This is a genomic window from Dactylosporangium sp. NPDC049525, from assembly GCF_040676755.1.
Taxonomy (GTDB): domain Bacteria; phylum Actinomycetota; class Actinomycetes; order Mycobacteriales; family Micromonosporaceae; genus Dactylosporangium.
In genome coordinates this window covers 111,575-201,295 of the sequence record NZ_JBFAPO010000018.1, presented here as the reverse complement: position 1 = coordinate 201,295, position 89,721 = coordinate 111,575, and the positions used below count along the sequence as shown (strand labels likewise).

Sequence of the window (89,721 nt, the reverse complement as noted above, 5' to 3'; positions counted from 1 at the left end):
CGGCCGGCGGCGCCGCGGCCCGCGCCTGGCTCGCCCAGCGCCTGGCCGACCTCGGCGCGACGATCACCACCGCCCCGTTCACGGTCCGGTTCGTCCCCGAGATCTACACGACGCCGGACGTCCAGTGGCACGACGGCAACGGCGTCCACCGGCTCACGTTCGGCCGGGACGTCGCGGTACACCTCGCGTCCGCCGACGAGGCGCTGGTCCGGCGTGGTGACCTCGCCGTGGCCGGCGGCGGCGACCCCACCGGCCGGTGGCTGGTGGTCCCGCCCGGGATGACGCTCTTCGACGCCTACGGCCATGCGCACGGCGCGGTGGGGCTGCTGTTCGGGCGCGGGGTGGACGCCGACGGCTGGCAGTACACGATGCTCACCGGACCGAACCCCGGCCCGCTGCCGATCCTCACCCTGGACACCGCCACCCACGCCGCATTGCACGCGGCGGCGGCCGGGACCGGCGCGAGCTGGCTGGCCGGGAACACGCCGATCCGCCGGCTCGACGTCCCGGCCGTCAACCTGCACGGCACCTGGGCGGGCGGCGGCAACGGCGTACCGGTGCTGCTGACCGCGCACTACGACGGCGTCGGCGACCGCCCGGGCCTGCGCTGGCCGGCCGCGGCCGACAACGGCAGCGGCGTCGCGGTCGTGCTGGAGGCCGCCCGTGTCCTCACCCGCCAGCTGCCCGGCGCGCCGCCGCTGTCGGTCGCGTTCCTGGACGCCGAGGAGGCCGGGGCGCTCGGCTCCGCCCATCACGCCGCCCAGCTGCGGCGGGCCCGCGCGACGCCGCTCGTCATCAACGTGGACGGGGCCGGCAACCTGTACCAGGCCGCCGCGGTCGAGGCCGGCGGGGCGGCGCACGGACTGCTCGCCGCGCTCGACCAGGCGGGCAGGTACACCGGGCTGCCGCTGGTCGCGGGTCCGGTCGCGTCGGACAACCGCCGCTACGCCGCGGCGGGGCTCGCGGCCGTCGGCATCGGCGCGGGCATGGCCGGCTACCACAGCCCGGCGGACACCCCCGACCGCGTCGAGAGCGCCACCTTGACCGCCGTCGCCCGGCTGGTCGTCGCCGCCTGCTGGCTCGCGACCGCGGATCCGGCCACACTGCAATCGGGATCGTGAGGGTGGGGGAGACGATGGCCGACGCGCAGCACCTGGCGATCCGCCCGATGACCGCCGGCGACGCCGCCGCGGTCCTGGCGATCTACCAGGCGGGCCTGGACGCCGGCGACGCCAGCTTCGAGGTCACCGCACCGTCGTGGGAGGCGTTCGACGCGGCGAGGCTGCCGGCGCACCGGCTCGTGGCGGTCGACGCCGGCGGCACCGTGCTCGGCTGGGTCGCCGTCTCCCCGGTGTCCACGCGTCAGGTGTACGCCGGGGTGGTCGAGCACTCCGTCTACGTCGACGCGGCGGCCCGAGGGCGTGGCGCGGGCCGGGCCCTGCTCGACGCGCTGATCCACTCCACCGAGGCGGCCGGGATCTGGACGATCCAGTCCGGCGTCTTCCCGGAGAACGCCGCCAGCCGCGCCCTGCACCGCGCCGCGGGCTTCCGGGAGGTCGGTATCCGGGAACGCATCGGCCGGCACGCCGGCCACGGCAACCAGTGGCGCGACGTGATCTTCGTCGAACGCCGCAGCCCGATCGTCCGCTGACCCACGCGCCGGCACCGCGGCGCCGCATGCCGCCGTCCTCGCCCGCGGTCGTGCGGGCAGCGTACGGGCAATGACGTCTGGCGTTGCCGCCCGATCAGCCGGCGAGCAGGGCGGCGCGGAGCCTGGCGAGGGCGCCGGCCAGCAGGCGCGAGACGTGCATCTGGGAGATGCCGAGCTCGGCGGCGATCTGTGACTGGGTCAGGCTGCCGAAGAACCGCATCGTGAGGATGCGCTGCTCCCGGGCCGGGAGGCGGGCGAGCAGCGGCCGCAGCGCCTCGCGGGCCTCGACCTGCTCCAGGTCGGGGTCGGCGGTGCCGAGCAGATCGCCGAGCCCGGTGACGCCGTCGCCGTCGCCGCCGCGGACCGGGGCGTCCAGCGACAGCGACCGGTACGCCTGGCCCGCCTCGAGGCCCTCGATGACGTCCTCCTCGGTGGCGTCGAGGTAGGCGGCGAGGTCGCTGATGGTCGGGGACCGGCCGAGCGAGTGGGTGAGCTCCTCGGTGACCCGGTTGATCTGCATCCGCATCTCCTGGACGCGGCGGGGGACCCGCACGTCCCAGCACTTGTCGCGGAAGTGCCGCTTCAGCTCGCCGGTGATCACCGGGACGGCGTAGCTGGTGAACGCCGCGCCGTGGTCGAGGTCGAACCGGTCGACGGCCTTGACCAGGCCGAGATGGGCGACCTGGATGAGGTCGTCGAGGTGCTCGCCGCGGTTGCGGAACCGCTGCGCCAGATACGTGGCAAGGGGCAGGTAGAGCTCAATGAGCCGGGTCCGGATCCGCTGCCGGTCGGGGCTGGCGGCGGGCAGGTCGGCGAGCAGCGACAGCAGCGACATCGCGGCCGCGTCGGTCGCCTCCCGCGCCGCGGACCGGGGCGCGGTCGTGTGCTGTGGCGTGGCGGCGGCTTCCGCAACAGCGGACGGATCGGAGACAACGGACATAGGGGATCAACCCTTCACAAGGTAAACGCGCAGCAGGACAGCGTCGCGGGCGCGGAGAGATGCGCTGCGCCGTGCGCAGGGATCGGGCTGCACGGCGGAAAGGCGGCCACGTTGCTCTGTTTCGGCACCCGTTGCTTGAGTGCCGCGGAACCGCGCATGGCCGTACCGGACCTGACCTCGACGGTAACCGAAATTTGTCGTGCGGCAAAGACCTGAGCGACGATTGCGTCGTTTCTTGCGTCGATTGGCACGACGGTGCCCCGGCCGGCCGATCCGCGGTTGGATCATGTGTGCCGCTCGCCGCGGCTGGGAACAACTGCCGGCATGCGAACCAGTCGGCCCTTGGCCGTGGCCGCCGCCGCCATGACGGTGATGGCGCTCGTGGCCGGGTGCGCGGACGGCGGGGCACGCCGGGACGCGGTCTCGGACGTCGCGGTTCGGCTGCTGGCCGCCGTGCAGGACCGTGACGGCGCCGCCGCGTGCACGGTCCTCGCCCCGGACACCGTCCAGACGCTCGAACGGTCCGCGGGGGCGTCCTGCGCCGACGCGGTCCTCGACGAGGACCTGCCGGAGCCGGCCGGCGTGCGGCGGGTCGACGTGTTCGGGCAGTGGGCCCGCGTGGTGCTCGCCGACGACACCGTGTTCCTCGCCGCGTTCCCCGGCGGCTGGCGGGTCGTCGCGGCGGGCTGCCGGTCGCGGGGCGAGCGCCCGTACGACTGCGTGCTGCAGGGAGGCTGAGATGCGGACGTTGTTCGTGCTGTGCCTGGCCGTCGTCGGCGCCGGGCTCGCCTACGTCATCACGATCGGGCTGCTGCACCGATGAGCGGCACCGGGCCGGCCCGCAGGTTCGTCCGGGAGCACTCCCTCGGCCTGGTGTTCGGCGTGCTGTTCGTCCTCGCCCTGGCGGGGCAGGCGTTCGCCGGGCACGCCGAGTTCAACCAGCAGCAGATCACCGACGGGCTCCAGCCGATCTCGCTGGGCCGGTACCTGACGTCCGCGGACTTCGCCGTGGACGTGGCGGAGAACTGGCAGTCGGAGTACCTGCAGTTCTTCCTGTTCATCGTGCTCACCGTGTGGCTGTTGCAGAAGGGTTCGCCCGAGTCCAAGTCACTCGACCAGGCGGGCACCGAGTCCGACGAGGATCAGCTCGTCGGCGCCCACGCCCGCGACGACTCGCCGGCCTGGGCGAAGGCGACCGGCTGGCGGCTGCACCTGCTGTCCAACTCCCTCGGCCTCGTCATGGGCGGCATCTTCCTGCTGTCGTGGCTGGCGCAGTCGATCGCCGGGGTCGCCGCGTTCAACGAACGCCAGCTCAGCCAGCTGCAGGCCCCGGTGTCCTGGCTCGACTATCTGACCGAACCGGACTTCTGGAACCGCACGCTGCAGAACTGGCAGTCCGAACTGCTGGCCGTGTTCTCCATGGTGGTGCTCGCCATCTACCTGCGCCAGCGCGGCTCACCGGAGTCCAAGCCGGTCGGCGCCGCGCACACCTCCACCGGCGTGGAAGGCTGAACTACCATCGGGCGATGTCGATCGAGATCGTGTACGAGACCCATGCGCTGAGCGAGGACAACGAACGCGGCATCGCGACCGGCTGGCTGCCCGGCCGGCTCAGCGCCCAGGGCCGCGCCAACGCCGCCGACATGGGCCGGCGGCGGAGGGACGACGGCATCGTCGCGGTGTTCACCTCGGACCTGCGCCGGGCCGCGGAGACGGCGCAGATCGCGTTCGGCGACAGCGGCATCCCCGTCCTGCACGACTGGCGCCTGCGTGAGTGCGACTTCGGCGCCCGCAACGGTTCGCCCGCGGTCGACGTGAAGCTGGATCGCCTGGAGTACTGCGACCGTCCGTACCCCGGCGGTGAGAGCCACAGCCAGGCGCTGGCGCGGGTGGCCGGGTTCCTCGCGGACCTGCCGAGCAGGTGGGCCGGGCAGCGGGTCATGCTGATCGGCCACCTCGCGACCTACCGGGCCCTGGAGCAGGCGACCACCGGGCGCACCGTGCGGGACCTCGTCGCGGACGAGTTCGAGTGGCGGCCCGAGGGCTGGGAGTACCGCCTCGGGTGAACAATGCGTTTGACGACCTGCGAGCGGGGGCACCACGGCGGCAATGTCGAAGGAGCTGACTTGTCGTGCCAGATCAAACTTCCCGAACGCCCGCGGCGGACGCATCGACCGGTGAGCTGGTGAGCCGGGTCGCCGAGCAGATCTCCACGCTGGTCCGTGACGAGCTCGCGCTCGCCAAGACGGAGCTGGTGGCCAAGGGCAAGCACGCCGGCATCGGCGGTGGGCTGTTCGGTGGCGCCGCCGCGCTCGGCCTGTACGGGCTCGGCCTGGCGCTGGCCCTGGCGGTGGTCGCGCTGGACCTGGTCTGGCCGCTGTGGCTGGCGCTGCTGGTCGTGACCGTGGTCGTGTTCGCCGCCGCAGGTGTCGCGGCGCTGCTCGGCCGGCGGCAGTTCGCCTCGGCCACCCCCCTCGCTCCGAGCGACACGCTCGCCAGCGTCAACCAGGACGTGGACGCGGTCAAGGCCGCGGTCCGGGAAGGACGGACGTCATGAGCGCAGACACCCCGACGGACCCGCAGCAGTTGCGTGCCGAGATCGAACGGACCCGTGCTCAGCTCGGCGACACCGTCGAGGCCCTGGCCGCCAAGGCGGACGTCAAGGCGCGGGCGAAGGACGCCGCCGGGCACGCCGCCGGCCAGGTGAAGGCGAAGGTCGGCGCGGCCCGGGACCAGGCGGTGCAGCTCGCCGGCAGCGCGGCCGGCAAGGTCAGCTCGACCGCCGGCACCGCGGCCGGGAAGGTCAGTGAAGCGGCCGGCACCGCCGCCGGGAAGGTCAGCGGGGCGGCCGGCACTGCGGCTGTGAAGGTCAGCGAGGCCGCCGGTACCGCCGCCGGCAAGGTCACCACGGCGGCCGGGACCGCGCGGCGTCGGCCCGTGCCGGTGGCCGCGATCGCTCTGGCGGCCGTGTTCATCGGTGTGGTCATCGTGGTGGTGCGAAGGAGACGGGCATGAGCGGCATCGTGGGGAAGATCGCGTACAAGCCGGTCGGGCTGCTGCTCGGCGTCGGCGCCGGGCTCGCGGCCGGGCTGATCTTCAAGCAGGTGTGGAAGGTGATCGGCGACGACCGCGACGCGCCGAACGCCACCGACGAGGACCGCACCTGGGGTGAGATCCTCACCGCGGCCGCGTTGCAGGGCGCGATCTTCGCCGTCGTCAAGGCCGCCGTGGACCGTGGCGGCGCCGTCGGTGTCCGCAAGGCCACCGGCCGCTGGCCGAGCTGACCCCGCACACCGTCGCCGGTGGGAGAATCCTCCGGTGATGCCACTGCGCGTGTCGACGAGCGACTACCACACCGCCGGGGAGCCGTTCCGGATCGTCACCGATCCGCCGGTCGAGCTCCCCGGCGTCTCGGTCGCCGACCGGCGGGCCCGCGCCCTGGACAGTCCGGCCGCCCAGCACCTGCGGCAGCTGCTGTGCTTCGAGCCGCGCGGGCACGCCGACATGTACGGCGGGTTCCTCGTCCCGCCCGACGACGGCGCCGCGCACCTGGGTGTGCTGTTCTGGCACAAGGACGGCTTCTCTACCGCCTGCGGGCACGGCACGATCGCGCTCGGCGTGTGGGCGGTCGACACCGGCCGCGTGCCGGCGCCCGACGACGGCAGCGTGGACGTCGTCATCGACGTGCCGTCGGGACGGGTCACCGCCCGAGTGCACCGCGCCGGAGGCCGGACGGTGGCCGTCGACTTCGTCAACGTGCCCAGTTACGTGCTGGCCCGCGACGTCCCCCTGGCCACCTCCCGCGGGGACGTCGCCGTCACCGTCGCCTACGGCGGCGCCATCTACGCCAGCGTCGACGCCGCCACCGTCGGCCTGTCCGTGGACCCGGCGCACTACCAGGAGCTCATCGCGCTCGGCCGCGAGGTCAAATGGGCGCTCAACGACACCGTGCACGCCGAACACCCGACCGATCCCCGGCTCAGCGGTGTGTACGGCACGATCCTGCACGAGGACCTCGGCGACGGCGACGGCCGGGTGCGCCAGCGCAACGTCACCGTGTTCGCCGACGGTGAGGTCGACCGCTCGCCCTGCGGATCGGGCACCTGCGCGCGTTTGGCCGTCCTCGCCGATCAGGGCCGGGTGACGCCCGGCGGGCCGGTCCTGCACCACGAGTCGATCGTCGGGTCCAGCTTCACCGGCGCCGTCCTGGCCACGACCACGGCCGGCGGCCGACCGGCGATCGTGCCGCAGGTGACCGGGCTCGCGCACCGGACCGGGGAGCACACGTTCGTCGTCGACCCGGCCGACCCGCTCGTGCCGGGCTTCGTGCTGCGATGAGCGCACCCCTGGCGCTGGACGCCGATGCCGTCTTCGCCGCCTGCGGCCCCACCGCCGCGGTCGAGGCGATCACCGCCGCACTCACCGCCGGCCTCGACCCGGCCGCCGACCCGCCCCGGCACGCCGTGCCGCTGCGCTCGGGCCAGTTCCTGCTGATGCCGTCCGAAGGCGCCAGCGGTAGCGGCTACGTCGGCGTCAAGGTCGCCACCGTCGCGCCGGACAACCCCGCCCGCGGGCTGCCCCGCGTCCAGGCCTCCTACCTGCTCTTCGACGCCGGCACGCTCGGGCTGGTCGCCGTGCTGGACGGCACCGCGCTCACCACGCTGCGCACGCCCGCCGTGTCGGTCGCGGCCGTCGCCCCGCGGCTGCTGGCCGGCACCGGCCCGGTGGCCGTCGCGGTCTACGGCGCCGGGCCGCAGGCGCACGGCCACGTCGCCACCCTGGCCGCCGTGCTGGCCCCGCACCGGCCCGTCGGCTCCGTCAGCCACCTGGTCCGCGATGGCCACCGGGCCCGGGCCCGGACCGTCGACGGCGCCGAGGTCGTGCCCCTGGACGGCCCGCGGGCCCGCGACGTCGTGAGCGCGGCCGACGTCGTGGTGTGCGCCACCTCCGCCAGGACCCCGCTGTTCGACGCCGACCTGATCGCCGCCACCGCCGCCGTCATCGCGGTCGGCTCCCACGAACCCGACGCCCGGGAACTCCCGGCCGCGCTCCTCGCCCGCGCCACCGTCGTCGTCGAGGACGTCGCCACCGCCCTGCGCGAGGCCGGCGACGTGTGCCTGGCCATCGACGAGCAGGCGGTGCGGCCCGCGGACCTCACGCCGATGCGCGACGTCGTCACCGGCCGCACCCGGCCGGACCCGGGACGGCCGCTGGTGTTCAAGAGCGTCGGCATGTCCTGGGAGGACCTGGTCGTCGCCGAGGCGGTGCTGCGGGGATTTCGCACCCTGCGCCGGTGACGCCGGCGTGGCCGCGCTGAGCGGTTCAGCTGACGCTGCGGCGGTGGAGGAGTTCGGTGGCGATGAAGTCGGTCAGGCTGTCGAGGTTGTCCAGGGCGTGCTGGGTGAAGTCGACGGCCACGCCGTACTCCAGGTCGATCGCGTCGACCAGGCGGACGATCGCCAGGGATGACACGCCCATGGCGACGAACGAGCAGCCGGCGGTGGCGACGTCGGACGGGGTGAGCCGGTCGTCGCACGCCTGGGAGACGGCGCCGGTCAGCCAGGTGCGGATTCGGGTGCGGGCCGGGGTCTGATCGGTCCAGACCTGTTCGACGTGGTCGAGGCACTCGTCCCGGCTGCCGGTGTGGCCCTCGGCGACCCAGCCGGGCGGCAGGTCGTCGTCCACGGCCCAGACCGAATACTGTTCGTCGGCGTTCATCACTACGCGGTAGTCCACAGGGTCCTCCTCAGGAGGGACGACGTTCGGCGGCGCGCGCCGCCGCGTCCAGGGCGTGTTGGATGTCGGTGGCGGGTGTGTCCAGCACGGCCAGGCCGACCAGGTCGTCGGCGAGGGCGTCGGGCACGTCGTCGTCGAAGCGGCGCAGCACGAACAGGCCGACCACGGCGACGGCGGCGATGGCTACGGCGAGCACGGCGAACATGAGGCCGAGCCCGCGCTGCGGTCCGGTGCCGAACACCAGGCCGGCGCTGCCGGCGAGGGGGCCGCCGTCGCGCAGCAGGGGACGGAACAGTTCGGCGCCGAACGGTGCGATGATCCCGAACCCGATCGGCATCGTCGACCACGCGATCAGCGTGTTCAGGGAGAACACCCGCCCGTGCAGCCGTTGCGGCACTTTGACCTGGATGATGGTGGTGTACACGCCGTTGAGCAGCGTGAGGGCCAGGGCCATGCCGAGGGCGCCGGCGCCGATCAGGACGAGGTTCTCGCGCAGGCCGGTGACGAGCGCGCAGGCGGCCAGGCCGAGCGTCGCGACGAGGACGCCGAACATCCGCCGGTGCCGCGGCGCGCCCCAGGCGGCCATCACCAAGCCGCCGCCGAAGACCCCGAGCGCGGACACGAACGACACCGTGCCGACCTGGCGGAGGGTGCCGAACGACAGGACCAGCGGCGAGATCATCAGGAAGGCCGCGGACAGCGGTACGTTCAGGGCGGCGAACCACAGCAGCATGCGGCGGAAGTTGCGGTTGCCCCAGACGTACCGGAAACCGCCGGCGATCTCGGCGCGCAGTGTCTCGTGGCGGCGCCACGGCATGGTGGCCGGGAACCGCACGGCCAGCACGACGACGAACGCGACGAGGTAGCTTGCCACGTCGAGCGTGAGGATGCCGCGCAGCCCGATCGTGGCGAGCAGGCCGGCGCCCAGCAGCGGGGCGAGCAGCTGGGCCAGGCCGGCCCCGAGCTGGCCGATGCCGGCCGCGTGGCCGAGCAGGCGCTTCGGCACCAGTTGCGGGATCGACGAGGTGAACGCGATGCGCTGGAACGACAGGGCGATCGACAGCGCGACGGTCGCCGGGTAGAGGGCGGTGACGCTCAGGTGCCCGGCCCAGAGGAGCGCGGCGAGGACCGCCTGGACCCCGCCGGCGGCCAGGTCGGCGGCGAGCACGATGCGGCGCCGGTCGTGCCGGTCGACGAGCGCCCCGGCGATCGGCAGCGTGAGCAGACCCGGGACGAGGCCGAGCACCGCGAACAACGCGAACTGCTGAACCGACCCGGTGGTCAGGTAGATCCAGACCGGGATCGCGAACTCGGTGAGCGCGGACCCGAACATCGACACCAGCTGACCGGTGGAGACGGCCGCGAACCGGCCGAGGCTCGGCTGCGGGCCAACGGCGACGTTGCGGTCGTGCGACACGGCGGGCACAGCGGACACGGCGTGCCGGAACCAGGTGCGCTCCGGCTCGTCGGCCGGCGCTTCCGGTTGGAACATGGGCGTGTCGATGATCTCGGCGATCTCGGCGGCCCGGTACTTCAGGAAGAAGTGGCCGGCCTCCCGCAGGACCACGACGGCGCTGTGGTCGGACAGGAAGTGCCACTCGCGGAAGCGTTCCTCGTAGAACTCGGTGGCCGGGTCGCGGGTGCCGACGATCGTGACGAACGCGGCGCGCAGCCGCTCGGCGCCGGTCGCGTACATCTCGGTGTAGTACTGCTCGGCGTCGATGGAGTCGCGGCGCAGGTTCCGCACGATCTGGCGGGCCTCCGCCGGGTCGAGGCCGCCGAGGTCGGCGCCGATCGAGGTCAGCCAGTTGTGGTAGACCCGGTCGCTTTGCAGCCCCTCCATCCGCGCGACCGTCGACAGCGTCCGAGCCAGGCGGCCGCGGGGCTTTGCGAACGGGAACATCGCGCCGATGTAGACGGCGGGCACGTCGCGGCCGGCCGCCTCGAGCCGCCGGGCGACGGCGACGGCGAGCGCCGACCCGACGGCGCAGTGGCCGTACAGGCTGATCGGACCGGTGATCGTCGCGAGGATCTCCTCGACGCAGCGGTCGATGAGGGCGGCGAAGTCGAGCCGGTCCTCGATGATGCCGACGTCATGGCCGGGGATGGCGACCGAGTACAGCGCGTACCGTTCCGGCAGCGCGTCGGCGAGTGGCTGGTACACCACGGCGCTGCCGCCGCCGAACGGCACGCAGATCAGCGAGATGTCGGCCTTCGGCCGGTTCGGCGTGAGCCGGCGGATCAGCGCCCGCGGGCCGTCGTCCGGCCGGTCGATGAGGGCGGCGAGCTCCCGCACCGTCGGGTGCTGGAAGAGGTCGATGACACCGACGGCCGCGCCGGCCTTGCGGAGCCGGGCGACCGCCTGCGTCGCCAGCAGCGAGTGGCCGCCGAGGTCGAAGAAGTCGTCGTCGGCGCCGACCGACGGCAGGTCGAGCACGGCCGCCCAGACGTCGGCGACGACCCGCTCGGTCGCGGTGGCCGGCATGGCGCCGCCGCTGCTCGCGGTGCGGACCGGCGCCGGCAGCGCCCGCCGGTCGAGCTTGCCGTTCGCCGACAGCGGCAGCACGTCCAGCTCGACGAACGCGGCCGGGATCATGTAGTCGGGCAGCAGCCGCTTCAGCGTGGCGCGTTCCGGCGCGGCGCCGACCACGTATGCGACGAGCCGCTGGTCGCCGGGCCGGTCCTCGCGGACGATGACGGCCGCGTCCCGCACGCCCGCCTGTTCGCGCAGCACCGCCTCGATCTCGCCGAGCTCGATGCGCAGGCCGCGCAGCTTGACCTGGCCGTCGATGCGGCCGAGGAACTCGATCGTGCCGTCCGGCCGCCAGCGGGCCAGGTCGCCGGTGCGGTACAGCCGGGCACCGGGCGCACCGAAGGGGTCGGGCCCGAAACGGTCGGCGGTCAGCCGCGGCCGGTGCAGGTAGCCGAGCGCGACCTGGACGCCGCCGATGTGCAGCTCGCCGGGCACGCCGACGGGCTGCGGCCGGAGCCGGTCGTCAAGGACGTGCAGCGTGGTGTTGGCGACCGGGGCGCCGATCGGCACGCGCGAAGCGGAGCCGAGCGCCGCGGCCGTGACGGCCCAGGCGCTGACGTCGATAGCGGCCTCCGTCGGCCCGTACAGGTTGTGCAGCTCGGCAGCGGGCAGCGAAGCCAGGCAGCGGCGGGCGAGGTCGGCCGGCAGTTCCTCACCGGAGCAGACGACGGCGCGCAGGCCGGCACCGGCGAACGCGGTCTCGTCCGCCAGGAACGCGGCGAGCATCGACGGCACGAAGTGGACGACGGTGACGCCTTCACGGTCGATGAGCGTCCGCAGGTACGACGCGTCCTTGTGCCCGCCGGGCGTGGCCAGTACCAGCCGCGCGCCGATGATCAGCGGCCAGAAGAACTCCCACACCGACACGTCGAAACCCGCCGGGGTCTTCTGCAGGACCACGTCGCCGGCGGTGAGATGGAAGCGTTCCTGCATCCAGGTGAGCCGGTTGACGACGCCGCGGTGGCCGTTGGGCACGCCCTTCGGCCGTCCGGTCGAGCCGGAGGTGTAGATGACATAGGCGGTGTCGTCGGCGGTCGCCGCGCCGGACCGCTGCGGAGGAGCCGCCGCCAGCGCGTCGAGCCGGATCACCGGCAGCGCCTCGGTGAGGCCGGCCGGCGGGTCGAGGACCAGCACGGCACGCAGGTCGGCGTCGGCGGCCATGAACGCCAGCCGCTCCAGTGGGTACTCCGGGTCCAGCGGTACGTACGCGGCGCCGGTGCGCAGCACGCCGAGCAGCGCCCCGGGCAGCTGGAGCGAACGCGGCGCGCACACGCCGATCCGCGTGCCCGGCCCGGCGCCCACCGACCGCAGCGCCGCGGCCACCTGGTCGCAGTAGCGGTCCAGTTCGGCGTAGCTCCACGTGGTGCCCTCGAACGTCACGGCCGGCGCGTCCGGCGTGGCGGCAACCTGCGCGGCGAACAGCCCCGGCAGGGTGGCTTCGGTGTCGAACGGGGCGGCGGTCGCGTTCCAGGCGGCCTGGGCCAGGCGTTCGTCGTCGTCGCGCAGGTCGAGCGCGGCCACCGGCGCCAGCGGGTCGGCGACGGCGCCGCGCAGGAGTGCGGTGAGGTGCCCGACGAGCCGCTGCACGGTTGCCGCGTCGAACAGCGCGGTGTTGAAGATGAACTGGCCCCACAGCCCGCCGTCGGCGGTGTCGCTGACGTAGAGCTCGATGTCGTACCGGGTCGCCCATGCGGTGATCTCGTAGCCGTCGAGACCGTCGCCGCGGGCCGCGGGGCCGCCGTAGTTCTGCACCGCGAGCAGCGCCTGGAACAACGGTGACCGGGACACGTCGCGGGGCAGGTTGAGATCGGCGACGACGCGTTCGAAGGGCGTGTCGGCGTCGCCGTACGCGGTGAGCGCCGTCTCCCGCACCCGCAGCAGCAGTTCGGTGAACGTCGGGTCGCCGCTCAGGTCGGCGCGCATGACGAGGGTGTTGACGAAGCAGCCGATGACGTTTTCGAGTTCCGGGGCGCCGCGGCCGGCGACCGGGGAGCCGATCGTGAGGTCGGTCTGGTGCGCGTGCCGGCCGAGCAGGCAGGCGTACGCGGCGAGCATCGTCATGTACAGCGACGCGCCGTGATTGTCGGCGAGGGCGCGGACGCCGGCGGCGAGGTCGGCGTCGATGGTGAATTCGATGCTGCCGCCGTCGTAGGTCAGTTCGGCCGGGCGCGGCCGGTCGGTCGGCAGCGCGAGGGGCTCGACGCCGTCCAGGCGCTGCGCCCAGCGGGCGACGTCGGGCGCCGGCCGGTCGCGTTGCCAGGCCGCGTAGTCGCCGTACTGGATCGGCACGGGGGGCAGGTCGCCGCCGTCGTACGCGGTCATCAGCTCGGTCAGCAGCAGCGGCACGGACCAGCCGTCGACAGCGATGTGGTGCACGGTCATGGCCAGGATCGCGTTGTCAGCGTCTTCGGAGGCGAGCCGGATCAGCGCGGCCCGCAGCGGCTGTTCGACGGCGAGGTCGAATCCCCGGGCGTGCAAGGCTTCGACCGCGCTCCGGGCGGCGTCCTCGTCTGCGACGTCGACGACGTCGAGGGAGACGGCCGGGTTCTCGTCGATGACCAGCGTCGGGATCCCGTCGTCCCGGGCCGGGAACCGGGTCCGCAGCGCCTCGTGGCGGGCGACGACGCGGCGCAGCGCGTCGGCGAGGCAGTCGGCGTCGATGGCGCGCCGGATGCGCCTGGCCACCGGCACGAGGTAGGCGCGGTTGCCGGGCGCGTACTGCTCCATGAACCAGAGCCGTTCCTGCGCGTACGACAGCGGCGGCACCGTGCCGGCCGGGCGGGTGGGAATGGTCCGGGTCGCCGTGCGCCGGCGCAGCCGTTGGGCCAGCAGCGCCTGGCGGGCGTCATCGACGGTCAACGTTTCTCCGCTTCCAGGAGGCCGGCGATCTCGTCGTCGCTGAGGTCGGCCAGGTCGTCGAGCAGCCGCTGCTCGACGGTGGCGGCCAGGTCGGCCAGCCGGCGATGCGTGAAGAGCAGGCGGATGGGCAGGTCGAGGTCGGTGATGGCGCGCAGCCGGGCGGCCACGCGGACGGCGAGCAGGGAGTGCCCGCCGAGTTCGAAGAAGTCGTCGTCCGCCCCGATGCCGTCGAGGCCGAGGACGTCGGCCCAGACGTCGGCGATCAGCTGCTCGGCGTCGGTGCGCGGCGGCGTGCCCGGGCCGGGCCGGTCGTCACCGGGCGGCGGCAGGGCCCGCCGGTCGAGCTTGCCGCTCGGCGTGCGGGGGATCGCGTCGACCGTGATCCAGCGGTCCGGCACCAGGTGGGCGGGGAGCTGGGCGGCGAGCCGGGTGCGGAGTGCGTCGATCGCTGCCGCACCGGTCACGTAGGCGACCAGGGCGCCGTCGTGGGCGAGCACCGCCGCGCCGGTCACCCCCGGGCAGGCGAGGAGGTGGTGCTCGACCTCGGCGGGTTCGATCCGGAACCCGCGGACCTTCAGCTGGTCGTCGAGCCGGCCGGCGAAGTCGAGCCGGCCGTCCGCCCGGAGCCGCACGCGGTCGCCGGTGCGGTAGCAGCGCCCGCCGCGCCAGGTGACGAACCGGTCGCGGGTGAGGTCGTCCCGGCCGAGGTAGCCGCGGGCCAGGCCGGCGCCGCCGAGCAGCAGTTCGCCGTATGCGCCGGGTGGTACCGGTCGCAGGTCGGCGTCGACGACCGCGGCGCGCACCCCGGGCAGCGGCCTGCCGATCGGCGGTGGGCCGGTCGTGTCGTCGGGGCCGAGGTCGGTCGCGGTCGCGATGACGGTGGCTTCGGTGGGGCCGTACGTGTTGACGAGGCGGACGGTGTCGCCGAACCGGGCGTGCCAGCGGGCGACGGCCGCGGCGTGCACGGCCTCGCCGCCGAGGATGACGAGCCGCAGCCGGGGTGGCCAGGCGACCGCGTCGAGCTGGGCGACGAGGTCGTGCCAGTACGCGGTGGGCAGGTCGAGCACGGTGACGTCGGCCCCGTCCGGGCCCGCGAGGACGTCGGTGAGGCTGAGCGGGCCGTCGGGGAGCAGCCGCACGGTGGCTCCGGCGCCGAGCGCGGGCCAGATCTCCTCCGCGTGGGTGTCGAAGGCCAGGGGCGCGAACTGCACGATGGTGTCGCCGGGGCCGAGCTGATAGTCGCGGCGCATCCAGTCGACCCGGGCGGCGAGCGCCTCGTGGTCGACGACGACGGCCTTCGGGGTACCGGTGGATCCGGACGTGTACAGCACGTACGCGGCGCCGTCCTGGGTTGCTTCCGGAGGCGGGAGCGGCGGCCATGGTGCGTCCCCGACGGCCAGTGCGGCGCCGCTGCCGGCGACGAGCCGGGCGATCCGTTCCGCCGGCTGTCCCGGGTCGATCGGCAGGTACGCGCCGCCGGCGCGCCAGATCGCCAGCAGCGTGACGATGGTGTCGATGTCCCGGTGCGCGGCCACGGCGACGACCCCGGACGCGGGCAGCGTGCCGGCCATGGCGTCGGCTCGCCGGTTGAGTTCGCCGTACGTCAGTGACTCGGTGCCGCAGCGGACCGCGACCGTGTCCGGCGACGCGTTCCGGGGCAGCTCGCGCACCGGCGGCGGGGCGGGCGCGTCGGTGGCCGGGGCCGCCAGGGCGTCGATGATGGTCTCGTCGCCGGCGGTCAGCAGTGGCAGCGCGCCCACGGCGGTGGCCGGGTCGGCGGCGATGCCGGCGCACAGCACCGCGAACCGGCGCGCCCAGCGCTCGACCGTCGCCGCGTCGAGCAGGTCGGTGTCGTAGCCGAAGACGAGGGTCAGGCCGTCGGCGGCCCGCCACGCCTCCAGCATCAGGTCGAACTTGGCCTGGCGGTAGCCGGAGTCGAAGAACGAGGCGTGCAGGTCGGCGAACCCCTCGACCGGGGTGCCCTCGTCCTGGGTGTGCAGGATGCACATGGTCTGGAACAGCGGCCCGGTCTCCGCGACGAGGTGTTCGAACGGCGCCTCGGCGTGGGTCAGCGCGTCCAGCACGCACTCGCGGGCCCGGCCGAGCAGGCCGGTGAACGGCTCGGCCGGGTCGATCTGGTTGCGCAGCACGACGGTCCGGGCGAAGTAGCCGACGGCCCGCTCCAGCTCGACCCGGTCGCGGGCGGCCAGGGTCGAGCCGACCAGGACGTCGGATTGGCCGGTGTGCCGGGCGAGCAGCACCTGGTAGGCCGCGAGCAGCACGGCGAAGAGGCTGGTCCTGGCCCGGCCGGCGAGGTCCTCGAGGCGGCCGGTGACGTCGGCGGGCAGGTGGGTGCCGTGGAACGCGCCGCGGTGGGTGGCCTCTGCCGGGCGGGGCCGGTCGGTGGGCAGGTCGAGGACGGTCGGGTCGGCGAGCCGTTCCCGCCAGTACGCGAGGTCGGCCTCGGGGTTGCCGTTCGCCGCCGGCGCCGGTGGCAGCGGCGCGAGCGGCCGGCCGGCGTAGAGCGCGGCGAGGTCTTCCCGCAGGACGTTGAGCGACCAGCCGTCACCGGCGATGTGGTGCACGACCAGGCAGATGATGTGGTCGTCCGGGCCGAGCCGGACCAGCGTGGCCCGCACCGGCGCGCCGGCCCGAAGGTCGAACGGGGCGTTCGTCCGGCGTGCGACGGCGGCGCGGGCCGCCGCCTCGGACGCCACGGCGAGCTCCTCGAACGGCACGGTGGCGGGCCCGACCTCGACGGTCGGGTCGCCCTCGACCTCCGGGTAGGCGCACCGCAGCGCGAGGTGCCGGGCGGCCAGCGCGTCCAGCGACCGCCGCAGCGCGCCGCCGTCGAGGGAACCGCGCAGGCGGAGGACCAGGAACATGTTGTAAGAGGCGTCGTCCGGATCGAGGCGTTGCAGGAACCAGAGGCGGCGCTGCGCGTCGGACAGCGGCGGCGCGCCGTCCGGCGGTGTGGCGGCACCGGCGTCGCCGGCAGCCGGGATCCGCCGCGCGAGGGCCTCGACCGTCGGATGGTCGAACAGGTCACGGACGGTCAGGCCGGGCAGTCGCGCCGCGACCTTGGCCGCCAGCAGCGAGTGGCCGCCGAGTGCGAAGAAGTCGTCGTGCGCACCCACCTCCGCCGCGCCGAACACCTCGGCGAACACGGCGGCGATGCGCGTCTCGGCCTCGGTGCGCGGCGGCACGTACGCGGCCACAGTGGACGCTCGCGGGTCGGGCAGGGCGGCCCGGTCCACCTTGCCGTTCGGGGTGAGCGGCAGCGCGTCGAGCACCGTGACCGTGCCCGGCACGGCGTAGGCCGGAAGCTTGGCGCGGGCCGCGTCACGGATCACCGTGGGGTCGAGGCCGGCGCCGGGTCGGGTCGTGACGTACGCGGCGAGCGCGTCGTCGCGGACCGCGGCGACCGCGGCGGCGACGCCCGGGCAGCCGGCGAGGACGGTCTCGACCTCGCCCAGCTCGATCCGGTGGCCGCGGACCTTGACCTGGGTGTCGAGCCGGCCGAGGAACTCCAACGTGCCGTCAACCCGCCGGCGGACGCGGTCGCCGGTGCGGTACAGCCGGTCGCCGGGCCCACCGAAGGGGTCGGGCATGAAACGGTCGGCGGTCAGCCGTGGCCGGCGCAGGTAGCCGAGGGCGACGCCGGCGCCGGCGATGACCAGCTCGCCGGGCACGCCGGCGGGGACGGGCCGCATCCGGTCGTCGACGACGTACACCCGGGTGCCGGGGATCGGCCCGCCGATCGTGACGGCCGCCGGTTGCTCGGGCACCGGCCAGAACGTCGACCAGATCGTCGTCTCGGTCGGGCCGTAGACGTTGGTCAGCCGGTCGACCTTGCCACGCAGCTCCGCGGCGAGGGGCGCCTGCAACGCCTCGCCGCCGACCAATGCGGCGGGCACGTCGTGGTCGAAGCCGGCGGCGAGGAGCATCCGCCAGCCGGACGGGGTGGCCTGCACGTCGGTGACGTCGTGCTTGGCGATGAGCGCCCGCAGCGCCGCGCCGTCGCTGGTCTGCGCGTCGTCGGCGACGACGACCCGGCCGCCGCGGCTGAGCGGCAGGAACAGCTCGAGCCCGGAGATGTCGAACGACAGTGAGGTGAGCGCGAGCCAGGCGCGGCCCTTCTGCGGTCCGGTGACGTCGGCCATCGCGGCGACGAACGCGGCGAGCGCGCCGTGCGGCACGACCACGCCCTTGGGCCGTCCGGTGGAGCCCGAGGTGTACAGCACGTAGGCGGGGTCGGCGGGGCCGGTGGCGGTCTCCGGCGCGGTGGCCGGCGCCACGTCGGAGACGGCGTCGATCAGCAGCGACGCCGCGCCGAACCGCGCGGCGAACGCGGACTCGGTGAGCACGGTGCTGACGCCGGCGTCGGCGATGACGAACGCGAGCCGGTCGGGCGGGTACGCCGGGTCGAGTGGCAGGTACGCGGCGCCGGCCCGCCAGACGGCGAGGAGCGCGACCACCATCGCCGGGCTCCGGGACAGCCCGACACCGATCAGCGGTCCCCGGCCGCGCAGCCGGGCGGCCAGCCGGTCGACCTCGGCGTCGAGGTCCCGGTAGGTGAGGTCGACGCCGTCGCCGGTGACCGCGACCGCGTCGGGCGTGGACCGGGCCTGTGCCTGGAACAGCTCAACGACCAGCGGGGTGCGCTGCCCGGCGCCGGTGTCGTTCCAGCGGGTCAGTGCCTCGCGCCGTTCGTCGTCGTCGAACCAGCGCAGGTCACCGATCGCGGCGTCCGGGCGCCGGGCCGCGTCGTCGAGCAGGACGAGCAGCCGGCGGATCAGCAGTTGCGCGGTGCCCGGGTCGAACAGGTCACGGTCGACCGTGAGCACGCCGACGGCGGCCGCGGGGCCTTGGATGACGTCGAGGGACACGTCGGTGCGGGCGGAGTCGAACGGATGGTCCAGCAGCTCGACGTCGAGGTCGCCGAGGCGCGGCCGGTCCCGCTCCTGCCGCAGGTACATGATCATGGCCTGGAACAGTGGGGTGCGGCTGCGGTCGCGGGGTGCGCCGAGCGCCGACACCACGCGTTCGAACGGGGCGGCGTTGGTCAGCGCGCCGAGCACGGCCCGCCGGGCGACCCGCAGCAGCCCGCGGAACGTCGGATCGCCCGACAGGTCCGTCCGCAGGACGAGGGTCTCGGCGTAGCAGCCGACGTGGTCGGCGAGGTCCGGGTCGTCGCGGCCGAGCACCGGCGTGCCGAGGCAGATGTCGTGCTGGCCGCTGATCCGGCCGAGCAGCAGCGAGAACGCCGCGACCAGCGCGGTGTACACGGTGGTGCGCTCGGCCCGGGCCACCGTCTCCAGGCGGCGCAGCAGGTCGACGGGGATGTCGAAGACGACGGAGGTGCCGTGGCCGCGGCGCACCGGCGGCCGGGGGCGGTCGGTCGGCAGGTCCAGCACCGGGGCGCCGGCCAGCCGTTCGGTCCAGTACCCGAGGTCGCCGATGCCGGGGTCGCCGGCCGGGACCGGCGGCAGGTCCGGCAGCGCGGCCGGGGCACCGGTGGTGTAGGCGTGGTACAGCGCGTCGAGGTCGCGGCGCAGCACCTGCAGCGACCAGCCGTCGGCCGCGAGGTGGTGGGCGACCAGCGCGAGCACGTGCTCGTCCGGGCCGACGCCGATCAGCAGGCAGCGGAGCATCGGGCCGGTGGCGAGGTCGAACGGCCGCGTGACGAACGCGGCGACCAGGTCCCTGGCATGCTCGACGCCGGTCGCGGCGGCCGTCTCCAGCGGTACGCCGTCGGGTGCCGCCGCCAGCACGGGCGTGCCGTCGAGCAGCTCGACCCGGGCCCGCAGGCTCTCGTGCCGGCCGGTTAACGCATCCAGCGCGCGTGCCATCGCCGCCCGGTCCAGGCGCCCGCGCACGTGCATGACGAGCGGCAGGTGGTACGACGCGTCGGCCGGGTCCAGTTGGTGCAGGAACCACAGTCGCTCCTGGGCGGCGCGCAGCGCGCTCATCGCGGCTCCTCCTGCGGTGGAAGCTGCAGCGCCTGCGCCAGCGCGGCCAGGAACTGGGCCGCTTCGCGGCCGTTGATGACGCGGTGGTCGTAGGCCAGGCCGACCTGGGTCACGGTCCGGGTCGCCGGCCGGCCGTCGCCGTCGAGGTACAGCTCGAGCCGCGGGGCGGTGACCGCGACCGCGCACGTCTGACCCGGGTACACGATCGGTATGGCCAGGCTCACGTGCGCGTCCAGGTGGAGCGTCAGGGTGATGTTCGCGCCGTCGAGGTCGGACTGGCGGAACGTGCCGCCGGCCGCCGTCACCCGGTGCCGGGTCAGCGTCCGGGCGATCTCGGCGAGGGTCGCGGTGCCGGCGTCGCGGACCACCGGGACGTAGAGGCCCTCGCCGAGATCGACGGTGACGCCGACGTGCGCGGCGCCGGCCGGGTGCAGGGTGCTGCCGTCGTCGTCGAGCCGGGCGAAGCACATCGGTTGGCCGGCGTGCACCGACCCGATCGCGGCGACGAACAGCTCGGCGAGGCCGACGGGCCGCCGGACCGCCCGGGCCAGGTGCGGCGCCTGGTCGAGCGCGGCGCCGACGTCGACCGTCATCGCGGTGTAGGCGGCCGGGATGGTGGCGGCCGAGCGGGCCACGGTGCGCGCGACCGCACGCTGGTTGCGGGACAGGCCGGCGGACCGTTCGTCCACCGTGGACGGAACGGCGGCGAGGGCGTCGATGTCGGCCCGGCGGACGATCGGGCGGCCGAGCGCGGACACGCGCTCCTCGGTGACGCCGAGTTCGGCCATGCGGGCGCGGGCCGGCGCGGTGATCGTCGGGCCGTCGCCGCCGGCCGGTTGCGGGACCGGCGCCCCGGCCGGGCCGGCGGGATCGTCGACGAGCGCGATGACCTGTCCCGGGGCGATCTCGGTGCCGGTCGCGGCGCGGTGCCGCAGGACGCCGCTCGTCGCGGCGGTCAGCTCTTCGACCGCCTTCGAGGTCTCCACCTCGGCGACCGGGGCGCCGGCCGCCACCGCCTGGCCGTCCGGGGCGAGCCAGGCGAGCAGCAGATAGCTGTCGTCGTTGGTGTTGAGCTTGGGCACCGCGATCTCAGCCACGTACCGTCCTCACCATGGCGTCGTAGATGGTCTCGGCGCTCACGAGCACCTGCCGCTCCAGATGCGGCGCGGCGGGGATGACGGTGTCGGCCGCGTGGACGAGCGTCACGGGCGCGGCCAGGTCTGCGAAGTGCCGTGCGTGCACGTGCTGGGCGACCTCGGCGCCCCAGGTGCCGCCGCCGGCGCTGTCCTCGGCCACCACCACGTGCGCGACCCGCGGCAGGTCGAGCTCGACCGGGTACAGCCGGGACGGCACCACCAGCAGGCCGGCGATCTCGTGTTCGATCAGCAGCATGCGCAGCGCGGCCATGGCTCGCTCGGCCATGCCACCGGGCGCGATGAGGATCAGTTCCGGCGGTTCCCCGGTACCGACGAACGCCACGCCCGCACGCACCCGCACGGTGAACGGGTCGATCGTGGTGTGCATCCGGCGGGTGTAGAGGATCTTGTCCTCGACGAACACGCACGGCTGGGCGAGCGCGAGCATCTCGGCGAACACCTCGGCCGCGTCGCGGAACGGCGACATCTCGAACACGGCGAGGCTGGGCACACCGATCAGGTGCTTCGTCAGGCTCTGGCTGTGCGTGGGTCCGTAGCCGCGGCCGCCGCCGCTGGGGCAGCGCACGATGAGGCGCATCGGCAGCCGCGTGCCGTACATGGTGACGGACTTGGCGGCGAAGTTCACAAGGGGGTCGAAGCCGAGTGCCAGGAAGTCGGCGAACATGTACTCGACGATCGCGGTGTCGCCGGCGATGGCCAGGCCGGCCGCGATGCCGGTCATGGCCGACTCGCTGATCGGCGTGGACAGGACCCGGTCCGGGAACCGGGTGGAGAGCCCGCGCGCGACCTTGAACGCGCCGCCGTACGGGTCGAGGAGATCCTCGCCGATGAGGTACGCCCGCTCGTCGCCGGCGAGGACCGTGTGCAGCGCGGCGTTGATGTTCTCCGCGACCCTCATCGGTCGGTCCACTCGGCAGGCGGGCGGGCCGACACGTCGGCGACGACCCGGGCGACGCGTTCCCGCTGCGCGCGGTCGAGGTCCGGCGCGGCGGCGGCCACTGCCGGGTACCAGTCGGCCAGTGCCGCGACCTGGTCGGCGGGGCGGGTGTCGTCGCCCTTGCTGTGCGGGCCGAGCCGCGGCGTGCGGAACTCGGCGACCAGCGGCGCGCCGACGCGCACGCGGGCGACGAGCGGCGCCAGCTCCGCCCGGATCCCGGCCGGGTCGGTCGCGGTGATTTGCGTGTGGGCCAGGCCGAACGCGGCGGCCCGCCCGGCGACGGTGCCGGCCATGGCGCGTTCGGTGGGCGTCGACTGGGCGATGCCGTTGTGCTCGACCACGACCAGCAGCGGCAGGTGCCACAGCGCGGCCAGGTTCAGCGCCTCGTACACCGCGCCCTCGCCCCAGGTGCCGTCGCCGATGTACACGCAGGCGAGGGCACCCGGCCGGTGGCGGCGCAGGTGCAGCGCGAGCCCGGCCGCGACCGGCAGGCTCTCGCCCTGCACCCCGGTCGACAGGTACCCGGGCCGGTGGATGTGCTGGCTGCCGCCGACGCCGTGGCACACCGCGCCGGCCCGGCCCATGATCTCGGCGAGGAGCCCTTCCGGGTCGTCGAACCGCGCGAGGTAGTGGCCGTGGCCGCGGTGGTTGCTCAGCACGTGGTCGTCCGGTTCGAGCAGGCCGCTTACGGCCACGGGCACGTACTCCTGGCCGAGGCAGGTGTGCGTGGTTCCGGACAGCTCGCCGCGCGCGAACAGGTCGAGCAGCGCCGTCTCGAAGTGCCGGATGAGCAGCATCGTGGCCCGGTCGGCGGCAACCAGGTCTGCGGCCGTCTGGTCTGTGCCTTCAGCGAGCGCCGGCGGCATGCACGACTCCGTTGACCGTCGGGTAGTCGAAGAACGTGTCGATGTCGACGTCGAGGCCGAGGGTCTTGCGCATCCGCGCGATGATCTGCGTCGCGGTCAGCGAGTCGCCGCCCAGGTCGAACAGGTCGTCGTCGGGCCCGATGGACTGGTTGCCGAACACGTCGCGCCAGATGGCGAGGACCGGCTCGACGAGCGCACCGCCCGGTGCCGGCGCCGGCGCGGACGCCGGCGCCTCGGGCATGACCGCTGGTGCGGACGCGCCCGAACCGGCCAGGTCGCGCACCCGGGTCGCCGGGGCTGCGGCGACCCGGGTGAGGACCTCGCACAGGTCCTCGGCGAACCGGGCGGCGACCGGCGCCGCCGCGGCCGAGTAGCGCAGCCTTGCGGTGACCGTCGTGCCGTCGTCGACCGCCTGCAGTTGCAGGTCGCCGCGGACGCTGCCGGCGAATGCCAGCCAGTCGACGTCCGCCGCGGCGCCGTCGAACCGTGGCGCGGCGCCGACCCGGCGGTAGCTGACGGAGACGGGCGCGACCGCGGCGTGCGGCCGCAGCCGGCGCACCGCACGGGCGAGGGGCACCGACCGGTGCGGGTACATCGCGCGGAGCGCGGCGCGCAGTTCGGCGGCGAACTCCGCGAACGAGGCGTCGGGATCGGGCTGCGAGTCGACGGGAAGTTCGGTCGCGAACGACCCGACGGTGCCCACCGGGCCCGGCGCTCTGGTGGACAGGTCGACGCCGGTCGTGACCCGCGGGTTGCCGTGCCCGCCGAGCGTCGCGTGGATCGCCGCCAGGAGCGTCTCGAACCGGGTCAGCCCGGGCAGGTCGGGCACGGGTGGCTCGAACGCGTGCACCTGCCCGGCCCCGTGGTCGCGTCCGGTGAGGACGTGGTCGCCGACGACCACGGGCAGCGGCTCGGCCCAGCGGCCGGACCAGAACTCAGCCGCCGCGGCCCGGTCGCCGGCCAGCCGTGCGGCGTCGGCGGCGAGCTCGTCCGCGGCGGTGCGGGGTAACGGCACCGGGATCTCGCCCGCGTAGAAGGCGGCCAGATCACGCAGCAGCACCTCCTTGGAGTACCCGTCGAAGATCAGATGGTGCGCGGTGGCGACCAGGGTCCGGCCGAACAGGACGAACCGGATGAGCGGCCCCTCGGCGAGGTCGAACGGTCGCGTGAGCTCCTCCTCGACCGACTCGCCCGGCCCGGCCACGCGCAGCCCGGCGGCACCGGAGGCCCGCGCGAGGTAGGCGACGCCGTCGCGGTCGACGATCGCGCTGGACAGCAGCGCATGCCGTTCGACCACGGCGGCGCAGGACTTCGTCAGGAGCCCGACGTCCGGGTCATGGGCGAACGTGACGACCAGCGGCATGTGGTAGGCGGTGGAGGCGGCGCCGGACGCGGCGACCCACATGCCGTGCTGCGCCGCGGATGCCTGGATCACGTCAGGCTCCTTCGCAGGGAGGATTTGTCGACCTTGCCGCCGCGGTTGCGCGGCAGCTTGTCCATGGCGTGGACGCGGGAGGGGATCTCGTGTGGCGCGAGCCGGTCGGCGAGGAACGCCCGCAGCGCCGGCGGGGTCAGCGCGGCGCCGCCGCTGACCACGATCACGGCGGCGAGCTCGACGCCGAGCACCTCGTGCGGCAGCCCGACGACAGCGGCGTCGGCGACCGCCGGATGCTCGTGGATGGCCGCCTCGATCTGGAGTGTCGACACCCGGTGGGCGCCGGTCTTGACCACGTCGCTGTCCCGCTCGACGAGGTACAGGTAGCCCTCGGCGTCCACGTAGCCGACGTCGCCCATCCGGACCCAGCCGTCCTGGAACGCGGCGGTGTCGCTGTTCCTGGTCTCCCCGAAATACGTGCGGGCCGGAGCGGGGGAGCGCATCCAGACGGCGCCGGTCTCGCCGGGTGCGCAGGGCCGCCCGTCGTCGCGCATGACGCGGACGCCACCGCCGGCGATCGCCCGGCCGACGCTGCCCGGGCGCTCCGGGTCGTACGCCATGGCGGTCTGTGCCGGGGCGGCCTCGGTCGAGGTGTAGTAGTTGACGATCGTCGCGTTCGGGAACGCGGCCACGAGGCGGGCGGCGACCGGCGCCGGCAGCGGGGCGGCGGCCGACCCGAGCAGCCGCACGCTGCTGAGGTCATGGCCGCCGGCCACGGTGAGCAGCTCCATGGCCATGGCCGGGACCACGAACACGGTGCCGGCGGACCAGCGGGCGATGGCGCGGGCGAAGCGCAACGGGGTGAACTGCGGCAACGTCACCACGGCGGGGTGGGCGAGCAGCGCGTTCATCAGCATGATCTGCGCCGCGTTCGTGCCGATCGCGAACGCGTGCAACAGGTGCCGCGAGTGCCGGAACGGCCGGTGCCGGGCGCCTGAGCCGTACGTGACGTTGGCGTGGCTGGCGGCGACACCCTTGGGCCGTGCCGTGGTGCCGGACGTGTACAGGATCTGGGCCAGACCGTCCGGCGTGGACAGATCCTCCCCGCACCGCCCGCCCGCGTCGTCGCCGACGGCCTGCGTCCATCCACCGGTCCGGTCGGGCGCGCCGCCCGCGTGCACGAGGCCGGCGGCGCCGCAGTCGGCGAGCACGTGCGCCAGTTCGGCGGGTGCCGCGTCGTCGGAGATGGGCACGGCGACCGCGCCCAGCCGCTGCACCGCTATGTACGCGACCGCGTAGTCGAGCCATTCGGCCGCACCGAACCGCAGGCCGACGCGGTCGCCCGGCGCGACGTGCCGCCGCCGCAGCCGCTCGGCGAGGTCGTCCGCCCGGCGCTGCCAGGCGCCGAACGTCAGGGCGCCGACGCCGTCAACGACCAGGGCCTCGCGGTCCGGCTCCGATGCGGATCGGTCGGCGAGGAGACGGGGAACCGTTGTCGGGGCGGCGGCCGCTTGCAAAACCACGGCAACAGGGTTGCATGACGCAGTGAAGTCCTGCAATATCTCACGCACCCCACTTTAGAAACTGGACTGGAACCGGAATGAACTCGACTCGACGTGGCCCGCTAACCTGCGCGCAACGTGAGTGGTTCATGGATGTCGGCATCGACGCGGACGCGCCGTGGTCGTACGCCACGAATTTCACCAGCGTCATCGACGGTGGCGCCGCACGGTTGGGCGTCGTGCTGGCGGCGATCGGTGACCTGCTCGACCGGCACGAGGGGCTGCGGTCGCTGCTGCCCACGACCGGCTCCGGCCGGCGCGAGCAGCACGTGCTCCCGACGGCCGAGCGGCTCGGCGAGGTGGTGACGGTCGCGCCGGCCGGCCCGGCAGCGGACCAGGCGATCGCGGCGGCCTCGGCCACGGCGTTCCGGCTCGCCACGCAGCAGCCGGTGCGCTTCGTGCTGGAGGTCGCCACCGGCGCCGTGCAGCGGATCGGCATTGTCGTCGATCATTCCGCGGTCGATGGGTGGGGCATGCGGGTGCTCCGCACCGACTTCTTGCAGGCCTTGCGGAGTCGCGCGAGCGGACGCGCGGCGTTCGACGGCCGGCCCACGCCGGAACAGCCTCTGGAAACCGCCGAATGGGAGGCGTCCGAATCGGGCCGCGCCTATGCCCAGCGCGCCGAGGCGCATTGGCGGCGCCAGCTGGGCGCGCTGCGCGACGGGCTGGCCGGCTGGCGCCCGAGCAGCGGGGCGGCGCCGGCGGACCCGGTGCTCCAGTCGCGGTGGCTGGCCTCGGCGCACGCCGCCCGAGCCGCCCAGGCCATCGCCACCCGCACCGGCATGCCGGTGTCGGCGGTCTACCTGACCGCGTTCGGCTCGGCGATCAGCCTGGTCGAGGGCTCGCCGTGCGCCGGCATCCGATCGCTGGCCGCGAACCGGCTCTCGGCGGGCACGCAGGCGTCGGTTCGCAAGGCGGTCATGCCGGTGCCCGTCCTCGTGCCGGGCGCCGGCGACCTGGCCGCGCGGCTGGCGGCCACGGCCAGCGGCCAGTTGCACGGCCACCGGTTCGCCAACCTCGACCCGGCGCGGGCCGAGGCGATCGGCGCCGAAGTCCTCGGCGACCTGGCCGCGACGGGCGCGGCCGCGGCCCGGTTCAACTACGTCGATGCATCCATCGTGGGCAGCGCGGCGAACAGCCGCTCCCTCGGCGCCGAGGCCATCCCGTTCACCGACCCTGCCGTGCAGGACCGCATCTGCGAACAGGCCGACCGCCCCGGCGGGTCGCGCTACATCTTTTCGGTCCAGCACCGACCGGCCGCGGCGCTGCTGACGATCGCCTGCCACAGCGACACGGCCTGGGCACCGGCGGCCGGCGACATGCTCCGGCACGTCGAGGACGTGCTGGTCCGCGCCTCCGCGTAGATCCGGATGGCGCGGTCAGGCTTGCAGGGGTGTGCGGCGTGGGCGGACGATGCGATGGGTGATCCGCCAGCCCTCCGCCGTCCGGGTGACGGTGTCCTCGTAGGTGACGCTGCCGACCGATCCGTCCGTCATGACGCCGAGCCCTTTGGACAGGGCGTGGACGACGCCGTCGGCCGTCTGGTCGAGCACGATGTTGGTGACATGGTGGGCGACAGGGTTGGCGTCGCCCAGGGCCAGTGCGGCTTCGCGGCCGGCCGCCAGACCCACCATCACGCCGCCGCCCAGGGCGGTCACGTCATAGGTGACGTCCTCGGTGAACAGTGCCGTCATGCCGTCGAAGTCACCGTGGTCTGCCAGATGCCCGTGCCGGTTGATCAGGTCGGTGATCGCAGCCCGGTCGTTCGCGCTGAGCTCCACGCGCCGCTCCCAACGAAAGTGGGGTGCTCCCCGTTTACGTTGCCGGTACCGTATCCGGGGATGTCCCCAGATAGCAAGCGCGCCCCCCGGGCGGACGCCTCCCGCAACGCCGCCAGGCTGCTCGCCGTGGCCCGGGAGGTGCTGGCCGAGGAGGGCAACGACGTGGCGTTCGACCTGATCGCGCGCCGCGCCGGCATCGGCAACGCCACGCTGTATCGCCACTTCCCGACCCGGGCGGACCTGCTGGTGGCCGTGTACGCCGACGAGGTGGACGCGCTCTGCCGGCGCGGGACGGAGCTGCTCGACGCCGCCGAGCCCCTGGACGCCCTGTTCGCCTGGCTGGACGACTTCGTGGTGCACGTGGCGACCAAGCGCCCCCTCGCGCTGGCCGCGACCGAGGAGGCCAACGCCCTGCGCACCTCGCTGTTCAGCAGGTGGCACGCCGCCATCACCGCCACCGCCGACGCCCTGGTCGGCCGCGCACAGCCGCACCTGCGCCCAGACCTCACCGCCACTGACGTCCTGGCCCTGGCCAGCGGCGCCGCCCTCGCCACCGACGCCACTCATGCACGCCGCCTGGTGGCCCTGCTCCGCACCGGCCTGGCGCGACGGACCGGCCGGTCCGCCCGGGGTTGAGGTGGCAGCGCACCGGAGTGCGTCAGGTCAGCTCAGCAACATGATGACGCCGGCGAGGAGCGCCGCGGCGACGAGCAGCGTCACCACGATCAGCGTCGTCCGACCGAATGTGCGGCGGATCAGCTTCGGATTGTGGAGCATCGATGTGGTTCCCTTCGTGTCATCGGCGGCGTTCACGCCTGTTCCTTCTGGGCCAGCTGCCGCATGCGGCGCAGGAGCGCGGCGCGGCGGGTGTGGGCGCGCACGGCCAGCGTCAGCGCCGCCGCCATGAACAGCCCCCCGGTGGCCAACGCGGCCACCAGGCTTGCCCCACTTCGGGCCGCGGCGACGGCCGAGACCCCGGTCGTTGCCACGGAGGCAGTCAGGGCGATCCAGGCGGCAACCACCTGCTCGGTGGCGAACAACGGCACCCGCCGCATCAGCAGCCAGCCTCCGTAGCCGGCCCAGGCGAGGCAGAACACGGTGAGCAGCGCGAACGACAGGTGGGTGCGGACCGGCAGCGGACCAGGCTCGCTCCACCACAGCGAGGTCATGAAGACCGTGCCGGCCAGCCCGGCCAGCAGCGCCGCCACCGCGCGGATGCGTGTCCTTGGTGCGCGCATCGCCTCGAGCTGGTCGAGCATCTCCCGCTCCGACTGGCGCGGTTCGTCAGTCATGACCGGTACCCCTTCCCGTTCAGGTGTTCCCGCAGCAGGCGACGGGCCCGGTTCAGCCTGGACTTGACCGTGCCGACCGGGACCTGGCAGATCTGCGCGCAGTCATGCACCGACAGGTCCTCCAGGTAGTGCAGGACGAGGACTTCCCGCTCCATCACCGGCATGCTCGCGAGCCCGTCGACGAGCTCCGCCCGGGCCACCACGGCCTCGATCGGGTCCTCGACCGGCGCTTCGTCCCGCGCCGGTGTCTCGTGCTCCCGGGCGTACTCCGTCCGGAGGCGGTCGATCACCGATCGCCGGGCGATGGCGAACAGCCAGGGGGTGAACCGGGCGGGGTCCCGCAGCCGTGGCAGGCCACGAACCACCGCCAGCCAGATCTCCTGCGTGACGTCCTCGGCCCGATCGGCGTCCAGCATGCGCTGGACGCCGATCGGGCCGGCACGCGCCACCGGATCACCAGCTCGGCCAATGCCGCCCGCTCGCCCAGCTGAGCGCGCACCACCAGCAGCTCATCGGTCATCTCGCCCTCCCGTCACCATGAACAGTCGGGTGGGCGGCCGATCAGGTTCACGGCGCTGGAGCTCATCTGCCAGACCTACAACCTAGCAGCCTAGGAAGCTTTACCGGCTGCGACGGACGACGCAGCTCAGTCGGGAACATACGGAATCTTGACGGCCGGGGGCATTGCCCGCGAAGTCGCGAGTTGGGTTGACTGTCGAGGGGTGCCGTGGCGGAGACTGCGGTGTTCGGACAGCTCGGGAGGTTTGGTTGAACGGCGGCCTGTACCGCAGTGCGCACGCCGCGCCGGACGGTGCGACGCCGGTGGAGAGTGGCGTCACCCTGATCTCGGTGGACTCGCCGCCGCCGGGCGCGGTGCCGGAGGAGGTTCCGCCGGCGGGAGGTGACGCGCTGGAAGAACTTCCGCCGGCGGGAGGTGACGCGTCCGAGGAGGGCGGCACCGCCGGCAACAGCGCGATCATGGCCATCGGCAGTCTGGTCAGCCGGGTGATCGGCTTCGTCCGCAACGCGCTGATCGGCATGACGCTCGGCGCCGGCATCGGCGACGCCTACACCAGCGCGCAGTTCCTTCCCGGCCAGATCTACGAGCTGCTGCTCGGCGGCATCCTGTCCAGCGTGCTGATCCCGCTGCTGGTCCGCCGCCGCAAGGCGGACCCGGACGGCGGTCTGGAGTTCACCCGCAAGCTGCTCACCTTCGCGGCCGTGTCGCTCGGCGTGGCGACGCTGCTGGTGGTGGCCGCCGCCCCGCTGATCACTGCGATCCAGTCCAGCGACGCGACGTCCAAGCCGTACCGGGACCTGGTCACCCACATCGCGTACCTGATCCTGCCGATCATCTTCTTCACGGGGATCTCCGGGCTGATCGGCGCGGTGCTGAACGTGCGCGGCCACTTCGCCGCGCCGATGTGGGCGCCGATCCTGAACAACCTCGTGGTGATCGCGGCCTGCGGCGTCTTCATCCTGGTCTTCGGCACCGCGAAGGGCCTGCGGCCCGAGGACATGACCGGCGGCCGGATCGCGCTCATCGGCCTCGGCACCCTGCTCGGCATGGTGGTGCAGGCCGTCGGCCTGCTGCCGGCGCTGCGCAAGGTCGGGTTCAGCTGGCGGTGGCGGTGGGACCCCCGCGCGCTCGGGCTGCGCGAGATCGGCAAGCTGGCCGGCTGGATGCTCTGCTATGTCGCGGCCAACCAGGTGGCCGTCTTCATCGTGGTCCGGATCCTCACCCGGGTGGCCGGCAAGGGCAGCGCCAGCGTCCTGGCGTTCAACAACGTCTTCCTGCTGACCATGATGGCGCACGGGATCGTGGGCGTGTCGGTGATGACCGCGCTGCTGCCCAGGATGAGCGCCGCCGCCGCGGAGGGCCGGTATGCCGACGTCAGCGCGGACCTGAGCCGCGGCATCCGGCTCACCGCCGCGGCGCTGGCGCCGATCGCCGTGGTCTACGGCGTGCTCGGCGTCCCCATCGCCGTCACCCTTTTCCAGGGCGGTGCGTATGGCAACGACGCCGCCCTTGCCACCGGTGCCGTGCTCGTCGTGGCCGCGTTCGCGGTGCTCCCGCTCTCGATCAGCTATCTGTGCACCTACGCCTTCTACTCCCTGCAGGCGAACAAGACGGTCGCGCTGATCAACCTGCCGGTCGTGGCGGTCCGGATCGGTGCCTACTTCGTGCTGGCCGCGGTCCTGGACAGGTCGCTGTCCGCGGTCGGTATGACGGCCGGCAACGCGCTGTCCTACCTGGTGTCGGCGGTCATCTCGCTGAGCGTGCTGCGCCGCCGGATCGGCCGGCTCAACCTCGGCGCGGTCGCGGTCGCCCTCGGCAAGGTGCTCGCCGCCTCGGCTGTCGCCGCCGTGCTGGGTCTGCTGGTGGTGCGCATGCTGCCCGGTGCCGGCTCGCCGGACGGCCGCGGGGAGGCGCTGCTGCAGCTGCTGGTCGGCGGTATGACGGTGCTCGTGGCGTACTTCGGCACGGCCGCGGTGCTCCGGGTGCAGGAGGTGCATCAGGTGGTCGGGGTGGTCCGGCGCAAACTGCGCCGGTGAGCAAAATTCGCGCGGTACGGTCGCACCGGAGGGCGAGGAGGTGTGTCCGTGCTCAGGTTTCCCGGCAGAGGCATACTCGCGTTCGGTGCCGCCGTCGTGGCCCCACCGGTGGTCGCCGCGGCGCTGACCCTGTTCCGTGACAGCCTGTCCGCGGCGAACGCGGCGCTCGTCCTGGTCGTGGTTGTGGTGGCGGTGGCCGCGCTCGGGAACCGGCTGGCGGGTGCGCTCGCGGCGGTGTCGGCCGCGGCGTGGTTCGACCTGTTCCTCACCGCACCCTACGGGCGGTTCACCATCACCGCGTCGGCCGACGTCACCACGGCGGTGTTGCTGCTCGTCGTGGCCCTGGCGGTGTCACAGCTCGCGGCCCGGGCCCGGCGCCTGTACCTGGTCACGATCACCGACGCCGACCAGCTGGCGCAGATTCAGCGCACCGCCGCGCTGGTCGAGTCGGGCGCGCAGGGTCGTGACGTGGTCAACCAGGTGCGGACGCAGCTGATCGACCTGTTGCAGCTGCAGGGGTGCCGGTTCGAGTACGGGACCCTGCTCGGCCGTCCGGCCCGCCTGGAGCGCGACGGCAGCATCACCCAGGGCCGCATCCGCAGGAACCCCAACCGGGACAGGTTCCCGGACGAGGAGGTCGAACTGCGGGCGTCCGCCGGTGGACGGTTCCATGGCCGGTTCATGCTCCAGCCGACCCGCGGGGCGGTCGTGCCGCTGCAGGCCCGCCTGGTCGCGGTCACCCTCGCCGACCAGGCCGGTGCCGCCCTCGACACCGCAGCCCCCGACTAGACCACCGATCAGAAATCCTCCGTCACGTCGTCAGTTCTGTTAGCTTCTCGCACCGGTGGAAGGATTGATGACCATGACCGACGCCAGACTGCTGGCCGCCGACGAGGCCGCGTTCATCGCGGCGGCCCGCTCCGACGACACGGCGCGGTTTGCGCTCATTACGGAGCGCCACCGGCGTGAGCTTCAGGTGCACTGCTACCGGATGCTCGCGAACTACGAGGACGCCCAGGACATGACGCAGGAGACGTTCCTGCGAGCGTGGAACAAGCGGGCGTCGTTCAAGGGCCACGCGGCCCTGCGGACCTGGCTGTACCGGATCGCGACGAACGCCTGCCTCGACTTCCTGGAGAAGCGCAACGACCGCACACCCGTGCCGACCGAGCTGGCGGACGTCGGCTCCGAGGTGCTGTACCTGCAGCCGTACCCCGACCGGATGCTCCCCGAGGACCCGCAGGAATCGGTGGTGGCGCGGGAGACGATCGAGCTGGCGTTCATCGTCGCCGTCCAGCACCTGCCGCCGCGGCAGCGGGCGGTGTTCATCCTGCGCGACGTCCTCGGCTGGCCGGCGGCGAAGGCCGCCGACGCCCTCGAGCTGACCGTCGCATCGGTGACCAGCGCACTGCAGCGGGCCCGTGTGACGATGCGCGAGCAGCTGCCCGACCGCCGCCTCGACTGGCGGAGACCCGCCACCCACGAGCTGTCGGATGACGAGCGCGGCGTGGTGAAGTTGTATATCGACGCCCATGAGCGCAACGACCTCGCCGGGCTGACCTCCCTGCTGCGCGACGACCTGCGCTTCGTGATGCTGCCCGAGGCGGGCACCTCGGTCGTCACGGCCAAGGACGCGGTGGACGGCTGGGTCTCCGGTGGGCTCTTCCAGCCCGGCCACGACGACTGGCGCTGTATCACCACGACGGTCAACCGCATGCCCGCCGCCGTGCTGTACGTCCGCACCCCTGACGACCCGGAGTACCGGCTGTTCGCCATCGCGGTCCTGCACGTCGTCGACGGGAAGATCGCCGAGCTCACCGGATTCGACGCCGCCGACAAACCATGGCTGGACCTGCCCCCGACGCTGTGATCGGACAAGCCCCGCCGGTGTTGCCGGCGGGGCTTCAGGAACGATCTCGACCCGGCCTCACGAGCCGGGCAGCTGGACCGTGCTCATCGCCTCGTCTCGTATCGGGTCAGCAGGACGCCGCCGGGAAATGTCCGCGTCTCCACGAGGTTCAGGTTCACCCAGCTGTCCAGCGCGGTGAAGAACGGCGTACCGCCGCCCACCAGGACCGGGTATGTGACCAGCAGGTACTCGTCGATCAACCCGGCCCGCATGGCCGCCGCGGCGAGTGTGGCGCCGACCATGTCCATCGGGCCGCCGTCCTCGGTCTTGAGCCGGGTGATCTCGGCGACCGCGTCGCCGGTGACCAGGCGGGTGTTCCAGTCGACCGTGCTGGTCGTCGAGGAGAACACCACCTTCGGCATGTCCCGCCAGCGGCGGGCGAACTCGATCTCCGCCGGTGTGGCGCCGGGCCGCTGGTCGGCGGTCGGCCAGTGGGAACTCATCGTCTCCCACAGCTTGCGCCCATACAGCGCCAGGCCCGTCGCCCCCACCCGGTCGGACCACCACTGGAACAGCTCGTCGCTCGACGACGAGTCCGGTCCCTCACCCCCACTCCAGCCGAGGTCGTCGCCGGGCGCGGCGATATAGCCGTCCAGGGTCACGTTCATGCCGAAGGTCAGTTTCCGCATCATGCCAGCCTCTCGTGAGTAGCTCTTATACGTACAGACGGGCGCGGCGCGGAAACCTCATCGGTGCGCGAATTGTCGGTGTTCCTCCGACGGCCTTTTCGACACCCGGAGCCCACAATGGGCCGGTGGATGTCGCGTTCGTGCTGGTGCACAGCCCGTTGGTGGGGCCGTTGACGTGGGCGCCGGTGGCGTCGGCGTTGACGGCGGCGGGGGTGGCGGCGGTGGTGCCCTCGCTGCTCGGCGTGACGGACGCGGCGCCGCCGTTCTGGCCGGGGATCGCCCGGCGGGTCGCCGATGCCGTCGCCGGCCTGCCCGCGGGCGCGCCGCTGGTGGTGGTGGCGCACAGCAACGCCGGGTACTTCGTCCCGGTCATCGTCGAGGCGCTGCGGGAGCCGGTTGCCGGCCGAGTGTTCGTCGACGCGGCGTTGCCGGCCCGCACCGGGCCGACGCGGATCGTCGCGTCGAGCGTGCCGGACCGGCTGTGGACCGCGGGTTCGGACGGCCGGCTGCCGCCGTGGACCGCCTGGTGGCCCGACGCCGACGTCGCCGGGCTGTTCCCGGACCCGGGGACACGGCGGGCCGTCGAGGCCGAGGTGCCGCGCCTGCCGTTCACGTACTACCAGCAGGAGATTCCCGTCCCGGACGGCTGGGACGCCGGGCCGTGCGGGTACCTGTGGTTCAGCGAACACTACGGCCCGAAGGCGCAGGACGCGGGGGAGCGGGGCTGGGACGTCGAGCACCTGCCCGGCCAGCACCTGCACCAGCTCGTCGAGCCGGAGGCGGTGGCCGCGCGGCTCGTGAAGCTGGCCGGTCGCCGGCGGTGACGCGCGTGGGGCTCAGCGGTGCAGCAGTTCCATGGCGCCGCCGACCTGCTGCGCGCCGATGGCCTCGAACAGTGCCGCGGCCGGCGCGTTGCGGTCGTCCACCTCGGTGAACACCGAGCCGATCCCGGTGCCGTGCAACGAGCCCAGCAGCTCCGCGAGCATCGCCCGGGCCAGCCCGCGCCGCCGGTGCGCCTCGAGCACGGCGACGAGCCCCAGCCGCGAGCGGCGGGGCAGCAGGGCGATCCGCGCGTGCCCGACGTATCGGCCGTCCTGCACGGCGACGACGTGCTTGGACGCGTCGAGCACGCCGAGTGTCCCGTCGGGCCGGGCGAACATCTCCACGGGCATGGACTGCCACCCGAGCGTGGCGCTCACCTCGGCGCGCACCTGCCGGTCCAGGTCGCTGAGCGGCCCCTCCTCGGCCTGCCCCAGCGGCAGGATCGTCACGCCCGGCGGGGGCGTGACTTCGTCGAGCCCGGTGACCTGCGGGTCGGTGGGCACGGTGTACAGGCGTTCCTGCCGGCACACCACGAACCCGGCGTCCCGCCAGCGGGTCTGTGCGTCCCGGTCGTCGTCGTCCACCAGGGTGTAGACCGTGCCGGGCAGGTCGCCCAGCATCGTGGTCACCAGCCGGTGGAAGACGTCGTCGTCCCACGCGTCGACGCCGAGGAACACCCGCCCGTCGGGCCGGCGCAGCGCGTGGCCGCGCCCCGCCACCTCGTCGTCGTCGAGCGCGTCCCAGCGCAGGCCCTCGACGACCCGCGCGATCACCACCGTGTCCGTGTCCACGTGCCAACCGTAGTCAGACGGCGCGCATCCGGTTGTTGCGGGCGTCGTGGGTCAGCTCGGCCAGCCCGAGCTCCTCCAGCAGCGGCGGCAGGTACATGCCGAACCGGCCGCGGTAGCCCTTGCGCAGCCCGTACCAGCCGCCGGCCGGGTTGCCGGCCGAGCGTCCCCAGGCCTCGACCGTGCCGTCGGCGGCGGGTTTGTTCTCGTCGGCGGCGCCGAGCGGGACCCAGTCGCCCTGTTCCAGCAGCCACGCGTGCAGGTCTTCGATCGCGCGGAGCTGATATGTCAGCCTGGTGCTGCCGACCTGGCAGACCAGTGCCGGTGGGTCGCCGTCCTCGTCGCGGTGCATCGTGTACTGCGATGACCCTGGTGGGGTCCGCAACACCCACGGGTCGTCCTTCGAACCGGCCGCCATGCCCCGAATCGTAGGCCGTCGCTGCCGGTGACGGCACGCCGATCGCCGGCCTTGCACCCCGTCGAGCGATCGGGGCTTGACCACGAGCACCGTAAGTCGTAGCTTACCGTTCGTGGCTACTTACCAAGTCGACGACGGCTGGGACGCGCTGGGGGATCCGACCCGGCGGGCGATCGTCGCGTGCCTGGCCGAGCGGCCGCGGGCCGTCGGCGAGCTCGCCGAGGAGTTGCCGATCAGCCGGCCTGCGGTGTCGCAACACCTGAAGGTGCTCAAGGACGCCGGGCTGGTCACCGACCGGCCCGACGGCACCCGCCGGGTCTACCGGCTCAACCCGGCCGGCGTGGCCGCCCTGCGCGATCAGCTCGACACGTTCTGGAGCCGGGCCCTGGACGGCTACCAGGACGCCGCCGAAACACCCACCGAGGAGGGGCAATGACCGAACTGACCGAAGTCATCGTGCGCCGGCACGTCATCGTCGCGGCGCCGATCGCACGGGCATTCACCGTGTTCACCGAGCGGTTCGGCGACTTCAAGCCGCCGGAGCACAACCTCCTCGGCGCCAGCGTCGTCGAGACCGTGTTCGAGCCGAAGGTCGGCGGGCACATCTACGACCGCGCCCCCGACGGCAGCGAGTGCCGGTGGGCGCGGGTGCTGGCCTACGAACCGCCGGACCGCGTCGTGTTCAGCTGGGACATCAGCCCGCAGTGGCAGCCCGAGACCAACCCCGACAACACCAGCGAGGTCGAGGTCACCTTCATCGCCGAGACCCCGGAGCGCACCCGCGTCGAGCTGGAGCACCGCCACCTCGACCGGCACGGCCCCGGCTGGCAGGCCGTCAGCGACGGCGTCGCCGGCGACGACGGATGGCCGCTCTACCTGGCCCGCTACGTCGCCCTGTTCGCCGGGGACGTCTGAACGTGCGGTGCGGCACCTCGGCGAAGGCGGTGCGGGTCAGGACTGGACCGCCGGGTGGTGAGATCATGTCGCGATGATGTTCGAGGCCGGCCAGCGCATCGTCTTCATCGGCGACAGCATCACCGACTGCGGGCGGCGCGACGTGCGCGCGCCGTACGGCGACGGCTACGTGAGCCTGGTCCGGGCGTTCGTCACCGCCCGCCACCCCGCGGCCCGGCTGACCTGGGTCAACCGCGGCGTCAGCGGCGACACCGTGCGGGACCTGGCGGCGCGGTGGGAGCGTGACGCGGTCGGCGAGCGGCCGGACTGGCTCGTCGTGATGATCGGCATCAACGACGTGTGGCGGGCGTTCGCCGGCCGCCCCGACGAGGCTGTCCCGCTGCCGGAGTACGAGGCCACGCTGCGTACCCTGCTGCGCCGCGCGGTCGACGCCACCGGCTGCCGGCTGCTGCTGGCCGACCCGTACCTCATCGAACCGGACCGCACCGAGCCGCAGCGCGCCGAGAGCGACCGCTACGCCGCCGTGGTGGCGCGGCTGGCCGCCGAGTTCGGGGCGCCGCACGTGGCGACGCAACGCGCCTTCGACGACGTGCTGGCGGTCTCCCCGGCGAGCCTGTGGGCGGAGGACCGGATCCACCCCGGCCTGCCCGGCCACGCCGTCATCGCCGACGCCTTCATCCGCGTCATCACCGGCTGACCGGCTGAGCGGTCGTCGCCCGGCCACCTCTTCCGGGCGATGCGGCATCTGCCCGCCGCCCCGACGATCAGAGGCGAAGGACGGCGGCCGGGAGGGGTACGACACAGCATGAGCGACTACCGGGTGCTCGCGGGGCAGGCGGTCGTCGTGATCGGTGGCAGCTCCGGCATCGGCCTGGAGACCGCCCGCCGCGCCCGCACCGAGGGCGCCGACGTCATCCTGACCGGCCGCGACCCCGGCCGCCTGGCGCAGGCCGCGGCCGAGCTCGGCACGGTGCACACCGGCGCGTTCGACGCCACCGACGCCGACGCGCTCGCGCGGTTCTTCGGTGAGCTGCCCCGCACCGTCGACCACGTGATGGTCACCGCGGGCCGCCCCTACTACGGGCGCCTCGCCGACGTCGACGTGGCGGCGGCGCGCCGCTCGACGGAGGAGCACCTGTGGCTGCCGATCACCGTGGCCCGTCTCGCCATCGGCACGGTACGGCCCGGCGGCACCCTGCTCTTCATGGGCGGCACCGGTGCCCGGCGACCCGCGCCCGGACTGACGTTCGCCGCGCTCGGCACCGCCGCGCTGCCCGCGATCACCGCGAACCTGGCGCTGGAGGTCGCGCCGATCCGGGTCAACCTCATCGCCGCCGGGTTCGTCGACACGCCGCTGTCCGCGGCGCTGCTCGGCGAGGACCTCGAACGGCGCCGCGAGCAGCTGCGCGCCACGCTGCCGATCCGGCGGGTCGTCCAACCGCAGGACGTGGCCGCGCTGGCCGTGCACATCATGACGAACGAGGCGCTCACCGGCGGCACGTACGACATCGACGGCGGCCAGCAGCTCATCGCGGGGTGAGGCCCGGCGCCGGTGCGAAGCGTGCGCGCACCGTTGGCCGGGAGTTTGCCGTCGGGCTCCTAGACTGCGCGCGTGGATCGCGTCGCGGTGGTGTACAACGGGCGCTCCGGCGCGCTGCTGGCCGGGGGCGGGCCGGTACCGCGGGAGCGGCTGGGCCGGCTGTTCGACCGGTGCGGCGTGGCGGCCGAGCTGCGTGCGTTCGACCCGGACACGCTCGCGGCCGACGTGCGCGCGCTGCTGGCGGGTGCGCCGGACGCGCTGATCGTCGCAGGCGGTGACGGCACCGTCCGGGCGGTCGCCGAGCACCTGCTGGGCAGCGACGTGCCGCTCGGTGTCCTCCCGGCCGGCACGATGAACGTGCTCGCCCGTGACCTGGGCGTGCCCGACGACCTGGACCGCGCGGCGGAGACGCTGCTGGCTGCGCCGGTCGCCCGGATCGACGTGGCCACGGTCAACGGACAGCCGTTCCTGTGCAGCTCGATGCTGGCGATGATGCCGCACCTCGGCCGGCTCCGCGAACGCGCCCGTGGCGGGGCCGGGCTGGGTGTGCTGCGGCTGCTGGGCCGGGGACTGCGGCTGGTGCGGCGGTACCCGCGGATGCGGCTCACGATCGTCGTCGACGGGCAAGACACCAGCGAGCAGGGCACCGGCGGGCAGGGCACCGGCGGGCGGAAGTACGAGGTGCGGACCAGGGCGGTGGTCGTGTCGTGCAACCCGCTCGCGGCCGGGCCACCGCCGATGCCGGGCCGGGACCGGCTCGACGCCGGCACCCTCGCGGTGTACGTCACGCACGACCGGACCAACTGGGACCTCCTCGCGGTCGCCACCAAGCTGTTTCGCGGCAACTGGCAGCAGGACCCGCGGATCCGCGCGTACGAGGGCAGGACCGTACAGGTGACATCGCCCAGGCTCGCGTTGATGAGCGTGATGAGCGACGGCGAGATCGGGCAGCTGAACCTGCCGCTGCGGTATGCGATCCAGCCCGGCGCGCTGCTGGTCCTGGCACCGGGAACGGCGGCCCCGTGCAGCCGGTGAAGGTCCGCATCGCGCAGCTCTCCGACCTGCACTTCGGCCGTGACGTCCGCGCGGTCGCGCAGACGCTGCTGGCCGACCTGCGTGACGTCGCGCCGACGCTCGTCGCGGTCTGCGGCGACCTGACCCAGACGGCGCGGGAGGCGGAGTTCCGAGCGGCCCGCGCCTTCCTCGACGAACTGCCGGCCCCGGCGCTGGTCGTGCCCGGCAACCACGACCTGCCAGGGTGGCGGGTCTGGTCCCGGTTCGGCCGCCCGTGGCGGCAATGGCGGCGGCACCTGGGCACCGACCCGCACGACGTGGTCACGCACACCGCCGGCGGGCTGGTCGCCGTCGGTGTCAACACCGCCCGGCGATGGGGCCCGCACCACGACTGGTCGCGGGGCCGGATCGACGCCCGGCAGGTGAACGCGACCGCCGCGGTGTTCGACGCGGCGCCGCGCGACGACCTGCGCGTCCTCATCGCACACCACCCGTTCCTGCTCACCCCGTCAGCGCAGGCCCGGGGGCTGGTCGGCCGGTCGGACCTGGCGCTGCGGCACCTGCGCCGGCGCGCGGACCTGCTGCTCGGCGGCCACATCCACCTCGCGTACAGCGGCGTCGTCGACGGTCTCGTCGTGGCGCAGAGCGGCACCGCCTGCTCCAACCGGCTCAAGGGCGAACCCAACAGCTACAACCTGATCGAGGCCGACGGCGACCAGCTGACCGTCTCCACCCGCCGCTGGAACGGCGAGCGCTTCGCCACCCACCAGCGCACCGGCTACACCCGCGCCGGCCACGAGTGGCGCACGGCCTGACCCTCCGGCGCGGCCGATGCGCCTTGGCCGGCTCCGGGGCCGGGTAGCCGCAGCACGCGCGGTGGGGACGGCACCACCACCAGGACGCAGGGCAGCGGGATCGAAGCAGATCGTTGCGAGCCATAGCGTCCAGGTATGAGATTCCTCAGGTACACCACAATCCTTGGGCTGGTGCTGGTGGTGGGCGCGTCGAGCGCCGCGGCCGCCGTCGCGCAGCCGGCACGGGGCGAGGACGACGGTCGGGGCGACGTGGTGGCAGTGCAGCCGCTGCGTGGTCTGGACGCGGAGGCGGTACGCAACACGCTCGCCGAGGCGCAGTTCGGCACCGGCGACGTCCGGTTCGGCGTCGACACCTACCAGGTGCTGTACCGCACGATCGACGCGCGGCGCCAGGCGACGGTTGCCAGTGGCCTGCTGGTCCTGCCGCGCAGCGGCGAACGGCAGCTGCGGGTCGTGTCGTACGCGCACGGCACGGAGCTCAACCGGACCGACGCGCCGTCGATGTGGCGCGACGGCTGGGCGGTGGCACCGGCGTTGACCTACGCGTCGGCCGGGTTCGCCGCCGTGGCACCGGACTACCTCGGCATGGGGCTCGGGCCCGGTCCGCACCCGTTCCTCAACGTCACGACGGAGGCGTCGGCGTCGCTGGACCTGCTGCGCGCCGCACGGACGGTGGCCGCCGGGCAGCGGCGCGTCCTGCGGCGGGAGGTGTACGTGACCGGCTTCTCGCAGGGCGGCAGCGCCGCGACCGCGCTCGGCGGGACCCTCGAACGCGGCGCCGACGACTGGTTCCGGCTGGGTGCCCTCGCCCCCGTCGCCGGGGCGTTCGACGTGCGCGGCGTCGAACTGCCGGCGCTGATCGGCGGGACCGTGGCACCGCCGTACAACGTCGGGTACACCGCGTACCTGGTCGTGGCGTGGAACCGGCTGCACGGGCTGTACCAGCGGCCGGAGGAGTTCTTCGCCGCCCCGTACGCCGCGAAGGTCGAACGGCTCTACGACGGCGTGCACACCGGCGAGGACCTGGTCGCGACGCTGCCCGGCACGCCGGAGGAACTGTTCACGCCGCACGGGCTGGCGGTGCTGCGCGAACCGTCGGGGGCGTTCGCCGCCGCACTCGCCGAGCACGACGCCTCCTGCGACGGCATCCGCGCGCCCGCACGGCTGCTCGTGGACCGCGCCGACGAGCAGGTGCCGGTCGCCAACAGCGACTACTGCGCCGCCCGCCTGCGCTCGGCGGCCGTCGTCGACGTCGGTACCCATCCGTACGACGGCTCGGCCCATCTCGGCTCGAACATCACGGGAACCACGGCGGCCCTGGCCTGGTTCCGCCAGCTCGGCTGAGACGCACAACCCGGTGGATTCCTGTTCGCGGGCGGACAGCGATCCACCGGGTTGCGTCGTTTCCCAGACCGTTGCCCAGACCGTTCCTCAGATCAGGAATGAGCGGCGGGTCTCCGCGCCCACGTTGATGGCACCGATCACCGCGCCTGACTGGTCGAGGACGTTCAGCGTGCGGTTGCTGCGCATCACCTCGCGGATACCGGGTGGCAGCGCCGGCGGCTCGTCCTCCGTCAGCCGCATCCGGGTCGCGGCCGCGATGAGGCGGGTGGCGAGATCGGCGGCGTCGGCGCTGACCGGGACCCGGCCGAACTCCCAGCCCGACACCGTGAGATCCAGCAGCTCCAGGGTGTGGACCAGCAACCAGTTCGGATCGGTCAGCACCATCGCCCGCTTGACGTCGGCCTCGATCACGGCCAACGCCGCCACGAGGTGCACGTACGGATGCCATCCCGCCGACTGCTCCGTGAGCTGGTACTGCAGGCCCGTCTGCTGGTACATGCTGCGGTAATTGCGCCGGTCCACGCCGTACCCACGGGTGGCGGCCTGGGCAAGGAGGTCGGTGCGGGCCCGCTCGGCCGTCTCGTGCACGATCCGGTCGGCGACGGCCAGCCCGTCGTCGCCGCCGAGCAGCTGCACCAGCGCGCCGGCCTGCTCCTGGAACCTGCCCGGGACATGCCCGCCGAACCGCCGCCGGACGTCAGCGACCAGCGCCTCCTGCCGCGCAGGGTCGACGGTGAGCGGCCTGTCGGCCGACTTGCGCCGGAACCACCGCATGCCCGCTCCTCACCGCCGCCGCCCCAGTCATGCTAGTCCGCGCAGCCATCGGCCGGAGATCAGCGGACGGGGCGGGTGTACAGGGCGGTGCGGCACCCGGTCTCGCCCGGCTCCAGTTGGACCCGGTCGAACCCGACCGTGCTGGTCGCGCCGTCCGCAGTCTTGATCATCACGATGCAGTCGCGCTCCGCCGGCACGCCCACCGCGGCCACGAGCGTCTCGCCGGCCGTCGCGGTGTCGACCGTGATGCCCTCCTGTGGGAACGCGGCGCGCACCGCATCCGCGAGGGTCTGCGGGGTGGCGGTGCGCAGCGCCGCGGCGAGGCGGTCGGCCGCGTCGCCGGGCAGCCGCAGCACCGGCGCCGCCGACGGCACCGGCGGGCTGGCGTTCGCCGGACAGCGGATGCCGCGGCGTGCGGTGTCCCGGTAGAGCTTCAGCGTGTACCGGTAGCACCGCGTCGCGCTGCCGGCGGAGTTGCCGCGCGCGCCGAAGGCGGCCGGGTAATAGGCGGTCACCGTCACCGTGAACCGGACGTCGATGGTGGCCGTCTCGTCCGCGTAGACCCGTCCTGACCAGGCCAGCGGCACCACCTGGCTCGCCTGCGGGGTCCGGTCGGCGCTCCGGTCCGCGCGCTGGTCCGCGCGCACCTCGGTCGCGGCGATGGTCTCGGCGTCGCGGGGCCGGTTGCGGTAGCCGAGCCGCGTGTTGAGCCGCTCCGCCTGCTCCTCCGCGATGTCCTGCGCCAGCGTGTCCCCGTCAACGGGATCGAGCGCCCGCTTCGCCAGCACGCAGCCGAAGCCGCAGACCGCCACCAGGCCGACGGCCATGATGGCCGTGATTCTTCCCCGCCTCGCCCCCATGGCCGCCACCGTAACCCCGGTTCGCGGCGGGACAGCGACCCGCGGCAGTGATCGTTATGATCGCCCGCATGACGGCGTTGGACGGCCAGGTCGACATGCTGCTGGCGGCGATGGACGCGCGGGACCCCGACGGGTTCGAGGTCGCGCTGCCCGGCATCGCACGGGCCGTGCCCGACTCCCCGCCCGACGCGGTCCAGGCCGCGCTCGTCCGGCTGCGGCCGGCGCTGAGCCTGCCGTTCGGCATCGCCGGCAACCTGGCGCAGCTGGTCGGCAGCATGGCCGGCTACGGCACCGACCCGGCCGTGGTCGTGCCGACCCTGGTCGACCGGGCCGCGGCGGCGATGGAGTCGGCGGCCCGTTTCGCGAAGCTGCACCAGGCGGCGTTCGGGGATCCGCCGCGCCCGCAGGCGCACGACGAGATCGGCTCGACCATGCAACGGTTCGCCGGCGGGGCCGCCGGACTCGGCCTGGACGGCAACGAGGCCGAGCTGCTGGTGCAGGCGTGGTTCTGCGCCGACGACTGGGTCCAGCCGGTGCTCTACCTGTGCCAGCGCGCCGACGTGCGCACCACGCTCCCGCAGCGCGCCCGGCTCACCACGGCGATCCGGCCCGTCCTGGACCAGCACGGCACCCCGACCTGGCTGGCCGGGCTGCTGCGCGTCCTGGACGACGAGCCGCTGCTGGTCCTGGACCGCGGCTTCGCCGGCACCGGCCGCGGATACCGCGTGACGATCGGCGGTATCGGCGACAACTTCCAGCTGCACACGCTGCTCGCCGCGGCCCTGATCGGCGACCCGTCCCGCGGCCTGCTCCCGGGCCGCCCGCCGACCGCGGTGGAGGTGGCCGCCGCCGGCACCGGCGACGACCTGCAGCCCGCCGGCGGCCTGCGCGGCAACTGGAACCTGGTCGATGCCAACGGCGAGTGGATCTGGAACGAGGGCAACCCCGCCGACATCCCGCACCTCGACGGTGTCCGGGTGGTCGTGCTCGACCCGGAGCCGTATTCGCGCAGCTGGAACACCGGCCGCCAGTATCCGCTGATGACCCCGCTGCTGCGGGTCGACGGCCCCGTCCCGACCGGCGAGGCCGCCGACTGGCTGCGCCGGGTCAAGCCCCCGACCCGCTGAGCGCCCGCGCCCTGCTCGGGCGCGGCAAGCTCGGGCGTGGCAAGCTCGGGCGCGGCAAGCTCAGGTGCGTCGAGGTCAGGCGCGTCCGCGCAGGAGGGAGACGCGGAACTCCCGCAGTTCGCCTTTCGCGAACCCGCCGGCGATCACCGGGTCCTCGTCCATGACGCGTCGCGCCGCTGCCTCGTCCGGGGCCTCGATGATGGCGATGCCGGTGTTGACGTCACCGAGCGTGGGACCGGCCAGGACCAGGACGCCCTCGGCGAGGAGCCGCTGCAGCCGCTCGAAGTGCCTGGCCCAGACCGCCTGCTCCGCATCGGTCATGGTCGCGGCGAAGTTGGTGCGCGGCGGATGAATGAAGTAGACCCACTCGGACATGGCTCGATCGTGACACAGCGGCGTGCCCCGCGATCCGCCCGGCCGGTCAGCCGGCGCTCGACACGGCGCGGGACCACCTGGTCATCGTCGCGATCGTCCAGATGTCGACGGCGACGATGCCGCGTTCGATGAGGCCGAGCGCCGTGCCGGCCACCCCCGCGTCGTTGCTGTGGGCGACGAACACCGCCACGAACGGCACCGCGCAGGCGACGTGCAACGCCGCGAGCACGCCCATCGTGCGCGCGTTCCCGCGCCACCGCGGCACGTCGCGGAACCGCCACCACAGCAGCACGCACAGCGCCGGCAGGCTCGCGAAGTTCACCATCGTGGACAGCTTGTGCACCTCGCCGTACCAGGTGCCGGGCGAACCGGCGGGATCCTTGAGGAACACGGTCAGCGTCAGCAGGCTCAGACACCACACGGCGAGCAGCGCCTTCGCCGCCCAGCCGCGTAGCAGCCCGTGCCGGGCCATGGCGATGCCCGCCCGCACCGTGGCGGCGTTCCCGCTCAGCAGGGCCAGCGCGTACGGCGCGCCGACACCGACCGACCGCAACGGGTACTCCGACAGCCATCCGTGCACCGGGTTGACGCCGCCGGAGTCCGGCAGGAGGTGCAACGCCACGAGCACCACGACGGCGGTCCCGCCGAGGACCGCGTCCCAGCACTGCGACGTCCGCGTCGAGGCACGCACAACGTTCACCACCACACGAAACACCACCGCGGCGCACGGCACAGTGACGGCAGCAGGCCAGTGCGGGCGGGGGCTGTCCCTACCCCCGCCGCCGCGGAACTGGTGATCGACGGCGGCGGATGTGCGGTACCGTGTGGGACCGCAGACCTGGGGAGGCAGCCCGTGCCCGCGTCGCAACCGTCCAACATGGACACCCTGATCCCGGCGCCGGTCTTCGCGAGCCCGGCGCCCGCGGAGGACTTCGCGGTCACCGCGGCGACCGCCGTCCACGCCGTCGATGCCGCCGCACCGGTCGCCGAGCACCTGGCCGAGCTGCTGCGCGCCGGCACCGGGCACCCGGTGCGGGTGCTCCCGGGGCCGGCACCCGACGGCGCGATCGCGCTGGTCCTGGACGTCGCCGCGGTGCCGCACCCGGAGGGCTACCGGCTCCGCGTCACGCGCCGGTCGGTGACGCTGACCGCGGCCACGCCCGCGGGCCTGTTCGCCGGCGTGCAGACGCTGCGCCAGCTGCTGCCGGCGCAGGCCGGCGCGGGCTGGGTCGTCGCCGGCGGTGAGGTGCACGACCAGCCGAGGTTCGCGCACCGCGGGGCGATGCTGGACGTGTCGCGGCACTTCTCCACCGTCGCGGAGGTCAAGCGGTTCATCGACCAGATCGCGCGGTACAAGCTCAACGTCCTGCACCTGCACCTCACCGACGACCAGAGCTGGCGCATCGAGATCCGCAGCTGGCCGCGCCTGGCGACCTACGGCGGCAGCACCCAGGTCGGCGGCGGCCCCGGCGGCTACTACACGCAGCAGGAATACCGGGACCTGGTCGCGTACGCGGCGAGCCGGCACGTGACGGTCATTCCCGAGATCGACGTGCCGGGCCACACCAACGCGGCGCTCGCGTCCTACCCGGAGCTGAACGCGGACGGCGTGGCGCCGCCGCTGTTCACCGCCCGGGGCAACGCGACCGGGTTCAGCTCCCTTGCCACCGACAAGGAGATCACCTACCGGTTCGTCGACGACGTGCTGCGCGAGGTGGCCGCCCTGACCCCGGGGGAGTACCTGCACCTGGGCACCGACGAGACGCACGCGACGCCGGAGGAGGGCCGTCTCGCATTCATCGACCGGGTGCTGCCAATGGCCGCCCGGCTCGGCAAGTCGGTCATCGGCTGGCACGAGATCCTCCGCTCGCCCGGCCTGCCGGTCTCCACGGTCCCGCAGTACTGGGGCCGGGAGTCCAGCGACCCGCTGATGGCCGCCGCCGTCGCCCGCGGCAACCGGGTCCTGCTGTCCCCGGCGCACAAGGTGTACCTCGACATGAAGTACGACCTGAGCACCCCGATCGGCTACACATGGGCCGGCTGCATCGACGTCGCCGACATCTACGACTGGGACCCGGCACCTACATGGACGGCGTGCCCGAGCCGGCCGTGCTGGGCGTCGAGGGTCCACTGTGGTCGGAGACGCTCACGTCGTACGTCGACGTCGAGTACATGGCGTTCCCCCGGCTCGCGGCCCTCGCCGAGGTGAGCTGGTCGCCGTGGGCGACGCACGACTGGCCCGGGTTCGCCCGCCGGCTCGCGACGCACGGCCCGCGCTGGGAGGCGCAGGAGGTCAACTTCTGCCGGTCGCCGCAGATCGCCTGGAGCACCTGAAAGCGGCGATCCGGTGGATCCGGGCGGCCGCCATCAGCTGACGGCCGCCCGACCTCAGTGGTGTCAGTCCTCGACGATCACGACGTCGTGCGCGTCCCAGCTCTGCGCCAGGGTGCCGTTGCAGCCCCAGATCCAGACCTGCAGGCCGACCTGGCCCGAGCTGAACGGCACGTCCAGGCAGTGCGAGCTGGTGTCGGACACCCGCGAGATGAACTTGCCCGTGAACGGCGGCGACTGCCAGTTCTCGTTGCTGATCGAGTTGCAGGTCCACAGCACGACCGGGGTGCCGTTGACGGCGCCGCCCCGGGCGTCCATGCACATGCCGTTGCCGTTGGTCACGTGCCCCTTCGAGGAGCTGACCGAGTTGTCCAGCCGCCAGTTCTGCGTCGACGACCCGTCGCAGACGTTCTGCACGATCGGAGTGCCCTGGGCCGCGGACTTGCCCTGCGGCTCCAGGCACAGATTACGGTTGAGATTGCTCGTGATCGGATCGCCCGGGATCGCGGCAGCCGCCGGTGACGCCATCGCCAGCGCGCCCCCCGCGGCCACCGCAGCGACCGCCGACAACAGACCCGCGATTCGAAGTCCACGCATCGTCGTTCCCTCCGTCATGGCGCGCCAGCCGTGTGCCGGCGCGCTTCACGTGATGGGCGTTCCAGCCCGTTCCACGTCCGGCCGCATCGACACTGTGTCGTGTCCGGACCGGGGCCGGCACGTTGTCGATGTCGGCGAGCCTGAATGGATGAACACACGGGGGAATGCGGTCAGGATCGTGATCATGTGCGTGCTGGTGTGTGCCGGGCTGTGGGTGAGCATGCGCGCCTGCACGGCCCGGGACCTGCGGTCGCTCGGCGAGGTGACCGCGGTCGTGGAAGGCCCCCGGCCGGGCACCGTCGTGGTGCGGACCGTGCGGGACGGGACGGCCGCTGCGTGGCTGGCGGACGACACCGGCGAGGCGGTCGGCTTCTTCGAACCGGCCGACGGCGTCGTCGCCGAGCCACAGGCGACGCAGTGCGCCGGCGAGCTGTGCTACCGCGTGCCCGGCGACGGGTTGCGGGTGGAGCACAGCACCGACGGCGGCGTCACGTTCACCACGGTGTGGGAGGTGAGCGGCGGCAGGTACACCAGGATCAAGTCGACATATCCGGATCTCGGCGACCCGGCTCAGCACCTGTCATCGCTGTCGCTCGTCGTGCATTCGGTGCCGGGCGGGCACGTCGTCTTCGTCGCGAACGGGCGGGACGGGCTGCTCTACCGGGACGTGCGAGGCGCCTGGCACCGGCAGGGAGTGCCGGACTCCGGTGAAGGGTGCTGCTTCTACGTCGCACCGCCACGCATCGGCGATGCGTCGGAGGCGCCGGACCCGGCAGTGCCGGTGGGTGCCGGCACGGCGGCGGTCATCCTGCTGGTCGGCCTGATCGGCGCGCTGGCCGGCCGGCGGTGGCGCGGCCTGCCGATCGTCGTGGTCGTCGCGGTGTCGGGCGGGGTCGCCGCGGGCATCATGGCCCCGCTCGGCGATGTCGGCATGTTCCCGGGCTACTTCTACTCCGGGCCGATCATCCTCGGGATCGTGGTCGGCGGGAGCATCGTCGCCCACCGGTTCGCCGCCGCCCCGGCAACCAGGGAGGCCGGCGCGCCGCGGTGACCCCGGGCGGTCACGCGGGCAGGGGCAGGGCGGCGTAGCCGGCGAGCAGGATGTCGATCGCCTCCGTGAAGCGGGTGTCGAAGTCGAGACCGGCGCGGGTGGTGATGACCTCGAGCAGGTTCGGGAACTGCTCCGGATCCAGGTCGCCGGCGTGCTGGTCGAGGTCCGGTTCGGTGCCCTCGTGGCCGGGGGTCTGGCCGACCTCGGCGAGGGTGTGCCCGATCGTGAACGTGGCCACCACGTTGATCACGTCCATCGCCCGGCCCAGCGGGAGCCCGGCGGCGCGCATCGACCCCAGCCAGCGCTCCGACAGTTGCAGCGCCTCGGGGGAGTTCACGGGGCGGGTCGCGGCGAGGGGCAGCACGCCGGGGTGCGCGCGCAGTGCGGCGCGTAAGCCGTGTGCGAACCGCCGCACCCACGGCACCCAGGAGCCCGGCGCGGGGTCCTGCAGGCCGGCGAACGCGAGCTCCATCACCCGGTCGACGAGCCCGTCGAGCAGCGCGGCCTTGTTCGGTACGTGTCGGTAGAGCGACATCGCCTCCACACCGAGGTGCGTGCCGAGCTTGCGCATCGACAGCGCGGGCAGCCCATATGCGTCCAGATACTCCAGCGCGCCGTCGAGCACGCGTTCGCGGCTCAACCCGGCCTTGGCGCCACTGCGGCGATCCGGCACCCGTACCCCCTTGACCATGCTTACGGCGTAAGCCACGATAGCAGCGTCAAGAATGCTTACAGCGTAAACATCACTCTGCCGGAGGTCGCACATGCTCGCGTTCGCCCTGACCCTGCTGCTGGCCGCGGTGGTCTACTTCCTGCTCGTCACGCTGGTCGACCTGTATCCGCTGAACAACGTCCGCGACGCCAAGCGCGCCGAGCAGCGCACCGAGGTCGCCGTGAACGCGCCGATGATGACGCTGCCCGCCGTGCTGCTGGCGCTCGCGGCGGCGCTGTCCTCGCCGGTACTGGGTTACGTCGCCGGTGCACTGGAGCTGCTGTTCGCCGCCGGTGGGCTCGTGCTGTGGTGGATGCCGTACCTCATCGGCGTCACCGCGCCGTGGGCCACCGCGGGCACCGGCACCACCTGGGCGGAGCTGCACGCCCGCACCTACGCGCAGACCCTGATCGTCCTGCCGCGCATCGGCGAGCGGCCCCGGCCGAACGTCGAGCACATGATCCTGCACGGCCTGATGCTGGCCGGGGCCGCCTGCACCCTGGTCGCGGCCACCCACCTGTGAGACCCGCTTGACCTGAACCCTTGTTGATGTTCGACGCTCAGTTCATGACAGCCACCGGCAAGACCCTCGTGATCGGGGCCACGGGCCACATCGGGCGCAACGTCGTGGCCGGCCTGCGGGCCCGCGACGTCGCCGTGCGGGCGCTGTCCCGCGCGCCGGCCACGGCCGCGCTGCCGGAGGGCGCCGAACCGGTCGCGGGTGACCTCACCGACCCGGAGACGTTGCGCGGTGCCCTCGCCGGCGTCGACCGGGTGTTCCTGCTGTGGCCGTTCCTGTCGGCCGAGGGGGCGCCCGCCGTGGTCGACGCGGTCGCCGGCCAGGCCAGCCGGGTCGTGTACGTGTCGGCGATGAGCGTCCGCGACGACCTCCCGCCGGCCGCCAACGGCGTGTGGGGGCAGGTCGAGGCCGCGATCCGCGCCACCGGCCTGGACTGGACGTTCCTGCGCGCGAGCGGGTTCGCGACGAACACCCTCGGCTGGGCCGCCGAGGTACGCGCCGGTGGTCCGGTCCGCATCCCGTACCCCGCCGCGGCCAGGTCGTTGATCCACGAACGGGACATCGCCGACGTCGCGGTGCGGGCGCTGACCGAGGAGGGGCACTCCCGGCGCGCGTACGTGCTCACCGGCCCGGCCGCACGTACCCAGGCCGAACAGGTGCGCATCCTCGCTGCGGTCGCCGGCACCCCGGCGCAGGCGGAGGAGATCACCGCGCAGGAGGCCCGCGCCGGGATGCTCAGCTGGGCGGACCCGGCCTTCGCGGACAGCGCGCTGGCCTACTGGGCCTCGCTGGTGGACACGCCCGAGCCGGTGACCGACACCGTCGAGCGGATCACCGGCGCACCGGCCCGCGACTTTGAGCAATGGGCCCAGGACCACGCCGAGGACTTCCGGCCGCAGGCCACGGCCTGACGCCGGCCGGTGGGACCCGCCTACGAGCACTCGAACGTGGGCGGGCGCGGGTCGTCCTCCTTGCAGAAATACCAGCCCAGCTCCTCGTTGAGCACGAGGACCTGCGGCGGTCCCGCGTCCCGCTGGAACCTCACGGTGCCGCTGATCTGCGCGGAGTCGGTGCGGGTGACCTTCACGGTGACGACCGTGGCGGTCCGCGCGGTGACGCGGAACGCGACGTGGATGAGGTCGGCGGTGCACGGGTCGGGGAGCAGGTCCGGGGGAGCGCACGGGACGCTGAGCGTGCCGGTGCCGTCGGCGCGGATGTCCATCAGGTTGTCCGGACCGCTCCACCGGCCGACGAGGCCGCGCACGTCGACCGCGGCGGCCTGACCGGACGCCGGGCCGGACGGCCGCCCCGACGGGCTCGGCGACCCGCTCGCGCCGGTGCGAGGCGGGCAGCCGACGATCCCGCGCAGCTCGCAGCGCAGCCGGTACGAGAACGACACCGCCTCGGGTCTGCCGAAGAAATACCGCTCGGCCCAGATCCGGTTCAGCGACTGGCCGGTCAGGATCGCCATGAGCGGCAGGGCCTTGGCCGACGCCGCCGACTCCAGGCCGAGGTCGATCGCCTTCTTCGTGAAGACGTCGACGACCGCCTGCGCGAAGTCGTGCTGGTTGCGCCAGCACGACACCGCCCCGTCCCAGAGGCTCGCGTCGTCCTGCGCGAGCGCGGCGTCGATCGAGCTCGCACAGGACCGGGCCGTGTTCGTCAGCAGCGCGAGGACGTCCGCGTCGAGCAGCCCGTCGCTGACGACGTCCTTGACGATGCGACCGCCGTTCGGCAGCAGCTGCAGCGCGGCGAGCAGCGCGGTGGCGACCGCAGCCCGCCCGGTGTACTTCGCGTCGACGACGAACGGATCGCCGGCCAGGCCGCGCAACGGCAGGGCGACGGTCAGCGTGCCGCGCGGCAGCAGGAGACCGTCGGACCTCGCCGCACCGTGCGCGGTGTAGTCGTACACCAGGCTGAGCTTGTTGCAGAAGCCGAGCCGGGCGGCGCCGGTGATGGCCGGGTCGTCGTCGGCGTCCAGCTGCAGGCGCACACTGGCCGGGTACTGGACGACGTCCAGCAGCGTGGTGGCGAAGGTGGGCACCGGGCAGTCGAACGGCGCGTCGAAGAAGTCCTTGACGGCGTGCACCACCCCCTCGTACACCGGCCCCTCCAGCCAGCCGCGCAGGTCATCGAGGGAGGTGTACGACACGATGCCGACCACCGTCAGGTGCGGCACGCGGATCCGTAACCGCCCGTCCGGCAGCCGCTCCACGGCGAGTGCCTCCACCCGCCCGGTGGCCTCGTCCCACAGGGCGCCGACGGTGAGGCCCGGGTCGACGTCGTAGGCGTCCCGCGTCTCCACGACCAGCGGGTGCGCCGGCTGACCGCCGGCGGTCAGCGTCACCGCGGCGGTCAGCAGGCGCCCTCGGCCGATGTCGGGCACGGTCTTCGGACGGCCGACCGCCAGCCGCTGGTTGGGCCGGAACGTCCCGGCCGGCGCCGCGATCCGCAACGGCGCACCCGGGACGTCCGCCGCGACCGCGCCGGCGCTGTCCGCGGTGAGCGCGCCGCCGTCGCGCGGGCCGGCAACGAGCACGACGGCGGCGGTGACACCGACCGCGGCGACGGCGGCGCCTGCGATCAGCAGCTTCGTGCGGTGCTTCATGCGCGGCACCTTCCGTACAGCGCGTCCCGCGGCGGCGGCCGCTATGACCTGAGCATCGCAACACCGCCGGGCCGCGGCATCGTGCTTCCGGGGGCGAGCCGCACGTCGATCAGCGCCGCCGGCCGCCACTCAGGGGATTCGGGGGCGCCTATCGTGGCACCTACGGCTTCAACCGGCACGAGCAGCTCGTTGCGTCACACGATCTTCCCGCAGGCGTGAGCGGACCGCGGTCCCGTGACCTGTGCGCAGGCCCCGGGACCGCGACGGGCGTCAGCTGGCGTAGGCCTTGACCTCCAGCAGACCGACCGAGCTCGTGCCGTTGGACTGCAGCACGACCCGCAGGCGGGCGGTGCTGACCTGGGTGAACGTGACGGTGATGTACGCGTTGGCGGTGACCGGGTACCCGCTGGCCCCGGGCACGTCGGCGTAGGCGCTGCCGGTCCAGTACTGCAGCTTCCAGCTCGACGGCACGTCGATGCCCTGGTTGTCGTCGAACAGGTACACCTGCGCCCGCCGCAGCGTCTGGTTCGCCGACCAGGTGAGCTCGGCCCACTGCTGGCCGCTGTTGGGCCAGGTGCCCCAGCGCGGATTGACGGTGTCGTTCGACGACGGCGGGTCGATGCCGTCGTTGATCGCGGCGACCGACTCCCACGCCGAGGTGTAGGACGCCGACGGGGTCGCGGACCGGGCGAGGTTGCTGTCGGGCTGCGGGTTGCCGCCGCCGGGACCCTTGATGAGGAACAGGTTGTCCGCGACGTTGTAGTACTGCGACAGGTACGACCCGGCGGGCGGGTTGGTGCTGTAGTAGTCGTCGTGGTTGCAGTCGAGCCGGTCGTCGTGCGAGCGGTTCGCGCACACGGTGCGGATGACGACATTGTCGCCGTCCTTGTAGCACATGACGTCCCACTCGTCGGTGCAGTGCCCGTAGCCGGACGCGTTGGGCGCGTTGTTGTTGACCGCGCCGAGGGTGTGCCCGAGCTCGTGCGCGGCGACCCCGGCGGACCAGCAGCCGTTGTCCGCGCGGGCGTATTCGGGGCCGCTGTTGGAGCGGTTCGCGTCGCTCTTGCGGGTGTCGCCGGCCAGCCCGCCGATGCCGCAGTACACGTTCGCGTCGACGAACTGCAGGTACTTGCGGTCGGTGCGGGTGTACCCGGCGGCCTTGACGGCGTTGAGCAGCGGCGCCCAGTCGTTGGCGTTCAACGCGGCGTCGGCGATCTGCACGTTGCGCACGACCGGCCGGCACACGCCGTTGACGGTCTCGGTGACGTACCGGACGTGCCGCTCGCCGCCGGTCTCCTTGGCGCTCTCGTTGAAGATCGTGTCGACGCCCTCGGCGAGGGTACGGAACGTCTCCAGGTACTGCGTGTACCGGCTGGTCGAGCCGTGGATGTACAGGACCTCGACCCGGCGGCCGCTGGTCCCGTCGCCCTCGCAGACCGCCAGGGACTGCGCGGCGGCCGCGGGCGGCGCCGCGGTGAGCGCCGGCACGCTCGACTTCACGGACAGGCCGGCGGGAACGGCGTCCGGGCCGTGCGTGCACATGACCGGGCTGGTGCCCTTGACCTCCAGCAGGCCGGCACCGCAGGGTCCGGCGGGGCGGCGTTGCAGCCCGTCGTAGACGAGGCCCTTGGCGGCGTCGTTGGCGGGGACGGCGGTCAGGTCGGCGCGCCGGCCCGCCCCGTCGTCGGCGAGCGCGGTGCCGGCGAAGGCGCTGACACCGACGAGGCCGAGCGCGGCGAGCACCGCGACGGCGATCCGGGTGGTGCTGCCACGGGCGAGTCTTCGCCGGGCCGGTACGGATCCGGGCATGGTTCGGTCTCCCTTCATGAGGGGTGCGGGGGATCGATGCGATCACGGGCGGCGGTGCACGACCCGGGGCGGCGGGCCCGTCACATCGACGAAAACCTTTTCGAACTGTGCCAGGACAAATCGGCGCATGTCAATCATGTGACACGTTGTGCCAAGACTTAAGCAGCAGCAAAGGGCCACCCTGCGTGCCGAAAACATTTCGGCGCGAAACGTTCATCGCCGACGCGGGCCGGTGGCCGCCGTCAGCTCGTCCGGCGGATCCAGTCGACGGCCGCCGTGAGCGGGTCGCCGCCGCCGTCCTCGTCGGGCGGGAGCGGGCCGCGGTAGACGGTGCGGCGGTGGTCGGCGAAGTACGACGACGTCACGTACATCAGCGTGCCGTCACGCAACAGGTGTGTCTCGTTGCCGCTGGTCATGCCCATCGTCGCCGTGCCGAACGTGCGCACCCGCGGCCGCCCGCGGAACGCCACCGCGACGGCCTCGCCGGAGCTCGCGGTCCGGCCGTCGGTGAGGACCGCCACCGGCGTGGCGGGCACCGGGTGGTGCGGGCCGGTGCGGGCCTGCGTGCGGCGGCCGAGCGTGACCCGGCGCCGCCGCAGCCGCCAGACCAGGTCCGGCCCGGCCGGTGGCACGAAGTAGCCGAGGACGCCCCTGGGCAGCAGCGGCGCGACCACGGCGAGCATCGGCCACATGTTGCCGCCGTTGTTGCCGCGCAGATCCACGACCCACCCGGCCGGTCCGGCGGCGGCGAGGTCGCGCACCAGCCGGTGGCCGACGGCGCGGTATTCGCGGTGGCCGCCGCCGCACCCGGGCAGGCGGAGGTGGCCGGCGCCGTCGACGAGCCCGCCGCTGGGCGGCTCGACCGCGCGCCGGGTGCCACCCGGGCGAGGCGGCCGGAACCCGCTGTGCGGACCGCCCGCCTGCCGCAGCACGCCGGCGAGGAACTCGTGGGTGTCGGCGTATTCGACCGCGCCGGCGCACCCGGCGACCGCCTCCGCGCGGATCGTGGCCCAGTCCAGCGTGGCGCTGTACAGCGCGCGGCGTTCGATGATGGTGAGTGCGTGCAGCAGGTATCGCCGGACCCTCCGCTGCGCGAACCGCCGCATGCCGCCGAGGCTACCGGCCGCATGCGGCGCGCCGCTGTCCCTGCGCCGCCAAGTGTCGCGGCGCCGTCGCGGCGTTGTCAGATGTCGCGGCATTGTCCCCGCGGTGTCAGGTGTCGCGGCGCTGGAGCAGCAGGGTGCCGGCGAGCAGCGCGCCCGCCGCCCACGCCGCGAGCACCGCCAGGCCGCCCCACGGGCCGATGGGCGCCGCGCCCGAGCCGGTGGACTGGATCGTGAGCCCGGCGTTCATCGGCGCGGCCTGCTGCAGGAGCCGTTGCCAGTGCGCGTTGCCCACCGACAGGGCGAGGATCGGCGGGAGGTAGAGCAGGCCGAGGACGATCCCGACGGCCGCCGCCGAATCCCGCACGATCGCGCCGGCGCCGAGGCCGAGCAGCGCGATGAGGACGAGGTACAGGACGGAGCCGGCGTAGGCCCGCACGGTCGGCCCGTCGGCGAACGACGGCGCCGGGAGCCCGTTGCCGGGCAGGACCGCCCGCGCGACCAGCAGCGAGGCGAGGAACGCGAGGCCACCGGCGGCCGCCACCGCCAGGGCGACGACGGCCGCCTTGGCGGCGAGGACGGCCGGCCGGCGGGGAACGGCGGTCAGGGTCGTGCCGATCAGGCCGGTGCTGTGCTCCCCGCTGATGACGAGGACGGCCAGGATCGCCACCGGGGCCTGACCGAGGTAGACGCCGGCGAGGCTGAGCTGCACGGCGTCCAGGCCGCAGCCGGCGCCCGGGCAGGACAGCGCCGCGGTCACCGCCGCGCCGAGCGCCACGGTCACGGCGACGGCGGCCAGCAGCAGCCAGGCCGGGCCGCGCGTGGTACGCAGCTTCGTCCACTCGGCACGCAGCGCGGGCCTCACGTGTCCCTCCGGCGCAGCAGGACCGCGGCCAGGCCCAGGGCGACCGCGGTGTACCCGCACAGGACGGCCAGGCCGGGCAGGGCGCCGAGCGGGTAGTAGCCGTTGGCCGGGGTGTAGACGCCGTCGACGTGCGGATACCGGATGAGCGTCTGCTGCACGGCGAACGCCGCGTCGGGCGTGACGAGGGTCAGCCAGCGCTGCGCGGACGCCGGCAGGATCGGGGTGAGCACCAGCAGGTGCGGCAGGACGAGCGCCACGACGACCGTGGTGACGGCCGTTGCGCTGCGCCGCAGTACCGTGCCGACACCGAGGGCGAACACGGCGGTGAGGGCCAGCAGCGCCGCGAGGCCGACGTCGATGCGCGCGGCCGCGGCCGTGGTGACGGGGAACAGGTAGAGGCCCTGCGCGCGGGCGATCTGCTCGCCGAGCGGGAGGGCGAGCGCGACGGCCGGCAGGCTCGTGACGAACGTGACGCCGCCGAGGACGATCGCCTTGGCGGCCAGGACCCGGGTCCGGTGCGGGCCGGCGGTCAGGGTGGTGCCGATGAGCGCGTGGCGGTATTCGGTGGTGATGAACAGCGCGCCCACCACGCACAGCGCGATGAGGGCGGGGAACGCGCCGAACAGCAGGTCCCCGGCGACGCCGCCGGTGGGGATCTCGGAGCGGGTCGCCGGGGCGAGGTCGCCGGCGCCGGTCACGGTGAAGCCGTCTCCGGCCGGGGCGAACCCGCCCGACATGCGCGGCCCGTGAACGTCCACGGCGCCCCCGGTCGGCACCGGCGGATACCCGCCGAACGTGGCGGTGCCGGCGCCGAACTGCTCGCCGTCCCACCTGCCCTGCGGCCATTGCCCTTGCAGGTCGGGCCGGCCGAACACGGCGGTGGCGGCGGCGGTGACGGTGCCGCGCCCCTGCACGGCGTTCGGGCAGGCGACGAACAACCCGGCCTGCACGGTGGCGGCCAGCCCGGGCAGCCGTACCGTGGCCAACGGGCTCCACCGGCTGCCGTCGGTGGACGCCTCGCCGGTGATCGTGTCGCCGGTCCGGGTCAGCCGCAGCCAGCGTGGTCCGGCGGCGGAGACCTGGCCGGGCGGCCCGGCGTGGTCATGGACGTAGTCGTGCTGCATCCGGACCCCGTGCCCGCCGGTGACCATGACCGCCGCGTAGCTCGACCCGGGCCGCTCGCCCGCCCTGATGATCAGCCCGGCCTTCGCCCAGGGGACGGTCCCGCCGCTCTCCCCGGCGATCACGGTGGTCAGCGCGGTGACGTCGACGGTGATGCTGCCGTCGCCGTGCAGCGGCTGGTGCACGAGGTAGAAGCTGTCGCTGACCGGCCCGCCGTCCGGCCCGACCGGGATCGGCCGGGCGCCGTCACCGGTGGCGCTGGCGCCGGTGAGCACGGCGAACAGCACGATCATCAGCGCCGCGACCGCGGTGCCGGTCGCCCAGCCGCGCACCGACCTGAACTTGGTCCACTCCGCGTGCAGCAACCCCCGGAACGCCATCATCGCGACTCCTGCGGCGTCGCGGCGGGGCGGAACTCGACCGCCTCGCGGGTGAGCTGGAGGTAGGCCTCCTCGAGGGTGGCCCGGTGCGGTGCCACCTCGGAGAACGGGATCGCGGCCGCGGTCAGCGCGGTCACCACACGTTCGGCGGGCAGCCCGTGTACGGCCAGCGCCCCGTCGCCCGCACCGGCCACGCCGGCCCCCGCCCCGGTCAGCGCCCGCGCCGCCGCCTCGACGGCGAGGGTCCGCACGGTGAGCCGGTCCCCGGAGGCGTTGGCGACCAGGTCCGCGACGCTCGTGTCGGCGATGACCCGGCCGCGGCCGACGACCACCACATGACCGGCGGTGTCCTGCAGCTCACCCATCAGGTGACTGGAGACAAGGACGGCGCGGCCCTGACCGGCCAGGTGCCGCAGGAAGCCGCGCATCCAGACGATGCCCTCCGGGTCCATGCCGTTGAACGGCTCGTCGAGCAGCAGCACCGGCGGGTCACCGAGCAGCGCCGCGGCGATCCCCAGCCGCTGCCGCATCCCCAGCGAGTAGCCGCCGGCCCGCCGGCCGATCGCGGTGGTCAGCCCGACCTGCCCGGCGACCTCGTCGACCCGCCGCCGGCCCAGGCCCTGCGAGTGCGCCAACCACAGCAGGTGGTTGCCGCCGGAACGCGCCGGGTGCACCGCGGCGGCGTCCAGCAGCGCACCGACCCGGCTGAGCGGGCGGCGCAGGTCGCGGTAGGGTCGGCCGCCGATCAGCGCCCGGCCCGCGTCGGCGCGGTGCAGGCCGAGCGCGATCCGCATGGTGGTGGACTTGCCCGCCCCGTTTGGGCCGACGAAACCGGTGACCCGGCCCGGCACGACGGTGAACGTCATCCCGTCCAGGGCCGTGGTCGAGCCGTACCGCTTGCGCAGCCCGGCGACCTCGATGGTGGCATCACTCATGGCCACGGTTTCTACGCCCCGGCCGGTGACAGCACGGTACGTCCGGCTGTCACCGTGCTGTCACCTGTGATTTGGCAGAGTGGATCGCTATGACGAGACTGCTGGTGGTCGAGGACCATCCGGTGATGAGCGCGGCGATCGCCGCCGGGCTGCGCCGCGAGGGCATGGCCGTCGACGTCGTGTGCGACGGGCACGCCGCCCTCGAACGCCTGGCCGCCACCCGGTACGACGTCGTCGTGCTGGACCGCGACCTGCCCGGCGTGCACGGCGACGAGGTGTGCCGGCGGATCGTGGCCGGCGGCTCGGGCAGCCGGGTGCTGATGCTCACCGCCGCCGGCACCATCCGCGACCGGGTCGACGGCCTGGACCTCGGCGCCGACGACTACCTGTCCAAGCCCTTCAACTTCGCCGAACTGGCCGCCCGCGTGCGGGCCCTGAACCGTCGGCCCGCGGTGGCGCTGCCGCCGGTGCTGGACAACGGCGACCTGAAACTCGACCCCAACCGGCGGGTCGCGTTCCGCGCCGAGCGCCGCCTGGACCTGGGTCCGAAGGAGTTCGCGGTCCTCGCCTACCTGCTGGCCAACGCCGGCCGGGCCGTGCCCGCCGAGGAACTACTGGAACGCATCTGGGACGAGGCCACCGACCCGTTCACCACGACCGTGAAGACCACGATCGGGCGGCTGCGGGCCAAGCTCGGCGACCCGCCGGCGGTCCACACCGTCCGCGAGGGCGGCTACCGCATCGGCGAACCGTGACCGGCCCGGCGCCGCGGCTGGTGACCCGGCTCGCGCTGCTGCACGCGGGCCTCTTCCTCGCCTCCGGCATCGTCCTGCTGGCCGTCGTCGACCTGCCGCTGCTGAGCGCCGGCCACACCACCCCGGACCCGAACGGGCCGGCACCGGCGCCTGTCCCTTCCGGCACGCCGTACACCGGCAACCTGCCGGACGTGCTGCGCTACTCCGCGGCCGCGCTGGCGGTGCTCGTCCTGCTGTCGGCCGGGCTCGGCTGGCTGACCGCCACCCGGGCGCTGCGCCCCCTGCGCGTCCTCACCGCCTCGGCCCGCGCCATGTCCGCCAGCGACCTCCCCGGCCGGCTGCGGGTCGACGCGTCCTACCGCGAGTTCACCGAACTCGCCGACACCCTCGACAACCTCGCCCGGCGCCTCGCGGACGCGTTCACCGCGCAGCGGCTCTTCGTCGCCAACGCCTCCCACGAACTGCGCACCCCCGTGGCGGCGCAGCGGACCCTGCTGGAGGTCACCCTCGCCGACCCCGACGCCGGCACCGACACGCTGCGGGCCGCGTGCGAGGTGGCGCTCACCCTCGGCGAGGAACAAGAACACCTGATCAGCGCGCTGCTCACCCTGGCACACGGCCAACGCGGCATCGACCGTTGGGAACCGGTCGACCTCGCCGACGTCGCCCGCACCGTGGTACAGGCACGCGGCGCACCGATCGGCGAGCGTGGCATCCGCCTGCACACCGCGCTCGCCCCGGCGCCGGTGGCCGGCGACCCGCATCTGCTCGGCAGCCTCGTCACCAACCTCGTCGACAACGCCCTGCAGCACAACGTCCCCGGCGGCACCGTCGAGCTCACCACGGCGGCCCCGGGCCGCATCTCGATCAGCAACACCGGCGCCGTGATCGAGCCGGACCAGATCGCCCGGCTCTTCCAGCCGTTCCAGCGGCACGGCGCCGACCGCACCCGGCACACCGGCGGGCACGGGCTGGGTTTGGCCATCGTCGCGGCCATCGTCAACGCCCACGGCGCCACCCTCACCGCCCACGCCCGCCCCCAGGGCGGCCTCGACATCACCGTCTGCTTCCCACCCACCTCCGGGCCGGCGCGGACCGGCGCGGGAGACCGGCGCGGACCGGCGCGGGAGGGACGGCGCGGACCGGCGTGGGAGGACCCGGCCGAACTGGGTAACAGCACGGCATGAGCGACGACGACAGCGACGAGCAGTACACGATGGGCACCACCGCCACACCGGCCACCGCGGGCGCCGGCGCCATCGACGACGCGGACACCCCGAACGGCTCGGCCGCCGGCGTCACCGCGCCGCTCGGCCTCGGCGGTCAGGCCGACGCGCCGGGCCTGCCGTTCGACCACAAGCCCGACTCCGACGACACCGTCCACGGCCCGCAGACCGCCACCGAACACGGCGAAGGCGGCAACTCTTGACCCGGGGGTGACGACGTCGAGCGGCGGCACTGACCCGGCCGGGTATGTGGCGGGTCCTACAACGGGTTGCGGCCGATGAAGGCGAGCAGCCGGGTCTGCACGTCGGCGTCGTCGGGGACGCGGACGCGGGGGCCGTAGTGGCCGCTGTCGCGCAGCACCTCGTCCAGCGGCAGCATCTCCTCGAGCATGACCGCGCAGCGTTCGGGGTCGAGGTGCTCGTCCTGGCCGGTGGCGCGGGCCAGGTCCCAGGTGTGCAGGAACACGTCCGCGGTGTAGAACTGGCTGATCGCGGTGTGGAGCGGGACGGCGCCGATGTGCGGGTTGGTGACGACCCGCTCGCCGTAGGACGGGTCGTCGAGGATCGCCTGCACGGCGTCGGTGTGCACCTGCCAGGCGGCGATGGGGTCGTCGCCGACCGGCGGGCCCTTCGGCAGTTCGATGCCGGCGCCGGCGTGCAGGAACCCCGGGAGCCACTCGACGAGGTGGTCGACGACGTCACGGGCCACCCAACCCTCGCACGGGGCCGGCCGGTCCCAGCCGCCGGCGGGAACCCCGCGGACGCGGTCGGTGAACGTGCCGGCGATGCTGCGATGCTCCTCTGCTGGACTCATCTGGCCACCGTATCGCCTGCGGGCGGCCCGTGAGCGACCGTTGCGCAGATGGACGCGGTTTGATCAATGGCGGTCTGGGAACCATGCAGTTTGATGGATGTCGCCGGAGCACCGGCGGCCGATCACGACGCATGCGATGCGAAGGAGATGCCATGCCCTGGGTCAGAGGACATTACGCCAGGCCCCCGCGCAACGGCCGGTCACCGCTCGGCCTCGGCGCGATCCTCGGCATCGCCGTCGCCATCTTCGTGGTGATCTACCTGCTGACCCGCTGAGCGCCCGGCCGGCGCCGTCCGCGACCCCGTCGGACGGCGCCGGCGTGATCAGGCGTAGGTGCGGGCGCAGGCGGAGGACCGGGCGCTCACGCGTCGAGGTCGATGGCGGACTTGGCCCGCTCCGCGGACTCCTCCGACGGCGGGCCGCCGGGATTCTCCGTGGCGAGCGCCTGGTTGAGGGTGACGAACTCGCGCATCCGCTGCTCGTAGCGGTCGAATCCGGCCCGGTGGTCCTCGCCGCAGCGGGCCAGGGAGTCGGCGAGGACGTACGCGCCGACCAGCGCCAGGCTCGTGCCCTGGCCGGACAGCGGCGACGGGCAGTAGCCGGCGTCGCCGAGCAGCGTCACCCGGCCGGTGGACCAGGAATCCATGCGGATCTGCGCCATCGCGTCGAAGTAGAAGTCGGTGGACCGCCACATCGCGTCGAGCAACCGCGGTGTCTCCCAGCCCACGCCGTCGAGCCGCTCCTCGACGAGTTTGCGTTGGGCGTCAAGGTCGCGACGGTCGTAGTCCAGGGGGCCGGACTCGAAGCCAAGATTGACCCGCATCTCGGTGTTGTCCCGGGCGGAGTAGATGCCGTAGCCGACGCCGTCGGCCCGTAGCCAGACCTGCCAGCGGTCCAGGTCGAGGAAGTTGGGCGCGGTGAACACGCCGACGTAGGCACCGAGGTGGTGCAGGAACGGCCGCTCCGGCCCGAACGCCAGCCGCCGCACCGTGGAGTGCAGGCCGTCGGCGCCGACCACCAGGTCGAAGGTCTCCGGTGCGGCCTGCTCGAAGGTCACCCTGACGCCGTCGGCGCGCTGCTCGAGCGCGGTCACCGAGTCGCCGAAGCGGTACCGGACGCCGGCCCGGGTGGCGTCGTGCAGCAGGCCGATCAGATCCTCCCGCAGCGCCTCGACGTCCTCGCTGTCGAGCCGGCCGCTGCTGAGCGCCATCTCGGTCGAGCGCATGATTTCGGTGCCGTCCGGGCCGAGCATCGACATGCCGCGCATCTCGGTGCGGGCCCGGCGTAGCGGGCCGGTGAGCCCCATCCGGTCGATCACGTCGAGTGCGACGCCCCGCACGTCCACCGCGTGCCCGCCGGCCCGCAGCGCAGGTGACCGCTCCACCACTGTGGGAGCGAGGCCGTGGCGGTGCAACCAGTACGCCAGAGCCGGCCCGCCAACGCCGGCACCGCAGATCAGCACAGTCTTCACGAAGTCCTCCTTGTACGCTGTACGCGTCTCGACGGTACGGTGTACGCATCCGACCAGACAACGGATCCCAGCGAGACTGGCCTAGTACAGAAGAGGCTGTGTCCTAGTACAGAACGAGGGAGTCACGTGTCCGCGGAACCGCCGTACCTGCGCATCGCCGCCGACCTGCACCGCCGCATCGCCGCCGGTGAGCTGCGGCCCGGTGACCGGCTGCCGTCCACCCGGGCGCTCGCCACGCAATGGGGCGTGGCGCTGGCCACCGCCGCGAAGGCCCTCAACGAGCTGCGCCAGGCCGGCGTGGTCCGTGCCCAGCCGCGGGTCGGCACCATCGTGGCGCCACCCCCGGGGCGGCCGGGAGCGCGCAGCGTCCGGGCGGCTCGCCCGGCGCCGCCGGGAGCGCACAGCGGCCAAGCGCCTCGACCGGCGCAACCCCGGGCCGGCGCCGCGCCGGAGGTCGACCTGGACCGCGGCCACGTCGTCCGCGCCGCCGTGGCGATCGCCGACGCCCAGGGCCTGGAGGCGCTGTCGATGCGCACCGTCGCGGCCCGGCTCGGTGTGGCCACCATGTCGCTGTACCGGCACGTCGCCAGCAAGGACGAGCTCGTCCTGCTGATGGCGGACGCGGCGTACGGCGAGGCCGGGTACCCGGCGGCACCGCCCGACGGGTGGCGGGCCAGGCTCGAGCTCGGCGCGCGCACGCTGTGGCGGCTGTACGGCCGGCACCCGTGGCTCGCCCAGCTGGGCCCGCTCGCGAGACCGCTGCTGCTGCCCAACCTGCTGCGGCACGGCGAGTGGCTGCTCGGCGCGTTCACCGGCCTGGGCCTGCCCGCCGCCCGCGTCTTCGACCTGTACATCGTGCTGTTCAGCCACGGTCAGGGCCTGGCGGTCAACCTCGACCGGGAGGCGCGGGCGCAGGCGGAGACCGGCCTGACGGACGAGCAGTGGGTGGACACCCAGGCGGCGGCCATGCAGGCCCTCGCGAGCTCCGGCAGCTACCCGAACTTCGCCGGCGTCACCGGCGGGCTCGCCGGCGGCTACGACTTCGACCTCGACGCGCTCTTCGAGACCGGCCTGCGCGCGCTGCTGGACGGCTTCGAGCGGCTGATCGAACGGGAGACCCACTCCGCGGCACCCAGCTGACCGCCCGCTGCCCTACGGTGCCGGTGTGGACAGGGCGTTTCTGGAGCTGTGGAGCCGGGAGTGGGTGGTCGGCCACGACCCGGAACGTGACCGGCCCCTCGACGACGAGGTGCGCGCCGGGTGGCTGGGGTTCGCGCCCGCGACCCCCGCGCAGGTCGCCGCGGCCGAACGACGCCTCGGGTGTGTGCTGCCGCCGTCGCTGCGCGCGTTCCTGCTGCTCACCGACGGCTGGAAGAACACCGGGAACTTCATCTACCGGCTGGCCGGGACCGCGGAGCTGGCGTGGCCGCGGCTGCTGGCGGCGATGCCGCTGTGGCGGCCGGTCAGCGACAACCACATCGCGCCGGTGGTGCTCTACACCGATCCGCTGCTGACCGAGCTGCTCATGCCGCCCCGCGGCAGGGCGCTGCTGGAGGTCCCACGCGGCTGACGCGGCGTCATGCCCGTCAGGGAGTGGCGCGGAAGCGGCGCAGCAGCCCGCCCAACAGCCGCCGCTCGCCCCGCGGGGTCGGCACCGCGGCGGGCGCGACGATCTGCCCCCGCACGGCGGCCAGGGTGTCGGCGACCCGGAAGATGATGTCGGTGTCGACGTCGAGCTTCCACAGCAGCCCGGTGAGGTACTGCGCGACCCGGTCGTAGTGGGCGGAGCTCACCTCGAGGTGGCGGTGCGCCTCGGCGAGGTCGCGGCCGTCGTAGGAGACCGGGCCGCCGAGGACCTGGCTGAGCAGCAGCACCTGGTGGCGTTTGATCCGGGCGATGTCCATGCCGGTGAAGTAGCCGGCGAGTTCGCCGTCGGCGAGGACGAGGTCGTAGAACCGTTCCACGACAAGGCGGATCGTGGGCGCGCCGCCGACCCGCTCGTAGTCGGACACGCTCGGCATCACGGTGGAGTTCGTCATGGCCGCGCCACCTCTCATCGGTCGTCGCCGCGGCACCGGCGGCGGGATCAATCGGACATCCCCCTCAACGTCGTGCGGCACGAGCGGACGTGGGCACGGCGCCCGACGTCGCCGCGCCGGCACCGCACGGATCTGCTGACCTGGGCGGGCCGCAAGGGGTACTGGCGAAGAACAGCCGAACGGGGGAGCCGTTGGCCGGGTGTTCGGCGGGTGTTCGGACGCCGCTCCCCGGGCGCTCGGCGGCGCGGTGTCTACTGCGGATCCGTCGCGATGCCAACCGGTCCGGAGTGTGCGCTTGTCGGGACAGGCGACCGCTGTCGTGATGTCGCTCGCCGCGGCGTTGCTGTTCGCGGTGTCCGCCGCGCTGCAGCAGCGGGCGGCCGGCGATGCGCTGCGGTCGGCACCGGTGGCGCAGCGGCGCCGCCGCCGGTGGCTGCCGGTGGCCGCGGTCTTCGGCCGGCTCGTGCGGGACCGCCGGTGGCTGCTCGGCTGGATGGTGAACCTGGCCGGGTTCGGGCTGCACGCCGTCGCGCTGCGGTTCGGGTCGATCACCGTGGTGCAGGCGCTGCTGCTGGCGCAGCTCATGTTCGCGCAGCTGCTGCTGCGCCGCCGGCCGGTGTGGCAGGACTGGCTCGGCACCGTCGTGGTGGCCGCGGGACTGGTGCTGCTGCTGCTCGTGCGGCGCACGGCACCGGCGGATCCGCAGCGGGTGCACGTGCCCCTGGCGGTGCTCGTGGTCGCCGCGGGCATCGTCGGCCTGCTCGGCCTCGCGCGGATCGTGCCGCGGCGGCGGGGCTGGCTCCGCGGCGCGGTCGTCGGTGGCGCCGCCGGGATGTGTTTCAGTCTCACCGCGGTGTTCGTCGTCCTCGCCGGCGCCGACCTGGCCCGCCGCGGGATCCTCGAGCTGGCAACGGATTGGGTGATCGTCGGGCTCGCCGCGTCGACGGTGGCCGGCACCGTCCTGGTCCAGGACGCGTTCGCGGCCGGCCCGCTGCCGATCGTGCTGACCGCCATGTCGATCGCCGACCCGGTCAGCAGCACGGCGATCGACCTGCTCGTCTTCGACCCGCAGCGGTTGGGCCTGCTCAGCCTGTCCGCGTACGCCGGCGTCGGCGTGGTGCTGACCATCGGCGTCGTGCTGCTGGTGAGCTCTCCGACGCGGAAAGCCGAAGCACGCGTCCCGGTGGCCGCGACCCGTTGACGTCGCCGGCGGTCAGCAGCTCCTCGAAGCAGTCGAGCATCGCGGCGGCCGTGCCCGACCACGGCAGGCGTTCCGCCGTCGCGCGGGCCGCGGCCCGCCGCGCCGGTGCGGGCACGGCCAGGAGCGCCTGGACGCCGTCGGCGATCCCGGCCGGGGTGCCGTCCGTGACCGCGCCCGCCCCGGGTGCGGTGATGAGCTCCGCCGCGGCGCCGGCCCGTGGCACGACGACCGGCACGCCGCACGCGAGCGCCTCCAGCGTGGCGAGCCCGAACGTCTCGGCCCGGGACGGTGACAGCGCGACGTCCGCCGCCGCGAGCAGCTCCGCCAGCCTGGCCCGGCCGGGGACGTGCCCGGCGAAGGTGACCGGCAGCCCCGCGGCGCGCCGCTGCAGCCTGGCCCGCAGCGGGCCGTCGCCGATGACGTCGAGGTGCACCGGCAGGCCGCGCCGGCACAGCTCCCGCACCGCCTCCACGGCGAGCTCCGGCGACTTCTCCTTCGACAGCCGGCTCACCAGGATCAGCCGGACCGTGGCCGGCCGGGCACCGTCCGGCGTGGACGTGACGGGCGTGGAGCCGTCCACAGTGGACGTGTGGAACTCGTCGAGGTCGACGCCGAGCCGCACCCGGCGCACCTTCGCCGGGCCGAACGGCAGGAACTCCTCGGCGGAGAAGTCCGAGGCCACCACGACCCGGTCGACCCGGGCGTACAGCTGCCGGTTGATCGCGGCGGCGCCCGGCCGGGCGAGCCACCGCGACAGGCGGACCCGGATCACCTCGTCGAGGCGTTCGTGAGAGAACATGACCAGCGGCACCCGATGCTCACGGGCCCACGGCGCGAGCCAGCCGACGCTGAGTTTGTCGTTGAGCTCCAGGACGTCCGGCCGCCACTCCTCCAGCACCGCGAGGACCCTGGCCCGGTCGGTCAGGAGGCGGTAGCCGCCGGAGCCCGGCAGGGTGCGGCTGCGGATGGTGACCTGCCGGCCGAGCGGCGAGGTGACGTCCTCGTCGTCGGCGCCCGGCACGACGAGCAGCCGGTCGTGCCCGGCGGCGACGTAGTGCTGGCCCGTCTGCGACACGCAGGTGCGCAGCCCGCCCGAGACCGGCGTGTAGAAGTTGGCCAGCTGGGCCACTCTCACCGCAGCACCGCACCGTAGGTGACCGGCTGCGCGCCGCTGGCCAGCGCGGCCTCGATCGCCCGCAGCGTCACGTCCCGCAACCCCGGCCGGTGCAGGTCGTCCGGGTGCAGCGCGATGCGCACCACCCCGGGCCGCCGGCTCGCCCAGGACGCACCGGACCGCACGAGCGCCGCGCCGAGCCGCTCACCGAACCCGCCGCCCGGCCGGTGTGACAGCGCGAACCCGCGGTGCAGCCGCCCGCTGCGCAGGTCCCGCACACCGAAATGGTTGGTGGTGTACTGGTAGCCCGCCGCTGTCAGCGCGCGCTGCGCGGCGGCGGAGGCGAGCCAGCCCGGTGGCGTGAAGCCCGCCATCCGCAGGCCGAGCGCCTCGAGGACCTGCCCGGCGTTGCCGAGCCGCTCGGCCGCCTGCCGCTCGTCGAGCGCCGCGAACTCCGCCGCGCCGCGGGCCACCGCATATCCCGCGGCCCGCCGCAGCCGCCCGCCCTCCGGCCCGGCCCGATGCGACCAGCCGTGCAGCACCAGCTCGTCGCCGCGGGCCGCCCGCTCGCGCAGCATCGCGGCGAAGTCGGGATGCTCGGCGAGCTGCGCGCCGCGCCAGTGCCCGGGAATGACCAGCAACGACACCGGGATGCCCAGGGCGTCGGCGTCGGCGCACCAGCGCTCGGACTCCGCCGCGCTGCCCGGCGCGACGTCGTGCACACTCACCACGAGCAGCGGCGCCCGCCGCACGTCGGTGCTGACAGAATCTGGCATCACGCGCTACCACCCGTGTCGGAGCGTGGCGACCTGTCGAACGAGATCGACACGCGACGCTAACACGCACCGGCGCCCGGTCTGATCCCGTTCGACCCCGGTGGGACCCTGATCACGGACCCTGATGAGACCCTGACGACCCGCCCGTTCGCAGCGCGCCGGATCACCCACCGTGGCAAGTTAAGTGAAATTCACGCGCTGGGACCGAACGTATAGGCGATCTACGATATCCGCAGGTAGTGATGCTTTGCGGAGGGCGAGGAATCGACCATGTGGAGAACCCGGCGGATCGCGGTAGCGCTCGCCCTGACCTTGACCACGGCGGGCGCCGTGGTCGTGTTGACCTCGACCGCGGCGGTGGCGGCGGACCTGTCGGTCAGCCAGGCCCTCGCCGCGCAGGACGGCCGGTCCGCGTCCGTCGTCGGCTACGTGGTCGGGCAGCCGACCGCCACGAGCACCGTCCTGCGGTCCGGGTTCACCGGCGACACCGCCCTGGCCCTGGCGGACTCCGCGAGCGAGACCGGCACCACGCGGATGCTGTACGTGCAGATCACCGCCGCCTACCGGGCCTCGTTCGGGTTGCAGTCCAACCCGTCGCTGATGGGCCGCCGGCTCGTCGTGGCCGGGCAGCTCACGGCGTACTTCTCCCACGGCGGCCTGAAGTCCCCGACGTCGATGAGCCTGGCCGGCACGACGCCGACCACCACCCCGACGGCCGGTCCGACCCCGACCGGGCCGGTCGAGAGCTACTACGCCGCCGCGGCCGGCAAGACCGGTCCCGCGCTGCGCACGGCGCTGCACAACATCATCAAGGTGCAGACCAAGATCACCTATGACCAGGTGTGGGACGCGCTGAAGGACACCGACCAGGACCCGAACAACAGCAACAACGTCGTCCTGCTGTACTCCGGCCGTTCGCAGAGCAAGAGCACGAACGGCGGCGGCGCCAACGACTGGAACCGCGAGCACGTCTGGGCCAAATCGCACGGCGACTTCGGCACCGCCACCGGGCCCGGCACCGACGTACACCATCTGCGGCCGGAAGACGTCTCGGTCAACGCCGCCCGCGGCAACAAGGACTTCGACCTCGGCGGCTCCACCGTCAGTGAGGCGCCCGGCTGCCTGACCGACAGCGACTCCTTCGAACCGCGCGCCGCCGTGAAGGGCGACGTCGCCCGGATGATCATGTACATGGCGATCCGGTACGAGGGCGACGACGGCTGGGCCGACCTCGAGATCAACAACTCGGTCGGCAACGGCTCGGCACCGCGCATCGGCAAGCTGTCGGTGCTGCTGCAGTGGAACCAGCAGGATCCCCCGGACGCCTTCGAGAAGCGCCGCAACGAGCGGATCTACACCACCTGGCAGCACAACCGGAACCCGTTCATCGACCACCCGGAGTGGGCGGCCGCGATCTGGGGCTCCTGACCAACGTGGAGTGCTGACCGACCCGCGGTCCCGGCGCGTTACCGGGGCCGCGGGTCGTCCGCGTCGCCGAGGATCCTGCCGGTCGTGCTCGTCACCGCGGATCGGCAGGTGCATTCAGATCCTCGGCCCGTTGCGGCTGCGGCGCGGCGACGTGGAACTGCCCCCGGGTCCGCCGCAGCAGGCTTACCTGCTCGCGCCGCTGCTGGCGCAGCCGGGCAGCCGGACGGCGCCGGCGAGCTGATCGACCTTCTCTGGGGCGAGGACGCCCCGGCCACCGCGCTCAACGTGATCCAGAAGTACGTGGGCGCGCTGCGCCGGGTGCTGCAGCCCGAGCTGCCCACCCGGGAGGCCGGTTCGTTCCTGCTGCGGCACGGCTCCGGCTACGTGTTCGCGGCCGGGCCCGGCACGCTCGACCTGGTCTCCTTCCGGGAGCTCGCCGAGGCGGGCCGGACCGCCGCCGCGGACGGGCGGCCGGAGACGGCCCTCGCCCGGTACCTGGAGGCGCTGCACCTGTGGCAGGGCACCCCCGGCGCCGGGTTCCCGCCCGGCCCGGCGGCGATGCCGGTCTTCGCCGCGCTGCACCACGAGCTGTTCGACGCGTGCCTGGCCGCGACGCGGCTCGCGCTGGCGCTGGACCGGCCCGAACAGGTGCTGGCGCTGGCTCGCCGCCGATCCCGGCCGCGTCTTCGTCCACGTCGAGCCGCACCTACGGCAGACGTGGTGCTGGACGCGCGCTGAGCGGCGACGACCCGGCCGGTGCGGCGGCCGAGGCCGAGCAGCTGCTGACCGCGACGCTACTGGAACCGCCGCGCTAGGGGCTGGCGTTCTCCTGTGGACTGATCGCCGAGATGTTCCTGGCGGCCGGGGATCCGGCGTCGGCGGCGGCCGCGCTGGACCGCGCCGACGGGTTCCTGGACACGCACGGCCAGCGCTACGCCGAGGGCCTGCTGCTACGGGCCCGGACGCTGGCCGCCGCAGGCGAGCCGGCGCCAGTGGTGCGAGCGGCGGCTGACCGGGCCCGGCGGTTGTCCGCCGAGCGCGGCGCCCACCTGTTCGCCGACCGCGCCGCCGTCTTCCTCGCGGCCCCGTTGGTGCCCGGCGCACCGGGACGTCGGGCGTGGTGCTCCTACGCGAGGCCGGTCTCGTAGGCGGCGACGACGAGTTGGGCGCGGTCGTGGGCGTCGAGTTTGGTCATGGCGCGGTTGACGTGGGTCTTCACCGTGTGGGGGCTGACGACGAGGTGTGCGGCGATCTCGTCGTTGGAGCGGCCGGTGGCGACGAGGGCGACGACCTCGCGTTCGCGGTCGGTCAGCGTGGCGAGGCGGGCGCGGTCCACGGCGCGGCCGTTGTCCGGGTGGGACAGGAACCGGGCGATCAGGCCACGCAGCGCCGCCGGTGAGAGCAGCGCATCGCCGTGGTGGACGGTGCGGATGGCGGCGAGCAGCTCCTCCGGCTCGGTGCTCTTGCCGAGGAAGCCGCTGGCGCCGGCGCGCAGCGCCTGGAAGACGTATTCGTCGATCTCGAACGTGGTCAGGATCAGGACCCTGACCGGGGCGAGCTGCGGGTCGGTGGTGATCATGCGGGTGGCCGCGAGGCCGTCGAGGTCGGGCATGCGGATGTCCATCAGGACCACGTCGGCGCGGGTCGAGCGGGCCAGCGAGACCGCGTCGCGGCCCGTGGCGGCCTCCCCGACGACCGTGATGTCCGCGGCCGCGTCGACGAACACCCGGAACCCGCTGCGGATCAGCGGCTGGTCGTCAGCCAGCAGGACGCGGATCGGCCCGGCACCGCCGGGCGCACCCGGCCGCGGTGCGCCGCCGGGCGGAGCCGGCTGTGGTGCGCCGCCGGGCGGAGCCGGCTGTGGTGCGCCGCCGGGCGGAGTCGGCTGTGGTGCGGGAAGGTCGGCGGCCGTCGGAGGGCCGGGCGATGCGACCTGGCCGGCCCGGCGGGTCACGGCGCCGCCCTCGGCAGCACCGCGGTGACCCGGAAGCCGCCGCCGGGGCGCGGCCCCGCCTGCAGCGTGCCGCCCAGCGCCGCAACCCGCTCGCGCATCCCGACCAGGCCGAGCCCGCCGGGGACCGCGTCGGCGCCGCCCGGGTCGTCCGGCGGACGGGTGCCTCGGAGAGCCACGGGGTGCGAAGGGTCGGCGCACGGCGCGGGGTTGTCGACCGCGATCTCCAGGGCCTCGGGGCGGTAGTGCAGCGTCACGTGCGCGGTGGTCGGGCCGGCATGCTTGCGGACGTTGGTCAGCGCCTCCTGGACCAGCCGATAAGCGGTCACGTCGACCGGGACCCGCACCGTCGTGTCGTCGCCCGACGTCGCCGCCTCGACCGTCAGACCCAGCCGGCGAAACGTGGCGAGCAGGTCGGGCAGGCCGGCCAGCCCGATGACCGGCTGGGTCGGGGTGAGCTGCTCGTCGGGCTGGCGGAGCAGGCCGATCGTGTCGCGGAGGTCGCCGAGCGCGGCGTGGCTGGCGTGCCGCACGTGGCCGAGGGCCTCGCGGGCGCCACCCGGGGAGGCGTCGAGCAGGTGCGCGGCGACGCCCGCCTGGACGTGGATCAGCGCCAGTTGGTGGCCGACCACGTCGTGCAGGTCGCGGGCGATGCGCAGGCGCTCGTCGGCGACCCGGCGGGCGGCCTCGAGGTCGCGGTCGTGCTCGGCCTGGCGGGCGCGGGCCTCGACCTCGGCCAGGTATTCGCGGCGGCTGCGGGCGCCGTCGCCGGCCGCGACCGCGAGGCCGCCCAGCGCGGCCAGGGCGAGATTCTCCGCGCCGAGCCACGACGACGGCTTGATGAGCATGTGCAGACCGGCGAAGGCCAGGACCGCCAGCACGCCGATGGTCAGCGCGCGGCGCCGGCTGCCGGCCTCGGCGAGGGTGTAGAGCGCGATCAGCGGGGCGGCGAGGATGAGCACGCCGCCGTTGCCGTGGTGCACGACCAGATAGACCTCGGCGGCGACGGAACTGACGAGGAACACGGTAAACGGGGTCCGCCGGCGCGCGACGAGGGCACCGCAGGCGACCGCCGCGGGGATGAGACCGGCCGCCGGCACGCCGCGGGTGGTCACCAGCGCCACGACGCACACGACGGCCGCGATGGCGAGGTCGGTGGCGAACGGCCGGCGCATGCAGACACCGTAGACCCGGCGTACGACAGAAATCGTCGCCCAGCCGCGGTATCCGGACATCACGCGGCTGGGCGACGCCGCCGCGCCGCAGACCCGGCAGCCTTTGGTGCATGGCAGACGGCATCGACGTGCGAATACACGGACTGAGCAAACACTTCAACCAGGTCAGGGCGGTCGACGACCTGACCTTCGACGTCCCGGCGGGGACGGTCACCGGTTTCCTGGGGCCGAACGGGTCGGGCAAGACCACGACGCTGCGGATGCTGCTCGGGCTGTCCAGGCCCACCGCCGGCAGCGCGCTCATCGGCGGCCGCGCGTACGCGGACCTGGCCGAACCCCGCCGCACCGTCGGCGCGGTCCTCGAGACTGCGGGCTTCCATCCCGGCCGGCGCGGCCGCGACCACCTGCGCATCGTCGCGCAGGCCGCCCGGATCCCGCGGCGGCGGGTCGACGAGGTCCTCGGTGAGGTCGGGCTGGAGGACGCCGCGAGCCGCCGCGTCGGCGGCTACTCCCTCGGGATGCGCCAGCGGCTGGGGCTCGCGGCCGCGCTGCTCGGGCGCCCCCGGCTGCTGGTGCTCGACGAGCCGGCCAACGGCCTCGACCCGGCCGGGATGGCGTGGCTGCGCGAGCTGATCGCGGCGCAGGCCGCGGCGGGGCACACCGTCGTGGTCTCCAGCCACGTGCTGGCCGAGGTCGCCAGGATCGCCGACCACGTCGTCATCGTGAACGCGGGCCGGCTGCGGTTCGCGGGGCCGACGGCGGCGATGACCAAGACGCTGGAGGAGACGTTCACCGATGTTACGCAGTGAGCTCACCAAACTCACCACCACCAGGGCGCCTTGGCTGCTGCTGGCCGCCGCCCAGGTCGTGGTCATCCTCGGGGTGGCCGGCGCCGGCGACGCGGTCAAGGGTGTCGGCCACGTCGGCCTCGCCAGCCTGTTCGCGCTGGTCCTCGGCATCATGGCGGTCGCGGGGGAGTACCGGCACCGCACCGTCACCGACACGTACCTGACCACGCCGCACCGCGGGCGGGTCGTCGCCGCCAAGCTCGTCGTGCACGCCGGCGCCGGGCTCGGCTTCGGGCTCGTCGGCGCGGCCGTCGCGCTGGGCACCACCGCGGCGTTGCAGCGGTTCGAGTGGTCCGACCAGCTGGCCCGGACCATTGTCGGGGCGATCGGCTGGAACACCGCGTTCGCCGCGATCGGCGTCGGTGTCGGCGCGCTGATCCGCAACCAGGTCGCCGCGATCGCGGCCGCTCTCGCCTGGCTGGCGCTCGTCGAGGGGGTGGTCGCGGAGCTCATCGGCCGGGACGCGGCGCGGTGGCTGCCGTTCACGGCGGGCGCCGCGCTCGGCAACCTGCCGTTGGACGTCGACCTCTCGCAACTCGCTGCGGCGTCGGTATTGGCGGCCTACGCGGTCGCCCTCACCGTCCTGGCGATCGCCACCACGCTTCGCCGGGACGCCCTGCCGTAGCGGCATATCCGGCGAAGCGTCCTGGCGATTGCCCACACGGTTCGCCGGGACGCCCTGCGGTAGGCGGCGCACCCGGGCTCCGGAAAGATCCGTTAGCGTAGCCTCACTCGATGCCCCACGTGATCGTCCAGTGAGGACCGAACCATGCCGTTCGTGAACGCCGGTGCCGTGACGCTGCACTACGAGGAGGCCGGCCGCGGCGACGCCGTGGTGCTGATCCCCGGCACCGGCGCCGCCGGCCGGACCTGGCGGCTGCACCAGGTGCCGGCGCTGGTCGCGGCCGGCTACCGGGCGATCACCGTCAACAACCGGGGCGTGGCGCCCAGCGACCCGGCGACGCTCGGCGTGACCGTCGCCGACCTCGTCGCCGACACCGTCGGCCTGATCGAGCGGCTGGTCGGCGGGGCGTGCCGGCTCGTCGGGTCGTCCATGGGCGCGCACGTCGTGCAGGAGCTGCTGCTGACCCGGCCGGACCTGGCCACCCAGGCGGTGCTGATGGCCAGCCGCGGCCGGCCCGACGCGTTCTCCCTGGCCCTCGCCGCGGCCGAACAGGCGCTGTACGACGAGCGCGTACACCTCCCGGCCGGCTACGACGCGGCCATGCGGGCGCTGCAGAACCTGTCGCCGCGCACGCTGCAGGACGAGCAGGCGGTGCAGGACTGGCTCGACCTCTTCGAGATGGCCGCGCCGGACGTGACCGACGCCAGCATCCGCGCGCAGCTCGACGTCGACCTGCGCACCGACCGGCTCGGCGCGTACCGGCGGATCAGCACCCCGACGCTCGTGCTCTCCTTCGCCGACGACCTGGTCGCACCGCCCGCCCGCGGGCGGGAGCTGGCCGCCGCGATCCCCGGCGCGCGTTACACCGAGATCCGCGACGCCGGCCACTACGGCTACCTGGAGCAACCGGAGGTGGTCAACGCCGCGGTGCTGGAGTTCTTCGCCGGGAGTACCGCGGCGACCCGGTGACAGACCCCGGCCGGTGCGGCAACTACGCGTGGCGGCGGGAGCGGGCCAGGGCCAGCCCGGCGACGGTCATGCTGATCAGCCCCAACGCCACGGCCATGATGGCACCGGCCAGTCCGTTGCCGGTGCCGAGGCCGCCGGCGGCGTTGGCCCCGTGCACGCCGCCGACGGCCACGCTGAGCAGGCCCGCGACGAGGGCCGCGATGGCCCTGGCCCGGGTGGCGCCGTGGCCGGGGCGGGCCAGCGCCATCGCGCCGATCACCACGCCGGCCAGTCCGATCACGGCGGCGGCGCTGGGCACGAACCGCCCGTGGCCGAGTTCGTAGCCGGCGGCCAGGGTGGCGCTTGTTGACGGTGCGGCAAGCAGGTGCAGAACGGACATCGGGGTTCCCTCCGCGCGATTCGTCGTTTCGGTCGACGCAGCCGATCGTCGCGGTGCGGGGGGCCAGGTGTCGTCGGGTGGCAGGCGGCGGCGGATACGCAATCGGGCGTAGCCGGCTCGGGCGGGATCGCGCCGCTGGACGTAGGAGCGGGGGCGGCCGCAGGCCCTACGATCGCGGTATGCGGGACCGCGTCACGTTGCTCCGACTGCCGGCCTGGGCGCAGGACGTGCTGCTGGCGCTGTTCATCACCGTGATGCAGGTGCAGGGCACCGTCACCCGCACGCACGGAGACCCGGTGTCGGTGGTGCGACCCCTGGCGGATCTGGGGCACCTGGGATACGCGCTCCTGATCGCCGGTGGCGCCGCGGTGGCCGTGCGCCGCCGCTGGCCCGTCGCCGTGTTCGCCGTCACGGCGGTCGCCAGCGTCGGCTATTACGCGCTCGAATTCCCGGACGGGCCCGGATGGCTCGCACTGTTCGTGGCCATCTACACGCTGGCGGCCCTCGGCGACGGCCGGCGTTCACTGCTGACGGCCGGTGCCGGCATTGCCGTGCTGGCCGCCTGCTGGTTGGTCGCCGCCGCCGACATCGAGCCGCGGGCCGCGATCGGCTGGGTGTTCTTCCGGATCGGCGGCTCGGTGATGAGCGCCGCCCTCGGCGAGAGCGTCCGGTCCCGGCGGGTCATCGCGGCGGACGCCGTGCGGCGCGCCGAGCTCGCGGAGCGGAACCGGGAGCGGGACACCCGCGCGCGGGTCGACGAGGAGCGGCTCCGCATCGCCCGGGAGGTCCACGACACGGTCGCGCACGCGATCGCCATCATCAACGTCCAGGCCGGCGTGACCGCGCACGTGCTCGACAAGCGTCCGGACCGGGCCCGGGAGGCGGTGGCGGCCCTGGAGGTCATCGAACAGACCAGCTCGCGGGCCCTGCACGAGATGCGGGCCATCCTCGGGGTCCTGCGCGACGCCGACGACGGCCGGGCACCGCACCCCGGGCTCGGGCAGATCGGCGAGCTCGCCGCCAAGGCCTGCGAAGCCGGGCTCGACCTGCACCTCCAGGCGGACCCGGCGCCGCCGCAGGTGCCCAGCGCGGTCGGCAGCGCGGTCTACCGGATCCTGCAGGAGTCGATCACCAACGTGATCCGCCACGCCGGACCGACCCGGGTCACGGTCGCGGTGGACTACGGCGCCGATACCGTGGAGGTCCACGTGACGGACGACGGTCCACGACCGGGACGGGCCTCTGGGGAGGCCACCCCGCAGCGGCCGGGCAGCGGGATCACGGGGATGCGGGAGCGCTGCCGGCTGCTGGGCGGCGAGCTCGACGCCCACCCCCGCGCCGGTGGTGGTTTCGCGGTCACCGCCCGGCTGCCGTTGGCACCGACCGGGACGACGGCGGGCGTATGAGTGTCCCGACGGCCGGGTCGAAGGACGCGGCGCCGATCAGGGTGCTGCTCGTCGACGACGAGCGGCTGGTGCGGTCCGGATTCCGGCTCCTGCTGGACATCGAGGACGACATCACCGTGGTGGGGGAGGCCACCACCGGCGTCGACGCCGTCGACCAGGCCCGCGCCACGCGCCCGGACGTCGTGCTCATGGACATCCGGATGCCGCAGATGGACGGCATCCAGGCCACCCGGGCGATCACCGCCGCCGGCGACCTGCGGCAGACGCGCATCCTGATCCTGACCACGTATGACACCGATGCCTACGTCTTCGAGGGCCTGCAGGCCGGCGCCAGCGGGTTCCTGCTCAAGGACGCCGGCCCGGCCGAGCTGCTGCACGGCATCCGTGTCGTCGCGGCCGGGGAGGCGCTGCTCGCGCCGCGGATCACCCGGCGCCTCATCGCGCAGTTCACCGCGCGGCGCACCGCCGACCAGGCCGCCGAACGGCGGCTCGCGGTCCTCACCGCACGCGAACGGGAGGTGCTGGCGCTCGTCGGCCAGGGCATGAGCAACGACGAGATCGGCGCCGCGCTGTTCCTCAGCCCCGCCACCGCCCGCACCCACGTGAGCCACGCCATGGTGAAACTGGGTGCCCGGGACCGTGCGCAACTGGTCGTCGTCGCCTACCAGACGGGTCTGGTCACGCCGTAGCCGGTAGGGTGCGACGATGCCGATCACCAAGGGCGCGGCCCGACCGATCATGTATTACGGCGAGCCGGTGCTGCACCGCCGCTGCGCCGACGTCACCGCCTTCGACCAGGCGCTGAGCGACCTGGTCGACGACATGTTCACCTCGATGTACGCCGCGGCGGGCGTCGGCCTGGCCGCCAACCAGATCGGCGTGGACCTGCGGGTGTTCGTCTACGACTGCCCGGGCGACGACGGCACCCGGTTCCGCGGCCACGTCGTCAACCCGCAGCTGCAGGCCGCGCCCGCGCTCGCCGGGACCGTCACCGAGACCGAGGGCTGCCTGTCGGTGCCCGGTCCGCGCGCCGAGGTGCCCCGGGCCGCGCTCGCCACCGTCACCGGCTTCGACCTGACCGGCGCGCCGATCACCGTGACCGGCACCGGCTACTTCGCCCGCTGCCTGCAGCACGAGTGCGACCACCTCGACGGCACCGTCTACGTCGACCGGCTCACCGCCGAGCAGCGCGAGCAACTGCTGCGCGAGGCCGGCCTGCGGGTCTGACCGGGGCGGGTCAGCCGATCACCCGGTCCCGGCCGGACTGGACGGCGAAGCCGCCCATCACGGCGATCACCACGCACAGCACCGCCAGCGGCAGCGTCCACCCGCCGCTGGCGTCGTGCAGCGCGCCGATGAGGACCGGTCCGCACGCCGCCAGCAGGTAGCCGACCGACTGCGCCATCCCGGACAGCGTCGCGGCCTGCCGGTGGTCGACGGCGCGGAGGCTGAACAGCGACAGGCACAGCACGAGGGACATGCCCGCCCCGAAGCCGGCGCTGACCAGCCACGCCACCACGGCGCCGGGCGCCAGCAGCAGGCCGCCGACCCCGATCAGGATCAGGGCGGCGCACAGCAGCCCGACGAGCCGCTGGTCGGGGAGGCGGCGCATGAGGTGCGGCGCGGCCAGGTTGGCCACCACCGCGGAGATCAGATAGACGAACAGGTGCCAGCCGGCCGTCGAGGCGGCCACGCCGTGGTCGTGCTCGATGGTGGGCAGCCACGCGATCATCACGTAGAAGACCAGTGACTGCAGGCCCATGAACAGGGTGACCTGCCAGCCGATGGCGCTGCGCCACGGCGAGCGGTGGGTGGCCGCGGCGCCGGCGTCGGCTGGGCCGGGCGGGCGGGTGCGCAGCCGGGGCAGCCAGAACGCGGCGGCGACGACGGCGAGGCCGACCCAGCAGCCCAGCGCGATCCGCCAGCCCGCGGGATCGTCGCCGGCGATCGGCACCGCCACGCCGGAGGCGATCGCGGCCACGACGCTCTGCGTGGCGGAGTAGGCGCCGGACAACTGCGCCACCCGGTCCGGGAAGTCGCGCTTGACGAGCGCGGGCAGGAGCACGTTGAAGAACGCGATCGACACGCCGATCGCGACCGTGCCGACCCAGATCGCGCCGGTGACCGGCACGGACCGCAGCACGATGCCCGCGGCGAGCACGGCGAGCCCGGCGCCGATGGTGCGTTCGAGCCCGAGCCGCCGCGCGACCAGCGGCGCCACCGGTGAGAAGGCGGCGAAGGCGAGCAGCGGCAGGGCGGTCAGCACGCCCGCCGCGGTGGCCGTGAGGCCGAGGTCGGCGCGGACGTCGTCGAGCACCGGGCCGACCGAGGTCAGCGCGGCCCGCAGGTTCGTGGCGATCAGCAGGATGCCCACCACCAGCAGGCCGGCGCGCTGTGGGGTCTTGGTGCCGGGGCGCGGCACGGTGGTCGTCATGCCGGCCTCCCGCTGCCGCCGCGCAGGATGTCGCGCCCCTCGTCGACCAGCGCGACACTGCACGCCTCGGCGGCGGCGGGGTCGCCGGCGGCGATCGCGTCCACGAGGCGGTGGTGCAGGTCGTGCACGGCGCGGTCCTCGTGCAGGGCGGCGGTGTCGGTGATGGTCTGCGTGATGACCGGGCCGAGGTGCTGGTAGAGCTCGGCGAGCAGCGGGTTGCCGCCGGCGATGACGACCGCGCGGTGGAACGCGAAGTCGGCCTCGACGAAGGCGCGCAGGTCGTCGGCGGCGCGGGCGGCGTCGCGCTGCTCGAGCAGTTCGCGCAGCCGGGCGACGTCCTCGGCGGTGGCGTGCGTGGCGGCCCGGCGGGAGCCGCGGTGCTCGAGCAGGGCGCGGACCTCGAACGCGTCGTCGGGGTCCGCGGCCGCGACGCGACGCGACAGCGACACCTGCAGCTCGCTGTCGGCGCGGACATAGGTGCCGTCCCCGGGTCGTGCTTCCAGCAGCCCGAGGTGTACCAGGGCGCTCAAGGCCTCCCGGACGGTGTTGCGACTCACGCCGAGCTCTTCGGTGAGCCGGTGCTCGGGAGGGATGCGGGTGCCGACCGGCCAGTCACCGGCGGCGATCAGCGCTCGGAACTGCGCGGCGACCTGGGTGGCGAGCGGCAGCCCCCGGCGCGGGGTCGACAGCATATGCGAACCTCCAAATGTTGGACATTTGGATTGTAGGACATTTGCCGGTCCTGTCCAGGGCCTGCACGGCCGCTCCGGCGCGGGTTCAGCGCACGACGAGCTGGACCAGCAGCAGGTGGTTGCCGTGGGTCTCGACCTCGAACATGCCGGTGACGTCGGCGCGGAACTCCAGCGTCGCGGCGCGGCCCGGCTCCAGGGTGAGGCGGCGGTCGTAGCCGTGGACGTGCAGCTCGTCCGGGACGTCCGAGGTGACGGTCAGCCGGATCGTGCTGCCCTTGCCGACCTCGACCCGGCCGACCGGCGGGTCGACCCGGCCGCCGCTGATCGAGACGCTGATGGACCGGTCCTGGGCCGCCGTCGAGCCGGTGCCGCCGCGGAACAGCACCACGGCGATGACGCCCGCGACGAGGAGGACGGCGACGGCGACGAGCCGGTAGACGGCGTCACGGGAGCGGGCGGGGGCGGGGGCGGCGGTGGAGGGCACGGCGGTTTCCTAACGCGAGCACGACAGGGCGGAGGCCCCGGTGCGCCGTACACCGAACGCCGATCGTCCACCCGGCCGCCGTGCCGGGAACGCGGACGGGCACAGCCTAACGGCCCGTCCGCGTCGGAGCGAGGGGTCAGCCGACGCGGCCGGCACGGCGGTACGCGAGCACCCCGGCCACCAGGCCGGCGAAGCCGAGCGCCAGGCCGAGGACGGCGAGGGTGATAGTGGTGCCGTCGCTGCCGTCGTCGTCGTTCATGGTGGCCGCGGCGTCCTGCGCGGCGGCGGTGTTCGCCGGGGCGCCGGTCGTGGCGCCGGCCTTCGTCAGCTTCAGCACCGGCGCCGGGTGCTCGGCCTCGGCGCCGGCGGCCGGCTCGTCGATCCAGCGGACCACCTCGCCGTCGGAGTAGGTCTGCAGCGCCTTGAACACGATCTGGTCCGTGGCCGGCAGCGGGCCCAGGGAGACGTCGAACTCCTGGAACTGGTGCGGCTTGATCACCGCGGCGGCGTCCGACGTCCAGGTGATCTTCGAGACGCCCTCGGTGATCTCGCCGTCGTCGGTCTTGATCGGCGTCGCGAGCTTGCTGGTCTCCGTCACCGCGGTCCAGCCGGGCACCGGTTTGATCGACACCGACGCGATCGGCTTGTCGGTCGGGATGGCGATCTCGACCTTGACGGTGTTCGCGTCGTCCTTCTCGTTCGGCACCCGGAAGCTGACCTTCGCGTAGCCGCCCTGGGTGGCGGTGCTCGGGTTCACGGTGACGTGGGCGGCGGCGGCCGCGGGTAGTGCCAGGGCCGCGACGGTGGCCGCGAGGAGCGCCGCGGCGGCCCGGGCGGCGAGGGTGAGACGCATCGATGAGGTCCTCTCGGGAACTTCGGCGGCACTGCCAACGACCAACTGACTGACGTACAAGCTAGTCCATACGAAATGCTGATTTTTCATGACGTACCGCTGGGAACTTTCCGGGCGTGAGCGACGACTACCGCAGACGAACCCCCCGTTGCCATCCGCCCGCACCGCCCGGAGGTCCCGCCGTGTCCGTCGACACCGACGTCTCACCCACCACCGAGGACGAGGCCCACAGACCGGCGGCAGCCGGCCGGACCTGGTCGATCGTGCCGCTGCTGACCCGGCTGCACTTCTACGCCGGGATCCTCGTCGCGCCGCTGCTCGCCGTCGCCGCCGTCACCGGCCTGCTGTTCGTCCTCACCCCGCAGCTCGACGGCCTCGTGTACGACAAGGAACTGCACGTCGCGACGGTCGGGCCGGGCCTGCCGAAGCCGCTGTCGGAGCAGGTCGCCGCCGCCGTCGCCGCGCACCCGACCGGCACGCTGGCGGTGGTCCAGCCGGCGGCGGCGCGGGACGCGACCACGAAGGTCGTGTTCAGCGTGCCGGAGCTGGGGGAGAAGCAGCACACGGTCTACGTGGACCCGTACACCGGCGAGGTCCGCGGGCAGCTGACCACGTGGTGGGGCTCGACCCCGTTGACGACGTGGCTGGACGACCTGCACCGCAACCTGCACCTCGGTGACGTGGGCCGGGTCTACTCCGAGACCGCCGCCAGCTGGCTGTGGGTCCTGGTGCTCGGCGGGCTGATCCTGTGGTGCAACCGGCAGTGGCGCCGCCGCGCCGACGCTCGCCGCGCCCGCAGCCGCGCGGAGGCGACCCTGCTCTACGACCTCACGGCCGCGAAGGGCGTGCGGCGCACCCGCGGCATGCACGCCGCCACCGGCGTCTGGCTCGTCGTCGGGCTGCTGTTCCTGTCCGCGACCGGTCTGACCTGGTCGCGCTGGGCGGGGGACAACTTCGGGCTGGCCCTGGACGGTCTGGACTCCCGTACCCCATCGGTGAGCACGACCGTCGGCGGTGGCGGCGCGGCACCGGGCGGGCACCACGGGGAGGCCGCTGCGAGCGCCGGCGATCCGGCGCAGATCGACGCGGTCCTGCACGTCGCCCGGGACGCCGGCCTCACCGGCGCCACGGAGATCGCGCTGCCCGCCGAGGAAGGCGCGGCGTGGACGGTCAGCCAGATCGACTACGTGTGGCCGGTCCACCTCGACCGGATCGCCGTCGACCCGATCGCCGGGACCGTCACGGACCGGTCCGACTTCGCGGACTGGCCGTTGCTCGCGCAGCTCACGAAGCTCGGCATCCAGGCACACATGGGCAAGCTGTTCGGGCCGGCCAACCAGGTCCTGCTCGCGGCGCTCGCCATCGGGCTGCTGTGCGTCATCGTGTGGGGTTACCGGATGTGGTGGCAGCGGCGCCCCACCCGCGCCGGCCGCCGGGCCGTCGCGGGACCACCGCCCGCCCGCGGTGCCTGGCGCCGGCTGCGGCTGCCGCTGCTGCTCGCCGGGATCGTGGTGGTCGCCGCGATCGGCTGGGCGCTGCCCGCGTTCGGCGTCACCCTGGTCGCGTTCCTGGTCCTCGACGTGGCGGCCGGCGCGGTGCAGCGGTCGCGCCGCAGGGCCCCGGCCGGTTCCTGACCGTGTGGTGGTGACCCCGGGCCGCCGCGGCCCGGGGTCACCCCTGGCGGATCTGGCAGCCGGCGCACCAGCGGGGACGCTTTTCCCATGGCGAGGATCCTGTTCGTGATGACCGGTGCGAGCTACTGGACGCTCAAGGACGGCACCAGGCACCCGACCGGCTACTGGGCCGAGGAGTTCGCGGCGCCGTACAGCGCGTTCGTCCGTGCCGGTCACGAGGTGGTGGTGGCCACCCCGGGCGGCGTGGTGCCGCACGTCGACGTGATGAGCCTGCGCCCCTCGATGGCGGGCAGCGAGCAGGTGGCCCTGGAGCTGGAGGGTGTCCTGCGCTCCGCCGACGAGCTGCGCCGGCCGATCGAGCTGGCGGACGCCCGCCTGGAGGACTACGACGCCGTCTACTACCCGGGCGGTCACGGCCCGATGGAGGACCTGCCGGCCGACGCCGACTCGGGGCGGCTGCTGACCGCCGCCCTCGACTCGGGCAAGCCCCTGGCGATCGTCTGCCACGCACCGGCCGCCATGCTCGCCACCCGGCACAAGGGCGTCTCACCCTTCGTGGGGTACCGGGTCACGGCCTTCACGAACGACGAGGAGGAGGCCGTCGGGCTGGCCGCCGGGGCGCGGTGGCTGCTCGAGGACGAACTGGACGCCCTGGGCGTCGAGTTCACCCGCGGCGAGGTCTGGAAGCCGTTCACGGTCGTGGATCGCAACCTCTACACGGGCCAGAACCCCGCGTCCGCCGCGCCGCTGGCGCAGCAGCTGCTCGACGTGCTCAAGTAGTGCGGCGGCGCCACCAGAAGGCGCCGCCCGCCAGGACCAGCACGACCGCGACGCCGCCGAGGACCAGCCACAGCACGCCGCCGTCGCCGCCCTCGTCCAGGATCGGGTCGGCGGCGGCGGTCAGTGCGGTGCTCGACGGCTCCGCGGCCGCGGCGCTCGTGGCCGGCGGAGCGCTGGACGGGGCCGCGCTCGTCGGGGCGGGCGCGGCGTTGGTGAAGGTGAACTGGCCCTCGATCGGGTGACCGTCGACGGAGACGGTCCGCCACACCACCTTGATCGCCCCACCCGGCAACGGTTTCACCGGCTGGGTGAGGGTCTTGTCGACCGACTTCGGCGCGCCGTCGCTGTAGGAGACGCCGTCGGCGCCGGTGACCACGACGGTGCTGAACTGCTGCTTCACCATCTCGGTGAAGGTGAACGTCACCGCCGCGAGCGGGGCGCTGACGGTGGCGCCGCCGGCGGGGTCACTCTTGACCAGCTTCGCGTGCGCCCAGGCGGGCTGGGCCGGCAGCAGCGTCACCAGGAGGGCCGCCGCGGCGGCGGCGAGGGTCGCGCGGAGCGTCACGTGCAGTCGCATGCACCAATCCTGGACCCTGTGCCGCACCGCCCGCCGCACCGGGGTCCGACGCAAAGACGACGGAACTTTCCCGGCGCGGCGCCCGACTACCTCGTGGCAAGATCTCCCTCGAGGTGAAGGACCGCTGATGTCGTTGCGCAACCATGGACTGCTCGCCGCCGGCGCTGTGCTGGTGCTCGCCCTGGCCGCGGCCTGCGGGTCGGACGCGTCGCCGGCCACCACGCCGGCGGCGGGTGCGAGCGCGGGTCAACCGGCGCTCGTGGTGCAGGATCCGTGGGTGAAGACGGCGAAGTCCGGGATGTCCGCCGCGTATGGCACCGTCGTGAACCCCACCGGCAAGGACGTCGTGGTCGTGTCGGCGGCGTCGGCGGTGTCGCCGAAGATCGAACTGCACGAAACCACCACTGTCGACGGGAAGATGGCGATGCGGCCGAAACAGGGCGGTTTTGTCGTGCCCGCCAACGGTTCCCACGAGTTCAAGCCCGGCGGTGACCACTTCATGCTGATGGACGTCACCACCGAGGTGAAGGCGGGCGACCAGGTGACGTTCACGTTGACGTTGCAGGACGGCGGCACGGTGCGGTTCACCGCGCTGGGCAAGGACTTCGCCGGCGGCAACGAGTCCTACCTGCCGGGGACGCCGAGCCCGATGACGATGGGCTGACATGGCCGACCAGGAGCGAGGGCCGATCAGCAGGCGGACGCTGCTGGCCGGCGGCGCGTTGGCGGTGGGCGGCGCGATGGCCGTCGCCGCGGTCGCCCGCGACGACGACGGTGCCTGCACCGGCGTCGCATCGCAGTCCACAGTGGACTACGGCGGTCTGATGGTGCCGTTCCACGGCCCGCACCAGGCGGGGATCGCGACCCCGGCGCAGGCGCACGCCGCGTTCGTCGCCCTCGACCTCGCCGCCGGCGTGGACCGGGCCGCGCTGCGCCGGCTCATGCTGCTGCTGTCCGACGACGCGGCCCGGCTCACCCAGGGCCGCGCGCCGCTCGCCGACGGCCAGCCGGAGCTCGCGCGGGTGCCGGCCCGGCTCACCGTCACCTTCGGGTTCGGGCCGCGGCTGTTCGACGTTGCCGGGCTCGCCGAGCAGCGGCCGGCGACGCTGCAGCAGCTGCCGGCGTTCGCGATCGACAAGCTGCAACCGCGCTGGTGCGGCGGGGACCTGCTGCTGCAGATCTGCGCCGACGACCCGCTCACCGTCACCCACGCCCAGCGGATGCTGGTCAAGGACAGCCGGTCGTTCGCCGCCGTGCGGTGGGCGCAGCGCGGCTTCCGCCGGGGCCGCGGCATGCAGGACGACGGGGTGACCCAGCGCAACGTGCTCGGCCAGCTCGACGGCACCGGCAACCCCACACCCGGCGGCGGGGTGTTCGACGGTGCCGTGTGGACCGACAGCGGACCGCAGTGGCTGCACGGCGGGACGACGCTCGTGCTGCGCCGCATCCGCGCCGAACTGGAGACGTGGGACGCCGCGGACACCACCGGCAAGGAGTTCGCGGTCGGCCGCCGGCTGTCCGACGGCGCGCCGCTGACCGGCCGGCACGAGCAGGACCTGCCGGACTTCGCCGCGAAGAACGCCCTCGGGCTGCCGGTCATCTCGGAGTTCTCGCACGTCGCCCGCGCGCACGTGACCGGCGACCGGCAGCGGATCTTCCGCCGCCCGTACAACTACGACGAGGCACCCGGCGCGGACGGCACCGCCGACTGCGGGCTGATCTTCGCGTCGTTCCAGCGCGACGTGGGCGGCCAGTTCCTGCCGATCCAGCGCAACCTCGCCGAGGCGGACCTGCTCAACGAGTGGATCACCCCGATCGGGTCGGCGGTGTTCGCGGTCCCGCCGGGCTGCGAGCCCGGCGGCTGGATCGGTGAGGGCCTGCTCGGCTGACAGGTCGCGCGGCGGGTCAGCGGACGGCGGCGACCGCGGCGTCCGCGCCGCCGCGCCAGATCGTGCCGACCTCGCCGAAGCCCGCGCCGCGCAGCGCCTCCAGGTGCCAGGAGACCGGCGGGAGCCACTCCGCGGTGTGCCCGTCCGGGTAGAGATCCCGCCGCCGGGTGACGAGCGGGGCGAGTGCCGGGTCGGCGTCGACGTGGTCCCACCAGTTGCGCCAGGACAGCACCGCCCCGGCGGCGTAGCGGGCGTCGCGCTGCCGGTCGGCGCGGGCGGTCAGTCGGGCGGTCAGCTCGGGCAGCGTGTCGTCCGGCATGTGGTCGGCGTTGACGAAGATGCCGCCGTCGCGCAGCACGGCATGGATCTCGCGGTACAGCCCGCTGAGCCGCTCGGCGGGCAGCCAGTGCAGGGCCGTGGCGGTGAGCACCGCGTCGAAGCCGCCCGGCAGTGACTCCTGCCAGTCGGGCCGGCGCAGGTCCGCGGTCACGATCCTGGCCCGTGCGTGCAGCGACGCCTCGGCGATCGCGAGCAGCACCGGATCGAGGTCGAGCACGGTCACGTCGGCGGCGGGGAACCGGTCGAGCGCCCGCAGCGTGATCGTGCCGGTTCCGCCGGCCAGGTCGAGGATCCGCGGCGCCGCGGTGCCGGTGGCGGCTTCGACGGCGTCGAGCATCGCCGCCAGCCGGTGCTCACGATCGGGAAGGTACGCCTCCTGCTGGCGATCCCAGCTCTCCTGCCACGCCCGCGCATCCGTGATGTAAGGACCCATGTGGTTGAGGGTAGTTACGAGGGCAGCGCTGGGCAAGGGGCTACGGTGGGGGGTGAGCACGGTCGTGCGCCGCCGGTCCGCTGCTCATGATCGGGTGATCTTCAGGTTGCCTGGGCCGTGCAACCTGAGGTTCTGGGTGCTGGTGGTGCAACTCTGGATCTTGCCGGCCCGCCGAAGGCGGCGGGGAACACGAATCCGGCGGCGATTCGTGCCGATACGGAGGCTGGAGGTGCGCATGGGTAGTGGTCCGGTGGTCGGGGTGCTGTCGCCGTTCGTCGGCGGCGCCTACTACGGCACGATCCTCGCCGGGATCAGCGCCGCCGCCGCCACGGCCGGCAGCCGGACCGTCGCGGTGCAGACCCTGGACGCCGCCGCCGACATGGCGGTCAACGGCGGCACGCCGACGTTCACCGCCCCGGTCGCGTGGGACCACATCGACGGGTTCGTGGTCCTCGCCGACGCGATCACCGACGCGTACCTCGAACGCCTGCGCGCCGCCGGGAAACCCGTCGTGCTGCTCGGGCACAACGCCGGTCGCCCCGACCTCCCGGCGGTCGTCGCCGACAACGGCGCCGGGACCCGCGCGACGGTCGAGCACCTGATCGAGCACGGGCACCGCAGGATCGCCTTCACCGGATACGTCGCGGTCTCCGACGTCGCCGAACGGCACCGCGCCTACACCGAGACCCTCCGCGCCCACGGCATCGAACCGGACCCCGCGCTGTTCCTGCCCGCCGTGGACAACCTGGAGAGCGGCGTCGCCTGGGCCACCCCTACGGCGCTGCGCGACCTGGACGCGACCGCGATCGTGGCGGCCACCGACCGCAACGCCATCGGGCTGCTGCGCGCCATGGCCGCCGCCGGGCTGAGCTGCCCCGGCGACGTCGCGCTCACCGGCTTCGACGACATGGAGGTCGCCGCCTACCTCGGGCCGGCCCTGGCCAGCGTCCGGCAACCCCTCGAGGTGATGGCCGCCAAGGCGGTCGAGCTGCTGCTGCAGGCCGTCGCCGGTGTCCCGGTCCCGGCCGGCGACCGGCGCGTCCCCACGGTCTTCGTCTCCCGCGCGTCCTGCGGCTGCTCCGATGCGCGGCTGCGGCTGCCACCGGCCGAGGCCGCGGCCGGCCCGGACCGGCTCAGTGAACGCCTCGCGGCGCTGCTGCCGCCCGGCGCGGTGCGCACCGGCGAGCACCTCGCGGTCCTCGCCAAGGCCGTCGACGCCGTGGTCGACGTCGCCGCGGCCGCCGTCGCCGGCCGCACCCCGGACCACGCCGGCGCGTCCGCGGCCCTGCTGACCCTGTACGCGCTGCAGGCACAGCCGGAAGGGCTGCGGATCGTGGCCCGCGCCGTGCAGGAGTACACCCAGCAGATCCCGGCCGGCGACGTCGCGGCCGCCCGCCGCCTCGACGGCTGCGTGCAGGAGCTCATCCTCGCCGTGGTCCGGGTCCGGCAGGTGGCCAACTTCGGCGACCGTTGGCGGTTGCGCTCGACCATCAGCGCGCACTACGACCTGTCCATGGCGCTGCTGTACAACCGGCGCTCCGACCCCCGCGACCTCAGCTGGCTCGCGGTCACCCCGGCGAACGCCGGCTCGCTCGGCCTGTGGCGCGGCGACGGCCGCCTCGAGGTCCCCGCCGGCTGGCGCCGGCTGCCGGGACCGCCGATCTCCTCGGGCGAGCTCGCGGTCAGCGCCTTCCCGCCGCCAGAGCTCATCGCCGCCGTCGGCCCAGGGGAGACCGCGTTCGTGGTGCCGGCGAAGGTCCACGCCAGCGACCGCGGGCTGCTCGCCGTCGTCGGCGTCGTGGAGAGCCAGGTCGAGGACGGCCGCGAACTGGTCAACCAGTGCGCGGCGCTGCTCACCGTCGGCCTCGACCTGCGCGAGCAGGAGCAACGCCTGCGCCGGGCGGCGCTGTCGGACACCCTGACCGGCCTGCCGAACCGGGCCGCGCTGGTGGAGACCCTGGAACGGGCGGTGCGCGCCCCCGGTCGTCGCTTCGCCGTGCTGTTCCTGGACCTCGACGGCTTCAAACAGGTCAACGACCGCCTCGGCCACGCCGCCGGCGACGACCTGCTCGTGTACGTGGCGGAACGGATCCGCCGCTCGCTGCGCGCCGGTGACATGGCGGCCCGCTTCGGTGGCGACGAGTTCGTGGTGTTCCTCGCCGAGGTCGGCTCGCACGAACAGCTGACCCGGATCGCGGCGCGGTTGAAGGCGTCGATCGTCGCGCCGTACACCGTCGGCGGGACCGTCGTCACGGTCGGCGTCAGCATCGGCTGCACGCCGTGCGGCGACAGCACCAGCGCCGACGAGATCCTCTCCGCCGCGGACGCCGCCATGTACCGGGAGAAGATCGGCAGCCGCTGAGCCGTCGACGGCCCGGCTGACCGTCGCGAACCCGCTGGAGCCGGTCACCGCGACGATGAGACCCGGCGCCCGGCGCGGGATCCGTCGGGGTTCGGACCCGGCGACGGTCCGTGTATCACCCGGTCCGGCCCTGCCTCTTCGTTGTTGCCCAGCGGGGACGGCGCTGGCGCGTCCTGCCGAAAGCAAGAGGGGGAACGGACATGGCTGAACGGTATGTCATCGTGCACCGCACCGAGGCCGACCGGCCGGTGGTCGAGGCCGACGGCGTCGACGTGGTGAGCGCGTTGGACCGCGGGTTCGTCGTCGACGCCGATGCGGGTCAGGTCGAGCGCCTGGAGGGGGACGGGTGGCGCGTCAAGGCCGTCCGCGACCCGCACACGATCCGGCTCTTCACCTACGAGATCGACACCGCCGGAGGGGAGCCACCTTCGACGCCGCCGGGGTTCGCGCCCGTCGAGGCGGGTGGTGGGGTCAACCACCTGGTGCA

92 protein-coding genes and 1 pseudogene (1 of these 93 running past the window's edge) are annotated in these 89,721 nt (G+C 73.8%); 51 read left to right on the top strand and 42 right to left on the bottom strand.

Going from position 1 to position 89,721, the window contains the following annotated elements:
* Together AB0K00_RS26055 and AB0K00_RS26050 are read left to right on the top strand one after the other, a co-directional pair.
* Positions 1 to 1,121, top strand: a 1,121-nt coding sequence (locus tag AB0K00_RS26055) for a M28 family peptidase (RefSeq protein WP_363524610.1), incomplete at its 5' end; no start/stop codon positions are given.
* A gap of 14 nt (positions 1,122 to 1,135) precedes the next feature.
* Positions 1,136 to 1,651 carry an N-acetyltransferase family protein gene (locus AB0K00_RS26050; protein ID WP_363524616.1) on the top strand — a complete coding sequence of 172 codons (516 nt, stop codon included), beginning with the start codon at positions 1,136 to 1,138 and terminating at the stop codon, positions 1,649 to 1,651.
* Between the two features lie 94 nt (positions 1,652 to 1,745).
* Here AB0K00_RS26050 and AB0K00_RS26045 read toward each other — a convergent pair whose 3' ends face one another.
* Positions 1,746 to 2,591 carry an RNA polymerase sigma factor SigF gene (locus AB0K00_RS26045; protein ID WP_363524607.1) on the bottom strand — a complete coding sequence of 282 codons (846 nt, stop codon included), beginning with the start codon at positions 2,589 to 2,591 and terminating at the stop codon, positions 1,746 to 1,748.
* 324 nt (positions 2,592 to 2,915) lie between these two features.
* Here AB0K00_RS26045 and AB0K00_RS26040 point away from each other — a divergent pair, with 324 nt between their 5' ends.
* The 8 genes from AB0K00_RS26040 (at position 2,916) to AB0K00_RS26005 (ending at position 7,888) form a co-directional block, all read left to right on the top strand.
* A complete protein-coding gene (locus AB0K00_RS26040) occupies positions 2,916 to 3,329 on the top strand; it encodes a hypothetical protein (RefSeq protein ID WP_363524604.1) in 414 nt (137 codons plus the stop codon).
* An 81-nt stretch (positions 3,330 to 3,410) separates the two neighbouring features.
* A complete protein-coding gene (locus AB0K00_RS26035; RefSeq protein ID WP_363524601.1) occupies positions 3,411 to 4,103 on the top strand; it encodes a DUF6766 family protein in 693 nt (230 codons plus the stop codon).
* A gap of 14 nt (positions 4,104 to 4,117) precedes the next feature.
* Positions 4,118 to 4,657, top strand: a complete 540-nt coding sequence (locus AB0K00_RS26030) for a histidine phosphatase family protein (RefSeq protein WP_363524598.1) — start codon at positions 4,118 to 4,120, stop codon at positions 4,655 to 4,657.
* A gap of 65 nt (positions 4,658 to 4,722) precedes the next feature.
* A complete protein-coding gene (locus AB0K00_RS26025; protein ID WP_363524595.1) occupies positions 4,723 to 5,148 on the top strand; it encodes a phage holin family protein in 426 nt (141 codons plus the stop codon).
* A complete protein-coding gene (locus AB0K00_RS26020) occupies positions 5,145 to 5,606 on the top strand; it encodes a DUF3618 domain-containing protein (protein ID WP_363524593.1) in 462 nt (153 codons plus the stop codon). Before AB0K00_RS26025 ends, AB0K00_RS26020 begins: the two co-directional genes overlap by 4 nt.
* On the top strand, positions 5,603 to 5,875 hold the full coding sequence (locus AB0K00_RS26015; RefSeq protein WP_363524590.1) for a DUF4235 domain-containing protein: 273 nt from the start codon (positions 5,603 to 5,605) through the stop codon (positions 5,873 to 5,875). The genes AB0K00_RS26020 and AB0K00_RS26015 overlap by 4 nt, the downstream gene beginning before the upstream one ends.
* A 37-nt stretch (positions 5,876 to 5,912) precedes the next feature.
* Positions 5,913 to 6,929, top strand: a complete 1,017-nt coding sequence (locus tag AB0K00_RS26010; protein WP_363524587.1) for a proline racemase family protein — start codon at positions 5,913 to 5,915, stop codon at positions 6,927 to 6,929.
* Complete coding sequence (locus AB0K00_RS26005) at positions 6,926 to 7,888, top strand: ornithine cyclodeaminase family protein (protein WP_363524584.1); 963 nt, start codon at positions 6,926 to 6,928, stop codon at positions 7,886 to 7,888. The genes AB0K00_RS26010 and AB0K00_RS26005 overlap by 4 nt, the downstream gene beginning before the upstream one ends.
* Positions 7,889 to 8,183: 295 nt before the next feature.
* Here the strand turns inward: AB0K00_RS26005 and AB0K00_RS26000 are convergent.
* The 8 genes and pseudogenes from AB0K00_RS26000 to AB0K00_RS25965 all read right to left on the bottom strand — a co-directional run.
* Positions 8,184 to 8,309: pseudogene (locus tag AB0K00_RS26000) on the bottom strand (MbtH family NRPS accessory protein); the annotation flags it as partial.
* A gap of 28 nt (positions 8,310 to 8,337) precedes the next feature.
* Positions 8,338 to 13,719 carry an amino acid adenylation domain-containing protein gene (locus AB0K00_RS25995; RefSeq protein WP_363524581.1) on the bottom strand — a complete coding sequence of 1,794 codons (5,382 nt, stop codon included), beginning with the start codon at positions 13,717 to 13,719 and terminating at the stop codon, positions 8,338 to 8,340.
* Positions 13,716 to 19,691: an amino acid adenylation domain-containing protein gene (locus AB0K00_RS25990; RefSeq protein WP_363524578.1), complete on the bottom strand. Its 5,976-nt coding sequence runs from the start codon at positions 19,689 to 19,691 to the stop codon at positions 13,716 to 13,718. Before AB0K00_RS25990 ends, AB0K00_RS25995 begins: the two co-directional genes overlap by 4 nt.
* Positions 19,688 to 20,788, bottom strand: coding sequence for a 2-oxo acid dehydrogenase subunit E2 (locus AB0K00_RS25985; RefSeq protein ID WP_363524575.1), 1,101 nt, complete (start codon positions 20,786 to 20,788; stop codon positions 19,688 to 19,690). The genes AB0K00_RS25990 and AB0K00_RS25985 overlap by 4 nt, the downstream gene beginning before the upstream one ends.
* A complete protein-coding gene (locus tag AB0K00_RS25980) occupies positions 20,781 to 21,746 on the bottom strand; it encodes a transketolase C-terminal domain-containing protein (RefSeq protein ID WP_363524572.1) in 966 nt (321 codons plus the stop codon). Before AB0K00_RS25980 ends, AB0K00_RS25985 begins: the two co-directional genes overlap by 8 nt.
* The gene (locus tag AB0K00_RS25975; protein ID WP_363524569.1) at positions 21,743 to 22,651 is read right to left on the bottom strand and encodes a thiamine pyrophosphate-dependent dehydrogenase E1 component subunit alpha; all 909 of its coding nucleotides are present in this window, start codon (positions 22,649 to 22,651) and stop codon (positions 21,743 to 21,745) included. The genes AB0K00_RS25980 and AB0K00_RS25975 overlap by 4 nt, the downstream gene beginning before the upstream one ends.
* A complete protein-coding gene (locus tag AB0K00_RS25970; RefSeq protein ID WP_363524566.1) occupies positions 22,632 to 24,086 on the bottom strand; it encodes a condensation domain-containing protein in 1,455 nt (484 codons plus the stop codon). Before AB0K00_RS25970 ends, AB0K00_RS25975 begins: the two co-directional genes overlap by 20 nt.
* Positions 24,083 to 25,549 carry a class I adenylate-forming enzyme family protein gene (locus AB0K00_RS25965; RefSeq protein WP_363524563.1) on the bottom strand — a complete coding sequence of 489 codons (1,467 nt, stop codon included), beginning with the start codon at positions 25,547 to 25,549 and terminating at the stop codon, positions 24,083 to 24,085. The genes AB0K00_RS25970 and AB0K00_RS25965 overlap by 4 nt, the downstream gene beginning before the upstream one ends.
* A gap of 77 nt (positions 25,550 to 25,626) precedes the next feature.
* Here AB0K00_RS25965 and AB0K00_RS25960 point away from each other — a divergent pair, with 77 nt between their 5' ends.
* On the top strand, positions 25,627 to 26,952 hold the full coding sequence (locus tag AB0K00_RS25960) for a condensation domain-containing protein (RefSeq protein WP_363524560.1): 1,326 nt from the start codon (positions 25,627 to 25,629) through the stop codon (positions 26,950 to 26,952).
* Positions 26,953 to 26,967: 15 nt separating this feature from the next.
* On the opposite strand, the gene AB0K00_RS25955 is transcribed toward AB0K00_RS25960, so the two are convergent.
* On the bottom strand, positions 26,968 to 27,369 hold the full coding sequence (locus AB0K00_RS25955) for a nuclear transport factor 2 family protein (protein WP_363524557.1): 402 nt from the start codon (positions 27,367 to 27,369) through the stop codon (positions 26,968 to 26,970).
* A gap of 60 nt (positions 27,370 to 27,429) precedes the next feature.
* Between AB0K00_RS25955 and AB0K00_RS25950 the strand changes: the two genes are divergently transcribed.
* On the top strand, positions 27,430 to 28,005 hold the full coding sequence (locus tag AB0K00_RS25950) for a helix-turn-helix domain-containing protein (protein WP_363524554.1): 576 nt from the start codon (positions 27,430 to 27,432) through the stop codon (positions 28,003 to 28,005).
* Positions 28,006 to 28,032: 27 nt separating this feature from the next.
* On the opposite strand, the gene AB0K00_RS25945 is transcribed toward AB0K00_RS25950, so the two are convergent.
* The 3 genes from AB0K00_RS25945 to AB0K00_RS25935 are packed head-to-tail and all read right to left on the bottom strand — an operon-like array spanning position 28,033 to position 29,110.
* Positions 28,033 to 28,182: a hypothetical protein gene (locus AB0K00_RS25945; RefSeq protein ID WP_363524551.1), complete on the bottom strand. Its 150-nt coding sequence runs from the start codon at positions 28,180 to 28,182 to the stop codon at positions 28,033 to 28,035.
* Positions 28,179 to 28,661, bottom strand: a complete 483-nt coding sequence (locus AB0K00_RS25940; protein ID WP_363524548.1) for a hypothetical protein — start codon at positions 28,659 to 28,661, stop codon at positions 28,179 to 28,181. The genes AB0K00_RS25945 and AB0K00_RS25940 overlap by 4 nt, the downstream gene beginning before the upstream one ends.
* The gene (locus AB0K00_RS25935) at positions 28,658 to 29,110 is read right to left on the bottom strand and encodes an RNA polymerase sigma factor (protein ID WP_363524545.1); all 453 of its coding nucleotides are present in this window, start codon (positions 29,108 to 29,110) and stop codon (positions 28,658 to 28,660) included. Before AB0K00_RS25935 ends, AB0K00_RS25940 begins: the two co-directional genes overlap by 4 nt.
* A 319-nt stretch (positions 29,111 to 29,429) precedes the next feature.
* Between AB0K00_RS25935 and murJ the strand changes: the two genes are divergently transcribed.
* The 3 genes from murJ (at position 29,430) to AB0K00_RS25920 (ending at position 33,087) form a co-directional block, all read left to right on the top strand.
* The gene (gene murJ, locus AB0K00_RS25930) at positions 29,430 to 31,217 is read left to right on the top strand and encodes a murein biosynthesis integral membrane protein MurJ (protein WP_363524542.1); all 1,788 of its coding nucleotides are present in this window, start codon (positions 29,430 to 29,432) and stop codon (positions 31,215 to 31,217) included.
* A 48-nt stretch (positions 31,218 to 31,265) separates the two neighbouring features.
* A complete protein-coding gene (locus AB0K00_RS25925) occupies positions 31,266 to 32,006 on the top strand; it encodes a DUF4118 domain-containing protein (protein WP_363524539.1) in 741 nt (246 codons plus the stop codon).
* Between the two features lie 73 nt (positions 32,007 to 32,079).
* Positions 32,080 to 33,087 (top strand): RNA polymerase subunit sigma-70, encoded by a 1,008-nt coding sequence (locus tag AB0K00_RS25920; RefSeq protein ID WP_363524536.1) that lies wholly within the window; start codon positions 32,080 to 32,082, stop codon positions 33,085 to 33,087.
* 83 nt (positions 33,088 to 33,170) lie between these two features.
* Here the strand turns inward: AB0K00_RS25920 and AB0K00_RS25915 are convergent, their stop codons facing one another.
* The gene (locus tag AB0K00_RS25915) at positions 33,171 to 33,758 is read right to left on the bottom strand and encodes a dihydrofolate reductase family protein (RefSeq protein ID WP_363524533.1); all 588 of its coding nucleotides are present in this window, start codon (positions 33,756 to 33,758) and stop codon (positions 33,171 to 33,173) included.
* Positions 33,759 to 33,880: 122 nt separating this feature from the next.
* Here AB0K00_RS25915 and AB0K00_RS25910 point away from each other — a divergent pair, with 122 nt between their 5' ends.
* Complete coding sequence (locus AB0K00_RS25910) at positions 33,881 to 34,579, top strand: alpha/beta hydrolase (RefSeq protein WP_363524530.1); 699 nt, start codon at positions 33,881 to 33,883, stop codon at positions 34,577 to 34,579.
* 12 nt (positions 34,580 to 34,591) lie between these two features.
* Here AB0K00_RS25910 and AB0K00_RS25905 read toward each other — a convergent pair whose 3' ends face one another.
* On the bottom strand, positions 34,592 to 35,368 hold the full coding sequence (locus AB0K00_RS25905) for a GNAT family N-acetyltransferase (protein WP_363524527.1): 777 nt from the start codon (positions 35,366 to 35,368) through the stop codon (positions 34,592 to 34,594).
* A 13-nt stretch (positions 35,369 to 35,381) separates the two neighbouring features.
* On the bottom strand, positions 35,382 to 35,783 hold the full coding sequence (locus AB0K00_RS25900) for a DUF6855 family protein (RefSeq protein WP_363524524.1): 402 nt from the start codon (positions 35,781 to 35,783) through the stop codon (positions 35,382 to 35,384).
* A 112-nt stretch (positions 35,784 to 35,895) separates the two neighbouring features.
* On the opposite strand from AB0K00_RS25900, the gene AB0K00_RS25895 reads away from it, so the two are divergent.
* From AB0K00_RS25895 to AB0K00_RS25865, 7 genes are all read left to right on the top strand, one after another.
* On the top strand, positions 35,896 to 36,219 hold the full coding sequence (locus tag AB0K00_RS25895; protein ID WP_363524521.1) for a metalloregulator ArsR/SmtB family transcription factor: 324 nt from the start codon (positions 35,896 to 35,898) through the stop codon (positions 36,217 to 36,219).
* Positions 36,216 to 36,698 (top strand): SRPBCC family protein, encoded by a 483-nt coding sequence (locus AB0K00_RS25890; RefSeq protein WP_363524518.1) that lies wholly within the window; start codon positions 36,216 to 36,218, stop codon positions 36,696 to 36,698. Before AB0K00_RS25895 ends, AB0K00_RS25890 begins: the two co-directional genes overlap by 4 nt.
* A 73-nt stretch (positions 36,699 to 36,771) precedes the next feature.
* The gene (locus AB0K00_RS25885; protein WP_363524516.1) at positions 36,772 to 37,395 is read left to right on the top strand and encodes an SGNH/GDSL hydrolase family protein; all 624 of its coding nucleotides are present in this window, start codon (positions 36,772 to 36,774) and stop codon (positions 37,393 to 37,395) included.
* 108 nt (positions 37,396 to 37,503) lie between these two features.
* Positions 37,504 to 38,238: an SDR family oxidoreductase gene (locus AB0K00_RS25880; protein WP_363524513.1), complete on the top strand. Its 735-nt coding sequence runs from the start codon at positions 37,504 to 37,506 to the stop codon at positions 38,236 to 38,238.
* Between the two features lie 72 nt (positions 38,239 to 38,310).
* Positions 38,311 to 39,273 (top strand): diacylglycerol kinase family protein, encoded by a 963-nt coding sequence (locus tag AB0K00_RS25875; RefSeq protein WP_363524510.1) that lies wholly within the window; start codon positions 38,311 to 38,313, stop codon positions 39,271 to 39,273.
* On the top strand, positions 39,270 to 40,067 hold the full coding sequence (locus tag AB0K00_RS25870; RefSeq protein WP_363524507.1) for a metallophosphoesterase: 798 nt from the start codon (positions 39,270 to 39,272) through the stop codon (positions 40,065 to 40,067). Before AB0K00_RS25875 ends, AB0K00_RS25870 begins: the two co-directional genes overlap by 4 nt.
* Positions 40,068 to 40,202: 135 nt before the next feature.
* On the top strand, positions 40,203 to 41,411 hold the full coding sequence (locus AB0K00_RS25865; protein WP_363524504.1) for a lipase: 1,209 nt from the start codon (positions 40,203 to 40,205) through the stop codon (positions 41,409 to 41,411).
* An 87-nt stretch (positions 41,412 to 41,498) separates the two neighbouring features.
* Here the strand turns inward: AB0K00_RS25865 and AB0K00_RS25860 are convergent, their stop codons facing one another.
* Positions 41,499 to 42,185, bottom strand: a complete 687-nt coding sequence (locus tag AB0K00_RS25860) for a hypothetical protein (RefSeq protein WP_363524502.1) — start codon at positions 42,183 to 42,185, stop codon at positions 41,499 to 41,501.
* Between the two features lie 59 nt (positions 42,186 to 42,244).
* Positions 42,245 to 43,045 carry a hypothetical protein gene (locus AB0K00_RS25855; RefSeq protein ID WP_363524499.1) on the bottom strand — a complete coding sequence of 267 codons (801 nt, stop codon included), beginning with the start codon at positions 43,043 to 43,045 and terminating at the stop codon, positions 42,245 to 42,247.
* Positions 43,046 to 43,113: 68 nt separating this feature from the next.
* Here AB0K00_RS25855 and AB0K00_RS25850 point away from each other — a divergent pair, with 68 nt between their 5' ends.
* Positions 43,114 to 44,172: a hypothetical protein gene (locus AB0K00_RS25850; RefSeq protein ID WP_363524496.1), complete on the top strand. Its 1,059-nt coding sequence runs from the start codon at positions 43,114 to 43,116 to the stop codon at positions 44,170 to 44,172.
* Positions 44,173 to 44,247: 75 nt separating this feature from the next.
* Here the strand turns inward: AB0K00_RS25850 and AB0K00_RS25845 are convergent, their stop codons facing one another.
* Both AB0K00_RS25845 and AB0K00_RS25840 read right to left on the bottom strand, forming a co-directional pair.
* Positions 44,248 to 44,547, bottom strand: a complete 300-nt coding sequence (locus AB0K00_RS25845; RefSeq protein WP_363524493.1) for a YciI family protein — start codon at positions 44,545 to 44,547, stop codon at positions 44,248 to 44,250.
* Between the two features lie 46 nt (positions 44,548 to 44,593).
* On the bottom strand, positions 44,594 to 45,247 hold the full coding sequence (locus AB0K00_RS25840; protein ID WP_363524491.1) for a DUF998 domain-containing protein: 654 nt from the start codon (positions 45,245 to 45,247) through the stop codon (positions 44,594 to 44,596).
* A gap of 153 nt (positions 45,248 to 45,400) precedes the next feature.
* Between AB0K00_RS25840 and AB0K00_RS25835 the strand changes: the two genes are divergently transcribed.
* Both AB0K00_RS25835 and AB0K00_RS25830 read left to right on the top strand, forming a co-directional pair.
* Positions 45,401 to 46,756: a beta-N-acetylhexosaminidase gene (locus AB0K00_RS25835; RefSeq protein WP_363524488.1), complete on the top strand. Its 1,356-nt coding sequence runs from the start codon at positions 45,401 to 45,403 to the stop codon at positions 46,754 to 46,756.
* A complete protein-coding gene (locus tag AB0K00_RS25830) occupies positions 46,642 to 46,881 on the top strand; it encodes a family 20 glycosylhydrolase (protein ID WP_363524485.1) in 240 nt (79 codons plus the stop codon). The genes AB0K00_RS25835 and AB0K00_RS25830 overlap by 115 nt, the downstream gene beginning before the upstream one ends.
* A 63-nt stretch (positions 46,882 to 46,944) precedes the next feature.
* On the opposite strand, the gene AB0K00_RS25825 is transcribed toward AB0K00_RS25830, so the two are convergent.
* Entirely contained in the window at positions 46,945 to 47,475 is a 531-nt protein-coding gene (locus AB0K00_RS25825; protein ID WP_363524482.1) for an RICIN domain-containing protein, read from the bottom strand.
* Between the two features lie 148 nt (positions 47,476 to 47,623).
* On the opposite strand from AB0K00_RS25825, the gene AB0K00_RS25820 reads away from it, so the two are divergent.
* On the top strand, positions 47,624 to 48,526 hold the full coding sequence (locus tag AB0K00_RS25820) for a hypothetical protein (protein WP_363524480.1): 903 nt from the start codon (positions 47,624 to 47,626) through the stop codon (positions 48,524 to 48,526).
* A 10-nt stretch (positions 48,527 to 48,536) separates the two neighbouring features.
* Here the strand turns inward: AB0K00_RS25820 and AB0K00_RS25815 are convergent, their stop codons facing one another.
* A complete protein-coding gene (locus AB0K00_RS25815) occupies positions 48,537 to 49,235 on the bottom strand; it encodes a TetR/AcrR family transcriptional regulator (RefSeq protein ID WP_363524477.1) in 699 nt (232 codons plus the stop codon).
* Positions 49,236 to 49,290: 55 nt separating this feature from the next.
* Between AB0K00_RS25815 and AB0K00_RS25810 the strand changes: the two genes are divergently transcribed.
* The gene (locus AB0K00_RS25810; RefSeq protein ID WP_363524474.1) at positions 49,291 to 49,761 is read left to right on the top strand and encodes a hypothetical protein; all 471 of its coding nucleotides are present in this window, start codon (positions 49,291 to 49,293) and stop codon (positions 49,759 to 49,761) included.
* 44 nt (positions 49,762 to 49,805) lie between these two features.
* Positions 49,806 to 50,669: an NAD(P)H-binding protein gene (locus AB0K00_RS25805; RefSeq protein ID WP_363524471.1), complete on the top strand. Its 864-nt coding sequence runs from the start codon at positions 49,806 to 49,808 to the stop codon at positions 50,667 to 50,669.
* Between the two features lie 20 nt (positions 50,670 to 50,689).
* Here AB0K00_RS25805 and AB0K00_RS25800 read toward each other — a convergent pair whose 3' ends face one another.
* From AB0K00_RS25800 to AB0K00_RS25775, 6 genes are all read right to left on the bottom strand, one after another.
* Positions 50,690 to 52,366, bottom strand: coding sequence for a hypothetical protein (locus AB0K00_RS25800; protein ID WP_363524468.1), 1,677 nt, complete (start codon positions 52,364 to 52,366; stop codon positions 50,690 to 50,692).
* 270 nt (positions 52,367 to 52,636) lie between these two features.
* A complete protein-coding gene (locus tag AB0K00_RS25795) occupies positions 52,637 to 54,175 on the bottom strand; it encodes a hypothetical protein (RefSeq protein ID WP_363524465.1) in 1,539 nt (512 codons plus the stop codon).
* 242 nt (positions 54,176 to 54,417) lie between these two features.
* Positions 54,418 to 55,281, bottom strand: a complete 864-nt coding sequence (locus AB0K00_RS25790; RefSeq protein ID WP_363524463.1) for a S41 family peptidase — start codon at positions 55,279 to 55,281, stop codon at positions 54,418 to 54,420.
* A 106-nt stretch (positions 55,282 to 55,387) separates the two neighbouring features.
* Positions 55,388 to 56,143, bottom strand: coding sequence for an ABC transporter permease (locus AB0K00_RS25785; RefSeq protein WP_363524460.1), 756 nt, complete (start codon positions 56,141 to 56,143; stop codon positions 55,388 to 55,390).
* Positions 56,140 to 57,648, bottom strand: coding sequence for a hypothetical protein (locus tag AB0K00_RS25780; RefSeq protein WP_363524457.1), 1,509 nt, complete (start codon positions 57,646 to 57,648; stop codon positions 56,140 to 56,142). The genes AB0K00_RS25785 and AB0K00_RS25780 overlap by 4 nt, the downstream gene beginning before the upstream one ends.
* Positions 57,645 to 58,580: an ATP-binding cassette domain-containing protein gene (locus AB0K00_RS25775; RefSeq protein ID WP_363524454.1), complete on the bottom strand. Its 936-nt coding sequence runs from the start codon at positions 58,578 to 58,580 to the stop codon at positions 57,645 to 57,647. The genes AB0K00_RS25780 and AB0K00_RS25775 overlap by 4 nt, the downstream gene beginning before the upstream one ends.
* An 89-nt stretch (positions 58,581 to 58,669) precedes the next feature.
* Between AB0K00_RS25775 and AB0K00_RS25770 the strand changes: the two genes are divergently transcribed.
* From AB0K00_RS25770 to AB0K00_RS25760, 3 genes are read left to right on the top strand one after another with little or no spacing between them, the layout of a single operon-like run.
* The gene (locus AB0K00_RS25770; RefSeq protein ID WP_363524451.1) at positions 58,670 to 59,335 is read left to right on the top strand and encodes a response regulator transcription factor; all 666 of its coding nucleotides are present in this window, start codon (positions 58,670 to 58,672) and stop codon (positions 59,333 to 59,335) included.
* A complete protein-coding gene (locus AB0K00_RS25765) occupies positions 59,332 to 60,522 on the top strand; it encodes a HAMP domain-containing sensor histidine kinase (RefSeq protein WP_363524448.1) in 1,191 nt (396 codons plus the stop codon). The genes AB0K00_RS25770 and AB0K00_RS25765 overlap by 4 nt, the downstream gene beginning before the upstream one ends.
* Positions 60,519 to 60,764, top strand: coding sequence for a hypothetical protein (locus AB0K00_RS25760; RefSeq protein ID WP_363524445.1), 246 nt, complete (start codon positions 60,519 to 60,521; stop codon positions 60,762 to 60,764). Before AB0K00_RS25765 ends, AB0K00_RS25760 begins: the two co-directional genes overlap by 4 nt.
* 56 nt (positions 60,765 to 60,820) lie before the next feature.
* On the opposite strand, the gene AB0K00_RS25755 is transcribed toward AB0K00_RS25760, so the two are convergent.
* Entirely contained in the window at positions 60,821 to 61,375 is a 555-nt protein-coding gene (locus AB0K00_RS25755) for a TIGR03086 family metal-binding protein (protein WP_363524443.1), read from the bottom strand.
* A gap of 152 nt (positions 61,376 to 61,527) precedes the next feature.
* On the opposite strand from AB0K00_RS25755, the gene AB0K00_RS25750 reads away from it, so the two are divergent.
* The gene (locus AB0K00_RS25750) at positions 61,528 to 61,650 is read left to right on the top strand and encodes a hypothetical protein (RefSeq protein WP_363524440.1); all 123 of its coding nucleotides are present in this window, start codon (positions 61,528 to 61,530) and stop codon (positions 61,648 to 61,650) included.
* An 86-nt stretch (positions 61,651 to 61,736) separates the two neighbouring features.
* Here AB0K00_RS25750 and AB0K00_RS25745 read toward each other — a convergent pair whose 3' ends face one another.
* The gene (locus AB0K00_RS25745) at positions 61,737 to 62,846 is read right to left on the bottom strand and encodes an FAD-dependent monooxygenase (protein WP_363524437.1); all 1,110 of its coding nucleotides are present in this window, start codon (positions 62,844 to 62,846) and stop codon (positions 61,737 to 61,739) included.
* A 126-nt stretch (positions 62,847 to 62,972) separates the two neighbouring features.
* On the opposite strand from AB0K00_RS25745, the gene AB0K00_RS25740 reads away from it, so the two are divergent.
* Positions 62,973 to 63,986 carry a GntR family transcriptional regulator gene (locus tag AB0K00_RS25740; protein WP_363524434.1) on the top strand — a complete coding sequence of 338 codons (1,014 nt, stop codon included), beginning with the start codon at positions 62,973 to 62,975 and terminating at the stop codon, positions 63,984 to 63,986.
* A 25-nt stretch (positions 63,987 to 64,011) separates the two neighbouring features.
* Complete coding sequence (locus AB0K00_RS25735) at positions 64,012 to 64,416, top strand: SMI1/KNR4 family protein (protein WP_363524432.1); 405 nt, start codon at positions 64,012 to 64,014, stop codon at positions 64,414 to 64,416.
* A gap of 16 nt (positions 64,417 to 64,432) precedes the next feature.
* Here AB0K00_RS25735 and AB0K00_RS25730 read toward each other — a convergent pair whose 3' ends face one another.
* Complete coding sequence (locus AB0K00_RS25730; RefSeq protein WP_363524429.1) at positions 64,433 to 64,885, bottom strand: group 1 truncated hemoglobin; 453 nt, start codon at positions 64,883 to 64,885, stop codon at positions 64,433 to 64,435.
* A 295-nt stretch (positions 64,886 to 65,180) separates the two neighbouring features.
* Here AB0K00_RS25730 and AB0K00_RS25725 point away from each other — a divergent pair, with 295 nt between their 5' ends.
* Positions 65,181 to 66,086, top strand: a complete 906-nt coding sequence (locus tag AB0K00_RS25725; RefSeq protein WP_363524426.1) for a DMT family transporter — start codon at positions 65,181 to 65,183, stop codon at positions 66,084 to 66,086.
* Here the strand turns inward: AB0K00_RS25725 and AB0K00_RS25720 are convergent.
* Entirely contained in the window at positions 65,971 to 67,221 is a 1,251-nt protein-coding gene (locus tag AB0K00_RS25720; RefSeq protein ID WP_363524424.1) for a glycosyltransferase, read from the bottom strand. The genes AB0K00_RS25725 and AB0K00_RS25720 overlap by 116 nt on opposite strands.
* Positions 67,218 to 67,976 (bottom strand): polysaccharide deacetylase family protein, encoded by a 759-nt coding sequence (locus AB0K00_RS25715; protein WP_363524421.1) that lies wholly within the window; start codon positions 67,974 to 67,976, stop codon positions 67,218 to 67,220. Before AB0K00_RS25715 ends, AB0K00_RS25720 begins: the two co-directional genes overlap by 4 nt.
* A 270-nt stretch (positions 67,977 to 68,246) precedes the next feature.
* Here AB0K00_RS25715 and AB0K00_RS25710 point away from each other — a divergent pair, with 270 nt between their 5' ends.
* From AB0K00_RS25710 to AB0K00_RS25700, 3 genes are all read left to right on the top strand, one after another.
* Complete coding sequence (locus AB0K00_RS25710; protein ID WP_363524418.1) at positions 68,247 to 69,404, top strand: endonuclease; 1,158 nt, start codon at positions 68,247 to 68,249, stop codon at positions 69,402 to 69,404.
* A 285-nt stretch (positions 69,405 to 69,689) separates the two neighbouring features.
* Positions 69,690 to 70,142 (top strand): BTAD domain-containing putative transcriptional regulator, encoded by a 453-nt coding sequence (locus AB0K00_RS25705; protein ID WP_363524416.1) that lies wholly within the window; start codon positions 69,690 to 69,692, stop codon positions 70,140 to 70,142.
* 110 nt (positions 70,143 to 70,252) lie between these two features.
* A complete protein-coding gene (locus AB0K00_RS25700) occupies positions 70,253 to 70,552 on the top strand; it encodes a hypothetical protein (protein WP_363524414.1) in 300 nt (99 codons plus the stop codon).
* Here AB0K00_RS25700 and AB0K00_RS25695 read toward each other — a convergent pair.
* Both AB0K00_RS25695 and AB0K00_RS25690 read right to left on the bottom strand, forming a co-directional pair.
* The gene (locus AB0K00_RS25695) at positions 70,531 to 71,358 is read right to left on the bottom strand and encodes a response regulator transcription factor (RefSeq protein WP_363524412.1); all 828 of its coding nucleotides are present in this window, start codon (positions 71,356 to 71,358) and stop codon (positions 70,531 to 70,533) included. The genes AB0K00_RS25700 and AB0K00_RS25695 overlap by 22 nt on opposite strands.
* A complete protein-coding gene (locus AB0K00_RS25690; RefSeq protein ID WP_363524409.1) occupies positions 71,355 to 72,530 on the bottom strand; it encodes a sensor histidine kinase in 1,176 nt (391 codons plus the stop codon). Before AB0K00_RS25690 ends, AB0K00_RS25695 begins: the two co-directional genes overlap by 4 nt.
* 110 nt (positions 72,531 to 72,640) lie before the next feature.
* Between AB0K00_RS25690 and AB0K00_RS25685 the strand changes: the two genes are divergently transcribed.
* The 3 genes from AB0K00_RS25685 to AB0K00_RS25675 all read left to right on the top strand — a co-directional run bounded on the left by AB0K00_RS25685 (position 72,641) and on the right by AB0K00_RS25675 (position 74,972).
* Positions 72,641 to 73,339 carry an ATP-binding cassette domain-containing protein gene (locus tag AB0K00_RS25685; protein ID WP_363524406.1) on the top strand — a complete coding sequence of 233 codons (699 nt, stop codon included), beginning with the start codon at positions 72,641 to 72,643 and terminating at the stop codon, positions 73,337 to 73,339.
* Entirely contained in the window at positions 73,326 to 74,003 is a 678-nt protein-coding gene (locus AB0K00_RS25680) for an ABC transporter permease subunit (RefSeq protein ID WP_363524404.1), read from the top strand. Before AB0K00_RS25685 ends, AB0K00_RS25680 begins: the two co-directional genes overlap by 14 nt.
* A 144-nt stretch (positions 74,004 to 74,147) precedes the next feature.
* Complete coding sequence (locus tag AB0K00_RS25675; protein ID WP_363524401.1) at positions 74,148 to 74,972, top strand: alpha/beta hydrolase; 825 nt, start codon at positions 74,148 to 74,150, stop codon at positions 74,970 to 74,972.
* Between the two features lie 22 nt (positions 74,973 to 74,994).
* Here the strand turns inward: AB0K00_RS25675 and AB0K00_RS25670 are convergent, their stop codons facing one another.
* Positions 74,995 to 75,351 carry a DUF6223 family protein gene (locus AB0K00_RS25670; RefSeq protein WP_363524398.1) on the bottom strand — a complete coding sequence of 119 codons (357 nt, stop codon included), beginning with the start codon at positions 75,349 to 75,351 and terminating at the stop codon, positions 74,995 to 74,997.
* A gap of 179 nt (positions 75,352 to 75,530) precedes the next feature.
* Here AB0K00_RS25670 and AB0K00_RS25665 point away from each other — a divergent pair, with 179 nt between their 5' ends.
* Genes AB0K00_RS25665 through def form a run of 3 tightly spaced genes read left to right on the top strand, consistent with a single transcriptional unit; the run spans position 75,531 to position 77,984 of the window.
* On the top strand, positions 75,531 to 76,757 hold the full coding sequence (locus tag AB0K00_RS25665) for a sensor histidine kinase (protein ID WP_363524395.1): 1,227 nt from the start codon (positions 75,531 to 75,533) through the stop codon (positions 76,755 to 76,757).
* Complete coding sequence (locus AB0K00_RS25660) at positions 76,754 to 77,446, top strand: response regulator transcription factor (protein WP_363524392.1); 693 nt, start codon at positions 76,754 to 76,756, stop codon at positions 77,444 to 77,446. The genes AB0K00_RS25665 and AB0K00_RS25660 overlap by 4 nt, the downstream gene beginning before the upstream one ends.
* Positions 77,447 to 77,462: 16 nt before the next feature.
* On the top strand, positions 77,463 to 77,984 hold the full coding sequence (gene def / locus AB0K00_RS25655; RefSeq protein ID WP_363524389.1) for a peptide deformylase: 522 nt from the start codon (positions 77,463 to 77,465) through the stop codon (positions 77,982 to 77,984).
* 10 nt (positions 77,985 to 77,994) lie between these two features.
* Here the strand turns inward: def and AB0K00_RS25650 are convergent, their stop codons facing one another.
* The 4 genes from AB0K00_RS25650 to AB0K00_RS25635 form a co-directional block, all read right to left on the bottom strand.
* Positions 77,995 to 79,191: an MFS transporter gene (locus AB0K00_RS25650; protein ID WP_363524386.1), complete on the bottom strand. Its 1,197-nt coding sequence runs from the start codon at positions 79,189 to 79,191 to the stop codon at positions 77,995 to 77,997.
* Positions 79,188 to 79,883 (bottom strand): FCD domain-containing protein, encoded by a 696-nt coding sequence (locus AB0K00_RS25645; RefSeq protein ID WP_363524384.1) that lies wholly within the window; start codon positions 79,881 to 79,883, stop codon positions 79,188 to 79,190. The genes AB0K00_RS25650 and AB0K00_RS25645 overlap by 4 nt, the downstream gene beginning before the upstream one ends.
* 85 nt (positions 79,884 to 79,968) lie before the next feature.
* On the bottom strand, positions 79,969 to 80,367 hold the full coding sequence (locus tag AB0K00_RS25640; RefSeq protein WP_363524381.1) for a hypothetical protein: 399 nt from the start codon (positions 80,365 to 80,367) through the stop codon (positions 79,969 to 79,971).
* 136 nt (positions 80,368 to 80,503) lie between these two features.
* Positions 80,504 to 81,220 carry a YcnI family protein gene (locus AB0K00_RS25635; protein ID WP_363524379.1) on the bottom strand — a complete coding sequence of 239 codons (717 nt, stop codon included), beginning with the start codon at positions 81,218 to 81,220 and terminating at the stop codon, positions 80,504 to 80,506.
* Positions 81,221 to 81,402: 182 nt separating this feature from the next.
* Here AB0K00_RS25635 and AB0K00_RS25630 point away from each other — a divergent pair, with 182 nt between their 5' ends.
* Positions 81,403 to 82,854: a PepSY domain-containing protein gene (locus AB0K00_RS25630; RefSeq protein WP_363524377.1), complete on the top strand. Its 1,452-nt coding sequence runs from the start codon at positions 81,403 to 81,405 to the stop codon at positions 82,852 to 82,854.
* Between the two features lie 87 nt (positions 82,855 to 82,941).
* Positions 82,942 to 83,634: a type 1 glutamine amidotransferase domain-containing protein gene (locus AB0K00_RS25625; protein ID WP_363524374.1), complete on the top strand. Its 693-nt coding sequence runs from the start codon at positions 82,942 to 82,944 to the stop codon at positions 83,632 to 83,634.
* Here the strand turns inward: AB0K00_RS25625 and AB0K00_RS25620 are convergent.
* Positions 83,627 to 84,211, bottom strand: coding sequence for a copper resistance CopC family protein (locus tag AB0K00_RS25620; RefSeq protein WP_363524371.1), 585 nt, complete (start codon positions 84,209 to 84,211; stop codon positions 83,627 to 83,629). The genes AB0K00_RS25625 and AB0K00_RS25620 overlap by 8 nt on opposite strands.
* 127 nt (positions 84,212 to 84,338) lie before the next feature.
* Here AB0K00_RS25620 and AB0K00_RS25615 point away from each other — a divergent pair, with 127 nt between their 5' ends.
* Together AB0K00_RS25615 and AB0K00_RS25610 are read left to right on the top strand one after the other, a co-directional pair.
* Positions 84,339 to 84,875, top strand: a complete 537-nt coding sequence (locus AB0K00_RS25615) for a copper chaperone PCu(A)C (RefSeq protein WP_363524368.1) — start codon at positions 84,339 to 84,341, stop codon at positions 84,873 to 84,875.
* Position 84,876: 1 nt separating this feature from the next.
* The gene (locus AB0K00_RS25610; protein WP_363524366.1) at positions 84,877 to 86,100 is read left to right on the top strand and encodes a Dyp-type peroxidase; all 1,224 of its coding nucleotides are present in this window, start codon (positions 84,877 to 84,879) and stop codon (positions 86,098 to 86,100) included.
* Positions 86,101 to 86,116: 16 nt separating this feature from the next.
* On the opposite strand, the gene AB0K00_RS25605 is transcribed toward AB0K00_RS25610, so the two are convergent.
* Positions 86,117 to 86,872 carry a class I SAM-dependent methyltransferase gene (locus AB0K00_RS25605; RefSeq protein WP_363524364.1) on the bottom strand — a complete coding sequence of 252 codons (756 nt, stop codon included), beginning with the start codon at positions 86,870 to 86,872 and terminating at the stop codon, positions 86,117 to 86,119.
* A 235-nt stretch (positions 86,873 to 87,107) separates the two neighbouring features.
* On the opposite strand from AB0K00_RS25605, the gene AB0K00_RS25600 reads away from it, so the two are divergent.
* Positions 87,108 to 89,234 (top strand): GGDEF domain-containing protein, encoded by a 2,127-nt coding sequence (locus AB0K00_RS25600; protein ID WP_363524362.1) that lies wholly within the window; start codon positions 87,108 to 87,110, stop codon positions 89,232 to 89,234.
* A 200-nt stretch (positions 89,235 to 89,434) separates the two neighbouring features.
* Positions 89,435 to 89,721, top strand: the 5' portion of a protein-coding gene (locus tag AB0K00_RS25595; RefSeq protein ID WP_363524360.1) for a S8 family serine peptidase. It continues 3,541 nt past the right edge of the window; 287 of the gene's 3,828 nt are visible here — the first part of the coding sequence; its start codon is at positions 89,435 to 89,437; its stop codon lies off the right edge, out of view.

Coding starts and splice junctions, on each gene's coding strand:
- AB0K00_RS26035 (WP_363524601.1), top strand. CDS start 3,411: ATGAGCGGCACCGGGCCGGCCCGCAGGTTCGTCCGGGAGCACTCCCTC.
- AB0K00_RS25715 (WP_363524421.1), bottom strand. CDS start 67,976: ATGCCAGATTCTGTCAGCACCGACGTGCGGCGGGCGCCGCTGCTCGTG.
- AB0K00_RS25950 (WP_363524554.1), top strand. CDS start 27,430: ATGTCCCCAGATAGCAAGCGCGCCCCCCGGGCGGACGCCTCCCGCAAC.
- AB0K00_RS25790 (WP_363524463.1), bottom strand. CDS start 55,281: ATGCGGCGGTTCGCGCAGCGGAGGGTCCGGCGATACCTGCTGCACGCA.
- AB0K00_RS25890 (WP_363524518.1), top strand. CDS start 36,216: ATGACCGAACTGACCGAAGTCATCGTGCGCCGGCACGTCATCGTCGCG.
- AB0K00_RS25685 (WP_363524406.1), top strand. CDS start 72,641: ATGGCAGACGGCATCGACGTGCGAATACACGGACTGAGCAAACACTTC.
- AB0K00_RS25800 (WP_363524468.1), bottom strand. CDS start 52,366: ATGAAGCACCGCACGAAGCTGCTGATCGCAGGCGCCGCCGTCGCCGCG.
- AB0K00_RS25825 (WP_363524482.1), bottom strand. CDS start 47,475: ATGCGTGGACTTCGAATCGCGGGTCTGTTGTCGGCGGTCGCTGCGGTG.
- AB0K00_RS26040 (WP_363524604.1), top strand. CDS start 2,916: ATGCGAACCAGTCGGCCCTTGGCCGTGGCCGCCGCCGCCATGACGGTG.
- AB0K00_RS25960 (WP_363524560.1), top strand. CDS start 25,627: ATGAACTCGACTCGACGTGGCCCGCTAACCTGCGCGCAACGTGAGTGG.
- AB0K00_RS25645 (WP_363524384.1), bottom strand. CDS start 79,883: ATGCTGTCGACCCCGCGCCGGGGGCTGCCGCTCGCCACCCAGGTCGCC.
- AB0K00_RS25880 (WP_363524513.1), top strand. CDS start 37,504: ATGAGCGACTACCGGGTGCTCGCGGGGCAGGCGGTCGTCGTGATCGGT.
- AB0K00_RS25710 (WP_363524418.1), top strand. CDS start 68,247: ATGTGGAGAACCCGGCGGATCGCGGTAGCGCTCGCCCTGACCTTGACC.
- AB0K00_RS25730 (WP_363524429.1), bottom strand. CDS start 64,885: ATGACGAACTCCACCGTGATGCCGAGCGTGTCCGACTACGAGCGGGTC.
- AB0K00_RS25975 (WP_363524569.1), bottom strand. CDS start 22,651: ATGCCGCCGGCGCTCGCTGAAGGCACAGACCAGACGGCCGCAGACCTG.
- AB0K00_RS25805 (WP_363524471.1), top strand. CDS start 49,806: ATGACAGCCACCGGCAAGACCCTCGTGATCGGGGCCACGGGCCACATC.
- AB0K00_RS26045 (WP_363524607.1), bottom strand. CDS start 2,591: ATGTCCGTTGTCTCCGATCCGTCCGCTGTTGCGGAAGCCGCCGCCACG.
- AB0K00_RS25915 (WP_363524533.1), bottom strand. CDS start 33,758: ATGATGCGGAAACTGACCTTCGGCATGAACGTGACCCTGGACGGCTAT.
- AB0K00_RS25615 (WP_363524368.1), top strand. CDS start 84,339: ATGTCGTTGCGCAACCATGGACTGCTCGCCGCCGGCGCTGTGCTGGTG.
- AB0K00_RS25690 (WP_363524409.1), bottom strand. CDS start 72,530: ATGCGCCGGCCGTTCGCCACCGACCTCGCCATCGCGGCCGTCGTGTGC.
- AB0K00_RS25940 (WP_363524548.1), bottom strand. CDS start 28,661: ATGACTGACGAACCGCGCCAGTCGGAGCGGGAGATGCTCGACCAGCTC.
- AB0K00_RS25850 (WP_363524496.1), top strand. CDS start 43,114: ATGACGGCGTTGGACGGCCAGGTCGACATGCTGCTGGCGGCGATGGAC.
- AB0K00_RS25820 (WP_363524480.1), top strand. CDS start 47,624: ATGAACACACGGGGGAATGCGGTCAGGATCGTGATCATGTGCGTGCTG.
- AB0K00_RS26050 (WP_363524616.1), top strand. CDS start 1,136: ATGGCCGACGCGCAGCACCTGGCGATCCGCCCGATGACCGCCGGCGAC.
- AB0K00_RS25600 (WP_363524362.1), top strand. CDS start 87,108: ATGGGTAGTGGTCCGGTGGTCGGGGTGCTGTCGCCGTTCGTCGGCGGC.
- AB0K00_RS25620 (WP_363524371.1), bottom strand. CDS start 84,211: ATGCGACTGCACGTGACGCTCCGCGCGACCCTCGCCGCCGCCGCGGCG.
- AB0K00_RS25845 (WP_363524493.1), bottom strand. CDS start 44,547: ATGTCCGAGTGGGTCTACTTCATTCATCCGCCGCGCACCAACTTCGCC.
- AB0K00_RS25650 (WP_363524386.1), bottom strand. CDS start 79,191: ATGACGACCACCGTGCCGCGCCCCGGCACCAAGACCCCACAGCGCGCC.
- AB0K00_RS25865 (WP_363524504.1), top strand. CDS start 40,203: ATGAGATTCCTCAGGTACACCACAATCCTTGGGCTGGTGCTGGTGGTG.
- def (WP_363524389.1), top strand. CDS start 77,463: ATGCCGATCACCAAGGGCGCGGCCCGACCGATCATGTATTACGGCGAG.
- AB0K00_RS25700 (WP_363524414.1), top strand. CDS start 70,253: ATGTTCCTGGCGGCCGGGGATCCGGCGTCGGCGGCGGCCGCGCTGGAC.
- AB0K00_RS25605 (WP_363524364.1), bottom strand. CDS start 86,872: ATGGGTCCTTACATCACGGATGCGCGGGCGTGGCAGGAGAGCTGGGAT.
- AB0K00_RS25670 (WP_363524398.1), bottom strand. CDS start 75,351: ATGTCCGTTCTGCACCTGCTTGCCGCACCGTCAACAAGCGCCACCCTG.
- AB0K00_RS25665 (WP_363524395.1), top strand. CDS start 75,531: ATGCGGGACCGCGTCACGTTGCTCCGACTGCCGGCCTGGGCGCAGGAC.
- AB0K00_RS25755 (WP_363524443.1), bottom strand. CDS start 61,375: ATGAGTCCAGCAGAGGAGCATCGCAGCATCGCCGGCACGTTCACCGAC.
- AB0K00_RS25990 (WP_363524578.1), bottom strand. CDS start 19,691: ATGAGCGCGCTGCGCGCCGCCCAGGAGCGACTGTGGTTCCTGCACCAA.
- AB0K00_RS25625 (WP_363524374.1), top strand. CDS start 82,942: ATGGCGAGGATCCTGTTCGTGATGACCGGTGCGAGCTACTGGACGCTC.
- AB0K00_RS25750 (WP_363524440.1), top strand. CDS start 61,528: ATGCCCTGGGTCAGAGGACATTACGCCAGGCCCCCGCGCAACGGCCGG.
- AB0K00_RS25920 (WP_363524536.1), top strand. CDS start 32,080: ATGACCGACGCCAGACTGCTGGCCGCCGACGAGGCCGCGTTCATCGCG.
- AB0K00_RS25810 (WP_363524474.1), top strand. CDS start 49,291: ATGCTCGCGTTCGCCCTGACCCTGCTGCTGGCCGCGGTGGTCTACTTC.
- AB0K00_RS25760 (WP_363524445.1), top strand. CDS start 60,519: ATGAGCGACGACGACAGCGACGAGCAGTACACGATGGGCACCACCGCC.
- AB0K00_RS25885 (WP_363524516.1), top strand. CDS start 36,772: ATGATGTTCGAGGCCGGCCAGCGCATCGTCTTCATCGGCGACAGCATC.
- AB0K00_RS26020 (WP_363524593.1), top strand. CDS start 5,145: ATGAGCGCAGACACCCCGACGGACCCGCAGCAGTTGCGTGCCGAGATC.
- AB0K00_RS26010 (WP_363524587.1), top strand. CDS start 5,913: ATGCCACTGCGCGTGTCGACGAGCGACTACCACACCGCCGGGGAGCCG.
- AB0K00_RS25660 (WP_363524392.1), top strand. CDS start 76,754: ATGAGTGTCCCGACGGCCGGGTCGAAGGACGCGGCGCCGATCAGGGTG.
- AB0K00_RS25855 (WP_363524499.1), bottom strand. CDS start 43,045: ATGGGGGCGAGGCGGGGAAGAATCACGGCCATCATGGCCGTCGGCCTG.
- AB0K00_RS25900 (WP_363524524.1), bottom strand. CDS start 35,783: ATGGCGGCCGGTTCGAAGGACGACCCGTGGGTGTTGCGGACCCCACCA.
- AB0K00_RS25635 (WP_363524379.1), bottom strand. CDS start 81,220: ATGCGTCTCACCCTCGCCGCCCGGGCCGCCGCGGCGCTCCTCGCGGCC.
- AB0K00_RS25980 (WP_363524572.1), bottom strand. CDS start 21,746: ATGAGGGTCGCGGAGAACATCAACGCCGCGCTGCACACGGTCCTCGCC.
- AB0K00_RS25780 (WP_363524457.1), bottom strand. CDS start 57,648: ATGATGGCGTTCCGGGGGTTGCTGCACGCGGAGTGGACCAAGTTCAGG.
- AB0K00_RS26005 (WP_363524584.1), top strand. CDS start 6,926: ATGAGCGCACCCCTGGCGCTGGACGCCGATGCCGTCTTCGCCGCCTGC.
- AB0K00_RS25770 (WP_363524451.1), top strand. CDS start 58,670: ATGACGAGACTGCTGGTGGTCGAGGACCATCCGGTGATGAGCGCGGCG.
- AB0K00_RS25675 (WP_363524401.1), top strand. CDS start 74,148: ATGCCGTTCGTGAACGCCGGTGCCGTGACGCTGCACTACGAGGAGGCC.
- AB0K00_RS26030 (WP_363524598.1), top strand. CDS start 4,118: ATGTCGATCGAGATCGTGTACGAGACCCATGCGCTGAGCGAGGACAAC.
- AB0K00_RS25795 (WP_363524465.1), bottom strand. CDS start 54,175: ATGCCCGGATCCGTACCGGCCCGGCGAAGACTCGCCCGTGGCAGCACC.
- AB0K00_RS25680 (WP_363524404.1), top strand. CDS start 73,326: ATGTTACGCAGTGAGCTCACCAAACTCACCACCACCAGGGCGCCTTGG.
- AB0K00_RS26015 (WP_363524590.1), top strand. CDS start 5,603: ATGAGCGGCATCGTGGGGAAGATCGCGTACAAGCCGGTCGGGCTGCTG.
- AB0K00_RS25610 (WP_363524366.1), top strand. CDS start 84,877: ATGGCCGACCAGGAGCGAGGGCCGATCAGCAGGCGGACGCTGCTGGCC.
- AB0K00_RS25775 (WP_363524454.1), bottom strand. CDS start 58,580: ATGAGTGATGCCACCATCGAGGTCGCCGGGCTGCGCAAGCGGTACGGC.
- AB0K00_RS25860 (WP_363524502.1), bottom strand. CDS start 42,185: ATGCGGTGGTTCCGGCGCAAGTCGGCCGACAGGCCGCTCACCGTCGAC.